The organism is Cupriavidus yeoncheonensis, from assembly GCF_905397275.1.
GTDB lineage: Bacteria > Pseudomonadota > Gammaproteobacteria > Burkholderiales > Burkholderiaceae > Cupriavidus > Cupriavidus yeoncheonensis.
The window spans coordinates 1-112051 of record NZ_CAJPUY010000014.1; the positions used below are offsets into that span (position 1 = coordinate 1).

Below are 112051 nucleotides of genomic sequence, written 5' to 3' on the forward strand. Positions count from 1 at the left end.
TGAAGGCCCGCAGGCTCGCCTGCACCGCAAGGCCGGATATAAGTCTGCAACCAGTCCTGCTCAAGCCAGCATGTTCGTCTTACCTTGCAAACCGGGGCGCGTTCATATAAGAGTAAGTCGCCGGCTACGCCGGCGAAACAGCGGCATCTGCCAAGAACGACAAACCAATCAAAACCCCCGCCGGCTACGCCGGCGAAACAGCAGCGCATGCCAAGCGCGACACACCAATCAAAACTCTGCCGGCTACGCCGGCCAAACAGCGGCGCCAGCCAAGAACAACAACCCAACACCTACCTCACATCCCCCGGCAAATCCACATCCCTGAACGCCCCCTCATCCTCCGTCAGGATCCTCGTCACCGGCTGCGCCTTCAGCAGCGCCCTGGCCCCCTCATCGCCGTCGAGCCTGAGCAACTCCTCTCGCCAGGCCGCGCCAAATCCAACCGGATGCCCGCGCTGCCCGTTGCGCCACGGCGCGGCGATGGTGTCGGGCGTGGTGATGGTCAGCGCCACGGCCCTGACCAGTTCCATCGGCAACCACGGCATGTCGGCGAGCGCCACGACCCAGCCGTGCGCCTCTGGCGTGGCGGCAACGGCGGCGCGCAACGCGGCGCCCATGCCGGCCTCGGCCTCGGCGGCTTCGACCACCCGGCAGCCGCCGCGACGCAATTCCTCGGCGAGCGCGGGATTCCCTGGCCGGATCACGGCGATCGAGTCGGGCAGCGCGGCGGCCAGGGTGCGCGCGCTGCGCCAGGCGATGGTGCGGCCGTCAGGCAGCTTTTCCAGCAGCTTGTTGCGCTGGCCGTTGGCGTCGAAGCGCCGGCCGAACCCGGCCGCCAGAAGGATCCCGGTCGGCAGGTCGGTCTTGATCAGGGGAGCATTGCGGGCGGCGTTCATGGCGCATCCTCAGGTGCTGCAGCTGCTGCCGGTGCCGGCGGCCATTTCCCGCGCCGCCTTGGCGCCTTCCACCTGGAGGATGTCGGGCAGCGAGACGTGGTTCTTGGCGGCCACCACCTCGGCCAGGATGGAGATCGCGATCTCGGGCGGCGTGCGGCTGCCGATGAAGATGCCGACCGGGCCGTGCAGGCGGGCCAGCTGTACGTCGTTCAGGTCGAATTCCTTGAGGCGTTCGCGCCGCGCCTGGTTGTTGCGGCGCGAGCCCAGCGCGCCGACGTAGAACGCGCGCGTGCGCAACGCTTCCATCAGCGCCAGGTCGTCGAGCTTGGGGTCGTGCGTCAGCGCGATCACCGCGCAACGCTCGTCGAGGTTCATCTCCGTCACGGTGTCGTCGGGCATGGTGCGCACCATGCTCACGCCCGGGATGTCCCACGTTTCCGTGTATTCCTCGCGCGGGTCGCACACGGTGACCTGGAAGCCCAGGCCCACGGCAATCTGGCACAGGTACTTCGACAACTGCCCCGCGCCGATCACCAGCATGCGATAGCGCGGGCCGTGGATGGTGCGCAGCGTCTGGCCGTCGAAGGCCAGGCCATCGGTGGCCTCGGCCGGGCCCAGCGTGGCGCTGCCGGTTGCCATGTCGAGCGTGCGCGTCACCAGCCGGCCGTTCTCGACGGCGTCGAGCAGTTCGGCGATGCCACTGGCCGGGGCGAGCGGCTCGGTCACCAGTTCGATGGTGCCGCCGCACGGCAGGCCGAAGCGGTGGGCTTCCTCGGCGCTGATGCCGTACTTGACCGATTCGGGGTGATCCGCGGTGATGCCGAGCCGGCGCACGCGGTCGATGAGATCGTCTTCGATGCAGCCGCCGGAAACCGAGCCGACGACGTACCCGTCATCGCGCACGGCCAGCATCGCGCCTTCGGGGCGGGGCGACGAGCCCCAGGTCCTGACTACCGTGACCAGCAGTACGCGGTGGCCTTCCTGCTGCCACCGTACGCTGCTTCTCAGGACTTCGAGATCCACGCTGTCCATGATCGCTTCCGCTTGGGTTCCTCTGTTGTTTGCGTCTCGCCGCCATCGGGGGCGGCGTCTTGTTGTGGTTCGGCTTCCTCGGGCGCCGGCGCGGCCAGTGCCTCGGTGAAACGCGTGAAGAAGGCCTCCGCCATCTTGCGCGCCGCGGCGTCTACCAGCCGCGAGCCGATCTGCGCGATCTTGCCGCCCACCTGCGCGTTGACCGCATACGTGAGAACCGTTTCGTCGCCGTCAGGTTCCAGCGTGACGCGCGCGGACCCCTTGCCGAACCCGGCCGCACCGCCCTGTCCGTCGAACTGGATGGTGTAGCTGTCCGGCGCCTGGATGTCCTGCAGCGCCATGCGGCCCTTGAAGCGCGCCTTGACCGGGCCGACCGCCGCGGTCAAGGCGAGCTGGTAGGCATTTTCGCCGTCAGGCTCGATGCTCTCACATCCGGGGATGCACTGCTTGAGCAGCGCCGTGTCGTTGAGCGCTTCCCATGCCACTTGCTGGGGCACCGGCAGGCGCTGGCTCTGGTTCATTTCCATGGGGCGGGCTCCTTGTCTGCGTGATTTATTTCATAGGTGAAACGAAGGCCGTGCCGGCGCCCGGTTCGGACAGCAGGGTCTGCAGCGCGAGCAGGCTGTCGAGGTTATGCGCCGGACGCAGCGCGTCCACATGCGGCAGGATGGCCTGCACGCCGCGCGCCTGCGGCGTGAAGCCCGGGTAGCGCAGCAGCGGGTTGAGCCAGATGATGCGGTGCGCGAAGCGCCGCAGCCGCGCCATCTCCTGGCCCAGCAGGTCGATGTGTTCGTGGTCGAGCCCGTCGGTGACCAGCAGCACCGTGGCGCGTCCGGACAGCGTGCGGCGAGCCCATTGGCGATTGAAGCTCGCCAGCGCCTCGCCGATGCGTGTGCCGCCGGCCCAGTCGCGCACCTGGCCGGTGATGACGGCCACGGCCTCGTCCGGGTCGCGTTCGCGCAGGGCGCGCGTGATGTTGGTGAGCCGCGTGCCGAACAGGAACACGGACAGCCGCTCGCGCGAGAGCGTCAGGGCATGGCAGAAGTACAGCACCGCGCGCGAGTACTGGCTCATCGATCCGGAGATGTCGAGCAGCAGCACCACCGGCGGCTTGCGCTCGGCGTGGCGGCGGTATTTCCAGCGCAGCCATTCGCCGTGCTGGCGTACCGCGAGGCGCGCGCTGGCGCGCAGGTCGGCGTGGGTGCCGTTGCTGGACGGACGCAGCCGGCGTGTGCGTTCCATGGCCAGGTGCGCGCGGCGCTTGCGCACAAGATGCTGCAGCGCGCGCCATTCCTGCGCGGTCAGCGTCTCGAAATCGCGCTGCGCCAGACGTTCCTGGTCCGAGAAGGTAAGCGGTACCGCCATGCGTTCCGCTTCCGTCTGCTGCGGCCGCGCGGGCAGGTCGGGCTGGCGTGCCGCGAGGGCGTCGGCAAGGCGGTTGCTGCGACGCGGCGGCGGTGCGCCGGCATCGACGCGCGGCAGCAGCATCGCGCGCAGCTTGCCTTCCCAGTCGGGGTCGCGCCAGAACAGGTCGAACGCGGCGTCGAACAGTGGCCGCTGGTCGGGGCCCGACAGCACCAGCGCGGCCAGCGCCGCGCGGACGTCGCCGCGCCGGCCGATATCCACGTATTGCAGCGCATCGAGCGCGTCGACCGAATGCGCGGGCGACAGCGCGAAGCCGCCGTCGTGCAGCAGGCGCATGAAATGCGCGACGTTGCGTGCCAGCACCGGCAGGGCGGGGCCGGGCTTGCCGGCGCGGGCAGGGTGCAGCGTGGCCATGGATCAGGTCGCGGCGGCCGGTGTGCCCGCGAGCAGTTCGGCCACGGTGGGGCCATCGGCGCGGGCCAGGTCGTCCTGGTACTTGAGCAGCACACCGAGCGTGTCGCGCACGGACTGGGGGTCCAGCTCGGTCACGCCGAGTGCGGACAATGCGCGGCACCAGTCGATGGCCTCGGCGATGCCAGGGGCCTTGAACAGGTCGATCCCGCGCAGCCGGTGGATGAAATCGACGGCCTGTGCCTGCAGCCGCGCGGCGGCTTCCGGCGCGCGCGCGGCGACGATCTGCAGTTCGCGGTCGCGCTGCGGATAGCCCATCCACTGGTACAGGCAGCGGCGCTTGAGCGCGTCGTGCACCTCGCGCGTGCGGTTGGACGTGACGATGATCAGCGGGGGCCGCTCGGCCCGGATCACGCCGATTTCGGGGATCGACACCTGGTATTCGGACAGTATCTCCAGCAGGAACGCTTCGAACGGTTCATCGGCGCGGTCGATCTCGTCGATCAGCAGCACGCGCGGCGCGCCGGGCGCGGCGGGGTCTGGCAGCAGGGCTTCGAGCAGCGGGCGCTTGAGCAGGTAATCGTCGTGATAGAGCGACTGGGCTTCGGGGCGCTCGCCGCGCGCTTCGGCTACGCGCAGGGCCATGATCTGGCGCGGATAGTCCCACTCGTACAGGGCGCTGGCCGCATCGAGGCCTTCGTAGCACTGCAGGCGCAGCAGGCGCGTGCCCATGACTTCGGCCATGGCCTGCGCCAGGGCGGTCTTGCCTACGCCGGGTTCGCCTTCGAGGAACAGGGGGCGCTGCATGCGCAGGGCGAGGTACAGCACCGTCGCGGTTTCGCGGTCGGCGAAGTATTGATGGGATTGCAGGAGGGACTGGGTGTGGTCGATGGAGGTGGGTTGCATTTGCAGCGTGTCGCGAGTCGTTACTTCATGCGTTGTTGCTTGGCTTGGCGCCCCAGGCATAGCCTCCTTGGGAGGCTACTTCTTCTTTGTCTCGCCAAAGAAGAAGCAAGAAAGGCGACCCCGTGATCGGCGACACCCCCTCGCACTGGGCCGGCTCCGCGGCGCTCGCGCAAAACTCGCGGCCTGAACGGCCGCTCAGACACTGCGCGAGCTTGTCCGGGGCTACGCCCCGGACGACCGCGGAGCCGGCCCAGCGCGAGGCGCCGCTCAAGGGGGAGAGAACAACCAAACCATCGCGGTTCAGGCTGCGTGGCTTGTGTCGCCATTCTTGTTGAGCGGCGTCCGCGTTGCAGCCGGTTGCTATCCGGCGGCCTCTACCGCCCTCGCCGCCAGTACCGGGATCAGGTGGGCTCTGTACTCGGCCGATGCGTGCAGGTCGGCGTTGAGTCGTGATGGATCGACCTTTGCCGCCTTCGCCGCCGCTGGCGTGAAGTTTGCTGCCAGCGCCTGTTCCAGCGGCTGGCAGCGGAATACGCTGTCGGCCGCGCCGGTGACGGCGACGCGCACGTTGCCGCCGGTGCGCGCGACCATCACGCCGACCAGCGCGAAGCGCGAGGCCGGATTGCGGAACTTGATGTAGGCGGCTTTCTCGGGCACCGGGAAGCGCACGGCGGTGATCAGCTCGTCGGGCGCCAGCGCGGTTTCGTACAGGCCCTTGAAGAAGTTGTCGGCGGTGATGGTGCGGCGGTCGGTGACCACGGTGGCGTTCAGGCCGAGCACGGCGGCGGGGTAGCACGCGGCGGGATCGTCGTTGGCGAGCGAGCCGCCGATGGTGCCCATCGCGCGTACCTGGCGGTCGCCGATGCCGTCGGCCAGCGCAGCCAGTGCGGGAATGCGCTGGCGTACGTCGGCGTTGGCAGCGACGTCGGCATGGCGCGCGGCGGCGCCGATCACCACTTCGTTGCCTTCGACGCGGATGTCGGCCATGCCGGGAATGCGGGCCACGTCGATGAGCGTCGAGGGCGCGGCAAGCCGCAGCTTCATTGCCGCAAGCAGGCTCTGGCCGCCGGCCAGGAACTTGGCGTCCGGATCGGCCTTGAGCTTGGCGACGGCCGCCTTGGCATCCGCCGCGCGTTCAAACTGGAATGCGTACATGTCGGTTTCCTTTACGGTTCGTCGGCGGGCTCAGGGCTGGGCGGCCTGGATGGCCTGCATGGCCTGCCATACGCGGTGCGGCGTGGCGGGCATCTGCAGGTCCTTCACGCCAAGCGGCGACAGCGCATCGACCAGCGCGTTGATGAACGCCGGCGGAGAGCCGATGGCGCCGGCTTCGCCGCAGCCCTTTACGCCGAGCGGGTTGTGCGTGCAGGGCGTGCCCTTGGCCGTTTCCACGGTGAAGTCGGGCAGGTCGCCCGCGCGCGCCATGGCGTAGTCCATGTAGGAGCCGGTCAGCAGCTGGCCGCTGTCGCGGTCGTAGATGCACTGCTCCAGCATGGCCTGGCCGAGGCCCTGGCCGATGCCGCCGTGTACCTGGCCTTCGACGATCATCGGGTTGATGATGTTGCCGAAGTCGTCAACGGCGGTGAACTTCACCACCTGCGACTCGCCGGTGTCCGGATCGACCTCCACCTCGCACACATAGGCACCCGAGGGATACGTGAAGTTGGTCGGGTCGTAGAACGCGTTCTCGTTCAGGCCAGGCTCCAGCTTGTCGAGCGGGTAGTTGTGCGGCACGTACGCGGTCAGCGCGACTTCGCCGAACGTTTTGGTGCGGTCGGTGCCGGCCACGCGGAACACGCCGTTGCTGAACTCGATGTCGGCATCGGAAGCCTCGAGCAGATGCGCGGCGATCTTCTTGGCCTTGGCCTCGATCTTGTCGAGCGCCTTCATGATCGCCGAGCCGCCCACCGCGAGCGAGCGCGAGCCGTAGGTGCCCATGCCGAACGGCACGCGGCCGGTATCGCCATGCACGATCTCGACCGCTTCCAGCGCGATGCCGAGCCGGTCCGCCACGATCTGCGCGAAGGTGGTTTCGTGGCCTTGCCCATGGCTGTGCGAGCCGGTGAACACGGTCACGGAGCCGGTCGGGTGCACGCGGATCTCGCCGACCTCGAACAGGCCCGCGCGCGCGCCGAGTGCGCCGGCGATGTTCGACGGCGCCAGGCCGCACGCTTCGATGTAGCAGGAGTAGCCGAGGCCGCGCAGCTTGCCGCGCTGCTTAGCCTCGTCGCGGCGGGCCGGGAAGCCCTTCACGTCGGCCAGCTCCTGTGCCCGCGCAAGGCAGGGCTCGTAGTCGCCGGTGTCGTAGGTCAGGCCAACCGGCGTGGCGTACGGGAACTGGCGGATGAAGTTCTTGCGGCGCAGCTCGGCCGGGTCCGTCTTCAGCTCGTGCGCGGCGGTTTCCACCAGGCGTTCGACCACATAGGTGGCCTCCGGCCGGCCGGCGCCACGGTACGCGTCAACCGGCGCGGTGTTGGTGAACACCGCCTTCACTTCGGCGTAGATGGCGGGCGTGGCGTATTGCCCGGCCAGCAGCGTCGCGTAGAGGATGGTGGGCACGCTGCTGGCGAAGGTCGACAGGTACGCGCCCATGTTCGCGGTGGTGTGCACGCGCATGGCCAGGAACTTGCCGTCGCTGTCGAGCGCGAGCTCGGCCTTCGTCACGTGGTCGCGGCCGTGCGCGTCGGTCAGGAACGACTCCGAACGCTCGGCGGTCCACTTGATCGGCCGGCCGACCTTTTTCGAGGCCCAGGTCAGCGCTACGTCTTCCGGATACAGGAAGATCTTCGAGCCGAAGCCGCCGCCGACGTCCGGCGCGATGATGCGCAGGCGCGATTCCGGCAGGCCCAGCACGAAGGCGCCCATCAGCAGGCGTTCCACGTGCGGGTTCTGGTTGGCCACGTAGACCGTGTAGCTGTCGTCCTGGCGCGCGTAGCTGGCATTGACCGCGCGCGGCTCGATCGCGTTGGGGATCAGCCGGTTGTTGACGATATCGAGCGTGGTCACGTGTGCGGCTTTCGCGAAGGCGGCATCGGTCGCAGCCTTGTCGCCGTGGCCCCACGTGTAGCAGGTGTTGGCCGGCACGTCGTCGTGCACCAGCGTCGAGGCGGCTGCGGCGTCGGCGGCATTGACGACGGCGGGCAGCTCCTCGTAGTCGACCTCGATCTTTTCGGCGGCATCCTTCGCCTGCGTCAGCGTTTCGGCCACCACCAGCGCCACCTGGTCGCCGACATGGCGCGCCTTGCCCTGCGCGATGACGGGGTGGGTCGGCTCTTTCATCGGCGAGCCGTCGATGCTGTGGATCAGCCAGCCGCAGGGCAGGCCGCCCACCTTGTCGGCGGCCATGTCGTCGCCGGTCAGCACGGCGATCACGCCGGGCGAGGCCAGCGCGGCGCTCTTGTCGATCGATCGGATGCGCGCATGCGCATGCGGCGAGCGCACGAAATAGCCGTAGCTTTGCTGCGGCAGGACGATGTCGTCGGTGTACTGGCCGTTGCCGGTCAGGAAGCGGTAGTCTTCCTTGCGCTTGACCGCCGTGCCGACGAACTTTTGCGATTCGGGTGCGTTCATGGCTGGGCTCCGTTACTGTGCGTCAGCGCTCGCGGCGCTGCCCGCGCGCATGGCGGCCTGGCCCTGCTGCACGGCCTTGACGATGTTGTGGTAGCCCGTGCAGCGGCACAGGTTGCCTTCGAGCTGCTGGCGGATGGCGGTGGCATCGGCGTCTGGCTGTGCCTGCACCAGTGCGGTCGCTGCCATGACCATGCCAGGCGTGCAGAAGCCGCACTGCAGGCCGTGGCATTCGCGGAAGGCTTCCTGCATCGGGTGCATGGCGGGCGCGCCGTTGCCGGTACTTGTGCCGGCAAGTCCTTCGATGGTGGTGACCTGGGCCCCGTCGGCCTGCACGGCGAGGATATTGCAGGACTTGATCGCGCGTCCGTCCAGGTGGACTGTGCACGCGCCGCACTGCGCGGTGTCGCAGCCGACATGGGTGCCGGTCAGGCGAAGCTGTTCGCGCAGGAACTGGACCAGGAGGGTGTTGGGTTCTACCTGGGCGTCAACGGGCTTGCCATTGACCGTCAGGCGGATCGGAATCGCCATGCTTGTCTCCATGTGGGTGGACGCGCATGACCAATTCCCAGAAACCCGAAAGAACAGCGCGGGACTGGCCACGACGCGGTACTGCCGTTTGCTACGGCTATTTCGTGATATTGGTGCTGCCGGTGCTGCCCACGGCGAATGCCGTGCGGGAGAAAAACCCCCGGCGGCCGGCGAACGTCTGGCCGCGACGGGCTCTAACAGTTAATCACAAATCGCCCGGCGCTGCCATGCGGGTTGCCCGCGCCCGGAAAGGGGACGGCTAGAATGGTTGAAGCCACCCGGGCACTCCCCTGGCACGACTCCGATACCCAGCCCCACGACATGGAAGCCTTCTTCGACTGGCTGTTCGACATTGTCGCCCTCCCCAAGGTGGGCCTGCCCGCCATCTTCGTCGTCAGCCTGGTGTCGGCCACGCTGCTGCCGCTCGGCTCGGAACCGGCGGTGTTCGGCTATATCAAGCTCAACCCGCACATGTTCTGGCCGGCCGTGGTGGTGGCCACGCTCGGGAATACCGCCGGCGGCGCCATCGACTGGTGGCTGGGCTACGCGGCCAAGCTCGCGCTGGTGCGCTACCGCAAACGGCGCCAGGAGCGCGAGCACGAGCAAGAGCATCTGGAGCATCGGAAGCATGTGCGCAAGCCCACCAAGCCGAAGCTCGATGCGCGCTATTTCCACTGGATGCGGCGGCTGGGCCCGCCCACGCTGCTGCTATCGTGGTTGCCGGCTATTGGTGATCCATTATGCACTTTGGCGGGTTGGCTGCGGCTGCCGTTCTGGCCGAGCCTGGTTTATATGGCGATCGGCAAATTCCTGCGCTATCTGGCCATGACTGCCAGCCTGCTGTGGATACCGGACAGTTTTTGGCACAACATTGCTGAAATGTTCAGGGCCTGGTTCTGAACCGGCATGTGGCCGGCGGCACACAAAGCGGCGCTAAACCCTTGTTCCGACTCGGGTTGTGCCATGTTGCGGCGCGGCGAAACCGCGCCATGCAGTACAATCGCCCTTTAATGAACGATCGGCGCACACCTTCCGTGCGCAGCAGGAAGCGGTCCCCCCATGAACGCCCCACTCGTGCTCGACGCCAAGCTGGCCGCGCAGGACGCCCCTGCGCGCCTGCGTGAAATTCCCTATAACTACACGTCCTTTTCGGACCGCGAGATTGTCATCCGCCTGCTGGGCGAAGAGGCCTGGCGCATCCTGGACGAACTGCGCAGCGAGCGCCGTACCGGCCGTTCGGCGCGCATGCTGTACGAGGTGCTGGGCGATATCTGGGTGGTGCGCCGCAACCCGTACCTGCAGGACGACCTGCTCGAGAACCCCAAGCGCCGCCAGATGCTGGTGAGCGCGCTGCACCACCGCCTGGGCGAGATCGAGAAGCGCCGCGCCGCCGACCGTGCCGAGCACGCCGAGCCCGCCGCCGAAGACCGCTCGCACCGCGTGGAGCAGCTGGTCGCGTTTGCCAAGCAGGCGATCGAGGACTTCAAGAACGAGTTCGCCGCCGCCTACGACCTGCGCAAGCGCGCGCAGCGCGTGCTGGGCCGCGTCACGCAGAAGGACAACATCAAGTTCGACGGCCTGTCGCGCGTCTCGCACGTGACCGACGCCACCGACTGGCGCGTGGAATATCCGTTCGTCGTGCTGACGCCCGACAGCGAGGAAGAGATCGCCGGGCTGGTCAAGGGCTGCTTCGAACTCGGCCTGACCATCATCCCGCGCGGGGGCGGCACCGGCTATACCGGCGGCGCCGTGCCGCTGACGCCGATGAGCGCGGTCATCAATACCGAGAAGCTGGAACAGCTCGGCCCGGTCGAGCAGACCGACATGCCGGGCGTCTCGCACAAGGTTGCCACCATCTTCTCCGGCGCCGGCGTGGTGACGCGCCGCGTGGCTGACGCCGCCGACAAGGCCGGCCTGGTGTTCGCGGTGGATCCGACGTCGATCGACGCATCGTGCATCGGCGGCAACGTCGCCATGAACGCTGGCGGCAAGAAGGCCGTGCTGTGGGGTACCGCGCTGGACAACCTGGCCTGGTGGCGCATGGTCGATCCGGAAGGCAACTGGCTGGAAGTCACGCGCCTGGACCACAACCTCGGCAAGATCCACGACGTGCCGGTCGCCACCTTCGAACTGAAGTGGTCCGACGGCAACCGTGCGCCGGGCGAGAAGGTGCTGCGCACCGAGACGCTTGCCATCGAGGGCCGCAAGTTCCGCAAGGAAGGCCTGGGCAAGGACGTCACCGACAAGTTCCTGGCCGGCCTGCCCGGCGTGCAGAAGGAAGGCTGCGACGGCATCATCACCAGCGCGCGCTGGATCCTGCACCGCATGCCGAAGTACATCCGCACCGTGTGCCTGGAGTTCTTCGGCCAGGCACGCGATGCCATTCCGAGCATTGTCGAGATCAAGGACTACCTCGACAACGAATCCAGGACGCCGGGCGGCGCCATCCTCGCCGGCCTTGAGCACCTGGACGAGCGCTACCTGCGCGCGGTCGGCTATGCCACCAAGAGCAAGCGCAACGCCTTCCCGAAGATGGTGCTGATCGGCGATATCGTCGGCGACGATGAAGACGCCGTGGCGCGTGCCACCTCGGAAGTGATCCGCATGGCCAATGGCAAGAGCGGCGAAGGCTTTATCGCCGTGAGCCCCGAGGCGCGCAAGAAATTCTGGCTCGACCGTTCGCGCACCGCCGCCATTGCACGGCACACCAACGCCTTCAAGATCAATGAAGACGTGGTGATTCCGCTGCCGCGCATGGGCGAGTACACCGACGGCATCGAACGCATCAATATCGAGCTGTCGATCAAGAACAAGCTCGCGCTGGTCGACGCGCTGGAGGCCTTCTTCGCGCGCGGCAACCTGCCGCTGGGCCGCAGCGACGACGCCAACGAGATCCCGAGCGCCGAGCTGCTCGAAGACCGCGTGCAGCACGCGCTCACGCTGCTGCGCGAAATCCGCGGACGCTGGCGCTACCTGCAGGACCACCTCGACACGCCGCTGGCTGGCGCCAAGGCGTCGCTGATCGGGCATGGCCTGGGGCTGCTCGGCCAGGCCTTCGACGCGCGCTTGGTGCAGCAGCCCGGTGCCAATGTGTTCCACCTGCTGCAGGACCGCACCATCCGCGTGTCCTGGAAGGGCGAAGTGCGCGCCGAGCTGCGCAAAATCTTCAATGGCGGCGAGTTCAAGCCGATCCTCGACGAAGCGCAGGCCATCCACAAGCAAGTGCTGCGTGGACGCGTGTTCGTGGCGCTGCATATGCACGCCGGCGACGGCAACGTGCACACCAACATCCCGGTCAACTCCGACAACTACGAGATGCTCCAGGATGCCCACCGCGCGGTGGCCCGCATCATGGAACTGGCGCGCTCGCTCGACGGCGTGATTTCCGGCGAGCACGGCATCGGCATCACCAAGCTGGAATTCCTGACCGAGGAAGAGATCGGCGACTTCCGCACCTACAAGCAGAAGGTCGATCCGCAGGGCCGCTTCAACAAGGGCAAGCTGCTGCCGGGCGCGGACCTGCGCAACGCGTACACGCCGTCGTTCGGGCTGATGGGGCATGAGTCCATCATCATGCAGCAAAGCGACATCGGCGCCATTGCCGACAGCGTCAAGGACTGCCTGCGCTGCGGCAAGTGCAAGCCGGTGTGCGCCACGCACGTGCCGCGTGCCAACCTGCTGTACAGCCCGCGCAACAAGATCCTGGCGACCTCGCTGCTGGTCGAGGCCTTCCTGTATGAAGAGCAGACCCGCCGCGGCGTGTCGATCAAGCACTGGGACGAGTTCTCGGACGTGGCCGACCACTGCACGGTGTGCCACAAGTGCGCAACGCCGTGCCCGGTGAAGATCGACTTCGGCGATGTGTCGATGAATATGCGCAACCTGCTGCGCAAGATGGGGCAGAAGAAATTCAACCCCGGCACGGCGGCGTCGATGTTCTTCCTGAACGCCACCAACCCCGAGACCATCAATCTGACCCGCAAGGTCATGATCGACTGGGGCTACAAGGCGCAGCGCCTGGGCAACGAGGTGCTGAAGAAGTTCGCGAAGAAGCAGACCGCGCATCCGCCCGCGACCGTGGGCAAGCCGCCGGTGCGCGAGCAGGTGATCCACTTCATCAACAAGAAGATGCCGGGCAACCTGCCCAAGAAGACCGCGCGCGCGCTGCTCGACATCGAGGACAACGAGATCGTGCCGATCATCCGCGACCCGAAGGCGACCACGCCCGAGACGGAAGCGGTGTTCTACTTCCCGGGCTGCGGCTCGGAGCGGCTGTTCTCGCAGGTCGGCCTGGCCACGCAGGCCATGCTCTGGCATGTGGGGGTGCAGACCGTGCTGCCGCCGGGCTACCTGTGCTGCGGCTATCCGCAGCGCGGCAACGGCCAGTACGACAAGGCCGAGAAGATGGTCACCGACAACCGCGTGCTGTTCCACCGCGTGGCCAATACGCTGAACTACCTCGACATCAAGACGGTGGTGGTCAGCTGCGGCACGTGCTACGACCAGCTCGCCGGCTATGAATTCGAGAAGATCTTCCCGGGCTGCCGCATCATCGACATCCACGAATACCTGCTGGAAAAGGGCGTGAAGCTCGAAGGCGTGACCGGTACGCGCTACATGTACCACGACCCCTGCCACACGCCGATCAAGACCATGGACCCGACCAAGCTGGTCAATGACCTGATGGGCGGCAACGCGGGCGCCGGCAAGATCGAGAAGAACGAGCGCTGCTGCGGGGAGTCCGGCACGCTGGCCGTGACGCGCCCCGACATCTCGACCCAGGTCCGCTTCCGCAAGGAAGAGGAGATGACCAAGGGTGCCGACAAGCTGCGCGCCGACGGGTTCACCGGCGACGTCAAGATCCTGACCAGCTGCCCGTCGTGCCTGCAGGGGCTGTCGCGCTACAACGAAGATGCCTCGGTACAGGCGGACTACATCGTGGTGGAGATGGCGAAGCATCTGCTGGGCGAGAACTGGATGCCCGAGTACGTGGCCAAGGCCAATGCCGGCGGCATCGAGCGGGTGCTGGTGTGACACGCGCACCGGGTTGCCCGCTGTGTGAAGCCGACGGCGGCGAGCTCGTCTGGATGGGCGACCGCGCGCGCGTGATCCTGGTCGAGCACGACCGCTTCCCCGGGTTCTGCCGCATTGTCTGGAACGACCATGCGGCCGAGCTGACCGACCTGGACGACGGCGACCAGGCCTGGCTGATGCGGCTGGTGGCGCGTGTCGAGCGCGTGGTGCGCGAAGTCATGACGCCGGACAAGGTCAACCTGGCCGCGTTCGGCAACATGGTTCCGCACCTGCACTGGCACATCATTCCGCGCTACCGCTGGGACACGCATTTCCCCGAGGCAATCTGGGCCGCGCCGCAACGCGCCGCCGATGCCGCGCATGCCGCGCGCGTGGCCGAGCTGGCAAGCCGGCTGCCGGCGCTGCGTACGGCACTTTCGGCGCTGGCGACCGACAGCTGAGCCGCGCGGCGGCGTCACCCGGCCGGCGGCAGGGGCGCGGCGCGGAACCGCGCCGTGCGGGACGCGTCTGAATCCTGTTGTCATCGCAAGGGCCGCCGCGGCCCTCGCTCATTCCAGAAGAACAAGCCCGCCGCAGCGCCGGCGGGCGTACCGCTGCCGCTATGTCCACGACACCGACTTCCGTCACCGTACCGGGTCCGGCCATTCCCGCCCGGGCCCTCAAGATCCAGAGCCGGCTGCGCATGGCCGCGACCTGGGCGCTGATCAAGCCCTACTGGAAGTCCGAAGACCGCAAGGCGGGCCTCGGCCTGCTCACCCTGGTGGTGGCGCTCAACCTGGGCATCGTCTATATCAACGTGCTGCTCAATGAGTGGAACCGCGTGTTCTATAACGCGCTGGAGCAGCGCGACTATGCCTCGTTCAAGGTGCTGCTGCTGCGCTTCTCGTGGATCGCGGCGTTCTTCATCGTGGCCGCCATCTCGCGGCAGTACTACACGATGATGCTGCAGATGCGCTGGCGGACCTGGATGACGGGCCAGTTCATGGGCCACTGGATGGGGCACCAGGCGTACTACCGGATCGAGCAGACGCATACCACCGACAACCCCGACCAGCGTATTTCGGACGACCTGCGCCAGTTCACCGACGGCGCGCTGTCGCTGTCGCTGGGGCTGCTCAACTCGGTGGTGACGCTGCTGTCCTTCGTCGGCATCCTGTGGACGGTGTCCGGCCCGATCAGCCTTGCGCTGGGCGGCAACGAGATCGTGATCCCCGGCTACATGGTGTGGTTCGCCGCGGGCTACGCGGTGATCGGCTCGCTGATCGCGCATCTCGTCGGACGTCCATTGATCGGCCTGAATTTCCAGCAGGAACAATACGAGGCCGATTTCCGTTTCACGCTGGTGCGCCTGCGCGAGAACAGCGAACCCGTGGCGCTGTACCGCGGCGAGCCGACCGAGCAGGCCGGCCTGCGCGCGCGCTTCGACCGCATCCGCGCGAACTGGAACCAGCTGATGCGCTATACGCGCCGGCTGACCTTCGTGAGTTCCGGTTATGCGCAGTTCGCCATCATCTTCCCGATCCTGGTGGCGGCGCCGCGCTACTTCGCCGGCAAGATGACGCTGGGCGGGCTGATGCAGACCAGCTCGGCCTTCGGCCAGGTGCAGGGCGCGCTGTCGTGGTTCGTGGACAGCTACGCGACGCTGGTGGGCTGGAAGGCTGCGGCCAACCGCCTGATCGATTTCCAGGAAGCGATCCGCGTAGCCGAGCGGCAGGACGAAGCGCATACCGGCGTGCGCGATATCGAGGTCGAGCATACCGGCGAGCCGCAGGCCGGCATCCGCGTCGACGGCCTGGGCCTTGCGCTGCCGGTGCGTGCCCAGCGCGGCGCGAGCGTTGGCCAGCGCCCGCTGGTGGCGCCGTTCTCGCTGTCCATCGCGCCGGGCGAACGCTGGCTCGTGAACGGGCCATCGGGCTGCGGCAAGAGCGTGCTGTTCCGCGCGCTGGCCGGCATCTGGCCATACGGCAGCGGCACCGTCACGATGCCGGCCGACGCGCGCACGCTGTTCCTGCCGCAGCGCAGCTACCTGCCGATCGGCACGCTGGCCGACGCGCTCGCCTATCCGGACGCAGGCACGGCCCACGCCGCCGAGGCGCTGCAGGCGGTGCTGCTCCAGGCGCGCCTGCCGCAGCTCGTGGACCAGCTCGACGTGTTCGACAACTGGTCGCTGCGGCTGTCGCCCGGCGAGCAGCAGCGCCTCGCATTCGCCCGCGCGCTGCTGCAGAAGCCGCGTTACCTGTTCCTGGACGAGGCCACCAGCGCGCTCGACGAGGAGACCGAAGGCATCATGTACCGCCTGATGGTCGAGGCATTGCCCGACGCGGCGATCATCAGCATTGCCCACCGCAGCACCGTCGCGGCGTTCCATGGCCGCCGCCTGCGCTATGTGCCGGATGACGGCGCCGGCGCCCAAGATGGGCAAGGCGGGGACGCTGCGGTAAGCTATCGGGTCGTATGCGAGGCGTGAACGCGAACCGCGTCACGCCAACCCACCAGGCGCCCGCGCCGGCGAATCCACTATGGCAGGCCTCGAGAAAGATACACCCCATCCCACCGCGCTGACGGTGCACACGCAGTCGCGCGTGCTCGAAGTCGGCTTCGACAACGGGCGCAGCTTCCGGCTGCCGTTCGAGCTGCTGCGCGTGTATTCGCCGTCGGCCGAGGTGCAGGGACACGGCCCCGGCCAGGAAGTGCTGCAGACCGGCAAGCGCGAGGTCGGCATTGCCGCCGTCGAGCCCGTGGGCAACTACGCCATCCAGATCCGCTTCACCGACGGCCACGATACCGGCATCTATTCCTGGGAGTTGCTGTACCGCCTCGGCGAGCAGCAGGATGCGCTGTGGGCCGACTACCTGAAGCGCCTGGAAGCCGCCGGCATCGATCGCGACACGCCCATGGCGGCCGCCGGCGGCCACGGCTGCGGCCATCACCACTGATCTGTACCTGGAGTCTGAGATATGAGCGAAACCCACTTCGGGTTCGACAAGGTCGACGAAGCGGAAAAGGCCGGCAAGGTCGCCGGCGTGTTCCATTCGGTCGCCAGCAAATATGACGTGATGAACGACCTGATGTCGGGCGGCATGCACCGGCTCTGGAAGATGTTCACCATTGCCCAGGCCAATGTGCGCCCGGGGCACAAAGTGCTGGACATCGCCGGCGGCACCGGCGACCTGGCCAAGGCGTTCGCGAAGCAGGCCGGCCCGACCGGCCAGGTCTGGCTCACCGACATCAACGAGTCGATGCTGCGCGTGGGCCGCGACCGCCTGCTCGACAAGGGCATCGTCACGCCCGTGGCCCTTTGCGACGCCGAGCGCATTCCGTTCCCCGACAACTACTTTGACCTGGTCACGGTGGCCTTCGGCCTGCGCAACATGACCCACAAGGACGCCGCGCTGGCCGAGATGCGCCGCGTGGTGAAGCCCGGCGGCAAAGTCATGGTGCTGGAATTTTCCAAGGTGTGGAAACCGCTGGAGAAGGCCTACGATATCTATTCCTTCAAGGTGCTGCCGTGGCTGGGGCAGAAGGTGGCGGGGGATGCCCCCAGCTATCGTTATCTGGCAGAATCGATCAGAATGCATCCGGACCAGACTTCACTTGTACGCTTGATGGAACAAGTGGGGCTGGAGAAGGTCGAATACTTCAATCTTACGGCCGGAGTTGTGGCGCTCCACGTCGGGCGCAAATATTAAATCGCCATTCCGGGCTTGAATTCGGCATCTGAGACCGGATTTGAGTGGAAACTGACAGGGGATCACTGAATATGTCATCAATTCGCGGAAAGTTCCTGGTGGGATCACTGATTGCCGCGATCGCGCTCGGCGTGGCGCTGGACGCCAATGCCAAGCGCATGGGCGGCTCGCGCAGCATCGGCAAGCAATCGTCCACCGTGACGCAGCAACGCCAGCAGGCGCCGGCACAGCAGACGCCGTCGCAGCAGCCGGCCCAGCAACCCGCGCAACAGGCTGCACCGGCCACCGCCGGCGCCGCCGGCGCAGCGGCCGCGGCCGCGCCCAAGCGCAACTGGGGCGGCATCCTGGGCGGCATCGCCGCCGGCCTCGGTATTGGCGCGCTGCTGTCGCACTTCGGCCTGGGCGGCGCGATGGCGGGCTTCCTGTCCAACCTGATCCTGATCGCGCTGGTCGCGTTCGTGGCGATCTGGCTGATCCGCAAGTTCCGTGGCGGCAGCCAGCGTAGCCAGCAGCCGGCCTACGCCGGTGCCGGCAATGCCGGTGGCCTGGACCACAACGCCGAGCCGATGCTGCGCCAGCAGGCATCTTCGCCCACTCCGGCCGCCAATCCGGTGATGCCGGCCGCCGGCGCCGCTGCGGTGGCTGCCGAAGCGGTGGCTCAGCAGCCCTGGGGCGTGCCCGCCGACTTCGACACCGAAGCCTTCCTGCGCAATGCCAAGGTGCACTTCGTGCGCCTGCAGGCGGCCTGGGACGCCGGCAACCTCGACGATATCCGCGAGTTCACGACGCCGGAAATGTTCGCCGAGATCAAGATGGACCTGTCCGAGCGCGGCGCCGAAGTCAACAAGACCGACGTGGTGACGCTGGAAGCGCAGATGCTGGGCATTGAATCGTCGCCGAACCAGCACCTGGCCAGCGTGCGCTTCTCGGGCATGATCCGCGAGCGCGCCGGCGAAGCGGCGCAGCCGTTTGCCGAAGTCTGGAACCTGGCCAAGCCGGTTTCCGGAGCGGGCGGCTGGCTGCTGGCAGGTATCCAGCAGGAATCCTGAGTGCCGTCAATGCCCCATGGCGGTGTCGCCAGCGGGGAGTAGCTTAGAATGGAGGGCCCGTGCGCAAGCGCGGGCCCTTTCCGTTTGGAGGCTCCGTTTGGAGGCGGTGCGCGGCCTGGTGCAAGTCCTGCAAGTCCTGCCAGCCCTGCCTGTCCAGCCGTGCGCCGCACGCTCATTGCCATGAATTCTCTGCCTTCCGCCCTGGCCGCGCCCGCGATTGCCGCGCTGAACCACCTGCTCGAACAGGAGCCCTGGGCCCGCGGCCAGCTGGCTGCGTTTGCCGGCCGCGTGGTCCGCCTCGACGCAGCCGCGTTCGCGCTGTCGCTGCGCGTGACCGAGGACGGCGCCACCGAGCTGGCGCCTGCAGCCGAAGCGCCGGCGGTCACCATCCTGGTGCCGCTGCAGCAATGGCCGCTCGTCGCCGCCGACGTGGCGGACGGCGGCCAGGCCGCGGCGATGCGCCATGTGCGCATCGAAGGCGACGCCGAGCTGGCCAACACGGTTTCGATGCTCGCGCGCAACCTGCGCTGGGATGCGGCCGAGGACTTGTCGCGGGCGTTTCGCGGGATCCTTGGCGGCCCGGTCAGCGACAGCCTGGCCCAGCGCATGGTCGATGGCGCACGCCAGGCGCATGAACAGGCCACGCGCGTGGGCCGCACGCTCGTGGAGAATGTCACCGAGTACCTGCTGGATGAAAAGCCGACGCTGGTGCGCCATGTGGCGCTGGACGGCTTCAGCACGGAAGTGGGCCGCCTGCGCGACGACCTGGCCCGCCTCGAGAAGCGTCTGGAGCGTCTGGAGCGGCAAGAGCGCGCCAGGCCCGCCGGGTCGATGGCGCTGCCGTCTGCCCACCGCTGATCGCACCGCCGGCATGACGCCCATTTTTGCTGCTGCCCGCCCGGCGCAGCGCCACCCCCTGAATTCCGTCGCATGACCCGCCTTCTGCGCCTCGGCAAGATCCTCTTCGTCATCCTCTACTACGGCCTGGACGAGCTCGTGCTGTCCGGTTTCCAGAACCGCAAGATCCGCTTCCTGGTCCGCGTCATGACCATCGGGCGCAAGCTGGACATGCCGCGCGGCGAGCGCCTGCGGCTGGCGCTGACCAAGCTCGGCCCGATCTTCGTCAAGTTCGGCCAGGTACTGTCCACCCGCCGCGACCTGATGCCCGCGGACATTGCCGATGAACTCGCGATGTTGCAGGACCAGGTGCCGCCTTTCGATTCGGCGGTGGCCGTCAAGATGGTCGAGCGCTCGCTGGGGCGCTCGCTCGACCAGTTGTTCGAGACCTTCGAGCACCAGCCCGTGGCCAGCGCGTCGATCGCGCAGGTGCACTTCGCAACGCTGAAGGGCGGGCCCAACCATGGCCGCGAGGTCGCAGTGAAAGTGCTGCGTCCGGGCATGCTGCCGGTCATCGACAGCGACCTGGCGCTGATGCGCGACCTGGCTACCTGGCTGGAACGCTTCTGGGCCGACGGCAAGCGCCTGAAGCCGCGCGAGGTGGTGGCAGAGTTCGACAAGTACCTGCACGATGAACTGGACCTGATGATCGAGGCGGCCAACGCCAGCCAGCTGCGCCGCAATTTTTCCGATACCAGTTTGCTGCTGGTGCCCGAAGTGTTCTGGGACTGGTGCAGCAGCACGGTGTTCGTGATGGAGCGCATGCACGGCATCCCGATCTCGCGCACCGAATCGCTCAAGGCCGCCGGCGTCGACATGCACCAGCTCGCCGAAGAGGGCGTGGAGATCTTCTTCACGCAGGTGTTCCGCGACGGCTTCTTCCATGCCGACATGCACCCTGGCAATATCCTGGTGTCGGTGCAGCCCGAGACCTTCGGCCGCTATATCGCGCTGGACTTCGGCATCGTCGGCGCGCTGTCGGAGTTCGACAAGAACTATCTGGCGCAGAACTTCATCGCCTTCTTCCGCCGCGACTACCACCGCGTGGCGCTGCTGCACGTGGAATCCGGCTGGGTGCCGCCCGATACGCGCGTGGAGGAACTCGAAAGCGCGGTGCGCGCCTGTTGCGAGCCTTACTTCGACAAGCCGCTCAAGGAAATCTCGCTGGGCATGGTGCTGATGCGCCTGTTCCAGACCTCGCGCCGCTTCAACGTCGAGATCCAGCCGCAACTGGTGCTGCTGCAGAAGACGCTGCTCAATATCGAAGGCCTGGGCCGCCAGCTCGACCCGGACCTGGACCTGTGGAAAACCGCCAAGCCGTTCCTGGAACGCTGGATGCACGAGCAGGTGGGCTGGAAGGGTGCGTGGGAACGGATCAAGGTCGAGGCGCCGCTGTGGGCCAAGATGCTGCCCGACTTCCCGCGCCTGGCGCACCAGTTCCTGGAGCGCCGCGCGCTGAACACCAATGGCGAACAGGAGCGGCTGCTGGCCATGCTGGTCACGGAGCAGCGCCGCACCAACCGGCTGGTCGGCACCGTGCTGCTGCTGGTGGGCGGCTTCGTGGCCGGCATCGTGCTGACGCATGTGCTGGCGTGGTCCGGCTACTGGTAGGTAGAAGGAGGCGAGACATGACCCCGGCTGACAAGGCACCGGCGGCGCCGGCATTCACCACGCGCAACGCGGCGGATCCGGCATTCTGGGACGAACGCTTCGAACAGGGCTTCACGCCCTGGGACCTGCAGGGCGTGCCGGTCGAGTTCCAGCAGTTCATCGCGGGAAAGGCGCCATGCCCGACGCTGGTGCCGGGCTGCGGCAACGGCTGGGAAGCTGGCTGGCTGTTCGAGCGCGGCTGGCCGGTCACGGCGATCGACTTTTCGCCGCAGGCAGTCGCCTCGGCCCGCCGTGCACTGGGTCCCGCCGGCGTGATCGTGCACGAGGCCGATTTCTTTGCCTACACGCCGGAGCCGCGCTGCGAGCTGATCTACGAGCGCGCGTTTCTCTGCGCGCTGCCGCCGGCGCTGCGCGAAGCCTATGCCGAACGCGTGGCGGCACTGCTGCCGGCCGGTGGCCTGCTGGCCGGCTATTTCTTCCTGGGCGACAAGCGCGGCGGGCCGCCGTTCGCCATGCCGGCGTCCGAACTGGATGCCCTGCTCGGGCCCGCCTTCGAGCGTATCGATGACCGCCCGTCCGCCGCGCCGCTGCCGGTCTTCGAAGGGCAGGAGCGCTGGCAGGTCTGGCGCCGCCGGGCGGACTGAGCCGGGCAGCGCCGCCGATGCCGTTACCGTCGGCGGGGCGCTTCAGCCGCGGCGATGGCCGTTGTGCTTTTCACGGTAGATGTTGCCGCTGGCGCGGTCCTCGGCGCCCATGATGCGGCCCTGCTCGCCGGCACCGATGTGACCGTTGCGGCCGGCGCGCGCCTCGCGGTTATCCACATGTGCCTGGCCCCGTTCCAGGCCGGCGGCTTCGCGATTGGTCAGCGATCCGTTCTGCACGCCGTTGCGGATGCGCTCCTGCTGGTTGATATTGCGCTGGACATCGGCTTGCATGCGCTGCGACGACGCGCTGTCCGGGTTCCCGACCCGGCCGTTGTGCGCATCACGGGAGATGTCCTGGCTGACGCGGTTCTCGGCACGCTGGATCGACGCCTGCTCGCGTGGCGAGACCGAGCCGTTCTTCATGGCGTTTGACTCCATGCGGTCGACCCGGGCTTCCTGCTTTTCCAGGCTCGAGGCTTCGCGGGTGGTCAGGGCGCCGGATTTCAAGCCGTTCTCGATACGCTGCTGCTGGTTGACGTCGCGCTGGACATCGTTGGCGACGGCCGGCGCCTGCGCCATGGCGAAGGCGGACGCGGTGGCGGCGACAACGCCGGCGCCGATCAGCAGGGTAGTGCGCAGGGCAGTGCGCAGGGTATGGGCACGCGATTGGGGCATCAGATTCTCCTGGGTGGCTTATTGGTACGGGCCCGGCGTCGTCAAGCGGTGAACCGGCCCTGCCTGCACCAATGCCCCGGCCGTCCGCGGCGATGACAGGCCGCTTGTAATCGGTGTAACGGCATCTTTCGGGCGGCTGCCCGTACTGCCCGATGCCGTTTGGCGCCGTAACAACAGCTTCCCGCCCCGGAGGTGCCGGTCGCGATGCACTTGCCCGGGGATTTGACACAAGCCCCGGAATTTTTTTCGCCCGCAAGGGTCTGCGTCGCTATAATCCGCGTTTTGATTCGGCTACGACCGCAGGCCAAGTGCGCCATCCCGCCCGGGAAATGCGCCCCAATGCCCCTCAAGCGGCCCCGACCGATGAATTGGACTCCGGGACGGCAGGACAGAACCGCTGGCCCGGCATTCGGTTTTTCGCCACAAGGGCATTTTCTGCATAGGGCAGCGGCATGCTGATCTGGTTTGTCATCATCTACTGGGTAATCTCGGTCGGTATCGGCTTGTGGGCGGCGCTGCGCGTGCGCAATACCACCGATTTCGCCGTGGCCGGGCGCAGCCTGCCGTTCTACGTCGTCACCGCCACCGTCTTCGCCACCTGGTTCGGTTCCGAAACCGTGCTGGGCATTCCCGCGGTATTCCTGAAAGAGGGCCTGTCCGGCGTCGTCTCGGACCCGTTCGGCTCGTCGCTGTGCCTGATCCTGGTGGGCCTGTTCTTCGCGCGGCCGCTGTACCGGATGAACCTGCTTACCATCGGCGACTACTACCACAACCGCTACGGGCGGCTGGCCGAGGTGCTGACCACGCTGTGCATCGTGGTGTCCTACCTGGGCTGGGTGGCGGCGCAGATCAAGGCGCTCGGGCTGGTGTTCTATACGGTCTCCGACGGGGCCCTGTCGCAGGACGCCGGCATGATGATCGGCGCGGCCAGCGTGCTGGTGTACACGCTGTTCGGCGGCATGTGGTCGGTGGCCGTGACGGACTTCATCCAGATGATCATCATCGTGGTCGGCATGCTCTATATCGGCTACGAGGTCAGCGGCCAGGCCGGCGGCGTGACGGCGGTGGTGTCGCACGCGGCGGCGGCCGGCAAGTTCGAGTTCCTGCCCTCGCTGGACCTGGTGCAGATCATCGGGTTTGCGGCGGCGCTGTTCACCATGATGCTCGGTTCGATCCCGCAGCAGGACGTGTTCCAGCGCGTGACGTCGTCGCGCACCGAGCGGATCGCCGGGCGCGCGTCCGTGCTTGGCGGCGTGCTGTACTTCTTCTTTGCCTTCATCCCGATGTTCCTGGCCTACTCGGCCACGCTGATCGATCCGGGCATGGTGGAGAAATACATCCATTCGGATTCCCAGCTGATCCTGCCGCAGCTGATCCTGCAGCACGCGCCGATGTTCGCGCAGGTGATGTTCTTCGGTGCGCTGCTGTCGGCCATCAAGAGTTGCGCCTCGGCGACGCTGCTGGCGCCGTCGGTGACCTTTGCCGAAAACATCCTGCGGCCGTATTTCCGGCACCTGGACGACCGGAAGTTCCTGCGCGTGATGCAGGCGGTCGTGCTGGTGTTCACGGGCACGGTGACCCTGTTCGCACTGAACTCGCATCTCTCGATCTTCCATATGGTCGAAAATGCCTACAAGGTCACACTGGTGTCGTCGTTCGTGCCGCTCGCCTTCGGCATGTTCTGGAAGCCGGCCACACGCCAGGGCGGCCTGGCGGCCATCCTGCTGGGCCTTGGGTCCTGGCTGACCTGCGAAATCTCCTTTGTCGACGCGGTGATGCCGCCGCAGATGGTCGGCCTGCTGTTCTCGATCAGCGGCATGGTGGTCGGATCGCTGCTGCCGCAGTGGATTGCGGATCACGCGCCGGTCAAGGAAGTGCATATCGCCTGACCGCCACCCGGGCGGGACGAACTCCCCGATCCCACGGTCCTGCCCCCCGGCGGCCGGTTGTGCCGCTTTGTGCCCGTATTTCCGCCCGTCAGGCATCCCCGTAAGGGTTTATAATTCAAGGCTTTGCATCGTCGTGCGCGGTCGCGCGGACGGTGCCTGCGCAGTTCCGATCCAGATTTTTCGCGAAAGACACACCATGCCGATCTATGCCTACCGTTGCGACGCCTGCGGCCACGGGCGCGATGTGCTGCAGAAGATGAGCGATGCTCCGCTCACCGACTGCCCGTCCTGCGGCGCCGCCGGAAGCTTCAAGAAACAGCTGACCGCGGCCGGTTTCCAGCTCAAGGGTTCGGGCTGGTACGTGACCGATTTCCGCGGCGGCAGCGGCGGCACCAGCGCCGCCGCGACTTCCGGCACGGCAGCGCCTGCCGCCGCCGGTGCCGGTGCCACCGCTGCGGCATCGACCGAATCGTCGGCCAGCACCACGACTTCCGCGGCGCCCGCCGCCGGCGGCTGCGGTAGCGCCTGCGCCTGCCACTGAGCGCAGGACGGCCGTGGTCGCAAAGAAAACCTCCGCGCTGAAGACCTGGTTCCTGACCGGGTTGCTGGTGCTCGTGCCGCTGGGCATCACGCTGTGGGTGCTCAGCCTGATCATCGGCACCATGGACCAGAGCCTGGCGCTGCTGCCCGAGACCTGGCGTCCGGACCAGTTGCTGTTCGGCAAGCGGGTGACGGGCCTTGGCGCCATCCTGACGCTGCTGTGCATCCTGCTGGTCGGGCTGCTCGCGCACAACTTCATCGGCCAGCGCCTGGTGCGCTGGTGGGAAGCGCTGCTGGGCCATATCCCGGTGGTGGGCCCGATCTACACCAGCGTCAAGCAGGTCTCCGACACGCTGCTGTCGTCGTCGGGCAATGCGTTCCGCAAGGCGCTGCTGGTGCAGTACCCGCGTGAAGGCTCATGGACCATCGCCTTCCTGACCGGCCGCCCGGGCGGCGACGTGCAGAACCACCTGCAGGGCGAGTACGTCAGCGTCTACGTGCCGACCACGCCCAATCCGACCTCGGGCTTCTTCCTGATGATGCCCAAGGCCGACACCATCGAACTCGACATGACCGTCGACGCCGCGCTCAAGTACATCGTTTCGATGGGCGTGGTGGCCCCGGCGGACCTGCCCCGCAAGAACGGCGGCCCGAGCCGCCCGGCGGATCCCGTCAGCCCTGCCAGGGCGACCGGCGCTGGCGCCGGCCGCGAGGCAGCGGTCGAGACGGCCGATCCTTCGCATACCAATTGATCACGGGCCGCCCGGCGGGCGGTCGCGTATTACCGGGAAACTTTTATGTCCTCCATGCGTACTCACTACTGCGGTCTGGTGACCGAACAACTCTCGGGCCAGGAAGTGGCCCTGACCGGCTGGGTGCAGCGCCGCCGCGACCATGGCGGCGTGATCTTCATCGACCTGCGTGACCGCGAAGGCCTGGTCCAGGTGGTGTGCGACCCGGACCGCCCGGAGATGTTCAAGGCCGCGGAAGAGATCCGCAACGAGTACTGCATCCGCATTACCGGCAAGGTCCGTCCGCGCCCGGCCGGCACCGAGAACGCCAACCTGACTTCGGGCAAGATCGAAGTGCTGTGCCACGAGCTGACCGTGCTGAACCCGTCGGTCACGCCTCCGTTCCAGCTCGACGACGACAACCTGTCGGAAACCACGCGCCTGACGCACCGCGTGCTGGACCTGCGCCGCCCGCAGATGCAGTACAACCTGCGCCTGCGCTACAAGGTCGCGATGGAAGTGCGCAAGTACCTGGACGCACAGGGCTTCATCGACATCGAAACGCCGATGCTCGGCAAGAGCACGCCGGAGGGCGCGCGCGACTACCTAGTGCCGTCGCGCGTGAACCCGGGCCACTTCTTCGCGCTGCCGCAATCGCCGCAGATCTTCAAGCAGATGCTGATGGTGTCGGGTTTCGACCGCTACTACCAGATCACCAAGTGCTTCCGCGACGAAGACCTGCGCGCCGACCGCCAGCCGGAATTCACGCAGATCGACTGCGAGACTTCGTTCCTGACCGAACAGGAAATCCGCGACCTGTTCGAAGACATGATGCGCACGGTGTTCAAGAACGCCATCGACGTCGACCTGGACGCCAGGTTCCCGGTGATGGAGTTCCGCGAAGCCATGGCCCGTTTCGGCTCGGACAAGCCGGACCTGCGCGTGAAGCTGGAATTCACCGAACTGACCGACGTGATGAAGGACGTCGATTTCAAGGTATTCTCGGGCCCGGCCAACAGCGACAATGGCCGCGTGATCGGCCTGTGCGTGCCCAACGGCAGCCACATCTCGCGCGGCGAGATCGATGCCTACACCCAGTTCGTCGGCATCTATGGCGCCAAGGGCCTGGCCTGGATCAAGGTCAACGAAGTCGCCAAGGGCCGTGACGGCCTGCAGTCGCCGATCGTCAAGAACCTGCACGACGCCGCCATTGCCGAGATCCTGAAGCGCACCGGCGCCAAGGACGGCGACATCATCTTCTTCGGCGCCGACAAGGCCAAGGTCGTGAACGACGCCATGGGCGCGCTGCGCCTGAAGGTGGGCCACTCGGAATTCGGCAAGGCCAATGGCCTGTTCGAGGACGTGTGGAAGCCGCTGTGGGTGGTCGATTTCCCGATGTTCGAGTACGACGAGGAAGACGCCCGCTGGGTGGCCATGCACCACCCGTTCACCAGCCCCAAGGACGAGCACCTGCAGTACCTGGAAACCGATCCGGGCAAGTGCATCGCCAAGGCCTACGACATGGTGCTGAACGGTTGGGAAATGGGCGGCGGCTCGGTCCGTATCTATCGTTCGGACATCCAGAGCAAGGTGTTCCGCGCGCTGAAGATCAACGACGAGGAAGCCCGTGCCAAGTTCGGCTACCTGCTGGATGCGCTTCAATATGGCGCGCCTCCGCACGGCGGCCTGGCGTTCGGCCTGGACCGTATCGTCACCATGATGGCCGGTGCCGACTCGATCCGCGACGTGATCGCCTTCCCGAAGACCCAGCGCGCCCAGGATCTGCTGACGCAGGCGCCGAGCGCGGTCGACGAGAAGCAGCTGCGCGAGCTGCATATCCGCCTGCGCGCCGCCGAGCCGAAGACCACGGCCTGAGCCAGACGGTTCTGACGACAAAGACCGCGCCTTGTGCGCGGTTTTTTCGTTTCTGGCCGAAGTGATCCCGGAGCGGGACGGCGCGCCGAAGTTTCCATTTGTTACTGGCCGGAACACGGCACGGGCTGCCAGAGTCTCTCTTATCTAGGCGCTGACCGTGCTCCCGCATTCAAGGTGGCCGGCGCGCGGGAGGAAGATAACGTGAATCTGGACACAGACCTGATCCGCCAGTTCCTGCTGGCCCATGCCGAAACGATCCTGACCTGGCTGGTGGCCGGCCTGGTGATGATGCTGCTGGCGCGCTTTGAACTGCGCCGGGCGGTGCGCAGGTCCGCTCGGGCCATGTCGGAATCGGTGGCGACCACCGTTGCGGCCTGTGTGCCCGACATTGCCCACGCGGCCGCGCAGGCGACCGGCGGCATGCCCGCCGCGGAGCCGGTCGAATCCCAGCGCGCCGACGCCCTGCGCCGCGTGGCGCTCGACACCGTGGCCGCCGTGATGGCGCGCGGACGCTGGCTCGATGAACTGGGCAACCTGCGCATTCCCGACGATGCCCTGCTGACCGGGCAGCGAGCTGCCGGAGCCGATCCGCTGCTGGTGGTGGCGCCGCAGCCCGTGGTGCAGGCCTACCTGTTCGCACAGCGTACCTTCGAGGAGGAGGCCGCGCGCGTGCAGGACGGCCGCCGCGATGCCCAGCGCCGGCAGGACGCGCTCCATGCGCTGGAAGCCGAAGCCACCCACGTCGAGCAGGAGACCGCCAGCATCGTGATGCGCTTCGAACAGGCGAACGCCCGGTCGGCCCAGCGCGAGGAAGCCGGCGACTACCAGCGTTTCCTGATCCAGAAGTACAACGCCCTGGGCCAGCGCGAGAAGGAAATTGGCCAGCAGCGCGGCATGCTGCGCGAGCAGGCGCAGGCCAGCGCCGAAGACCTGGCGTTCCAGGCGCGCGAAGCCGCGCAGCGCTACCGGGAATCGCTGGCGCCGCTGATGCAGCAGCTGCGCGAGGCCTGGGGGCACGGCGACGCGCCCGATGTCTTCGACACCTGGCTGAGCATCGACCCGATGCACCCCGAAGCAGAACGCGACGCCGCCTGAACGCGGCGGTCATTCGCGCGGCAAGCGGGCGCGGCTGCGCTATCCTTGGGGGTATCCATCGGACCCTGTTCCATGCCCTACAAGATTCCTGAATCCGTGCTGGTCGTGATCTACACGCCAGATCTCCAAGTGCTGTTGCTGGAACGTGCCGACCGGCCGGGCTTCTGGCAGTCCGTGACCGGCAGCCTGGATACCCATGACGAGCCCCTGGCGCTGACCGCCGCGCGTGAAGTGTTCGAGGAGACCGGCATCATCGCCGGCGAACACCAGCTTGCCGACTGGCAGCACACCATCCAGTACGAGATCTACCCGCAGTGGCGCCACCGGTATGAGGCCGGCGTCACGCGCAATACCGAACATTGGTTTGGCCTGTGCGTATCCGGGCCGTTGCCGGTGACGCTCGCGCCGCGCGAGCACCTGCAGTCGCACTGGCTGCCGTGGGAAGCGGCCGCGCAGCAGTGCTTCTCCAGCAGCAACGCGGAGGCGGTGCGTCAGCTGGCCTGGCGCGCCGCGGGCAGGCCAGCCGTCTGTGGAGCTGGCTGATGAAGCTGCGCGTGGTCACCTACAACATCCACAAGGGCGTGACCGGGATCGCTCGCCGCCCGCGCATCCAGAACGTGCGCGCCGGGCTGCAGGCCATGGACGCCGATATCGTGTTCCTGCAGGAGGTGCAGGACCGCAACGATCGGCTGGTCGCCGCGGCGCTGTTCGACCCCGATCACACGCAGCTGAACTACCTGGCCACGGATGCCTATCCGCATTCCGTGTATGGGCGCAACGCGGTCTATGACCACGGCCACCACGGCAATGCGATCCTGTCGCGCCATCCGATCCTGATGTCGGAGAACCTGGATATTTCCGATCATCGCTTCGAGCAGCGCGGCCTGCTGCATGCGGTGGCCGACGTGAACGGCATGGAAGCCCACCTGATCTGCGTGCATTTCGGCCTGTTCGCGCGCAGCCGCGCCCGCCAGGCCGAGGCGCTGGTCGAGCGCGTGCGCAACGTGGTGCCGCCCTCGGCGCCGCTGGTGATCGCCGGCGATTTCAACGACTGGAACCACCGGCTCGACGCGCAGATCTGCAATACGCTGGGCGCGGTGGAAGCCTCGCACGCACGCGGGGCGCGCCTGCACACCTTTCCGAGCCATATGCCGTGGTGGCAGCTCGACCGCATCTACGTACGCGGCTTCGAGATCGAGCGGGCGCATGCCCTGACGGGGCGTGACTGGGCGCAGCGCTCGGACCACGTGCCGCTGGTGGCGGAACTGGCGCAAAGCGTCGACCACGGCAGCGCGGTCGCGGGCAAGGCTGCCTAGCCGGGTTCGGCCCCGTCCAGCCGGCTGCGGATGAAATGGAAGATGGCGTCGGGATCGGCAAGGTCCAGCACCGGCAACGATGTCATCTGCGCCACCGCCGCCGGCGCGTCGGTGGCAACGGCGACCACGCCGGGCACCTCGTTCCATAGCGGCGCGCGTCCCAGCGACGGGCGGAAGACTTCGAGCTTCGGGAAATCGCTGCGCTTGTAGCCTTCGACCAGGACCAGGTCGGTGTCCGCGGGCAGCACGGCCAGCGCGTCGTCGAGCTCCGGCGAGGGGACATCCTCGGGGTAGTGGCGCATCAGCGTCATGTGGCGCGCCCCGACCAGCACGACATTGCTGCAGCCTGCCTCGCGCATGCGCCAGGAGTCCTTGCCCGGTGTGTCGGGGTCGAAGCCATGGTGGGTGTGCTTGATGGCATTGACCCGCAGGCCGGCCGCGACGAAACGCGGGATCAGGGTGTCCAGGAGCGTCGTCTTGCCGCTGCCGGACGTGCCGGTGATGCCGAATACCTTCACGGTGCTATCCCTTGCTGTTGAGTGCATCGACGATAGCAGAGATGCACCGCACCATGTGCAGGCAGCGCCGTCTGTCCGATAATCAGGTCATGTCACGGATATCCGACACTGACAACCCGACTGCGAGCCGCGCCGCCGGCATGGCGCATGTTGCGGCGCGAGACGATGACGCCGTCGCGGCGCTGCGCGCACGGCCGCGACGCCTGCTTCGCTGGGCCGGACGGCACGGCAAGCCCATTGACGGCAACCAGGTGCGCCTGCTGAGCGGCGGGCGCGACTTCTTCCCGGCGCTGATCGAGGCCATCGACGCCGCGGCCTTCCAGGTCATGGTCGAGACCTACATTTACGCCGACGACGACGTCGGACGGGCAGTGAGCGATGCCCTGATCCGCGCGGCGGCGCGAGGCGTATCGGTACGGCTCACCGTGGATGGCTTCGGTGCCGGCGACATGTCCGCCGATCTCGCGCAGCGCTTGCGCGACGGCGGCGTGCAACTGCGCGTCTACCGGGTCCTGCGCGGCTTCCGGCTGGCGCGCCGGCACCTGCGCCGCCTGCATCGCAAGCTCGCGGTGATCGACCGGCGCGTGGCGTTCGTGGGCGGCATCAATATCATCGACGACTACAATCACGGGCCGTTCGAGCAGGAAGGACTCGGGGCGCGCTACGACTTCGCCGTGGAAGTCCGGGGGCCGCTGGTGGATCGCGTCGCACTGACCGCGGAACGCCTGTGGTGGCGCCTGTCGCTGCGCGGTGAACTACACGACGTCGGCCTGGCAGGCGCGGCGGCCGGCTACCCGCTGGTTACCGACCTGCCCCCGCGCCGAGAGGCCGAGGGCAATGTCTTCGCGGCACTGCTGCTGCGCGACAACCTGCGCAACCGCCGCACCATCGAACGCGAATACCTGCGCGCGCTGGGCGTCGCGCGGGACGATGTGATCCTGGCCAATGCGTATTTCCTGCCGGGCCGCAAAATGCGGCGCGCGCTGCTGGCCTGCCGTGAGCGCGGCGTGCGGGTACGATTGCTGTTGCAGGGCAGGGTCGAATACCGTCTGCAGCATTTCGCCACGCACGCGCTCTACGCCAGCCTGCTGGATGCCGGGGTCGAGATATACGAGTACGCCGAGAGCTTCCTGCACGCCAAGGTTGGCGTGGTGGATGAGGCCTGGGCCACGGTCGGGTCGAGCAATATGGACCCGTTCAGCCTGCTCCTCGCGCGCGAGGCCAACGTCTGCGTTTATGATCCGGCCTTCGCCGCGGGGCTGCGCGCGGAACTGGAGCACGCCATCGCGCAGCGCAGCGCGCGCGTCATGCCCGAAGCACATGCGCGGCGCTCGGCGCTGCGGCGCATGGCGAACTGGGCGGCGTACATGGTGTTGCGCCTTGGCGTCGTCATCGCCGGCGTGACGGGGCGCTACTGAAACAGCCCGGAGAGTATTGCTACGCAGCACGGCGCTGGCTGCGTGGCTTGTGGCAGCAGGCGGCGTGTGGATGTTGCAACGCAGCCTGTTTAGAAACGTGAGTCTAATTAAAAGCTTGATGGCAACGGGGCCCGACAGAATAATCTGAACGACCGTTCTTTTTTGGCTTAGACTGCGTGCATTCGCGGCGAAAACCGGCATTTATGCGGCCGCCGCCTGCAATAAGCAACGTCAGGGTCATACGTGGCGCTCAGTGAAGGCGCCACAAGAACGGAGAAACAATATGCGACACCAGTCAGCCCGTCTCGAATCCGCCACCGCTTCCCCCGCGCCGATGCGCAAGGGGGAGATGACGCGCGTGGCGATTCTGGATGCCGCACTGGAATTGTCGTCCCGCGACGGGCTCGAGGGTTTGACCATCGGCCTGTTGGCGGAACGCATGCAGATGAGCAAGAGCGGCGTCTTCGCGCATTTCGGTTCGCGCGAAGACCTGCAGGTGGAAGTTGTGCGGGAGTATCACCGGCGGTTCGAGCAGGAGGTGTTCTACCCCTCGCTGCACGAGCCGCGCGGGCTGCCCCGGCTGTGGTCGATGGTGCGCCGGTGGATGGAGAAACGCATCCAGGAAGTGACGACGGGATGCATCTACATCAGCGGTGCCGTCGAGTACGACGACCGCGCGGAAAGCCTGGTGCGTGACGAGCTGGTCAAGAGCGTCAGCATCTGGCGTTCGGCGCTGACGCGTGCCATCAGCCAGGCCAAGGAGGAGGGGCACCTGCGCGCGGACAGCGATCCGCGCCTGATGCTGTTCGAGATGTACAGCCTTGAACTGGGCTTGCATCACGACGCCCGCTTCCTGCGCCTGCCGGACAGCGCCGAGCTTGCCATGGTCGCGCTCAACAAACTGATTCAGTCTTACCGTACCTGAGGCTGTCGCGTATGGACCGTGTCGCCCGCCCTGGCGGGCAGCGCACGGGCGGCGTGGCGGCATCGTAAAACTCCAAGGAGCTTTTGATGGGCCAGTACACCGCACCGTTGCGCGACATGCAGTTCGTCCTTCACGAACTGCTCGGCGCTGAAGCCGAACTCAAGGCGATGCCGCCGCACGCGGACATCGACGCGGACACCATCAACCAGGTCATCGAGGAAGCCGGCAAGTTCTGCGCCGACGTGGTGTTCCCGCTCAACCAGGTGGGCGACCGCGAAGGCTGCACCTACGTCGGCGACGGCGTGGTGAAGGCGCCCACCGGCTTCAAGGAAGCCTACCAGCAGTACGTGGAAGCCGGCTGGCCGGCGCTGGCGTGCGACCCGGCCTTCGGCGGCCAGGGCCTGCCGATCGTGGTCAACAACGCGCTGTTCGAGATGCTGAACTCGGCCGGCCAGGCGTGGACCATGTACCCGGGCCTGTCGCACGGCGCCTACGAGGCCCTGCACGCGCACGGCACGCCGGAACTGCAGCAGGCCTACCTGCCCAAGCTGGTGTCGGGCGTATGGACCGGCACCATGTGCCTGACCGAGCCGCATTGCGGCACGGACCTGGGCATCCTGCGCACCAGGGCCGAACCGCAGGCCGACGGCTCCTGCCTGATCTCCGGCACCAAGATCTTCATCTCGGCCGGCGAGCACGATCTGGCCGAGAACATCATCCACCTGGTGCTGGCGCGCCTGCCGGACGCCCCGCAGGGTACCAAGGGCATCTCGCTGTTCGTCGTGCCGAAGTTCATCCCGGACGCCAGCGGCAACCCGGGCGAGCGCAACGGCATCAAGTGCGGCTCGATCGAGCACAAGATGGGCATCCACGGCAACGCCACCTGCGTGATGAACCTCGATGGCGCGCGCGGCTGGCTGGTGGGCGAGGCCAACAAGGGCCTGAACGCCATGTTCGTGATGATGAATGCCGCGCGCCTCGGCGTCGGCGCGCAGGGCCTGGGCCTGACCGAGGTCGCGTACCAGAACTCCGTGGCCTACGCCAAGGACCGCCTGCAGATGCGCTCGCTGACCGGCGTGAAAGCACCGGACAAGCCGGCCGACCCGATCATCGTGCATCCGGACGTGCGCCGCATGCTGCTGACGCAGAAGGCCTATGCCGAAGGCGGCCGCGCATTCAGCTACTGGACCGCGCTGCAGATCGACCGCGAGTTGTCGCACCCGGACGAGGCCGTGCGCAAGCAGGCGGGCGACCTGGTGGCGCTGCTGACGCCGGTGATCAAGGCCTTCCTGACCGACAACGCCTTCACCAGCACCAACGAAGGCATGCAGGTGTTCGGCGGCCACGGCTACATCTCCGAATGGGGCATGGAGCAGTACGTGCGCGACGCCCGCATCAACATGATCTACGAAGGCACCAACACCATCCAGGCGCTGGACCTGCTCGGCCGCAAGATCCTCGGCGACATGGGCGCCAGGATGAAGGCCTTCGGCAAGATCGTGCAGGAATTCGTCGAGGAAGAGGGCACCAGCGAAGCCATGCAGGAGTTCATCAATCCGCTGGCCGACCTGGGCGACAAGGTGCAGAAGCTGACCATGGAAATCGGCATGAAGGCCATGGGCAATGCCGACGAAGTGGGCGCCGCCGCGGTGCCGTACCTGCGCGTGGTGGGGCACCTGGTGTTCTCGTACTTCTGGGCCCGCATGGCCAAGATCGCGCTGGAGAAGGAAGGCAGCGGCGACAAGTTCTACACCGCCAAGCTGGCGACGGCCCGTTTCTATTTTGCCAAGCTGCTGCCGGAAACGGCTGGCGAGATCCGCAAGGCGCGCGCCGGCTCGGCCACGCTGATGGCGCTGGACGCCGACCTGTTCTGACGGCCTGATTGCCCCCCTCTCTCCTCATGGCAGGAGGGAGGGTCCGCCCTTCATCAAAACGCTCAATCCATCAGGAGCGCTCATGTCCAATTTCATCGTCAAGAAAGTCGCCGTGCTCGGCGCCGGCGTCATGGGGGCGCAGATCGCCGCCCATCTCGTCAACGCGCGCGTGCCGGTGGTGCTGTTCGACCTGCCCGCCAAGGAAGGTCCCAAGAGCGGGATCGCGCTGCGTGCCATCGAGAACCTGAAGAAGCTGTCGCCCGCGCCGCTGGGCATCAAGGACGAGGCCGGCCTGATCCAGGCCGCCAACTACGAAGACGACATCGCACAGCTCAAGGATTGCGACGTGGTGATCGAGGCGATCGCCGAGCGCATGGACTGGAAGCACGACCTGTACAAGAAGGTGGCCCCGCATCTGGGCGCGAACACCATCTTCGCGTCCAATACCTCGGGTTTGTCGATCACCGGGCTGTCGGACGGCTTCGACGCGGATCTTAAGGCGCGCTTCTGCGGCGTGCACTTCTTCAACCCGCCGCGCTACATGCACCTGGTCGAGCTGATCCCGACCGCGACCACGCAGCCCGAGATCCTCGACAAGCTCGAGGCCTTCCTGACCACCACGCTCGGCAAGGGCGTGGTGCGCGCGAAGGACACGCCCAACTTCATCGCCAACCGCGTCGGCATCTTCTCGATCCTGGCGGTGTTCGCGGAAGCCGGGAAGTTCGGCATCCCGTTCGACATCGTGGACGACCTGACCGGTTCGAAGCTGGGCCGGGCCAAGTCGGCCACGTTCCGCACCGCCGACGTAGTGGGCCTCGACACCATGGCCCACGTGATCAAGACCATGCAGGACAACCTGCAAGAGGATCCGTTCGCGCCGGTCTACAAGACCCCGGCCGTGCTGAAGGGCCTGGTCGATGCGGGTGCGCTGGGCCAGAAGACCGGCGCCGGCTTCTACAAGAAGGAAGGCAAGGCCATCAAGGTGCTCGACGCCGGGACCGGCCAGTATGTCGAGTCGGGCAAGAAGGCCGACGAGATCGTCGTGCGTATTCTCAAAAAGGCCCCGGCCGAGCGCATCAGGCTGCTGCGCGAGTCGACCAATCCGCAGGCGCAGTTCCTGTGGTCGGTGTTCCGCGACGTGTTCCACTACATCGCGGTCTACCTTGAACAGATCGCCGGTTCGGCGGCCGATATCGATCTGGCGATCCGCTGGGGCTTCGGCTGGAACTCGGGCCCGTTCGAGGACTGGCAGGCGGCCGGCTGGAAGCAGGTGGCCGAGTGGGTGAAGGAAGATATCGACGCCGGCAAGGCGCTGTCCACGGCGGCGATGCCCGCGTGGGTGTTCGAAGGCCCGGTTGCCGAGAACCAGGGCGTGCATGCCGCGCAGGGTTCGTGGGCGCCGGCCACGCAGCAGTTCGTTGCGCGCAGCACGCTGCCGGTGTACCGGCGCCAGGTGTTCCGCGCCGCACTGGAGGGCACGGCCGCGGCGGATCCGCGCAAGGCCGGCCGCACCGTCGAGGAAAACGACGCCGTGCGCATCTGGGTGGCCGAGGGCCAGGACGATGTGCTGGTGGTCTCGTTCAAGAGCAAGATGAACACCATCGGGCCGGACGTGATCGACGGCCTGACGCGCGCGATCGATCTTGCCGAAGCCGGATACAAGGGCCTGGTCGTGTGGCAGCCGACGTCGCTGCAGCTTGGCGCGCCGGGTGGCCCGTTCTCCGCTGGCGCCAACCTGGAAGCCGCGATGCCGGCCTTCATGATGGGCGGCGCCAAGGGCATCGAGCCCTTCGTCAAGAAGTTCCAGGACGGCATGATGCGCGTGAAGTACGCCGCGGTGCCCGTGGTGTCGGCCGCATCCGGCATTGCGCTGGGCGGTGGCTGCGAACTGATGCTGCATTCGGCGGCACGCGTGGCGGCGCTGGAAACCTATATCGGCCTGGTGGAAGTGGGCGTGGGCCTGGTGCCCGCCGGCGGCGGCCTGAAGGAAGCCGCGCTGGCCGCGGCACGCGCCGCACAGGCGGCCGGCAGCGCCAACTACCTGCAGTTCCTGACCAGCCGCTTCCAGAACGCGGCCATGGCCAAGGTGTCGGCTTCCGCGCTCGAAGCGCGCCAGATGGGCTACCTGCAGGACTCGGACAAGGTCGTCTTCAACGTGCACGAATTGCTCCACGTGGCGCAGAACCAGGTGCGCGCGCTGGCCGACGCCGGCTACCGCGCACCGCTGCCGGCACTGGTGCCGGTGGCCGGCCGCTCGGGCATCGCGACCATCAAGGCATCGCTGGTCAATATGCGCGACGGCGGCTTCATCTCCGCGCACGACTTCCTGATTGCCGCGCGCATTGCCGAAGTGGTGTGCGGCGGCGACGTCGAGGCCGGCTCGCTTGTGAGCGAGGAATGGCTGCTCGCGCTCGAGCGCAAGGCCTTCGTCGACCTGCTCGGCACCAGCAAGACGCAGGAACGCATCATGGGCATGCTGCAGACCGGCAAGCCCGTCCGCAACTAAGGCAGCGAGGAACCGACATCATGAAACAACTGCAAGACGCCTACATCGTTGCCGCGACCCGCACGCCGATCGGCAAGGCGCCGAAGGGCGCGTTCAAGAACACGCGTCCGGACGACCTGCTGGCGATGATCCTGAAGGCCGCCGTGGCGCAGGTGCCGTCGCTCGACCCGGCGCTGATCGAAGACGCCATCGTCGGCTGCGCGATTCCCGAAGCGCAGCAGGGCCTGAACGTGGCGCGCATCGGTGCGCTGCTGTCGGGCCTGCCGAACACCGTGGGTGGCATCACCGTCAACCGCTTCTGCGCTTCGGGCCTGAGCGCGGTGGCCATGGCCGCCGACCGTATCCGCGTGGGCGAATCCGATGTGATGATCGCCGCCGGCGTGGAGTCGATGAGCATGGTGCCGATGATGGGCAACTCGCCGTCGATGTCGCCCGACATCTTCACGCGCGACGAGAACGTCGGCATTGCCTATGGCATGGGCCTGACCGCCGAGAAGGTCGCGCAGCAATGGAAGGTCAGCCGCGAAGACCAGGACGCGTTCTCGCTGGCCTCGCACCAGAAGGCCATCGCCGCGCAACAGGCGGGTGAATTCAACGACGAGATCACGCCGATCGGGATCGTCGAGAAGTTCCCGAACCTGGCCAGCGGCGAGGTGAGCGTCAAGACGCGCACCATCGCGCTGGACGAAGGCCCGCGCCCCGATACCTCGCTCGAAGGCCTGGGCAAGCTGCGCCCGGTGTTCGCCAACAAGGGCAGCGTGACCGCCGGCAACAGCTCGCAGACGTCCGATGGCGCCGGCGCGCTGATCCTGGTTTCCGAAAAGATCCTGAAGCAGTTCAACCTGGTGCCGCTGGCGCGCTTCGTGTCGTTCGCGGTGCGTGGCGTGCCGCCGCAGATTATGGGCATCGGTCCGAAGGAAGCCATTCCCGCGGCGCTGAAGGCCGCCGGCCTGACGCAGGGCCAGATCGACTGGATCGAGCTGAACGAGGCGTTTGCCGCGCAGTCGCTGGCGGTCATGCGCGACCTGGAGCTTGACCCGGCCAGGGTCAACCGCATGGGCGGCGCCATTGCGCTGGGCCACCCGCTCGGCGCGACCGGCGCGATCCGCTCGGCCACCGTGGTGCACGCGCTGCGTCGTCACAACCTGAAGTACGGCATGGTGACCATGTGCGTGGGTACGGGCATGGGCGCGGCCGGCATTTTCGAGCGCGTCTGAAGAAACGCGCCAGCCGGGGTGCTGCCCTGCGGGCGGCGCCCCATCCTTCTGTCAGGTGAAGAAAAGCAGTGCCAACGTCGGCACGCCTCGTGGAGCCATCCGGGGGCGTGCCCCGAGACAGCTGCCGCGCTCCGACGCGGCTCACCAGCAGGGAGGCACAACATGCAGGAGACAACCATCCTGGCCGACGCGGCGTGCGACATGCCGCGCGCGGTCATGACGGAACTTGGCGTGCGCACGATTCCGTTCCGCATCCGCGCCGGCGACCAGTTCGTTGCCGACACGCGCGACGAGGACGCGCTGCCATCGCTGTACGAAAAATATCTCGTCGGCAAGCAGGACCACTATGCCGAGTCGATCCCGCTCGTGGAACGCGAGCTGGAAGATCATCTGCTGAAGCACGTGGTCGCCAGTTGCGACCGCGCCTTGCTGTTCACCATCGCCAGCACGCGCAGCAGGCTCTATGCGCATGCGACTGGCGCCGTGATCGGCACCGCGGCGCGCAGCGTCAGGCTGCGCAAGGAGGCGGGCCGTTCGGGCCTGTTCGACCTGATCGTCATCGACACCGGGGCCATCGGGCCCGGCCAGGCGCTGATCGTGCGCGAGGCCGCCCGCATGGCGGCCGACGGGGCCGACGCGCGTGCCGTGGTGGAGGCCGTGGAAACGCGCCTGCGCGACGCCGCGCACATGTACCTGGTGCCCGACGAACTGCTCTACATGTACACCCGCGCCAGGCTCAAGGGCGAGGACAGCATCACCTGGGGCCGCTACATGATGGGCAGTGCGTTCAATATCCGGCCGATCATCCACATGCATCGCGGCCGCACCGGGGCGGTGGCCAAGGTGCGTGGCTCGGACGAAGGGCGCCGCCGCATGCTGGCCCATGCCGAGCAGTGCGTACGCAACGGCAGCCTGCTGACGCCGGCCATCTCGGTGTGCTTCGCCGGGCCGCTGGACATCGTGCGCGCCATGCCGGCCTTCCAGTCGCTCGAACACGCCGCACGCGCCAAGGGCGTCGAGCTGATGCTGGCGCCGATGAGCCTGACCGTCGCGCTCAACGTCGGCGCGCGCGCGTTCGGCCTGAGCTATCTTTCCGAGGAACCGCCGCCGCTCGCCTAGCGAGGGCGGCGCAGTCATTGCAGCAACGCATCACCACGAGAGGCATCCATGAGCATCAGCACCAGCATTGATCAGGGCATCCTGACGATCGAATTCGACCGTGCCGACAAGAAGAACGCCATCACGGCGGCAATGTACCAGGCCATGGCCGACGCGCTGCGCGCGGCCGAGGGGGACAGCGCGGTACGTGTCATCCTGCTCCGCGGCAAGGACGAGATCTTCACCGCCGGCAACGACCTGGAAGACTTCATGCAACGCCCGCCCACGGGGGGCGACGGAGCAGAGCAGCCGCCGGTGTTCCAGTTCCTGTACCAGATCAGCCACGCGAGCAAGCCGGTTGTCGCGGCTGTCAGCGGCGCGGCGGTGGGCGTGGGCACCACGCTGCTGCTGCATTGCGATTTCGTCTATGCATCGGAAACGGCAAAGCTGTCGCTGCCGTTCGCGCAGCTCGGCCTGTGCCCGGAGGCGGCGTCGAGCCTGCTGCTGCCGCGCCTGGTCGGCTACCAGCGTGCGGCCGAGAAACTGATGCTGGGCGAACCCTTCGGCGCGCAGGAAGCGCACCAGTTCGGCCTGGTCACACGCGTGCTGCCGGTGGCGGAGCTGCATGCGTTTGCCCTGCAGCAGGCGCGCAAGCTGGCCGCGCTGCCGGCCTCGTCGCTGCGCGAGACCAAGCGGCTGATGAAGGGCAATGACATGGCGGCCGTGGAGCAGAAGATGGCCGAGGAGGGCGCGGTGTTCCGGCGCATGCTGGTGGCGCCGGAAGCGAAGGAGGCTTTCACGGCGTTCTTCGAGAAGCGCAAGCCGGATTTTACGAAGTTCAGCTGAGCGCTGGACGCTCACCCGTCTCCCGCCCGGCGGGAGATGGTGAAATCAGTCGGGGCAGGTGCGCTGCTCAGACCGCCGGCAACACCCTCGGCTGCCGGCTCTCATCGGTCGCCACATACGTCAGCGTGGCTTCCGTCACCTTGACGATCTCATTGCTGTGCCGCATGCGCTGCGCGTAGACCTCGACCGACACCGTGACCGAGGTGCGGCCGGTCTTCTCGATCTCGGCATAGAAACTCACCAGGTCGCCGACGAACACCGGGTGCTTGAACAGGAAGGAGTTCACCGCCACTGTCGCCACGCGGCCCTGCGCGCGTTCGACCGCGGGAATGGATCCGGCGATGTCCACCTGGGCCATGATCCAGCCGCCGAACACGTCGCCATGCACATTGGCATCGGCGGGCATCGGGACAACGCGAAGTGCGGGGCTCTTGCCGGCTGGCAGGGCGGGGACGGTATGGGGCGAGTTCATTGGGGAAACCGGAAAGGAAAGGAGGGCGGCCATCGGAGGGCGGCCATCGCGCCGAGGGGACGCAGCCGGGAGGCTTCCTGCCGGCCGGCGCGATCTCTGCGACAATCGGCCATTGGTCTGAATTCTATCGTATGCGCCGCTATTCCACGACCGCGGAACCGTCCCCCGCAAAACCCGCCACACTGTTCCCCGGCCAGCGCGCGCCGCGCAGCGACTGGCAGACCGTACGCAACCTGGTGCCCTATGTCTGGCACTACAAGTGGCGCGTGATGCTTGCGCTGGTCTGCCTGGTGGCGGCCAAGTTCGCCAACCTGGGCGTGCCGGTGCTGATGAAGCGGCTGATCGACAGCATGAACATTACCGCCGGCGATCCGCGCGCGCTGCTGGTGGTGCCGGTCGGGCTGATCGTGGCCTACGGCGTGCTGCGGCTCTCGTCCACGCTGTTCACGGAGTTGCGTGAGATCCTCTTTTCCAAGGTGACGCAGAGCGCGGTACGGGAAATCGCGCTGCAGGTGTTCCGGCATCTGCATGCGCTGTCGCTGCGCTTTCACCTGGACCGGCAGACCGGCGGCATGAGCCGCGATATCGAGCGCGGCACGCGCGGCATCCAGTCGCTGATCTCGTATTCGTTGTACAGCATCCTGCCGACGCTGGTGGAGATGGCGCTGGTGCTGGGCTTCTTCGTGCTGCACTACGACATCTGGTTTGCCGCCATCACGGGCTGCGCGCTGGTGGGCTACATCGTCTTCACCATCGTCGTGACCGAATGGCGCACGCATTTCCGCCGCAAGATGAACGAGCTGGATTCGCGCGCGAACCAGAAGGCCATCGATTCGCTGCTTAACTTCGAGACGGTCAAGTACTTCGGCAACGAGGAGTACGAGGCGCAGCGCTATGACGAGAACCTGCGCAAATACCGCACCGCGGCGATCCGTTCGCAGAACTCGCTGTCCTTCCTGAATTTCGGCCAGCAGACCATCATCGCGGCAGGGCTGATCCTGATCCTGTGGCGCGCCACCGTGGGCGTGGTGGCGGGCAAGCTGACGCTGGGCGACCTGGTCCTGGTCAACACGCTGATGATCCAGCTCTATATCCCGCTAAACTTCCTCGGCGTGATCTACCGCGAGATCAAGCAGGCCACCACCGACATGGACCGCATGTTCGTGCTGCTGGGCACGCACCAGGAGGTGGCCGATACCGCGGGCGCGCAGCCGCTCAAGGTGCAGGGCGCGGAAGTGCGCTTCCGCCATGTGCGTTTTGGCTATGAGTCGAACCGCGTGATCCTGGATGACGTCGATTTCACCATTGCGGCGGGCACCACCACGGCGGTGGTAGGGCACAGCGGCTCGGGCAAGTCGACGCTCGCGCGCCTGCTGTTCCGCTTCTATGACGTCGGCGGCGGCGCCATCCTGATCGACGGGCAGGACATGCGGCAGATCACGCAGGACAGCCTGCGTCGGTCGATCGGCATCGTGCCGCAGGACACGGTGCTGTTCAACGACAGCATCTTCTACAACATTGCCTATGGCCGGCCCGATGCCACGCATGACGAAGTCATCGCAGCGGCGAGTGCGGCGCAGATCGACCAGTTCATTCGCGAACTGCCGACGGGCTACGACACGCCCGTCGGCGAGCGCGGCCTCAAGCTCTCGGGTGGTGAAAAGCAGCGCGTGGCGATCGCCCGGACGCTGCTGAAGAATCCGCCGATCCTGGTGTTCGACGAAGCGACCTCCGCGCTGGACTCGCGCACCGAGCAGGCCATCCAGGCCGAGCTGATGCGGCTCGCGCAGAACCGCACCACGCTGCTGATCGCGCACCGGCTGTCCACCGTGGTCCATGCCGACCAGATCCTGGTGATGGACCATGGGCGCATCGTCGAGCGCGGCACCCACGCCGAACTGATGCGCGCGGGCGGCCGCTATGCGGAGATGTGGGAGATCCAGGCGCGCAGCGCGGCGCAGGGTGAGACCGTGGCCGACGAACTGGCGATCGACGTCGGCGACGCCACGCAGGATGCCTGAGCGCCCACGTGATGCCTTGGGCCACCACTATGCATAATCGAGCGGCAGCGCCGTGGTGTACTTGATCTGCTCCATCGCAAAGCTGGAACTCACGTCGGCGAGTTCCGAGCCCTGGATCAGCTTCTTGTACACGCGGTCATAAGCGGCGATGTCGGGTACCACCACGCGCAGCAGGTAGTCGGTGTCGCCGGCCATGCGGTAGAACTCGGTCACTTCCGGAATCGAGGCCACCAGCGCATGGAACTGCTTGAGCCATTTGACGTTGTGCTGGCTGGTGCGGACGGAGACGAACACCGTCACGCCGGCATTGAGCTTTCCGGCATCGAGCAGCGCCACGCGCTTGCGGATCAGCCCGGCTTCCTCGAGCTTCTGGATGCGGCGCCAGCACGGGGTCGAAGTCAGGCCGACGCGTTCACCGATCTCGGCCACCGGCACCGTGGCGTCTTCCTGCAGGATGGCAAGGATCTGTTTGTCGTAGCGGTCCATCGATGAGTGCGGGTTTCACGGGGGTTGTGGCAACCCTTCACGCTGTCCCCGGGGCGGCGTGTCAGGTGTCGATGGTGTCAACCAGCAGGTTGACGCCGGTGGAGATGTGGTCCTGGTCCACGCCGTACAAATGCAGCGACACGGCAACGGCGTCGCTGGCATTGCCAAGCGCATGGATGTGCTGCAGTCCCGCCGGCACGCTGAAGGTGGCGCCGGCACGGCGTTCGACGCTGCCGGTCTGCGTGGCGCGGCGGGTGGACGGATTCCACTGGTAATGGCGCTCGCTCAGCGTGCCGTGCAGCACGCGGTACGCGCACCAGGTGCGATGCCCATGCACCGGGCTGGACTGGCCGGGGCGCCAGACCAGCAGCATGGCCGAGAAGCGCGCGAGTGGATCGGCATAGACCAGATGGCGCGTGTAGGCGTGCGGGCTGCCCAGCAGCGCGCCGGGCGGCAGACAGGCCAGCAGCGTGTCGGCGTCGGGCAGGCAGCTGTCGAGATTGCCGGCTACCATGCGCGCGCTGTGCGCGAAGGTTGCCTCCATGCTGCGCGCGAGCTGGCCCAGGGGGCCGGCATGGACGGCGGGCGTGCTGCCTGCGGCGGCTGGACTGGGTTGCATGGCGGGCTCCGTGATGTTCTTGGTATGTGGGAATCATAGGAGCGGCTCCGGAGCAAAGGCATGCATTGTGTCGCCGGATGTTGCGGTCGCATGCAATCACATGCTCATAATATATCAATCTATGGAATCAGATTCCAGACCGTCCCGGTTTCGGGAAATACGCTACGCGCCAGTGCCGCCGGCGCCCGAGCCGGTGGATAATCCGCGTCATGGAAATCAAATGGCTTGAAGACTTCGTCAGCCTGGCCGAGACCCACAGCTTCTCGCGCTCGGCCGAACTGCGGCATGTCACCCAGCCGGCGTTCTCGCGCCGGATCCAGTCGCTGGAGGCGTGGGTCGGTACGGAGCTGATCGATCGCTCCAGCTACCCGACCAGCCTGACCGCCGCCGGCAAGGTGTTCTACGAGCAGGCACTGGCGATGCTGGCGCAGGTCAGCGAGACGCGCGCGCTGATGCGGGGCCAGCGCTCATCGAACGCGCAGGTGCTGGAATTTGCCGTGCCGCACACGCTGTCGCTGACTTTCTTCCCCGAATGGCTCAAGGCGCTGGAGCGCAAGGTCGGCACGCTGCCGTGCCGGCTGCGCGCGCTCAACGTGCACGACGCGGTGCTGATGCTGGTGGAGGGCGGCTGCGACCTGGTCATGGTTTACCACCACGCGCGGCAGGCGATCCAGCTCGATCCGTCACGCTATGACATGCTGGTGCTCGGCACTGAACGGCTGTCGCCCTACAGCGTGCCCGACGGCACCGGCAAGCCGCTGTACCGGCTGCCCGGCACGGACAAGAAGCCGGTGCCGTTCCTGAGCTACACGCCCAATGCCTTCCTCGGTCGCATGGTGGACATGCTGCTGGCCGATACCTCGGAAGAACTCAAGCTCGACAAATGCTATGAGACGGACATGGCCGAGGCGCTCAAGGTCATGGCGCTGTCCGGGCACGGCATGGCGTTCCTGCCCGAGAGCGCGGTGCGCGACGACGTGGCGCAGGGCCGGCTGGTGCGTGCCGAGTCCGCGCGCGGGCTGCCACTGTCGATCGACATGGAGATCCGTCTGTACCGCGAGCGTCCGGGTGAGAACGGCAACGACCGGCGGGCTACGGCGGCACGCCGCAAGCGGCAGCTGGTGGATCAGGTCTGGTCGACGCTGGTGCCGTCGCCAGCCTAGCGATGAAGAGCTGCCGCGTGTTGACGGGTCATCTCCAAAGGTTATGCCGGAATTGCATGACCGGATGAACAAACGGCATTGGATTCCGGGCCGGCGCCACGCCTAAGCTTGCGGGCATTCTCCACCCCGGAACCAACCCGATGTCATCCGCAGCACCGACCAATATTGCTGGCCAAAAGCACGCACTGCCGTCCTACCTCAACGCCGACAACCTCGGCCCATGGGGCATCTACCTGCAACAAGTGGACCGTGTCACGCCCTACCTGGGCTCCCTGGCACGCTGGGTTGAAACCCTCAAGCGCCCCAAGCGCGCGCTGGTCGTCGACGTACCCATCGAGCTGGACAACGGCACCATTGCCCACTACGAGGGCTATCGCGTGCAGCACAACCTGTCGCGTGGCCCGGGCAAGGGCGGCGTGCGTTTCCACCAGGACGTGACGCTGTCGGAAGTGATGGCGCTGTCGGCGTGGATGTCGGTGAAGAACGCCGCGGTGAATGTGCCCTACGGCGGCGCCAAGGGCGGCATCCGGGTCGATCCGCGCACGCTGTCGCACGCCGAGCTGGAGCGCCTGACGCGCCGTTACACCAGCGAAATCAACATCATCATCGGGCCGAGCAAGGACATCCCGGCGCCGGACGTCAACACCAATGCCCAGGTGATGGCGTGGATGATGGACACCTATTCGATGAACTCCGGCAGCACGGCTACCGGGGTCGTGACCGGCAAGCCGATCTCGCTGGGCGGCTCGCTGGGTCGCCATGAGGCAACCGGCCGCGGCGTGTTCGTAGTCGGCTCCGAGGCCGCGCGCAATATCGGCCTGGAGATCAAGGGCGCCCGCGTGGCGGTGCAGGGTTTCGGCAACGTCGGCGCCGTCGCCGCCAAGCTGTTCCAGGAAGCCGGCGCCAAGGTGGTGGCCGTGCAGGACCACCGCACCACGCTGTACAACCCGGCCGGCCTGGACGTGCCGGCGATGATGGAATACGCCTCGCACAGCGGCACCATCGACGGCTACCAGGCGGAAGTCATTTCGTCGGAACAGTTCTGGCAAGTGGACTGCGACATCCTGATCCCGGCGGCGCTGGAAGGCCAGATCACGGCGCAGAACGCGCCCCAGATCAAGGCAAAGCTGGTCATCGAAGGTGCAAACGGCCCGACCACGCCCCAGGCGGATGACATCCTGCGCGAACGCAATATCCTGGTGGCGCCGGACGTGATCGCCAACGCTGGCGGCGTAACCGTGTCCTACTTCGAGTGGGTGCAGGACTTTTCCAGCTTCTTCTGGACGGAAGAGGAAATCAACCAGCGCCTGGTACGGATCATGCAAGAGGCATTCCGGGCAATCTGGCAGGTGGCGCAGGACAACAAGGTGACACTGCGCACGGCTGCGTTTATCGTGGCTTGCACGCGGATCCTGCAGGCGCGCGAAATGCGCGGCCTGTACCCCTGATGCAAACGCGTTGCGCCGTCAACTGATCTGTTGCGGTGCGGCAACGTCGAAATGACCGCCAGACGCGGCCCGGGGCTATGTCCCCGGGCCGCGTTGTCATATCCGGCGTCGCTGCGCACCTATGCCGTGAATTCGACTTCTAGGAGTAAAACCCAGTTGTTTTGAGCGGGATGCTACGCAATACTGTTTCATCTGTGGGACATTCGACAGTAGAATCCCGCCTTTCTCTTCATGGTCAAGGAGATGTTATGAAAATTGCCAAGTTGGCTTCCCTGATGATGGCTGCAGGCCTGGTGTGCGGAACCGCACAGGCTGCCGAGCAACTGACGGGCACGCTGAAGAAGATCAAAGACACCGGTGTGATTACGCTTGGCGTGCGCGATTCGTCGATCCCGTTCAATTACAACCTGGGCGGGGTTCGTCAGGTCGGCTATTCCTACGACATCAACATGAAGATCGTGGAAGCCATCAAGGATCAGCTCAAGATGCCCAACCTGCAGGTGAAGGAAATCCCGATCACCTCGCAGAACCGCATCACGCTGCTGCAGAACGGCACCATCGACATCGAGTGCGGCTCGACCACGAACAACCTGGAGCGCCAGAAGCAGGCTTCGTTCACCACCAGCATCTTCATCATCGGCACGCGCATCATGGTGAAGAAGGATGGCGGCATCAAGGACTGGGCCGACCTGAAGGGCAAGAACGTCGTGACCACCGCCGGCACCACGTCCGAGCGCCTGCTGCGCAAGATGAACGATGACCAGAAGCTGGGCATGAACATCATCAGCACCAAGGACCATGGCCAGTCGTTCCTGACGCTGGAATCGGGCCGCGCCGTGGCGTTCATGATGGACGACGCGCTGCTCTACGGCGAGCGCGCCAAGGCCAAGAACCCGGCGGACTGGATCGTGGTCGGCAAGGCGCAATCGCGTGAGTCGTACGGCTGCATGATCCGCAAGGACGATGCCCCGTTCAAGAAGCTGTCCGACACGGTCATCACCGGCCTGATGAAGGACGGCTCGATCAATACGATGTATACGAAGTGGTTCATGCAACCGGTGCCGCCGAAGGGCCTGAACCTTGACTTCCCGCTGTCGGAAGACATGAAGGCGCTCTTCAAGACCCCGAACGACAAGGCACTCGACTGACCTGCCGAAACCAGGAGTGCGAAACGGAAGGCATGTCCTTCCGTTTCTTTTTGAGGACGCATCATGAACTACAACTGGCATTGGGGAGTATTCCTCGAGCAGGCTGCCCAGAACGAGACCTACCTGGACTGGATGATTTCCGGCCTGAAGGTCACGATCGCGCTTGGGCTCACGTCCTGGGTCATTGCCCTGGCCATCGGCTCCGTGCTCGGCGTGCTGCGCACCGTGCCCAACAAGTGGCTGTCGGGCCTTGCCGCGGCCTATGTCGAAGTCTTCCGCAATATTCCGCTGCTGGTGCAGCTGTTCATCTGGTACTTCGTCGGCCCCGAACTGCTGCCCGGCGGCGAGGCCATCAAGCAGATGAACCCGTTCGCCCAGCAGTTCCTGGCAGCCATGCTGTGCCTGGGCACCTTCACCGCGGCCCGGGTCTGCGAGCAGGTGCGTTCGGGCATCAATTCGCTGCCGCGCGGCCAGACGAATGCCGGGCTGGCCATGGGTTTCACGCTGTCGCAGACCTATCGCTTCGTGCTGTTGCCGATGGCTTTCCGCGTCATCGTGCCGCCGCTGACGTCCGAATTCCTGAACATCTTCAAGAACTCGGCAGTGGCGTCGACGATCGGCCTGCTCGAACTGGCGGCGCAAGGACGGCAACTGGTGGACTACACCGCGCGCCCGTACGAGTCGTTCATCGCGGTGACGTTGATGTACGCGCTCATCAATATCGTCGTCATGCTGGTCATGCGCTGGGTCGAAGCCCGCAGCCGCGTGCCCGGTTTCATCGGCAGCAAGTGAGGGGGCGTCATGGCATATGAATTCGACTTCAGCTCCATTACCCCAGCCACGCTGGAGGTGCTGGGCGAGGGCATGCTGGTCTCCCTCAAGATCACCGTTACGGCCGTGATCGTAGGCATCGTCTGGGGCACCATCCTGGCGATGATGCGCCTGTCGTCCGTCAAGGCGTTCAACTGGTTTGCGCAGGGGTACGTGACCATCTTCCGCTCCATCCCGCTGGTGATGGTGCTGCTGTGGTTCTTCCTGATCATCCCGCAGGTGCTGCAGAATTTCTTCAACCTGTCGCCGGCATCGGACCTGCGCATGACGTCCGCGCTGATCGCGTTCTCGCTGTTCGAGGCGGCCTACTATTCGGAGATCATCCGGGCGGGTATCCAGAGCGTCTCGCGCGGGCAGATGTTCGCCGCGCAGGCGCTGGGCATGACCTACGGGCAGACCATGAAGCTGGTGATCCTGCCGCAGGCGTTCCGCAACATGGTGCCGTTGCTGCTGACGCAGGGCATCATCCTGTTCCAGGATACGTCGCTGGTCTACGTGAGCGCGCTGGCCGACTTCTTTGGCCAGGCCTACGGCGTTGGCGAGCGTGATGGCCGCATCGTGGAAATGCTGCTGTTCGCCGGCCTCGTGTATTTTGTTATCTGCTACTCCGTTTCGCTGATGGTCAAGCGTTACCAGAAAAAGGTGGCCGTATGATTGAAATCAACAATGTTTCCAAGTGGTATGGCGCCTTCCAGGTGCTGACCGACTGCACCACCAGGGTTGCCAAGGGCGAGGTCGTGGTGGTTTGCGGACCGTCGGGCTCGGGCAAGTCGACGCTGATCAAGACCGTCAATGCCTTGGAGCCGTTCCAGAAGGGCGACATCCTCGTGGACGGGACCTCGGTCGGCGATTCGAAGACCAACCTGCCCAAGCTGCGTTCGCGCGTGGGCATGGTGTTCCAGAACTTCGAGCTGTTCCCGCACCTGTCGATCACTGAGAACCTGACCATCGCGCAGATGAAGGTGCTCGGCCGCTCGAAGGAAGAGGCCACGGCCAAGGGCCTGAAGTACCTGGAACGCGTGGGCCTGAAGAGCCAGGCGGCCAAGTACCCGGGCCAGCTCTCGGGCGGCCAGCAGCAGCGCGTGGCGATCGCGCGCGCGTTGTCGATGGATCCGATCTGCATGCTGTTCGATGAACCGACTTCGGCGCTGGACCCGGAGATGGTCAACGAAGTGCTGGACGTGATGGTGCAGCTCGCGCAGGAAGGCATGACCATGATGTGCGTGACCCACGAAATGGGCTTTGCACGCAAGGTGGCCAACCGCGTGATCTTCATGGACGCGGGCAAGATCGTCGAGGACTGCGCCAAGGAAGAATTCTTCGGCAATATCGATCAGCGCTCGGATCGCGCGAAGCAGTTCCTGTCGAAGATCCTGCATCACTGATGCCGTAGCACGCTGGTACGAAAAAGGGACGCCACGGCGTCCCTTTGTTCTGTTGTGACCCGTACCCGTCCGGGGTCAGGTGCAGGCCGTATTGGCCGCGTTCTTCGCCTGCACTTCCGGCGGGATCGGCACGGTCAGCTTCATCTCCGGACGTCCGTCGATGAACATGATCAGCTCGCCCGGCTCGAAGCGCGTCCAGGTCTCGTTGTCGGTCAGGGGCTGGGTGGCGATGACCGCGACCCGGTCATCCGGCGTGGTGACCTGGGCGAAGTCGATCGACAGGTCGGCGTCGATCAGGTGCGCGGTCGAGAACGGCCATTGCCGCACGATGTAGTACAGCCGCGTCGAGCAGTGCGCGAACAAGGCCTGCCCGTTGCACAGCAGGTAATTGAACACGCCGTGCGTGGTGATTTCGCGGGTGATGTCCCCCAGCGCATGGCACAGCTCGTTCAGCGGCGGCTGCGAGCCGGGGAAGCGCTTGCGCAGCCCCTGCATCAGCGTGCAGAAGGCGAGTTCGCTGTCGGTGTCGCCCACGGGCTGGTAGACGCCGGACAGGAACGGCGCGAAGTTCAGCAGGTCGCCGTTGTGCGCGAAGATCCAGTGCCGGCCCCATAGCTCGCGCATGAACGGGTGGCAGTTCTCCAGCAGCACCGTGCCCTGCGTGGCCTTGCGGATGTGGGAAATGACGTTCTTGGACTTGATCGGGTAACGCTTGATCAGGTCTGCGACGGGCGATGTGCCGGCCGACTGGTTGTCGATGAAGAGCCGGCAGGCCTTGTCTTCGAAGAAGGCCACCCCGAAACCGTCGGAGTGGTGGTCGGTCACGCCGCCGCGGGCAGCGAAGCCTGTGAAGGAGAACGTCACGTCGGTCGGCGTGGCGCAGTTCATGCCTAGCAGCTGGCACATGGCGGGGCACCGGGTCGGCAGGGGGCTGCCGCTTTGCAATAGAATGCAGACATTATCCCGCGCCCCCGGGCCGCTGCCAAGCGCACGCCCCAAGGGCGCCTCCGGCTATCCTGCACCACGCCTCCCGACCGCTATGAGCCAATACAAGATTGCCGTAATTCCCGGAGACGGAATCGGCACGGAAGTGATGCCCGAGGGCGTTCGCGTCATGGATGCTGCCGCCCGCAAGTTCGGCATCGACTTCCAGTGGGACCACTTCGATTTCTCCAGCTGCGACTACTACGCCCGCCACGGCAAGATGCTGCCCGACGACTGGTTCGACACGCTGGTCAAGTACGACGCCATCTACTTTGGCGCCGTGGGCTGGCCCGATGCCGTGCCCGACCACGTGTCGCTGTGGGGCTCTCTGCTGCAGTTCCGCCGTTCCTTCGACCAGTACGTGAACCTGCGGCCGGTGCGGCTGATGCCCGGCATCAAAAGCCCGCTGGCCGACCGCAAGCCTGGCGATATCGATTTTTACGTGGTGCGCGAGAACACCGAGGGCGAGTATTCGAGCATCGGCGGCCGCATGTTCCCGAATACCGAGCGCGAGATCGTGATGCAGGAAACGGTGATGAGCCGGGTCGGCGTCGACCGCATCCTGAAGTTCGCGTTCGAGCTGGCGAAGAAGCGCCCGAAACAGCACCTGACATCGGCGACCAAGTCCAACGGCATCTCGATCACGATGCCTTACTGGGACGAGCGCGTGGAGGCGATGGCGGCGAACTACCCCGGCCTGAAGGTCGACAAGTACCACATCGACATCCTGACCGCGCATTTCGTCCAGCATCCCGACTGGTTCGACGTGGTCGTGGCGAGCAACCTGTTTGGCGACATCCTGTCCGACCTGGGCCCGGCGTGCACCGGCACCATCGGCATTGCGCCGTCGGGCAATATCAACCCGGACCGCACGTACCCGAGCCTGTTCGAGCCGGTGCACGGCTCCGCGCCGGACATTGCCGGACGCGGCGTGGCCAACCCGATCGGCCAGATCTGGTGTGGCGCCATGATGCTGGAGCACCTCGGCCACGACCAGGCCGGCGCAGCAGTGCTGGGCGCGATCGAGAAGGTGCTGGCCGCAGGGCCCGAACATGCGCCGCTGACGCGCGACATCGGCGGCACGGCGGGGACCGCGGACCTGGGCCGCGCGATCGCGGAGGCACTGTGAGCGCGGCGGGCGGTTTCACGAGCGATCCGCGCGCGCTGCTGCTGGAGACGTTCCAGGCCGCGGTGGCGGCGGCCGATCCGCTCAAGATCGTGGCCGGGCACCTGCCGCCGCCGCAGTCTGGCGGCCGCACGCTGGTCGTGGGCGCGGGCAAGGCCGCGGCGTCGATGGCGCTGGCGGTGGAGCAGGCCTATGCCGGCAAGACGCAGATCGAGGGACTGGTGGTCACGCGCTACGCGCATGGCCTGCCGACCCGACACGTACGCGTGATCGAGGCCGGGCATCCGGTGCCGGACGAAGCCGGCGAGCAGGCCGCGGCCGAGATACTGGCCCGCGTGTCGGCGCTGACGCCGCAGGATCGCCTGCTGGTGCTGGTGTCCGGCGGCGGCTCAAGCCTGCTGTCACTGCCGGCCGAAGGCATTCCGATGGCGGACCTCAAGGCCACGACGAAAGAGCTGCTGCGCTGTGGCGCGCCGATCACCGAGATGAACATCGTGCGCAAGCACATCTCGCGCATCCAGGGCGGCCGGCTGGCGCAGGCCAGCCAGGCGCCGGTGACGACGCTGATCGTCTCGGATGTGGCTGGCGACGATCCCAGCGCGATTGCGTCGGGGCCGACCGTGGCGGACCCGAGCACGTTTGCCGATGCGCTCGATATCCTGCGGCGCTATGGCGCCACCGTGCCGGAGAGCGTGCGGTCGCACCTGGAGCGCGGTGCCCGCGGCGAGGTGCCGGAAACGCCCAAGCCCGGCGACCCGCTGTTCGGGCGCGTCGACAATCGCATGATCGCCACCGCACACGGCAGCCTGCAGGCCGCCGCGGCGCGGTTCCGCGAACGCGGCATCACCCCGGTGATCCTCGGCGACACGGTGACGGGCGAGGCGCAGGAGGTCGCGCGCGTCTATGCCGCGCTGGTGCGCGAAATTCGCGCGTACAATGCGCCGTTCGCCGCGCCCGTGGCGCTGATCTCGGGCGGTGAATGCACGGTCACATTGCCGGCCGGCGGTGGCAGTGGCAAGGCGAGGGGCGGGCGCTGTTCGGAATTCCTGCTGTCGCTGGCTATCGAACTGGCAGGCACGGAAGGCGTGCATGCCATCGCGGCCGATACCGACGGCATCGACGGTTCCGAGGACAACGCGGGCGCGCTCGCGGACCCGACCACCCTGGCGCGTGCCGAGGCGGCTGGCGTGCCGGCGCGTGGCCAGCTCGACGCGCACGACGCCTGGGGCCTGTTCGATGCCATCGGCGACCTGGTCGTGACCGGTCCCACGCGCACCAATGTGAACGATTACCGCGCCATCCTGATTCTCTAACTTCCAGATCGCCTGCCGCGCTTGCGGCGGCAGGCCCAGCAAGCCATGACCCAGAAGCTCACCATTACCCGCCCGGACGACTGGCACCTGCACCTGCGCGACGGTGCCGCCCTGGCAGCCGTGCTGCCCGACACGGCGCGCCAGTTCGGCCGCGCCATCATCATGCCGAACCTGAAGCCGCCCGTGACCACGGTGGAACAGGCGCAGGCCTATCGCGCGCGCATCCTGGCCGCACTGCCGGCCGGCATGAGCTTCGAGCCGCTGATGACGCTGTACCTGACCGATAACACCCAGGCCGAGGAAATCGTCGCGGCCAAGGCGAGCGGCTTCGTGCACGGCGTCAAGCTGTACCCGGCCGGCGCCACGACCAACAGCGATGCCGGTGTGACCGACCTCCGCCGCTGCTCGGCCGCGCTCGAGGCGATGCAGCGCGTGGGCCTGCCACTGCTGGTGCACGGCGAAGTGACCGATGGCGACATCGACGTCTTCGACCGCGAAGCCGTCTTCATCGACCGCGTCATGACGCCGCTGCGCCGCGACTTTCCGGAGCTGAAGGTGGTGTTTGAACACATCACCACCAAGGATGCGGCCCAGTACGTGCGCGATGCCAGCGGCCCGGTGGGCGCGACCATCACGGCGCACCACCTGCTGTACAACCGCAACGCGATCTTCGTCGGCGGCATTCGCCCGCATTACTACTGCCTGCCGGTGCTCAAGCGCGAGATCCACCGCGAGGCGCTGGTCGCCGCGGCAACGTCCGGCAGCGACCGCTTCTTCCTGGGCACCGACAGCGCCCCGCACGCGCGCGGCCTGAAGGAACATGCCTGCGGCTGCGCCGGTTGCTACACCGCGCTGCACGCGATGGAGCTCTATGCCGAAGCGTTCGATGCCGCCGGCGCACTCGACAAGCTCGAAGCGTTCGCAAGCTTCAACGGCCCCGCGTTCTACGAGTTGCCGCGCAATGCCGGCACCCTGACGCTGGAGCGCGAAGACTGGCAACTGCCGGCCGAACTGCCCTACGGCGACGCCACCCTGGTGCCGCTGCGCGCGGGCGAAACGCTGCGCTGGAAGGCGCGCTGAAGCGCAGGGCATTGACGGCAGTCCCACCGGCGGCGAACCAGGCGTTCGCCGCTTCTCTTTCGGCGATCGACTGGACGCGACCGTGGTTCCTGCCCTTTGCGGTCATCGGCGCGCGCCTGGCCGAGTTCGTGGCGGATGGCGTTTCCTTGCACGCGTGCCTGAACGAGCAGGCAGCCCGGGCAGGCTTGTGCAATATCCGGGGCCTGCCGCTGAGTTTCGTCGCGCAAGAGGCGTTGCCTGCCGGCACTGCCTATGAGTCGCATATCCACGCCACCGGCGCGGTGCCGACCCGCGACAATCTCCACGATTTCTTCAACGCGCTGATCTGGCTGCATTTTCCGCGGGCGAAGGCGCGGCTCAACGCGATCCAGGCCGAGGTGATCGGATGCGCGGGCGTCCGGGCCGGCCGTGGCGGCGCGCGTGATGCCGCAACGCTGTTCGACGAGAACGCGGTTTTGTTCCTCAGCGCCGACGCCAGCCTCGAGGCGGCGTTGCGCGGGTTTGAGTGGCAGGAACTGTTTGTCCGGCGCAGGGAGGACTGGGGCCGCCAGTGCGTGGTGGTGCCGTTCGGCCACGCGCTGCTGGAAAAAATGGTGGATCCCTACAAGTCAGTCACGGCTCATGCATGGCCGCTGGCGCTGCCAGCGGCATCGGCCCGATCGACCCTGGTCGATGACGCTCTGGCCATATCATTGCGGGCGGCTGCCGACGCCGGCACGCTGCGCGGCGGCCGCAGCTTCGCGCCATTGCCCGTCATGGGGATTCCCGGCTGGTGCAATGCCAATGCCGATGCGGCGTACTACGCCGACACGACGGTGTTCCGGCCCGGCCGGCGCCAGTCGATCGCGGGCTGACCGGCGGCGCGCAATGGTGTTAGACTTCGGGCCGCAAAGCAGGCCAGACAATCGCTGCTTGCATCGCAAGGTGCAAGGGGAGGAAAGTCCGGACTCCACAGGGCAGGGTGTTGGCTAACAGCCATCCACGGTGACGTGCGGAATAGGGCCACAGAGACGAGTCTTGCCGCCAGGTTCTCCTGGCGGGAAGGGTGAAACGCGGTAACCTCCACCTGGAGCAATCCCAAATAGGCAGGCATCGAGGCGGCCCGCTGAGCCTGCGGGTAGGGAGCTGGAGCCGGCTGGCAACAGTCGGCCTAGAGGAATGGTTGTCACGCGTCGCCCGCCGCAAGGTGTGGTGGCGTGCACAGAATCCGGCTTATCGGCCTGCTTTGCGCTTGTCTTCCCATGTTTGCCCGGCCGGTCCTCGACTGCCCGGGCTCCACGCCCCGTCAGCCTTCGACGATTTCCATCGTGTGCGTGATCTCCGCGGTCTTGGCGATCATGATCGACGCCGAGCAGTATTTCTCGTGCGAGAGCTTGATCGCGCGCTCGACCGTGGCCGGGTTCAGGTTCTTGCCGGTGACCACGAAATGGAAGTTGATGCGGGTGAAGACCTTGGGATCTTCGTTGGCGCGTTCGGCTTCGAGCTTCACGCTGCAGCCGCTGACCTCCTGGCGGCCGCGCTTGAGGATCAGGACCACATCATAGGCGGTGCAGCCGCCGGTACCCAGCAACACCATCTCCATCGGACGCGGCGCCAGGTTGTGGCCGCCGCCTTCCGGTGCGCCATCCATGGCGACGATGTGCCCGCTGCCGGTCTGGGCGACGAAGCTCATGCCCTCGGCGCCCATCCATGTCACTTTGCATTCCATTCTGTTTGTTCCTGTTGTCTGAGTCGTGTGTTTCTGGTCACAAGCGCGTGATCTCGAATCTTGCTTTTTCCAGGATACGACATCGTAAAGTCGGTGGACTCGATGCCGATATCCATGAAGAAACTGAGGGTTTCTTCTAATGTGTCAGCCGGATGAAAGTATGGTTCTCACGTCAACATGCTGATTCTAAAGGAAAAATTCAGATTTTGAGTAGGGCGGATTTCATCCCATGATGTGGAATCGCATTTCGCAGTGCAGATTTCGCTTGCATCAGGGATTACCCCATGTATAATTCCAATCATTGAACGACGGCGCAGACAGCGCGCCAGAGTGCGAAAGCGAAGCCCCCGGCCACGCCCTCCGCACCGCCCGCAAGAAACACCGTCGATCTCCCAGTGTCTCCTCCACCCTCCTCCTTTGGTGGATTCAAACCCAAGCCCCAACCGGCTTGGGTTTTTTTTCGCCGTTTTTCCTGCGCCCGGGGAAGTGCATCAAGGGTCTCGGCTGGGCTCGCGGCCGGCTGCGGTAGTGGTGATCTTGACGAAATCCCTTGACTTTGCTTGTGCCGGGCTCGCGTCCGACAGTATAATCTACGGCTTTTCCGCCATGCCCGCGGGAAGAGAAGTTGGGAGAGCCTGCAAAGACAAGCAGGAAGGCCAGGTCCAAAGGACCGGCCGACGAGACTTGCAGGGGCGAGTACAAGCCTTCGCGAGTCAGTATCGGGCAGTTCTCTAATAGTCAGGAAAAATCATGAAGACCTTTTCCGCCAAGCCTCATGAGGTAAAGCGCGACTGGTACGTGATTGACGCGACGGACAAAGTCCTCGGCCGTGTTGCCAGCGAAGTGGCACGCCGTCTGCGCGGCAAGCACAAGCCGGAATTTACTCCGCACGTCGACACCGGTGATTACATCATCATCGTCAATGCAGCCAAGCTGCGTGTCACGGGTACCAAGGAAACGGACAAGAAGTACTATCGCCATTCGGGTTACCCGGGCGGTATCTACGAAACGACGTTTGGCAAGATGCAGCAGCGCTTCCCGGGCCGTGCCCTGGAGAAGGCTGTCAAGGGCATGCTGCCGAAGGGTCCGCTGGGCTACGCGATGATCAAGAAGCTGAAGGTTTACGCCGAAGCCGAGCATCCGCACGAAGCGCAGCAGCCCAAGGCGCTGGAAATCTAAGGAGGCCAATCCATGATCGGTAACTGGAATTACGGTACTGGCCGCCGCAAGAGCGCCGTGGCACGTGTCTTCATCAAGTCGGGCAAGGGCGACATCGTCGTCAATGGCAAGCCCATCAAGGAATACTTCGCTCGCGAAACTTCCCTGATGATCGTGCGCCAGCCGCTGGAACTGACTGAGCACGCCGAAACGTTCGACATCAAGGTCAACGTGACCGGTGGTGGCGAAACCGGCCAGGCCGGTGCCGTCCGTCACGGCATCACCCGTGCCCTGATCGACTACGACGCAACGTTGAAGTCGGCCCTGTCGAAGGCTGGCTACGTCACGCGTGACGCGCGTGAAGTCGAGCGTAAGAAGGTCGGTCTGCACAAGGCACGTCGCCGCAAGCAGTTCTCGAAGCGCTGATGTGTATTCGCCGGTCCGGCATTGCCGGATCGCGCGAAGCAAGAAAAGCCGCACGCTGGTCGTGCGGTTTTTTTTCGCCCGTTCGCCGGCACAGCGCCTGCGCTGTGTGAAAAAGTCACAAATTCGTTCCCTCCGTTGGTGGGGGCAATGGCTGGGCCCGGATACAATGGCGCCGCTGCCGGGTCGGCCCATGCCCGAACAGGCATTGGTTCGCTCGTTCCGCAGCTGCGTGGCTCAGGAAGACGCCACGCAACGCAATGTCGATGTGGCGATTCCTCGAATCGCTGTTGCCTGCCGATAACAACAAGGATCGCATCCAGCCTGCAGTCTTGTGGCGAACCGAAGTTCGCGCTCCCCGGGATGTGTGAAGGCGTGCCGGCTCTGTGCAGCTGCCAGGGCTTCGGCCGGCGACGAATCAAGTCAAGGAGAGAGGGATGTTGTTTTCCAAGAAGAAGGGGCTCTCGATCGATACGCTGATCGGCGAAGGCACCGCTATCGACGGCGATCTGGTGTTTTCAGGCGGTCTGCGGCTCGACGGCAAGGTGCGCGGCAATATCCGCGCCGCCGGCGACAATGCCAGCATGCTGGTCATCAGCGAGAAAGGCATGGTGGAAGGCGAGATCACCGTCGGGCACCTGATCCTGAATGGCACGGTGAAGGGGCCCGTCCATGCCGGCGAATTGCTGGAACTCCAGCCACACGCACGCGTGCTTGGCGAGGTGCGCTATGCCGCGCTCGAAATGCACCAGGGGGCATTGGTCGAAGGGCGTCTGGTGCCGCTGGGGCAGGAAGAAATCAAGGCGCTGCCGAACCTGGTGGCGGCTGAAGATGCCGGCGAAGACACCAAGGACGCTGGCGCCCCGCTTGAAGTCGCGGAAGCCGGGAAAGCGGCCTGAGCACCACGTGCAATCTTTCGCAGAAGCCCTTGAAAACCAAGGGTTTCGGCACGATTTTCCAGTAGCGCTTAGAATACAGGCGTATCTATTCAGGAGAACCCCATGAACGCAGTCGCAGAGGCACCCGCAACCGAGGACGTGCCGGCACCGTTCGTCTTTACCGACAGCGCCGCCGACAAGGTCAAGCAGTTGATCGAGGAAGAGGGCAATGCCGAACTGAAGCTGCGCGTGTTCGTGCAGGGCGGCGGCTGCTCAGGCTTCCAGTATGGCTTCACCTTCGACGAGGAAGTCAACGAAGACGACACCACGATGGTCAAGAACGGCGTCACCCTGCTGATCGACTCGATGAGCTACCAGTACCTGGTCGGCGCCGAGATCGACTACAAGGAAGACATCAACGGCGCGCAGTTCGTGATCAAGAACCCGAACGCTTCCACCACCTGTGGTTGCGGTTCTTCGTTCTCGGTCTGAGGCAAGACGTTTTCGGAAAGAAGCGCACCTTCGGGTGCGCTTTTTTTATTCCTGCTTCGCCCGCCAGACCACCGGAAACCAGTCGTCCCGCATCCGCTCGCCGGTTTGCTGGCCAATGCCGGGGAACGGCGGTGAGGTACGGCCCGGCCGTTCCATGAACCGCACATCGTCGCCGAGGAAGCGCGCCGAGAACGCGCGGCGCCGGCTGGTGCCGGTATTGCCGGCAGCGCCGTGAACGGTGCGGAAATCGAACACCACGGCGTCGCCGGGTTCCAGTTCGGGCTGCAGAATGGTGTGACTGCCGTCCTCCACATCAGGCATTTCCATGAAGGCGTCGTCGCCGCCATAGAAATTCTCGTTGCTGGCCCAGCGCTTGGGCCGGACAAGACGCGGCCAGCGGTGCGAGCCCGCCACCACGCGCAGGGTATTGGCCTGCGTCACGGGGTCCAGCGGAATCCAGTAGCTCGCGGTCTGCAGGCCATCCACGCAGTAGTAGGGCAGGTCCTGGTGCCAGGGCGTTGCCTTGGCCGTGCCGGGTTCCTTGACGAGGATATGCTCGTGAAACACCTGCGCTGTGCGTGACTGCATGATCTGCCCGGCAATGGCAGCGGCCGGCGAATGGCGGATGAAGGCCTCGAACGGTTCGATGCGCTGCCAGTTGCAGTAGTCCTCGAAGAAGCGCCCGCGCTCGCCGTCGCACACATTCTCGATCGCGAACGGGCCCGGCTGCGCCAGGTTCTGTTCAAAGCCGTCGCGCAAACGCTCCACCCAGTCGGTGAAGGCGCCGCGCAACACCAGCACGCCGTCGCGCTGGTAGGTGCCGACCTGTTCTGCGGTGATTTCCATGCAAAGGCTCCGGTACGGGGACGATCCCAGTATCGGCAACCCTGACTAATAGGAAAAGCATATATTTCCTATGCTGTAGTATAGGAAATCATGATTCCCTTCTCGTTCCGGCAACTCGAATACTTCGTGGCGGCGGCCGAGCACGGCAGCATCAGCGCCGCCGCGCGGGCGCGCCACGTATCCCAGCCGTCCGTGTCGACGGCCATCGCGCAACTCGAAGACACGCTGGGCGAGGCGCTGTTCCGCCGTCAGGTCAGCCGCGGCCTGGAACTCACGCCCGCAGGCCAGCGCCTGCTCACCCGGGCGCGCGATATCCTGGCGCTCGCCGCGGGGATCACCGTGGATGAGGCGGGACAGCAAGGCCTCAGCGGCCGGCTGTCGTTGATCTGCTTCCAGGATCTGGGCCCGTACTTCGTGCCCCGCCTGCTGGCGGGCTTCCGCGAGCGCCATCCGGGGGTTTCCGTCACGCTGTTCGAAGCGGACCTGGCGAGCGTCCATCGCACGCTGCAGGCCGGCAAGGCCGAGCTCGCGCTGACCTATGACCTCGGCTTCGATCAGCGCGTCGACCGCTGGATGCTGGCAAGCCTGCCGCCTTACGCGCTGCTGCCGGCGCACCATGCGCGCGCTGGCCAGCGCGACATCAGCCTGGCGGAGCTGGCTGCCGAGCGGCTGATCCTTGAGGATATCCCGCAGACCCGTGAGTACTTCCTGTCGCTGTTCTGGGCCCACGGCCTGCATCCGACGCTGCACCAATACACGCAAAGCTTCGAGATGCAACGCGGCCTGGTGGCGCATGGCTATGGGGTCGCGCTGTCCTGCACGCGCCCGGCCGGCGACCACAGCTATGACGGCTCGCCCATTGCCTGCCTGCCGTTGCGCGAGCCGGTGACCGCGCAGCGTGTCGTGCTGGCGCGCGCGCAGGCCGTGCGCGCGTCTCCGCTGTCGCGGGCCTTCATCGATTGGGTGGTGGAGAGCGGTGCCGCGGTGCCGGCATGAGTCCGGCCGGCGGACGGTGGATCAGCGGTGGATCAGCGGGGGTAGAGGGCGCCAAGCACGCGCGGACCGGCGGCACCGGTGACGGTGGCGACATTGCCCGGCAGGCGGAGCAGGCACTGGCGCGCCAGCCAGGCGAAGGCGATGGCCTCCACCTGGGAGACCGGCACCCCGAAGTCTTCTGTCGTCTGCACCGACAGGCCGGGCAGCGCCTGCGCCAGGCGCCGCATGATGTAGCCGTTGCGGGCGCCGCCGCCGCAAACGATCAGGCGTCGCGCCTGCGGCGAGTGGGCGCGGACATCGCGCGCAATCGCTTCGGCGGTCAGCGCGGCCAGGGTCGCCTGCACGTCGGCTGGCGTCGGTGCGGGCGTGCCCCGCGACGCGAGGCGCGCTTCCAGCCACGCGGGATGGAACTGGTCGCGGCCCGTGCTCTTGGGCGGTGCGGCATTGAAGTAAGGGTCGGCCAGGCATTCGGCCAGCAGTGCATCGTCGATGCGTCCGCTCGCGGCCCACGCGCCATCGTCGTCAAACGGCATGCCGAGCTGTTCGCCGATCCAGTAATCGAGCAGCGCATTGCCCGGCCCGCAGTCGAAGCCGATCACGGCGCCGCCGTTGCCGGGCAGCACGCTGATGTTGGAAATGCCGCCGATATTGCAGATCACGCGCGCTTCGGCTCCGTCACCGAACAGGGCCTGGTGCAGCGCCGGCACCAGCGGCGCTCCCTGGCCGCCGGCCGCCACGTCGCGGCTGCGGAAATCCGCCACCACGTCGATGCCCGCCAGTTCCGCAAGCAGTGCGGGGTGCTGGCTTTGCCGCGTGTAGCCGATCTCGTCGTAAAGGCCCGGGCGATGGCGGATGGTCTGCCCGTGCGCGCCGATCGCGGCAACTTCGTCCGGCCGCAGCGCCGCCTGTCCGAGCAGCGAGGCGACGCAGCCCGCGTAGACGCGCGCGAGTGCATTGGCGGCCAGCGCCTCGCGATGGATCTCGTTGTCGCCGGGCTGCTGCAACTGGCCGAAGTCCGCGCGCAGCGCGTCGGGGAAGGGCTCGTGCGCGGCGGCCAGCACGGCCGGGCGCTCGCCGCTGAAGTCCACCAGCACGGCGTCCGCGCCGTCCATGCTGGTGCCAGACATGATGCCGATATAGCAGTCGCCGTGCGCGCGCATGGAGTCTCCGGGCGGAGCGGCTGTCAGTTGGCCGCGGTAAGGACGTTATAGGTGCGCAGCGCGTTGATGCGGCTGAGCATGTTGCTGGTATAGCCCAGGAACTCCTGGCGCGACTTGCCGGTCAGCACGGGCGCTTCCATCAGCGCGATGCTCAGCGGGTTCTGCGGCACGTCGTTGAAGCGGAACTCGTAGTGCAGGTGCGGCCCGGTGGCCCAGCCGGTCTGGCCGACATAGCCGATGACCTGGCCCTGCGACACCCGCTGCCCCTGCTGCACGCCGGCAAAGCCGGACAGGTGCGCGTAGTAGGTCGAATAGCCGCTGGCGTGCTTCAGGATGATGATGTTGCCGTACCCGTTCTGGCGGCCGACAAAGTCGATCACGCCTTCGCCGGTGGCCAGCACCTTGGTGCCTGTTGGCGCGGCGAAGTCGACGCCCTTGTGCTGGGCCCACGCGTGGTGCAGCGGATGCTCGCGGCCGCCGAAGCCCGACGACACGCGCGAAAACTCCACCGGCGAACGCAGGAACGGGCGCTTCATGCTGCGGCCGTCGAAGGTGTAATAGGCGCCGTTGCTGTCGCCTTCGGGCGCGAACCAGAGGGCCTGGTGGAGCTGGTTCCGGTTGATCAGCTCGATCGCCACCACGCGGCCGTTGCGGATGAACGAACCGTCCTGGAAGCCGGCTTCGTAGATGATGCGGAAGCGGTCGCCGCTGGCGATGTCATGCTGGAAGTCGATCACGCCGGAGAAGATCGACAGCATCTGCTGCACGATTTCATCGGGCACGTTGGCCGCGTCCATGGCCTTGAAGAAGCCGCCCGCGGAGATCGAGCCGGATGCCATCTCGTAGCGCAGGTCGTTGTCGACGTTCTGCACGCGCGCCTTGTAGCTCGCCGTGCCATCGGCCTTTGCCGGCTCGACCCGCTCGATCACGAGTTCACGCGAGGTCGCGGCATCGCCGCCGAGGTTGGCCTGCAGCGACACCAGCATATTGCTGTCGTCCATCTGCGCCTGCACGGTCTGGCCCGGGTTGAGGCTGAACAGGCCGCGCGCGGTCGGGTTCTTCAGGATGAAGGCCTGCGCGTCGGGATCGTCCACGCCCAGGCGGCGCAGCAGCGAGGCAATGGTGTCGCCGCGCTGCATGCGCTCCTGGCGCACGTAGACGGCATCGGTATCGATGTCGGTAAGCTGATCGAGCTGGTCGCGCACATCGGGCATACGCAGCGGCTCGTCCACGCGCGGAGCACCCGGGTCGTTAAAGGCGCTGCGGGGCGCCACGCCCATGGCGGCGGCCATGCCGAGCGTGAAAATCGTGCCCACCGAAGCGGTGAGTTGCTTGCGCCGTCGCGCGTGCTGGGGGCTGGTCGGGTCGACGAGAACCACCAGCTCGCGCGCGAAAACTTCGCGGAGTCTGGACCACATCACGTAAAATTCAACCTTGGTCTGGGCACCGCTGCCGCGACGATGTACGTCGTCTGCCTTCCTCCCCCGAGGTGCGGCGCGTGCTGTTCATCTTTATTTGCCGCCTAGTGTCGGCACTAGAATGGCGGGTGGCGCGCGGCTTGTTGCCGCTTGGCGCCAGGAAGCGCGGATTATACCAAGAATCGGCCCGGGGCCGAGTGGCGCATCCGCCAAATTTTCATGTATTTCAACGACTTACGTCATGACTGAAGCATCCTCCGGCCCCGCGGCCAAATATCCCCTCACGCCGTCGGTGATGCACGCGCTGGAGGTGTCCAAGCGTGGTTGCGACGAACTGCTGATCGAAGCCGAATGGGCCCAGAAGCTGGCCCGCAGCGAAGCGACCGGCGTTCCCCTGCGCATCAAGCTCGGCCTCGACCCGACCGCGCCCGACATCCACATCGGGCACACGGTGGTGCTGAACAAGCTGCGTCAGCTGCAAGACCTGGGCCACCAGGTCATCTTCCTGATCGGTGACTTCACCTCGACCATCGGCGATCCGTCCGGGCGCAACAGCACCCGGCCGCCGCTCACGCGCGAGCAGATCGAGGCCAATGCCCAGACCTACTACCGCCAGGCCAGCCTGGTGCTCGATCCGGCGCGCACCGAGATCCGCTACAACAGCGAGTGGTGTGACCCGCTCGGCGCGCGCGGCATGATCCAGCTGGCCGCCAAGTACACCGTGGCCCGGATGATGGAGCGCGACGATTTCACCAAACGGTTCCGGTCTGGGATTCCCATTTCGGTGCATGAGTTCCTTTATCCGCTCATGCAGGGCTACGATTCGGTCGCGCTGAAGTCCGATCTGGAGCTCGGCGGCACCGACCAGAAGTTCAACCTCCTGGTCGGGCGCGAGCTGCAGAAGGAATACGGCCAGGAACCGCAGTGCATCCTGACCATGCCGCTGCTGGTGGGCCTGGACGGCGTCGAGAAGATGTCCAAGTCCAAGGGCAACTACGTCGGCGTGACCGAGGCGCCCAACGAGATGTTCGGCAAGCTGATGAGCATCTCGGACGACCTGATGTGGCAGTACTACACGCTGCTGTCGTTCCGCCCGCTGGCCGAGATCGACCTGATGAAGCAGGAAATCGCGCTGGGCCGCAACCCGCGCGACTGCAAGGTGATGCTGGCGCAGGAGATCGTGGCGCGCTTCCACAGCCAGGCCGATGCCGAGAAGGCGCTCGAGGACTTCAACCACCGCGCACGCGGCGGCGTGCCGGACGACATCCCGGCCGTCAGCCTGTCGGGCGCGCCGCTGGGCATCGCGCAGCTGCTCAAGCAGGCCAACCTGGTGCCGTCCACGTCCGAGGCCAACCGCAATATCGAGCAGGGCGGCGTGAAGATCGACGGTGCCACGGTCAGCGACAAGGCCGTCAAGGTGGCCGCGGGCACCTACGTGGTCCAGGTGGGCAAGCGCCGCTTTGCCCGCGTGACGCTGGCCTGAGCCGGGCGATGATCGCACTGATCCAGCGCGTGGCGCAGGCCAGAGTGACTGTCGGCGACCGCACCACTGGGGAGATCGGCGCCGGGCTGCTGGCGCTGGTCTGCGCCGAGCGCGGCGATACCGAAGCGCAGGCCGACCGGCTGCTCGCCAAGATGCTGTCCTATCGCGTGTTTTCCGACGCGGACGGCAAGATGAACCTGCCGGTCCAGAACATGGACGGCAACGGCGGTGCGGGTGGGCTGCTGGTGGTGTCTCAGTTCACGCTGGCGGCCGATACCAACAGCGGTACCCGGCCCAGCTTCACGCCGGCGGCTGCGCCCGAGGACGGACGGCGCCTTTATGAGTATTTCGTCGAGCGCGCGCGTGCGTCGCACCCGGATGTGCAGACTGGCGAGTTCGGGGCGATGATGCAGGTGAGCATGACCAACGACGGCCCGGTGACGTTCTGGCTGCGCGTGCCGCCGCCCGGTAACGCCTGAGCCCGCCTGAGCCCGCCGCAGTCCGCACAGGCGGCAGAAAACCACGATGGCCGCGCCCGCGCCGGCCATCCACAGACAGGAGAGACAAATGAAACTCTGGAGCAAGTCCTTCGCCGACAACGCGCCGATTCCCGGCGAGTTCGCCTTCTGCGTGCCGGACGCCGCTGCCCACATCGCGCTGTCGAGCAACCGCAATCCCGACCTGCATTGGGAAGACGCGCCGGCCCAGACGCGGTCCTTCGTCCTGATCTGCCATGACCCCGATGTCCCGAGCAAAGGGGACGACGTCAACCAGGAAGGCCGCGAAGTGCCGGCATCGCTGCCGCGCGTGGACTTCTACCACTGGGTGCTGGTCGACATTCCGCCCGGCCTGACCACCATCGCCGCCGGGTCGCACAGCGACGGCGTGATCGCGCGCGGCAAGCCCGGCCCCGATGCGGCCGGCGGCACGGCCACCGCGGGCGGCCTGCGCCACGGCATCAACGACTACACCGGCTGGTTTGCCAGCGATGCCGACATGAAGGGTGATTACTACGGCTACGACGGCCCCTGCCCGCCGTGGAATGACACACTGCTGCACCACTACGTGTTCACGGTCTACGCGCTGGACCTCGATCGCGTGCCGCTGGACGGCAAGTTCACGGGCGCACAGGTGCTGGAAGCCATCCGTGGCCATGTGCTGGCGCAGGCCAGCCTGACCGGCACCTATACGCTCAATCCCAAGGTGGCCGGCTGAGGTCGCGGGCCCGGCGTCCGCGCCGGGCAAGGGCAAGGAAACGCAAGGAAAGGGCATGTTGCAAAGCTCCGGGCCGCATTCGCTGGCCTACACGCACCTGATCGTGATCCGTCATGGCGAGACGGCCTGGAACCGCGAGCGCCGGCTGCAGGGCCAGCTCGACATCCCGCTCAACGAGACCGGCCAGGCCCAGGCCCGCGCGCTGGCCGCGGCGCTGGCAGGCGAGCCGATCGACGCGGTCTATTCCAGCGACCTGGGCCGCGCCATGCAGACCGCGGCACCGCTGGCCGAGGTGCTCGGCCTGAAGGTCCGGTCCGAGCCGCGCCTGCGCGAGCGCAGCTACGGGACCCTGCAGGGCAGGACCTATGCCGAGGTGGCCGAGCAGTTGCCCGAGGACTTTGCCCGCTGGCAGGCGCGCGTGCCCGACTACGCGCCGCCGCAGGGCGAGTCGCTGGCGCAGTTCCATGATCGGGCTGTCGAGATCGCGCTGTCGCTGTCGCGCCGGCATCCGGGCGAGCGCATCGCGCTGGTTGCCCACGGCGGCGTGCTCGACTGCCTCTACCGCGAGGCGACCGGCATGACGCTGGAAGCGCCGCGCCAGCACGAACTGCTGAACGCCAGCATCAACCGCCTGCGCAGCGACAGCCACCACCTGACGCTGGCCCAGTGGGGCGATGTGACCCACCTCGAAGCGCTGGCGCTCGACGAAGTGGACCGGCGCGTTCCCTGACGGCGCGCCAGGCGTCGACCCCGGAGGCTCAGACGCGCAGGCGGAACGGTGTGAAGTTGGTGTTGCGGTCGTACCAGTCCTCGTTCTCGGCGCGCTTGAGGAAGTTCACGACCTTGTAGGTGACCGGCGTCATCACGACTTCCCAGCCGGTCTTCAGTACATACTGCACCACCGCGACCTGGAGCACCTTCTCCAGCGGCCAGATCCCGTAGAACGCAATCACGTAGAACAGGGACGAGTCGACCAGCTCGCCGGCCAGGGTCGAGCCGATGGTGCGGGTCCATAGCCAGCGTCCGCCCGTCCACAGCTTCATCTTGGCCAGCACGTAGCTGTTGGCGAAGCTGCCGCAGCAGAAGGCGATCAGCGAGCCGAACGCGATGCGCCAGGTATTGCCGAACACATCTTCCAGGCTCTTCTGGTAGTCGGCCATAAACGGCGCCACCGGCATGTGCAGCACCACCAGGCTCATGAAGGTGGCGAACGCCAGTGCCGCGAAGCCGGCCCACACCACGCGGCGGTCACGGCCATAGCCGTAGACTTCGGTCAGCACGTCGCCAAAGATGTACGAGATCGGGAAGAACAGCACACCGGCGCCGAAGGTCACCGGCCCCAGCAGCGGCACCGTGACCTGCGCGGCCTTGGCGGCCCCGATCAGGTTGGAACACAGCAGCACGGTGACGAACGCCACCATGACAAGATCGTAGTAGCGGTAGACGCGCCCGGTCTGGGCGGGGGCGGCGGGCAGGGCGGACATTGGGGTTCCCGGTGTGTCGGTGCGCATGGCTGCGCCCGCTGTTTTTCGCGCGATTATGCCAGCCGGGAGGGCTGCCTTGCTGTGCCGCAAAAAAAGAATCCCGGCCGGGGCCGGGATATCCGGGGCAAGACGGGCGGCGTCGCCCGCCTCGTCCGACGGCTTCAGATGTCGAGCTTCGAGATCTTGGCACCGTTGATCGATACGTCGAACATCAGGCCAGCGTTGGTCTGAACGAAGCCGATCACCGGTTGCTGGCTGGTCAGGGTATCGAGCCGTCCGTCGGCCCCGACCTTGGCCAGTGCCACGTTCGCATCGGCGCCGGCCGTCCAGCCCTTGCTCGCCACAAACTTGTTGTAGGCCTCGGGCGTCATGAACATGATGATGATGGCCTTGGACTGTCCGCCGGCGGTCAGTCCGACCGAGGCCTGCGTCGTGCTGTAGTAGCCGACGTTCGAACCGTGGGAGCGCAGTGCCCCCTCGCCATACTCGCCGCCGACGATGAGGCCGGCCGAGATCACCTTGGGGAACACCAGGACGCCCTGCGCGCGTTGCGCCAACTCGCGCGAACCGTTGGTCGACGAGAACAAGCGGTTTAGCGCGCCATCGACACCTGCATCGATTTCCTGTTTTTTTGCCGCGGTATCGGTTGTGCCTTTGGTGCCTGTCGTCGTGCAACCGGCCGTGAACGCGGTGGCGACGAGCAGCCCCGATCCGGCAACCCGGGTAACAAAATGGCGTCGATTCATAGGTAACCTCCTGGTGGGGTAAAGTACCGCGTCTGGCTTGGGGTCAATTGGCTGCGGATGCGGCCGGGGCTCTGACCGTGATGGCTACGACTTCACGATAGACGATCTTTGCCATCTGGCCACGCTGGATCTTGCTGAGGTCTATGGCAGGGTCTTCCACCTTGACCGTGCGCAGGGTTTCGCGCGGGCCCCGGAACGTGACCAGGTGCTTGGCCGGGTCAACCTTCGTGATCTCCGCCGTCACCGTCGTGGTGATCTCGCGCATGATGCCGGGCTTGCTGCCTTCGGCCGCGCGCGAGGTACGGTCCACCGTTTCCGCCAGCGCGGTCGCCTTGCTGTCCACCGGTTCCAGCGATGCCACGAGCGCCGCGCCACGCGCGATGGTGAGGATGTCCCCCTTGCGGATCTGGCCGAAGTTCTTCACTTCGTCGCCGCCCACCAGCTCGACGACATTGCCGCGCGGGCCTTGTACCAGCACGGCCTTGGTGTTCGGGTCGATATCGATGATCTTGCCGCTGACAACGGCCTCCTCGGCAACGCCGACCGGGGCCTGCGGACGCTGGGCGTAGGCACTGGTGGCAATGAGCACGGCAGCCGCGAACACCGCGGCTGGCAGGGAGGACGGACGACGGATCATGGCTTTCCTTGGCGATGGTGAGGGCCATGCCAAACGGCACGGCTGCCGGGGCACCCTGGGCAGGGTACCGTTGAAGCCATTGTGGACAATAGGGCAGGGGCCAGCAATCCACTTCGAAAAAATTTGGGATGCGGGACAAAAATGTTTAATTGACGCCCGGGAGGCGCCCCCCGAGCATTTGCGGCGGCGCAGCAATCGCCACCGGGTGCCGGGTATCCTCAGACTGGCAGGTCGCCGGCGCTCTCTGGTGTTGCCAGGCCGAAGTGGCGGTAGGCTGCCGAGGTGGCAACGCGGCCGCGCGGCGTGCGTTGCAGGTAGCCCTGCTGGATCAAATACGGCTCCAGGACGTCCTCGATGGTGTCGCGTTCCTCGCCGATCGCCGCGGCCAGGTTGTCGACGCCGACCGGGCCGCCGCCGAACTTGTGCAGCACGGCTTCGAGCAGCTTGCGATCCATCAGGTCGAAGCCCACGCGGTCCACGTCCAGCATCGCCAGCGCGGCATCGGCGGTCTCGCGGGTGATGGTGCCGTCGCCCTTGACTTCGGCATAGTCGCGCACGCGGCGCAGCAGGCGGTTGGCGATACGGGGCGTGCCGCGCGCGCGCCGGGCGATTTCCAGCGCGCCCTGCGGGTCGATCCGGGCGCCCAGCAACTGGGCCGAGCGCGTGACGATGCGCGCAAGTTCTTCGGCCGTATAGAACTCCAGCCGCGCCACGATGCCGAAGCGGTCACGCAGCGGGTTAGTCAGCATGCCGGCGCGGGTGGTGGCGCCGACCAGCGTGAACGGCTGCAGGTCCAGCTTGACCGAGCGCGCCGCCGGGCCTTCGCCGATCATGATGTCGATCTGGTAGTCCTCGAGCGCCGGGTACAGGATTTCCTCGACGACCGGCGAGAGCCGGTGGATCTCGTCGATGAACAGGACATCGTTGGTTTCCAGGTTGGTCAGCAGCGCGGCCAGGTCGCCCGGGCGCTCGAGCACCGGGCCCGAGGTCTGGCGCAGGTTCACACCCATTTCGCGCGCGATGATATGCGCGAGCGTGGTCTTGCCCAGGCCCGGCGGCCCGAACAGCAGCACGTGGTCCAGCGCCTCGCGGCGGTTGCGCGCCGCGTGCATGAAGATGTCGAGCTGTCCGCGCACCTTCTCCTGGCCGACGTACTCGTCGAGCAGCTTGGGCCGCAGCGCGCGCTCGAATGCCTCTTCGTGCGAGGAAGCGGGCGTGGCGGCGATCACGCGGTCGGGGGCGGAGAACTTGTCGGTTTCAATCATGGCGGCGGCGTCAGGTGTCGCGCTATTTTACGCCTCATGCCTTGGACAAGGCCTTCAGTGCCAGCTTGATGCCGTCCGACACGCCCGTGCCGGCAGGCACCTGCTTGATCGCCGCGGCGGCTTCCTTCTCCGAGTAGCCCAGCGCCAGCAGCGCATTGAGGATATCGACCGCGTTGTCATGGACGGCGGTCGCGCCCGGCGCATGGCCCAGTTCCGCGCCGAGCTTGCCCTTGAGTTCGAGCAGCAGCCGCTCGGCCGTCTTCTTGCCGATGCCCGGCACGCGCGTCAGGCGTCCGGCTTCCTGCAGCGTGATGGCCTGCGCCAGTTCCGGCACGGACATGCCCGACAGCACCGCCAGCGCCATGCGTGCGCCGATGCCGGTGATCTTGATGAGCTCGCGGAACGTGTTGCGTTCGGTGGCGGTGCCGAAGCCGTAGAGCAGGTGCGCGTCCTCGCGCACGATCAGCTGCGTCAGCAGCGTGACCGGCTGGCCGGTCGCGGGCAGGTTGTAGAACGTGCTCATCGGCACATCGATCTCGTAGCCGACGCCGTGGCAGTCCACGAGCAGGTGCGGAGGATTCTTCTCGATAAGGGTGCCGGCGATGCGTCCGATCATGGTGTCTGGGGGTGCGTTAGCGGTAAGGGGCGGTGCAAAGGTCTTGCGGTCTTGCGGAAGGCCGCAAGTGTAGCCCAGCGGCGCGTTCGTGCCTCACGGGTTCCTGGCGTCGATGGCGCGCCGGCCGAGCGCCGGGTCGTCGGTGAAGACGCCGTCCACACCCGCGGCAACAAAGGCCTCCACCTCGCGCACCATGCCCGCCGGGCTGCGCGTAGCGTCATCTCCGCCGGTCTGGAACGCCTTGGGCAGGAAGGCATTCTCGGGCCGGAACGTATAGGGGTGCACCAGCAGGCCGGCCGCGTGCGCGTTGCGCACGACGGCGGAAGGCGCGCCCAGGCCGCCCTGCGCATCGCGCGGCACCACGCTGTTCTTCTCGGGCCCGATGCCGTCGGCGTAGGAGGCCACCTCTCGCAGGCCGGTCGGACTCAGCATGTCGCCATAGGTACGCGTGTCGCCGGCCAGCCGCCAGTCGGGCGGAGTCTGCTTTGGGTTGCCGATCAGCTGCATCAGCCTGACATTGGGCATGCCATGCCCCAGTGCCCGGCGCATCTGCCGCAGGCTGCCGGCCTCGAAGGACTGGACGAAGACGGGCGCCGCGCGCAGGTATGGCTGGCGGCGCAGCGCCTCGACCAGTTTGTCTTCAAGCGGCTTGCCGATACCGCGGAAGTAGCTCGGGTGCTTCAGTTCGGGATACAGGCCGATCTGCCGGCCGGTGCGCAGCGACGCCTGCTGGGCAAGCCGCACGATCTCGTCGAAGGTCGGGATCTCGAACTGGTCATTGAGGCGAGCATTGTCCGGGCGCAGCTTCGGGATGCGCTCTCGGGCCCGCAGCGTCTTGAGTTCGGCCAGCGTGAAGTCCTCGGTGAACCAGCCGGTCAGGCGCTCGCCGTCGATCACCCTGGTGCGCTTGCGGTCGGCAAACTGCGGCATCTCGGCAACGTTGGTGGTGCCGCCGATTTCGTTCTCATGGCGCGCCACGAGAACGCCGTCGCGCGTGATGACGAGGTCGGGCTCGATGACATCCGCGCCGTCCTCGATGGCCTTGGCGTACGCCGCCAGTGTGTGCTCGGGGCGCAGCGCGCTGGCGCCGCGGTGGGCGATGACCAGCGGCTTCGTGGCCGGCGCCAGCGCCGGCGTCGGCGCGGATGCTTCTGGGGCTGCGGCCGCGGTCCTGGGTGCGGCAGGCGGGGGCAGTTTCGTGGCGCAACCCGCCAGCACGATTGCCGGCAGGGTAGCGTGAAGACAGGAGCGGAAGCGGAGCATGGCAGGGAATCCGTGGCCGCCGCGCATGGGGCATGCCGGGCGCGGCAAATGCCCTGGATTGTAAGAGACTGGAGCGCGCCGCTTGTCGAAGTGCTGGTCTGCCGATCAGCCGATCAGGCGCCCGCGGCGCACGCGCATGCCCTTGCGGACCAGCTCCGGCGCCAGCCCCGACAGTGTGCCGAGCGTGTCGCCGCCGTTGGCGTGGCAGATGGCGATGCCCAGCGCATCGGCGGCATCGGTGCTCGGCCGGCCCGGCAGGCTCAGCAGCCGCATGACCATCTCCTGCACCTGCTCCTTGCTGGCGCGGCCATAGCCGACCACGGCCACCTTCAGTTGCAGGGCGGTGTATTCGAACACCGGCAGGCCTTGACCCACCAGGCCGCAGATCGCCGCGCCGCGCGCCTGGCCCAGCAGCAGGGTCGATTGCGGGTTGACGTTGACGAAGACCTTCTCGATCGCCGCGCAGTCCGGCGCATAGGTGCGGGCCACCTCGCTGATGCCGTCGAACAGCGTCTTCAGGCGCGCGGGCAGGTCGGTATCGCCATTGCTCTTGATGGTGCCCGAGGCGATGTAGGAAAGCTTGTTGCCATGCTTTTCCAGTACGCCGAAGCCGGTGGTGCGGAGGCCGGGGTCGATGCCTAGGATGCGCATTGAAGATGGGGTCTGGGTTTGGGCAATAGTGTAGGGGGTTTCGCGGCGGCCGGAGGTGCGCCGCAAGCGTCATGTCCAAGAAAAAAGGCCCCGGCCGGCGGGCGACTGCCCGCGCGGCCGGAGCCTTTCCTGCTGCCGTACCCGCTTAGTGCCGGAAATGGCGGGTGCCGGTCAGCACCATCGCGATCCCGCGCTCATCCGCCGCAGCGATCACCTCGTCATCCCGCATCGAACCACCCGGCTGAATCACGCAGGTCGCGCCGGCGTCCACCACCACGTCCAGCCCGTCGCGGAACGGGAAGAAGGCGTCCGACGCCACGGCCGAACCGGCCAGCGTCAGGCCGGCATTCTGCGCCTTGATGCTGGCGATGCGCGCCGAATCCACGCGGCTCATCTGACCCGCGCCGACGCCGAGCGTCATGCCGCCGCCGCAGAACACGATGGCGTTGGACTTGACGTACTTGGCCACGCGCCAGGCAAACATCAGGTCGTCCATTTCCCTGGGCGTCGGGTGGCGGCGCGTCACCACGCGCAGTTCCGACGGCTTCACGTTCTTGGCATCCGGGCCCTGCACCAGCAGGCCACCGCCGACGCGCTTGAGGTCATACTGGTTGACGCCCTTGCCCAGCGGGATCTCGAGCAGACGCACGTTCTGCTTGGGCGCGAACACGGCGCGCGCGGCGGCGCTGAACGACGGGGCGATCAGCACTTCGACGAACTGCTTCGCCACGGCCAGCGCCGCGGCTTCATCGAGTTCCACGTTGAAGGCGATGATGCCGCCGAAGGCCGAGGTCGAGTCGGTCTTGAAGGCCTTGTCGTAGGCTTCGAGCGCATTGGCGCCGACAGCCACGCCGCACGGATTCGCGTGCTTGATGATCACGCAGGCCGGCGTGGAGACCTCGAAGGACTTCACGCATTCCCACGCCGCATCGGCGTCGGCGATGTTGTTGTACGACAGTTCCTTGCCCTGCAGCTGCACGTAGTTGGCCAGTGCGCCGTCCACGGCCTTCAGGTCGCGGTAGAACGCGGCGGATTGGTGCGGGTTTTCGCCGTAGCGCATTTCCTGCACCTTGTCGAAGGCCAGGTTCAGCGTCTGCGGGTAGGCGCTGCGGCCCTGGTGCGACTTGTCGGTACCCAGGCTGGTCAGGTAGTTGGTGATCGCGCCATCGTACTGGGCGGTGTGCGCGAACACCTTGGTGGCCAGGCGGAAGTTGGTGTCGTAGCCGACCTTGTTGCCGTTGCCGCGCATTTCGCCGAGCACCACGGCGTAGTCGGCCGGGTCGACGATCACGGTCACGTCGCGGTGGTTCTTGGCCGCCGAGCGCAGCATGGTCGGGCCGCCGATGTCGATGTTCTCGATCGCGTCCGGCAGCGTGCAGTCATCCTTGGCCACGGTCTGCTGGAACGGGTACAGGTTCACCACCAGCAGGTCGATCGTCGGGATGTCGTGCTCGGCCAGCGCGGCCATGTGCTCGGGCAGGTCGCGGCGGGCCAGGATGCCGCCGTGGACTTTCGGGTGCAGCGTCTTCACGCGGCCGTCGAGCATCTCGGGGAAGCCGGTGTAGTCGGCCACTTCCGTGACGGGCAGGCCGCTGTCGGCCAGCAGCTTGGCGGTACCGCCGGTGGAAAGCAGCGTGACGCCGAGCGCGTTCAGTTCGCGCGCGAATTCGACGATGCCGGTCTTGTCGGAAACGGAAAGGAGAGCTTGCTTGATCATGGCTGTGCGAAACGCTTCAAATTCAAATTAAACCGTGCAGCTGCAACTTCTTGCGCAGCGTATTGCGATTGATGCCCAGATAGGCGGCGGCCAGCGACTGGTTGCGCTCGGCGCGCACCATCACGGCTTCGAGCAGCGGGCGCTCGACGGCCTCCAGCACCATGTTGTACATATTGGACGGCTCTTCGCCGTCTAGATCCCGAAAGTAGCTGTCCAGGCTGTCCCGGATGCACTGGTCGATAGCGTTGCGGCTCATGCGGCAAGCAACTCCCGTTTCTTGTTGTTGTTCGTTTCATCTTCCCCCTCGCCTGCGCCGGCTTCATCGACATAGACCAGCCGGTCCGACCACTGTGCCTGTTCGTCGAAGAAGGCGTTGACCGCGGCGAGCTGTTCGCCGGTGGTCTCCAGCGTGTTCATGCGGTGGCGGAACAGGTTCGCGCCACGCAGCCCGCGCGTGTACCACGCAATATGCTTGCGCGCGGTGCGCACGCCGGTGAACTCGCCGTAGAAGTCATAGTGGTCTTCCAGGTGCGCGTTCATGATGGCGCGGATCTCGGCCACTTCCGGCGGCGGCAGCAACTCGCCGGTGGCCAGGAAGTGTTCGATCTCGCGAAACAGCCACGGCCGGCCCTGCGCCGCGCGCCCGATCATGATGGCGTCGGCGCCCGTCAGCGCCAGCACCTGCTTTGCCTTCTGCGGTGTCGTGATGTCGCCGTTGGCCACCACCGGGATGCCGATCGTGGCCTTGACCGCGGCGATGGTCTCGTACTCGGCGTCGCCGTGGTACAGGTCCGCGCGCGTGCGGCCGTGGATGGTGAGCATGCTGATACCCGCGTCTTCCACCATGCGCGCGACGCGCAGGGCGTTGCGGTTCTCGCGGTTCCAGCCAGTGCGAATCTTCAGTGTGACCGGGACGCGGTCCCCCACGGCGCCGACCACGGCCTCGACAATGCGGACCACCAGCGGCTCGTTCTGCAGCAGCGCGGAGCCCGCGGCCACGTTGCAGACCTTCTTGGCCGGGCAGCCCATATTGATATCGATGATCTGCGCGCCGCGGTCCACGTTGTAGCGCGCGGCCTCGGCCATCATGCCGGGCTCGGCGCCGGCGATCTGGACCGAGATGGGTTCAACCTCGCCGGCGTGGTTGGCGCGGCGCATGGTCTTTTCGCTTTTCCACAGCTGTGCATTCGACGCCACCATTTCCGACACCGCATAGCCCGCGCCGAGCTGCTTGCACAGCTGGCGGAAAGGGCGGTCCGTCACGCCCGCCATGGGGGCGACGAACAGGTTGTTGCGAAGTTGGTGTGGTCCGATCTGCACGTTGGGGCGGCGATTCCGGCGGCCATGGCTCCCGGCGGCATGCGCGTTGCGCAATGCGAAACAGGACGGCCCGGCTGCGTGGTTCTGGAGTGAAACGGAAAAACACGCCCGTGCCGAAACGGCTGTCGGCAATATTCACGGGCGTGAGCGAGGGCTGGATTCTACCGCCAAACGAGTGCTGCTGCCCAAGAATTGAGCATCAACACAAGGGGCGGAGTCTGAAAATGCCTCGAACCGGTTAGCCCCGAAGTGGCGAAGGCCGCATGCGCGGCCCCGCCAGGGCTTGTCAGCGGCGCATGCCGAACATCATGTGCCGGGCCAGCGCGTGCTTGAGCGGCGCCAGGCAGGCCAGCGCCGCCAGCGTTGCCCCGCGCGCGTGCGCGGCCATCGGGTAGGGCACGCCGAATGCGCGCGGCAACAGGTCGGTCACGCCGATGGTCACCGCCCGGTCCAGGCGGTGGCGAGACGCGAATGACTGTAGCGAGCGCGGCGTGCAGCCGGTGCGCAGCGAGTCCGCCAGCGCGAAGGCATCGCGCAGTCCCAGGTTCAGACCCTGGCCCGCCACCGGGTGCAGGGTCTGGGCGGCATTGCCCACGGCCGCGATGCGGCCGTCGACCGTTACCGGCGCCGCGTTGAGCCCGAGCGGGAATGCGTGGCGCTTGCCGGCCAGCGTGAAGCGGCCCAGGCGGTCGCCGAACATCTCGCCGAGCTCGGCCGCGAAGTCGGTGTCGGACAGCGCCAGCCGCCGCGCGGCCTGTTCGGGCGGGCAGCACCAGACCAGCGCGTAGCCGTCGACGCCATGCTCGTCGTAGGGCAGCAGCGCCAGCGGCCCTTCGGCCGTGAACCGCTCCCAGGCCCAGCCCGGCCGCGGCCGCGAGCAGGCAACGTGGCCGATCACGGCGGTCTGGCCGTAGTCGCGGTGCCGCGCGCCCTGGCCCGCATGCGCGGCCTGCTGGTGGAACAGGCCGCCTTCGGCCTGCACGGCAATGCGCGCGGCAAAGCGCACCGCCTGCCCATCGGCCGTCGTGCCGGCAAGGTGCACCGCGCCGGCCATGGCGTCCAGGCCGTCAAAGTCCCCGCCGGTCAGCGGATCCTGCCGCAGGTCGTCGATGCGGGTCTCGAATACGCGCAGCAGGCGTGATGCACCGGCGCGCTGGACTGCGCGGCCCAGCGCGCGCTCGAGCACATTGCACAGCTCGCCATAGCGCACCACGTAGCCCAGCGCGGGTACGCCGTAGTCTTCATGGTGGAGCTTCACATGGCCGAGATGGCCGCGTTGCGAAACGTGGATATGCTCGATTGCCGTGCCCGCGACCGGCCAGGCACCGATCTGTTCCAGCAGTTGCCGGCTGCCATGGGACAGCGCGATGGCGCGCGGGTCGCGCGCGGCCCGCGCCGGCGTGGCGGCGTCGATGAGCGCGATGCGCCAGTCGGTCGCCAGCAGCAACTGGCAGGCCAGCGCCAGGCCCACCGGCCCGCCGCCGACGATGGCGATGTCCCTGACTTCAGGCTCGGCCTGGGTCATTGCCGGCGCTCCTGTCCGTATCGAGATCCGGCGCCTGCCCGGCCGCGCCGCGCTTCCAGCAGATCGCATCGGAGCGCGACTTGCCGGCCTCGGCATCGCGCAGCGCGTTGTCGAGTTTCTGCTGGTTGAAGCCGGGCAGGGCCTGCAGGCACTCCAGCAGTGCACTGGCGTTGGCCGCATCCATCGGCGCGACGCAGCCCTGGCCGCTGTCGGCGGCGCCCACCAGGATCAGCCAGGCCTTTCCGGCCCAGGGCGCAGCCTTGGAAACACGCACCACCACGCGTTCGAGCGAATCCCACATGACCTCCTCGCGCTGGCCGTCGGGGCGGTGCACCACCACGCGGTCATCGTAGAGGTTGAGCACGAACGGGTCGTTCGGGTCGACGTGGTGTTTCGTGGGCGCGTTGTGCGGCGTTTTGGTGCCGTCGGGGAACAGTCGTCGCAGCCATCCGATCATGCTTTGCCTCCGCCAGTGGTGTTGCGGTCCCGCATCAGGGCCTCGATCTCGTCTGCCTTGACCGGCACGCCGCGCGTGATGATCTCGCAGTCGCCGCTGGTGACCACGGCATCGTCCTCGATGCGGATGCCGATATGCCAGTAGCGCTCCGGCACGTCCTCGGCCGGGCGCACGTAGATGCCCGGCTCCACGGTCACCACCATGCCCGGCTCCAGCGGCCGCCACGGGCGTTCGCCATCGCCTGCCGGCGCGGCCGCGCGGTACTCGCCCACGTCGTGCACGTCCATGCCGAGCCAGTGGCCGGTGCGGTGCATGTAGAAGCGCCGATAGCTGCCGCTCGCCAGCACGTCGTCGAGTGTGCCTTCCTTGTTGCGGTCAAGCAGGCCGGTATCGAGCATGCCCTGCGCGAGCACGCGCACCGCGGCATCGTGCGGCACGTTGTACGGCACCCCGGCGCGCGTCTCGGCGATGGCGGCGTCCTGCGCGGCCTGCACGAGGTCGTACAGCTCGCGCTGGGCCGGCGAGAATCGGCCGGACACGGGGAAGGTGCGGGTGATGTCGGAGGCGTAGCCGTCCAGCTCGCAGCCGGCGTCGATCAGGCACAGGTCGCCGTCGCGCAGCTCGGCGGGACCCGCGCGGTAGTGCAGTACGCAGGCATTGGGGCCGGCGGCGACGATCGAGTTGTAGGCCACGCTCTGTGCGCCGTGGCGGCGGAATTCGTACAGCAGCTCGGCTTCCAGGTGGAACTCGCGCAGGCCGTGACGGGACGCCTGCATGGCACGCACGTGGGCGCCAGCCGAGATCTCGCCGGCGCGGCGCATGGTGGCCAGTTCGCCCGCATCCTTGATCAGGCGCATCTCGTCGAGCAGCGTGCGGATGTCAACGGCGACCGAAGGCGCCGCGACACCGGCGCGGCCCTGCGTGCGCACCGCATCCAGCCAGCGGCGCACCTGCATGTCGGTGCGCGTCGACGCGGCCAGCGGATACGCGAGCTGCGCGCGGTTGGCGAGCAGGCCGGGCAGGATGGCGTCGATCTCTTCGACCGAATGGGCTTCATCGAAGCCGAATGCCGCGCGGGCGCCGTCCGGGCCGTAGCGGAAGCCGTCCCAGATCTCGCGCTCTTCATGCTTCGGGCGGCAGAACAGGATGCTGCGGTCGGCTTCGGTGCCGTCGCCGGCGACCAGCACCAGCAGGGACTCGGGCTCGGTGAAGCCGGTCAGGTAATAGAAATAGCTGTCATGCCGGTACGGGTAGTCGCTGTCGCGGTTGCGCATGGCTTCCGGCGCCGTGGGCAGGATGGCCACGCCACCGCCGCCGGCGCGCAGGTGTTGCAGCACGCGGGCGCGACGGTCGCGGCAAGACGCCAGAAGGGCTGTATCGGTTGCGGACATAGGATTGCCAACTGGATGGGGGGGAATGCATCAGATTCTAACGCTGACGGGCCACGAGGCCCGTCAGCGCCGGCAGGCGACTCAGGCGCCGCCTGCGGTCGCGGTGCCACGCGCGGCGACGGCGTCGTTCAGCGCGGCCAGCTGGGCCGGCGTGCCGACGTTTTCCCAACGGCCGTCGAAGCGCTCGCCGCTGGCCGTGCCCGCCGCAATGGCGGCGCGATAGCAAGGCGTCATGGCCATCTTGGTACCGGGGGCGATATCGCTGAACAGGCGTGTGTCATACAGGCCGATATTGCCGAAGGTCAGGCGCTCGGCGCCCGGCGCCGGGTCAAGCGCCAACCGGCCGTCGGGCCACAGCGCGAAGTCGCCGGCCGGGTGGAAAGGCGGGTTGGGCACCATCACCAGGTGCATGCGCGGGGCCGGCGCACCGGCCATCGCGCGGGCACGCGGCAGCAGCGCGCGGAAGTCGTACTCGCAGAAGATATCGCCGGAAACGGCCAGGAAGATCTCGCCGCGCTCCGGCGTCCGAGGCGCCTGCGACAGCAGCGGCAGCGCCTTGGCGATGCCCCCGGCCGTCTCCAGCGCGCTGCCCTCGGCGGAATAGGCGATGCGCGCGCCAAAGCGGCTGCCGTCGCCAAGCGCAGCCTCGATCTGCTCGCCGAGCCAGGCATGGTTGATGACGATGTCGCGCAGCCCGGCGCGCACCAGTGCCTCGATCTTCCAGACGATCAGCGGCTTGCCGCCCACCGGCAGCAGCGGCTTGGGGCAGGTATCGGTCAGCGGACGCATGCGGTCGCCGCGGCCCGCGGCGAGGATCATGGCTTTCAAATCAGGGTCTCCATGGCGAGCAGGGCGGCCATGCCGCCGACGATGGTCCAGCCGATGCTGCGCGTACGCGCCGCGATCACGATCGCGACCAGGCCGGCAACCAGCCTCGCATTGAGCGGGCTAACGTAGAGTTCGCCGCCGCGCATCAGCAGGTCGGGTGCGATCAGCGCGGACAGCATGGCGGCCGGCACGAACTGCAGCGCGGTGCGGAACCACGCCGGCAGCCGCACGCGGCCTTCGACCGCGATGAACGACAAGCGGATCAGGAAGGTGGCCAGCCCCGCGCCAATGAACACCCACAGCAAGGTCAGCGAATTCATGCCGGCTCCTTGCCGACGGCGGCGTCCTTGCCGGCCGGACGCTTGCCGGACAGGTTGCCACGGCCGAGCAGCAGCATGCCGGCGGCAATGCCGCCGAGTGCGGCGACCATCAGCCCGAGCTTGTGCGGCATGCCGAAGCAGGCCACCGCCAAGGCCGTCGCCACCAGCGCCGCGGCGACCTGCGCGCGGTGCTTGAGCCCCGGCACGATGATGCCGATGAAGGTCAGCGGCAGGAAAAAGTCCAGCGGCCAGTCACGCGGCACCTGTGCACCGACCAGCACGCCGGCCAGCGTCGATACCTGCCAGCTGGCCCACAGCGCGAAACCGCCGCCGAAGTAGAACCAGTGGCGGTAGCGCTGGCGCGGCCCGGTGTCGGCCAGCCGGTGCGTCATGGCGGCAAAGGCCTCGTCGGTCAGCAGATAGGCGATCAGCGCCTTCCAGCGGCGCGGCAGGTGTGCCAGCGTGGGGGCGATGGTGGCGGAGTAAAGCGCATGGCGCAGGTTCACCATGGCCACGGTGACGGCGATCACCAGGGCCGGCGTGCCGGCCGACCACAGTTGCGTCAGGATCATCTGCGAAGCGCCGCCGAACACGATGGCGCTCATTGCGCAGGCCAGCCATGCGGGCATGCCGGCGCCAACCGCCAGCACGCCATAGATCAGGCCGAACGGCACCACGCCCAGCAGCATGGGGGCGAGCGCTCGCACGCCTGCCCACCATTCGCCCGAGCGTGTGACGGCCAGGCGACTGTCGGGAAGGTCCGGCGGGGGCACTGCGCGGGCCCCGTTCAGAACGTATAGCCGGCCGGGCTCGCAGCGCCTTCCAGCGCGTCGAGCAGGCGGATCAGCTTGCGCAGTTCCGTGTAGCGGCCCGCGACCTGGCGCGTGTACTTGAGCACCAGGGGCAGGTTGGCGAGATAGCCATCCTTGCCGTCGCGGTGGTACAGGCGCGCAAAGATGCCAAGCACCTTCAGGTGGCGCTGCAGGCCCATCCACTCGAAATCGCGGTAGAACTCGCCGAAATCGGCGTTCACCGGCAGCCCGGCCTTGCGCGCACGCTCCCAGTAGCGGATCAGCCAGTCCAGCTGCTGCTCCTCGTCCCACTCGATATAGGCGTCGCGCCACAGCGAAACGGCGTCATAGGTGATCGGGCCGATCACGGCGTCCTGGAAATCGAGCACGCCGGGGTTGGCGCCGCCGGGGAGCACCATCAGGTTGCGCGAGTGATAGTCGCGGTGCACGTAGACCTGCGGCTGCGCCAGGATGTTGGCAAGCAGCACATCCATCACTTCGCGCAGGTCGGCCTGCTGGGCGTCCGTGAGCGTCGCGCCCAGGTGTTTCGCGATGTACCACTGCGGGAACAGGTCGAGTTCGCGCTGCAGCAGGGCACGGTCATAGGCCGGCAGTTCGCCGGCACGCGTGGCGGCCTGGATGCGGACCAGCGCGACCGCCGCGTCGGCATACATGGCGCTTGCGGAGGAATCGTCGAGCCGGGACAGGTAAGTCTGGCTGCCGAGATCGGCCAGCAGCAGGAAGCCCTGCTCCAGGTCCTGTGCCAGTACCGTGGGCACCGTGACACCGGCGGCACCGAAGAGTGCCGCGACATGGATGAACGGCCGGCAGTCCTCATGCGCGGGCGGCGCGTCCATCACAATGGCGGTCGGATGCGCGGCGTTGGCCGTGCTGACGCGGAAGTAGCGCCGGAAGCTGGCGTCGGCCGAAGCGGGAGTGCAGGAATCGGGGTCGACGGACCAGGCCGGACCGAGTCCGGACACCCAGGATTTGAGCTGGTCCAGGCGCGGGTCGTGGGGAAGTGCTGCCATGCCGGAAATGTAGTATTGGTTGCCCCGTATAATACCCGACCAGACCCGGGCGCCGGGCGGCCCCCGGGAGGGGCCTCGGTTGCCCCGCAGCCTGTTCCGACGGGGGCTGGCGGCTAGCAGGCAAGCCGCCACCGACGACGTGACTGAAAACCCGCTCGCATGACAGAACAACGACGATCACCGAACCACCGAGCCAACAAGCCGCCTGCGCTTCCCGGCCGTTCCAGCCGCACCGGCCGGCTGCCTGCCGCCGCCCTGCGTCCGCTGGTGCTGGCCATGGCCGGCCTGTCGGTGGGTGCGCACGCGCAGATGTCGAGTTCGGCCGTGCCCGATTTCGACCAGACCGAGTCTGTCATCGAGACCGCCCCTGAGGCGCCGCCGGCGCCTCCTGTGTCCGGCGATCTCGTGCCGCGCCTGGCCGAGCCGGCCAAGTCCGCCGAGCCCGGCGAAAATCCGCCGGCCTTCGTGTCCGGTGACCGGTTGACCGGCTACAACGAGCGCGGCGTGGCGATCGAAGGCAACGCCGAGCTGCGCCGCGGTGGCGCCGTGGTCAAGGGCGACAAGCTGACCTACGACCAGGATACCGACGAGGCCTTCGCCCATGGCAACGCCCGCGTGTCGCGAGGCGGCGCGCTGGCCGTGGGCCCCGAGGCGCGCATGAAGGTCGAGGCGAACGAGGGTTACATGCTCTCGCCCGACTACTATTTCCAGCAGACCGGCGGCACGGGCAAGGCCGAACGCATCGATTTCGTGGACAAGGACCGCAGCGTGATCAAGCGGGCCACATACACCACGTGTTCGCCGGACAATGCCGACTGGTACTTCAGCGCGCGCCAGCTCGACCTCGACAGTGACCGCCAGGTCGGAGTGGCCTACGGCGGCGTGCTGCATTTCTTCGACGTGCCGATCGCGGGCGCGCCGGTGTTCAGCTTCCCGCTCACCGACGAGCGCCGCAGCGGCTTCCTGGCGCCGCTGTTCGGCTATGGGTCGAAATCGGGCCTCGATGTCACGCTGCCGTATTACTTCAACATCGCGCCGAACCGCGACCTGACGCTCTATCCGCGCATCATGACGTCGCGCGGCCTCATGCTGGGTGGCGACTACCGGTACCTGGGTCAAGGCTATTCGGGCCGACTGCGCGCCGAAATCCTGCCGGATGACCGCCAGACCGGCACCAACCGCTGGTCCTATTCGTTCCAGCATAACCAGAGCCTTGCCAAAGGGCTGAACGCCTACCTGAACCTGAACCGGGTATCGGACGACAAGTATCCGGACGACCTGACGCGCACCGTGTCGCAATCGACGCTGCGGCAGTACACCCAGGAAGGCGGCGTCACGTACAACTGGCAGGACTTCACGGTTCTGGCACGCGTGCAGAAGTTCCAGACGCTGCTGCCGAGCCAGCCGTCGTACGAGCGTGAACCACAGCTCAATGGCAAGTACATCCGCTACGACCTGGGCGGCTTCGACGTGCAGGTGGAGGCGGATTACACGCGCTTCCGCATTCCGCTGACGTCGACCGGCTTCCAGCAGCCGCAGGGCGAGCGCATGTTCGTGCAGCCGTCGATCAGCTATCCGATCGTGCACCCGGGCTGGTATGTGACGCCGAAGGTCATCTTCAACGCGACGCAGTACCAGATGGAGGCGCAAAGCAACACGCCGACCGCGCAGAACAATTTCTCGCGTACGGTGCCGACCGTCAGTTTTGACTCCGGCATGACCTTCGAGCGCAATGCGCCGACGATGAGTCGGCTGTTCGGCGTCAACTACCTGCAGACTCTTGAACCGCGGCTGTTCTACGTCTACACGCCGTTCCGCGACCAGAGCCAGTTCCCGCTGTTCGATACCGTGCAGTCGGACTTCGGCTACGGGCAGATCTTCTCCGAGAACCCGTTCACCGGCTATGACCGGGTCGCCGACAACAACAAGCTGACGGCCGGCGTGACCACGCGCCTGATCGAAGCCGATACCGGCATCGAACGTTTCCGCGGCACGATCGCGCAGCGCTACGACTTCAGCGGCCAGCGCGTGCAGATCAACGGCACGCTGCAGGATCCAAAGTCGGGCAGCTCGGACCTGCTGGCCGCCACCACCATCCAGCTGTTCCGCGGCTACTATGTCGACGCGGGGATCCAATACAATCCGGACTCGGAGCACGTCAATTATTCGAACGTGGCGTTTGCCTGGCGCCCGGAGGCGCGCAAGCTGCTCAACGTGGGCTACCGCTACCGGCGCGCCACGTCGGTGACGGACAATACCGCCATCGACCAGTTCGAGATTTCCGGTCAGTGGCCGATTACCCAGCGTGCCTATGGCATCGGGCGCTTCGCTTTCGACCGGAACGCCAACCAGATGGTCGATGCGCTGGCCGGCGTGGAATATGCCGCCGACTGCTGGGTCGGCCGCGTAGTCTACCAGCGCTTCCGCAACACCTCGCAGGGCTACACCGGCCGCATCTTCCTGCAGGTGGAGTTCCGCGGGCTGTCGAAGATCGGCTCGAATCCGCTGGATATCCTGCGCCTGAATGTTCCTGGGTACGAACCCGTCACCGCCAAGCCGGTGCCTACGACCCAGTTCGATCACTATGAATGACGGATTACGATGAAACGTCAAGAATTTGCCGTGTTTTCCCTGGTGTTGTCGCCGTGGCGCCGTGTGCTGTTGTCGGCCATGCTGGCCGCCGTGGCCGGGCCTGCGCTGGCCCAGCTCAAGGCGCCTGCGCAAGCGCCGCGCACCACGGGCATCTTCGTGCCGCAATCCTCGGACGTGGCGGTCCCGTCGAGCCAGCCGCAACTCGGCGTGCCGCAGCCGGGCAGCAGCAGCAAGCGTTCGCAGCTCGTCGATGAGGTCGTCGCGGTGGTCAACAACAGCGTGATCACGCGCCGCGAGCTGCTCGACCGCGCCGACGAGATCGAGGGCCAGCTGCGCGCCGCCAACCGCCCGGCGCCGCCGCGAGCGGACCTGCTTGGCGAGGTGCTCGAGCGCCTGGTGATGGAGCGCGTGCAGACCCAGGCCGCGCAGGATGCCGGCATCAAGGTGACCGACCAGGAACTGGACCGCGCGATCGAATCGGTGGCGCAGCAGAACCGCCTGAGCGCCACGGAACTGCGCAGCCGGGTCGAGGCAAGCGGCATGACCTGGACCAAGTACCGGGACGAGCTGCGCAAGCAGGTGCAGGTGATCCGCCTGCGCGAGCGCGAAGTGGACTCGAAGGTACAGGTGTATGACGGCGAGATCGACAACTACCTCGCCGCGCGCGGCGGCCAGGGGGCGGCCACGGGGCCGACCGAGTTCAACGTCGCGCAGATCCTCGTGCGCGTGCCGGAAGATGCCTCCGACGCGCAGAAGCAGGCGCTGAAGACCAAGGCTGAAGGGCTGCTCAAGCAGGCGCAGGGCGGTGCCGATTTCGCCCAGTTGGCGCAGTCGAATTCGCAGGCGCCCGAAGCGGCCCAGGGCGGCGCCCTGGGCTTTCGCGAGATCGGCCGCCTGCCTGCCGTCTTTGCCAATGCCGTGGTCGATCTGCAACCTGGCGCCGTGGCGCCGGAAGTGGTGGAAAGCGCCAATGGCTTCCACATCCTGAAGCTGACCGCCAAGCGCGTGGCGCCGGCTGCCGGCGCCTCCAACCCGGCCGCGGCCTCGCGCATCACGCAGACCCAGGTCCGCCATATCCTGATCCGCACCGGCCCGAACATGCCCGAAGCCGAGGCACGCCGCCAGCTCGGCACGCTGCGCGACCGCATTACGCACGGCGGTGACTTTGCCGACGCAGCCAAGCGCTTCTCGCAGGACGGCTCGGCCCAAGCCGGGGGCGACCTTGGCTGGGTGTCGCCGGGCGAACTGGTGCCGGAATTCGAGCAGGCCATGAACCGGCTGCGCCCCGGCGAGATTTCCGAGCCGGTGGTGACGCAGTTCGGCGTGCACCTGATCCAGGTGCAAAACCGCCGCGAAACCGAGATGGCGCCCGAGAAGCAGCGCGACTTCGCGCGTGCCGAAATCCGCGAGCAGAAGCTGCGCGCGGCCTATGATGACTGGGTGCGCCAGCTGCGTTCGCAGGCGTACGTCGAGTACCGCGTCAACCGACAGCGCTGAGGCCCCGCCGCACGATCCCGACATGCCCGACCCGCTTGCGCTAGCCATCTCGACCGGCGAACCCGCCGGTATCGGCCCCGACATCACCATCGGGGCGCTACTGCGGCTCGCGGGCGAGAACGGCCACTGCCGCTACCATGTGCTGGGCGATGCGCAGCTGCTGGCTTCGCGTGCCGCCGCGCTCGGCGTGGTCCATGCCTGGGATCGCCTCCTGGCCGAGGGCGACGTGATCGTCCACCATGTGCCACTGGCGGTTGCCTGCGATCCGGGCCGGCTGGACGCGCGCAACGGTCCCTATGTGCTGTCGATGCTCGATGCCGCCATTGCCGGCTGCCGGTCCCATCCTGGTACGCCAGCGCGCTTCGCGGCCATGGTGACGGCGCCCGTGCAGAAGAGCACGATCAACGATGCCGGCGTGCCGTTCACCGGCCATACCGAATACCTTGCCGAGGCGGCGGGCGTGCCGCGCGTGGTCATGATGCTGGCCGGCCCGCAGCCGGCGCATGCCAACGCCATGCTGCGCGTGGCGCTGGCCACGACGCACCTGCCGCTGCGCGCGGTGCCCGATGCCCTGACCGTGCCGCTGCTGCTGCAGACGCTGTCGATCATCGACGCCGACCTGCGGCGCTGGTTCGGCATTGCGCGGCCGCGCATCCTCGTGACCGGTCTCAATCCTCATGCCGGGGAGAGCGGCCACATGGGCCGCGAGGAGATCGACATCATCGAGCCGGCGCTGGCGCAGGCGCGCGATGCCGGCATCGACGCGCGCGGCCCATATCCCGCCGACACGCTGTTCCAGCCGCGCCACCTGCGCGACGCCGACTGCGTGCTGGCGATGTACCATGACCAGGGGCTGGCGCCCCTGAAATACGGCACGTTCGGGCACGGCGTGAACATCACGCTGGGCCTGCCCTTTATCCGCACCTCGGTCGACCACGGCACCGCGCTCGACCTGGCCGCCAGCGGCCAGGCCGAACACGGCAGCATGATCGAGGCCATCCGCAGTGCGGTCACCATGGCCGGGCATGCCAATGGCAGGCATGCCGCGGCCAGGCCACCGCACTAGCGGTGTATTCCTCCATGCGTTCAAACCTGCACCAGGGCCACGTGGCCCGCAAGCGATTCGGCCAGAACTTCCTGGTCGACGACTCCATCATCCACGGCATCGTCAATGCCATCAATCCGCTGCCCGACGATGTGCTCGTCGAGATCGGCCCGGGCCTGGGCGCGCTGACCGATCCGCTGCTCGAGCGCGTGCCGCAGATGCAGGTGGTCGAGCTGGACCGCGACCTGGTCGAACGGCTGCGGCGCCGCTACGGTGACCGCCTGCTAGTCCACGCCGGCGATGCGCTGGCCTTTGACTTCAGCCGGCTGGAGGTGGCGGGGCGCCCGCTGCGCATTGTCGGCAACCTGCCGTACAACATTTCCAGCCCCTTGCTGTTCCACCTGATGGCGTATGCCGACCAGGTGCGGGACCAGCACTTCATGCTGCAGAAGGAAGTGGTCGAGCGGATGGTGGCCGAGCCCGGCAGCAAGGCCTTCGGCCGGTTGTCGATCATGCTCCAGGTGCGCTACCACATGGAGCATGTGCTCGACGTGCCGCCGGGTTCGTTCAATCCGCCGCCCAAGGTCGATTCCGCGGTGGTGCGCATGATCCCGTGGCCGCGCACGGTGGACGGCCGGCTGCGCTCTCCGCACGCGGACTGCGACATCACCGTGCTGGGCGACTTGGTCACCGCCGCGTTCTCGCAGCGGCGCAAGGTGCTGCGCAATACGCTATCGTTCCTGCGGGACCAGGTTGACTTCGAGGCAATCGGCTTCGACCTGGGCCGCCGCGCCGAAGAGGTGCCGGTCGGCGAGTACGTCGAACTCGCGCGCCGCCTGGGCGGAGCCGCTTCCGACCGGCCGGCCGCCTGATGGCCAGACCGCTTACATCCAGAAATTTCCGCGAATTTCCGTAATGACAGCCGTAATGACAGCCAATACGCAAACCAACAAGCGACCGGTCATCCTGACCGGCGATCGTCCCACCGGTCCGCTGCACCTCGGCCACTACATTGGCTCGCTCAAGACGCGCGTGCAACTGCAGGACACGCATGAGCAGTACCTGCTGCTGGCCGACACGCAGGCCATGACCGACAACGCGCACGATCCCGACAAGGTCCGTCGCAACGTGCTGGAAGTGGCGCTGGACTACCTGGCCGTCGGCATCGACCCGTCCAAGACCACCATCACCGTGCAGTCGTACCTGCCGGCGCTGGCCGAGCTGACGCTGATGTACCTGAACTTCGTCACGGTATCGCGCCTGGAACGCAACCCGACCATCAAGGAGGAGATCCAGGCGCGTGGATTCGGCCGCGATATCCCGGCCGGCTTCATGTGCTACCCGGCGGCGCAGGCCGCGGACATCACCGCCTTCAAGGCCGACATCGTGCCCGTGGGCGAGGACCAGGCGCCGCTGATCGAGCAGACCAACGAGATCGCGCGCCGCATCAACCACCAGGTCGGCCGCGACGTGCTGAAGGAATGCCAGGCGCTGATCCCGAAGTTCGGCCGCCTGCCCGGCGTCGACGGCAAGGCCAAGATGAGCAAGTCGCAGGGCAACGCCATTGCGCTGGGCGCCAGCCCCGAGCAGATCAAGGCTGCCGTGCACAGCATGTACACCGACCCGGACCATCTGAAGGTCTCGGATCCGGGCAAGGTCGAGGGCAATATGGTGTTTACATACCTCGACGCCTTCGACCCGAATACGGAAGAAGTGGAGGAGCTCAAGGCTCACTACCGCCGTGGCGGCCTGGGCGACATGGTGCTCAAGCGCCGCGTCGAAAGCGTGCTGAACGAGCTGCTGGGCCCGATCCGCGAGCGCCGCGAACAGCTCGCCAAGGATCCGGACTATGTGTTCGACCTGCTGCGCGAGGGCACCAACCGGGCCAGGGCCATCACGCAGCAGACGCTGGACGAGGTGCGCGAGGCGCTGGGCATGTTCTCGTTCGGCAGCCGCTGAGCCCGGCTCAGGCCGATAGCGGTCAACAAAAGCGGTCAACAAAAAAACGCGCGGATGCCCCGCGCGTTTTTTTATGCCTGCATCAAGGCCAATCACGGCCACCTTCAGCTACGACGATTGACCAGGACAATCCCCGCCAGCACCAGCAAGGCTGCGACGGCAAAGCGCGGCCCCACGGCATCCTGCATCAGCACCACGCCGAAGGCGACGCCGAACAGCGGCGTCAGGAACGAAAACACGGAAAGCCGGGAGGCCAGATACCGGCGCAACAGCCAGAACCACGCCAGGTAGCTGGCAAACGCGATCAGCACCGACTGGTAGAAGAGGCTGGCCAGCACCGCGCCGTTGAGCTGCACGCCGTCGGCCTGGCCGGCCATCAGCGCCATGGCCAGCAGCAGCACGCCGGATACCGAGAGCTGGTAGAGCAGGGTCTTGCTGGCCGGGGCGCTGGCCAGCGGCGTGGCGCGCACGACCACGGTGGTCGCGGCCCAGAGCAGGCCGGCCACCACGCCCAGCGCATCGCCGGCCAGCGTGCTGCCATGCGCGGACGCTGCCGTCATGCCGTCCGCGAAGGCCAGCACCATGCCGCAGAAGGCCAGCACGACGCCCAGCCACTGGGCGCGGCGCAGCCGTTCCCCCGCGACGGCGAAATGCAGGCCGATGGCGGTGAAGATCGGCGCGGTGTACAGGAACACCGCCATGCGCGATGCCGTGGTGTGGCCGAGTCCGACGAAGATGCAGAAGAATTCGGCGCCGAACAGCAACCCCGCCAGCAGGCCCGCGCCGAGCGTACCGTCGCGCTGCCAGATCGGGGTGCCGCGCCACGCCGCAAAGCCGAACACCAGCAACGCCGCGATGGCCGACCGCACGCCCGCCTGCAGCACCGCGCCCATCAGCGGCGCGGTCAGCTTGATCACGACCTGCTGCAGCCCCCAGGCGGCGCACAGCACCACCATCAGGCCGACAGCGGCGCCATCGAGCGGGCGCCGGCTCAGGGTTTGCGCGTCCATGCCGGGCGCGCTCAGGGACGGCTGGCGTCGCGCGTGGAATGGCGCTCGATCAGTTCGATCTTGTAGCCGTCCGGGTCCTCGACAAACGCGATCACGGTGGTGCCGCCCTTGACCGGGCCGGCTTCGCGGGTGACCTTGCCACCGGCCACGCGGATGCGGTCGCAGGCCGCGGCGGCGTTGTCGGTCTCCAGCGCGATATGGCCGTAGGCGGTGCCCAGGTCGTATTTGTCGACGCCATAGTTGTAGGTCAGCTCCAGCACCGCGGTGTCGCTTTCCGGGCCATAGCCGACGAACGCCAGGCGGTACTTGTACTCCGGATTGTCGCTTTCGCGCAGCAGCTGCATGCCGAGCACGCGGGTGTAGAAATCGATGGAGCGCTGCAGGTCGCCGACGCGCAGCATGGTATGGAGGAGTCGCATTTGAGATGCCCTGTGGGTCGTTCTTGGAGGGAGTGCGTCATTTTAGTGCGTTTGCGCGAAACGCACCGGCGCGGGCGCGCAGTGTCGCCGCGACTGGTCCAACGACTCAGAACGTGGGCAGCAGCTCGGGCGGATGCGCGCGCAGTTGTGCCCTGGCATCGCGGAATTCCGGGAAGATCGATTCCACGGTTTCCCAGAAGCGCGGGCCGTGATTCATCTCCTTGAGATGGGCCAGTTCATGCGCCGCGACATAGTCGATCATCGACATCGGGAAGTGCATCAGCCGCCAGTTCAGGCGGATCTTGCCATCCGCGGTGCAGCTGCCCCAGCGCGTGGCGGCCGAGGTCAGCGCAAATCCGGTATGGCGTACGCCGAGGCGCTCGGCATAGAGGTCGAGCCGTTGCGGCAGCAGGCGACGCGCTTGCTGCTGCAGCCAGCTCTGCACGCGGTCCTTGATCTGCTGCCCGTCGGCATGCGCGGGCATGGCCAGGTGCAGCACCAGCGTCTCGCCATTGAACAGCACCGCGCCGATCGGGGATTCCAGTGCGAGCGTGATGGTCTGCCCGAGGAAGGGCAGGCTGGCACCATCGCGCCATTGCACGGTGGGCAGCACGCGGCGCGTTTCCCGCTGGCGCCATTCGCCGAGCTTGTTCAGGATCCAGCGCTGCTTTTCAACGATGGCGCTCTCGATATCGGCCAGCGTGACCCAGCGCGGCGCGGTGATCGACAGGCCGCGGTCGTCGACCGTGAAGCCGATGGTCCGGCGCGACGAACGCTTGAGCGTGTAGTGCAGCGTATGCTCGCCGACCTGGATCCTTCGGGCATCCGGCTGCGGCGCCGGCCACCCCGCCGCTGGCGGCTGTAACGGCTGCAGCGGCTGTCCCGGCTGCGGCGCGAACCCGGCCACGATGCCCGGCCCGCTGTCGGCCAGCGGCAGTTCCAGCTGTGCGCCGGGGGCGTCGGGAGCGGGACGCAGCAAACTCATGCGGGCTGTCCGTTGCCGTAGCTCTGCGGGTCGATACGACGCATGTCGCGTTCGATCCAGTCGCGCACTTCCTGGTTGAGCTGGTCGGCCGTCTTGTTGGCCGAAGGGATCGACGGCCCGATGGAGATCGTGATCGTGCCCGGATACTTGAGGAAGGAATTGCGCGGCCACACACGGCCCGAATTGACGGCCATCGGAATCACCCATGCGCCGGTTTCCACGGCGAGCCGGGCGCCGCCGCTCTTGTAGCGCGGGTTCGCCATGCCCGACGGCGTGCGCGTGCCCTCAGGGAACATGATGATCCAGGCGCCCTCGGCCAGCCGCTCGCGGCCCTGGCGCGCGGCGGAGGAAAACGCCCTGGTGCCTTCCTTGCGGTTGATATGCACCATCTTCAGCATGCCCAGTGCCCAGCCGAAGAACGGCACCAGCAGCAGCTCACGCTTGAAGACGTAGCACAGCGGCTTGGGCATCAGCGCCACATAGGCAATGGTCTCCCACGCGGACTGGTGCTTGGAGAGCAGCACCACGGGCTTGTCCAGCATGGTGTCCATGTGCTCCCGGCCTTCGATCTGGTAGCGGATGCCGCAGAGCAGGCGCGCCGCGCCGATCGCCAGGCGGGTCCAGCCGCGCACGAAATCGAAGCGCCGCGCGGCATTCATGAACGGGAATACGATAAAGCAGGCGGTCGCGTAGGGTGGCGTCAGCACCAGCAGGTACAGCGCAAACAGAAAGGAACGCAAAAAGGTCATCGAGTGGGGCGCTTGATGGGGTCAGCAGAGGGGGGCAGCAGAGGAGTCAGGAAGAAGTCGCGCGCGGAGCGCAGTCGCCACCGGCCAGCCAGCGGGCGAATGCGCGCAGATCGTCGTGAACGCGCGTGCCCGGCGGCAGGCCGCCCTTGTCCAGGGTCTTCCGGCCCTTGCCGGTCAGGACCAGGTGCGGCGTGCAGCCGACTGCCACGCCGGCCTCGAGGTCGCGCAGCGAGTCGCCAACGATGGGCACGCCCTTGAGTTCGATGCCGAAACGTTCGCTGATCTGGTCGAGCAGCCCGGGCTTGGGTTTGCGGCAGTCGCAGGCGTCGGCCGCGGTATGCGGGCAGAAGAATACGGCGTCGACGCGCCCGCCAAGGTTGGCCAGCGCCTTGTACATCTTCTCGTGCATGGCGTTGAGCGCGCTCATTTCGAACAGGCCGCGGCCGATGCCGGACTGGTTGCTGGCAACCACCACGCGGTAGCCCGCCTGGTTCATCGCGGCGATGGCTTCGAGGCTGCCTTCGATCGGCACCCATTCCTCGGCCGATTTCACGAACTGGTCGCTGTCGAGGTTGATCACCCCGTCACGGTCGAGGACGATGAATTTGGGCGGTGTCTGCGGCATGTCTGGATTCCGGTGTGGCGTGCGGCGTGGTTCGGGCCGGTCTGGCGATCAGGCCGCCAGCTTGGAGATGTCGGCCACGCGGTTGGCCAGCGCGTGCAGCGAGGCCAGCAGCGCGAGGCGGTTGGCGCGCAGCTGCGCGTCCTCGGCCATCACCATCACGTTGTCGAAGAAGCCGTCCACGGCCTCGCGCAGCTGGGCCAGGTCGCGCAGCGCGCTGGTGAAGTCGCCACGGGCGAAGGCGGCTTCGGCCTCCGGGCGCACGCGTTCGATGGCGCCGTGCAGCGCGCGCTCGGCGTCTTCCTGGAACAGGCCCGGGTTGACCGCGGCGATGTCCTGCGCGGCTTCGGCGTTTTTCTTCAGGATATTGGTGATGCGCTTGTTGGCGGCGGCCAGCGCCTCGGCCTCGGGCAGTGCGGCGAACGTGCGCACGGCTTCCATGCGGCCGATCACGTCGTGCAGCCGCTGCGGACGCAGGCTGACCACGGCTTCGACTTCGTTCGTGGTGTAGCCCTTGTCTTTCAGGTAGCCGCGCACACGGTCATAGAGGAAATCGGCAATGGCCTCGGGCGCCGCCTTGACGGCCGGCACGCCGGCAAAGGCCTGCTGGGTCAGCGCAAGCAGCGCGTCGACCGACAGGGCCAGCGGCTTCTCGATCAGCATGCGCAGGATGCCCAGCGCATGGCGGCGCAGCGCGAACGGATCCTTCTCGCCGGTGGGCTGCAGGCCAATGCCCCAGATGCCGACCAGCGTTTCCAGCTTGTCGGCCAGCGCCACGGCGGTGCTGACGGCGCCTTCGGGCAGCGCGTCGCCGGCAAAGCGCGGACGATAGTGCTCGGAGCAGGCCAGCGCCACGTCCTCGGCTTCGTCGTCGTGGCGGGCGTAGTACGTGCCCATGGTGCCCTGCAGCTCGGGGAACTCGCCGACCATGTCGGTCAGCAGGTCGGCCTTGGCCAGCTCGGCGCCGCGCATGGCGGCAGCCTTGTCGACGGGGACGCCGGCCGCATCGAGCGCATCGGCAATGTGGCCGGCAATCTGCTGCAGGCGCTGCACGCGGTCGAGCTGGGTGCCGATCTTGTTGTGGTAGACCACGCTCGCGAGCTGCGGCACGCGCGAGGCCAGCGTCTTCTTGCGGTCCTGGTCGAAGAAAAACTTGGCGTCGGCCAGGCGCGGGCGCACCACGCGCTCGTTGCCCGTGATGATCGACTGCGGCGTTTCCGTGGCGAGATTGGAAACGATCAGGAAGCGGTTGCGCAGGTGGCCTTCGGCGTCGGTCAGCGCGAAGTATTTCTGGTTGGTCTGCATGGTGAGGATCAGGCATTCCTGCGGCACCGCCAGGAAGGCTTCCTCGAAATGGCAGGCGTAGACCACCGGCCATTCCACCAGCGAGTTCACCTCGTCGAGCAGCGCATCGGGCATGACGACCTGGTCGGCGCCGGCGGCCTTCAGCAGCTGCTCGCGGATCGACTCGCGGCGCTGCGCATAGCTGGCGATCACCTTGCCCTGCTGCAGGAGCGCGTCCGCATACTGCGTCGCGTGCGGGATCTCGATCGCGCCGTGCGACAGGAAGCGATGGCCCTGCGTCAGGTTGCTGGCCTGGAGGCCAAGCACGGAGACCGGCACGATCTCGCTGCCGAACAGCGCCACCAGGCGGTGCGCGGGGCGCACGAAATGCACCGTGTCGCCACTCGGGCGCTGATAGCTCATCACCTTCGGGATCGGCAGCTTGCCGATGGTGTCATCCAGCGCGGCCTGCAGGCCGCCGGACAGCTCCGCGCCCCTGGCGGTGTAGCGATAGAAGAAAGCCTCGGCCTTGCCGTCGGAGGCGCGCTCCAGCGTCTGCCAGGCGATTTCCGGCACGCCGACGGACTTGGCCAGCGCGGCCAGCTTCTTGGCCAGCGGCGCGGTGGGTTCGCCGTTGGCGCCCAGCGCCACCGACAGCGGCAGGACCTTTTCGCGCTGCTCGCGGTCCGGCGCGCTGCGGCGCACGCCGGATACCAGCGCGGCCAGGCGGCGCGGCGAGGCATAGGGCGTGACGGCGGCGCCGTCTTCAAGCAGGTCGCGCTCGCGCAGGCCGGCGAACAGCCCCTGCGCGAAGGCGTCGCCCAGGCGCGACAGGGCCTTGGGCGGCAGCTCTTCGGTGAACAGTTCGATCAGCAGCGAGTCGGTCATGGGTTGCGACATGAATCGTTTCCAACAGGTTGTGGCACGCCCTGCGCTCAGCAGTGCGGCTCAAGATTAGGTTCTACACCGGAGAGCAGCCAGAGGCCGTTCTGTTGCCGGAATTGCAGCGTGGTGGACGCGCATTGCGTCACGGCGACGGCACTGGCCGCACCGTTGCCGGCGGCGCGGCTGCCCGCGGCCGGAAAGCGCGCTTCGATACGGCGCAGGCGCTTGTCGTAGCGGATCTCTTCGATGTGCCCGCCCACCCAGAAATCGATCTTCGGCGGCAGCTGCGCGGCCGAATAGTAGGTGCGGATGACGCGGCGCGGCTTGCCGTTGCGGATTTCCGTCTCGATCCAGGCCAGCGGATAGCGGATCGCGCTTTCGTACGCGCGCAGCGGCACGCGGTGCCAGCCGAGATCGCGCGAGCCGGACAGGTCGCACGCGAACGACCGCACCAGCTGTGTCCACTGGTCGAGCGAGTTCAGCGACGGCTGCCAGTGGCGCGCCATGGCAAGCTGCAGCGCCTGCGGATCGGCTTCGCACACATTGGACAGCTCGGCCGGCAGCAGCAGCGCCTGCGGGCTCGGCGCAGGCGGAACCTTGGCGCGCGCGGCCGCGGCACCGCCCGTCAGCGCCAGCACTGCCATGGCCATGGCGCAGCACAGCGCGCTGCGCGTGAGCCTCATCATGCCTTGGCCCCGCCGCACATCGGGAAGCCCAGCGCCTCGCGCGAATCGTAGTAGGCCTGGGCGACCTGGCGCGACAGGTTGCGGATGCGGCCGATATACGCGGCGCGCTCGGTCACGGAAATCGCGCCGCGCGCGTCCAGCAGGTTGAACGTGTGGGCGGCCTTGAGCAGCTGTTCGTAGGCGGGCAGGGCCAGGCGCGTGCCGGCTTGCACTTCGGCGCCGCTGCCGTTCGCCTCGCCCGCATTGCCCGCATTGCCCATGAGGCGCTTCGCCTCGCTTTCATGCTCGGCGAAATGGCGGAACAGGATTTCGGTGTTGCTGTGCTCGAAGTTGTACGTGGACTGCTCGACCTCGTTCTGGTGGTAGACATCGCCATAGGTCAGGCGGCGCGTCTCGCCGTTCTCTTCCCACTCGGTCCACACCAGGTCGTACACGTTCTCGACTTTCTGCAGGTACATGGCCAGGCGTTCGATGCCGTAGGTGATCTCGCCCGTGATCGGCTTGCAGTCGATGCCGCCGACCTGCTGGAAGTAGGTGAACTGCGTCACTTCCATGCCATTGAGCCACACTTCCCAGCCCAGGCCCCATGCGCCCAGGGTGGGGTTCTCCCAGTCGTCCTCGACGAAGCGGATGTCGTTCTGCTTCAGGTCCAGCCCCAGCGCTTCGAGCGAGCCGAGGTACAGCTCGAGAATGTTCTCGGGCGCGGGCTTGAGCACGACCTGGTACTGGTAGTAGTGCTGCAGGCGGTTCGGGTTCTCGCCGTAGCGGCCGTCCTTGGGGCGGCGCGACGGCTGCACGTAGGCCGCGCGCCAGGGCTCCGGCCCGATCGCGCGCAGGAACGTGTGCACGTGCGAAGTCCCCGCGCCGACCTCCAGATCGATGGGTTGCAGGAGTGCGCAGCCCTGCCGGTCCCAGTAGGCCTGCAGGGTCAGAATCATTTGTTGGAAGGTCAGCATAGGGAGGCTAGATCGGGAGTCCCGCCGCGATGCCGCGCCATCACTGGCGCGGGCTGCAGTCAAAGTGCAGCGGGCGACGCATACGGTTGGTGCTAAACCCTGAATTCTATCGGGTTTTCGGGCGCCGGCCTGCGTTTGCGGGCCGCGGCAGCATGTCGGGCTTTCGCAACGCTTGGGGAAAACACCGACGGGGGATTCAGGCTTGAGGTGCCCTTGCCGATAATGTTTTTGTATACAGTATTGAGTAAGCAACCGGCAGTCAGAGTTGCGAAGGACTTCCACATGGGGACATGGGTCATGGCACTACTTTCTCGCAAACCTTACCTGCTCGCCATCGCGGTCATGATCGCCGCGGCAGCCGTTTCGGCTGTGACGAGCCTGCTTGGCTGATTCGCCCGGCGACTGGAAAACGATCACGGCATTGGCCAGGCAACACCGCGGCGATGCCGGGCCCGGACGCGCACCGCACTACCCGTGACGGGCGCGCCCCGGCAGACCTGCTAACCGTGACTCCTGCCTGTGACCAAACAGGCAGTTCAGCGTGCGCGCCGCGCGCGCCAGGCGGCCAGCGCCAGCACGGCCGCGAACCACGCCAGCACCGGCACATTTCCCCAGCGAATATAGGGCGTCAGTCCGTCCATGCCCTGGACCGAGGCCGTCAGCGTATCGATGGTGAAGGTTGGCAGGCGTGCCTGCACCTTGCCGTCCGGCGCCACCACGGCGGTCATGCCCGTATTGGTCGCGCGCAGCATCGGGCGGCGCATTTCCAGCGCGCGCATGCGCGAAATCTGCAGATGCTGGTCGAGCGCGATCGTATCGCCGAACCACGCCAGGTTGGTCAGGTTCGCCATGATGTTTGCGGGCGCGGCCTGGTGCCGCAGCGTCTGCGCGATTTCCTCGCCGAACAGATCCTCGTAGCAGATATTGGGCGCCACGCGGATGCCGCGCACCGGCATCGGCGCCTGTTCCAGCCCGCCGCGCCGGAAGTCGCCGAGCGGCATCTTCATCATGTCGACGAACCAGTGGAACCCCAGCGGGATGAATTCGCCGAACGGCACCAGGTGGTGCTTGTTGTAGCGGTAGAGCCCGCGTGACTGCGGGCCAATGCCGAACACGCTGTTGGTGAAATCGACCGGCGAATCGGCGCCGGCGGCACCGAACAGCACGGCGGTGCCGGTCTTCTCCATGAAGTCGCGCATGGCCATCGCGACCTCGACCGGCAGATCCTGCAGGATGACCGGGAACGCCGTTTCGGGCGTCACGATCAGGTCGGCCGGCGTGGCGGTGATCATGTCGCGGTACAGCTCGATGGAGCGCTGCACGCCTACCTGCTCGAACTTGATGTCCTGCGGCACGTTGCCCTGCAGCAGCCTGACCGAGATCGGGCTGCCTGCGGGTGTGGTCCAGGCAAGCGGCGCCAGCGCTGCGCCGGCGACAGGCAGGGCCGCGACGAGCGCGGCGGCGGCCAGGCCCTGGCCGCCGGCACGATGCCCGAATGCGCGCACGGCCAGCACCAGCAGCGCGGCCACGGTGGCGGCCAGGGCGCCGATGCCGTACACGCCGAACAGCGGCGCAAAGCCGGCCAGCGGGCCATCGGTATGCGCATAGCCGCCCGACAGCCAGGGGAAGCCGGTGAAGACCACGCCGCGCAGCCACTCCGACAGTCCCCAGGCCGCGCCGAAGGCCAGCGGGGTCCAGATCGACAGGCGTGGCAGGCGCGTGGCCAGGCGATGCCAGGCCGCGCCGGCCAGCGCCGGGTAGAGCGACAGGTAGGCGCTGAACAGCACCACGGCAAGCGCGGCCATCCAGGCCGGCATCTCGCCGTAGACGTGCATGCTGATGTAGAGCCACCAGATGCCGGACAGGAACCAGCCCAGGCCGAAGGCATAGCCGGTGGCGGCCGCCACGCGGGCGCGCGGGGCATCGGCGACCAGCGCGGCCAGGCCGGCCAGCGACAGGATCTGCAACCACCACCAGTCATGCGGGGCGAAGGCCTGGGTGTGGGCAATGCCGAGCATGCCGGCCAGCAGCAGGCGCGTGATGATTGCAGTGGAGACGCGCTCGCGCGCCGTGCCGGCCAGCACCGGGGCCTGGCGCTTCATGCGTCGGCCAGGTGGTTCGCGGGCGTCTCGCGGTGCACGAGCAGCAGGTGGACCTGGCGCGCGTCGGCGCGCAGCACCTCGAACCGGACCGGCGGCAGCGTGATGATCTCGCCGCGATGCGGCACGTGGCCGAGATGGTTCGACAGCAGCCCGCCCACGGTATCGACGTCGTGGTCGGAGAACGCCGTGCCGAACACCTCATTGAACTGCGAGATCTCGGTCAGGCCATGCACGCGCCAGCCACCGTCGGGCAGCGGCAGGATGTTGTCCTGATCCTCGTCGAGGTCGAACTCGTCCTCGATGTCGCCGACGATCTGTTCCAGCACGTCTTCGATCGTGACCAGTCCGGCCACGCCGCCGTATTCGTCGACGACGATGGCAATGTGGTTGCGGTTGTTGCGGAACTCGCGCAGCAGGATGTTCAGGCGCTTGGATTCCGGAATGAACACCGCCGGGCGCAGCGTTTCGCGCAGGTCGAACTGCTCGTCGGTGTAGTAGCGCAGCAGATCCTTGGCCAGCAGCACGCCGATGATGTTGTCGCGGCTGCCTTCGTACACCGGAAAGCGCGAGTGCGCCGTATGCTGCATGAACGGGATGAAGGTCTGCGGCGCGTCCGCGATATTGACCATATCCATCTGCGAGCGCTGCACCATGATGTCGCGCGCGGTCAGTTCGGAAACCTGGAACACGCCCTCGATCATGGAGAGCGAATCGGCGTCGATCAGGTTGCGCTCATGCGCATCCTGAAGCACGGCAAGCAACTCCGCGCGGGATTCGGGCTCAGGGGAAATCAGGTCCGTCAGGCGTTCGAGAAGCGATCGGGGACGATCGGACTGCCTGAATTGGGCAGGTTTCGAACTGGGATAGGGGTCGTTCATTTCGCGGCAAGCGCGTGGTGGAGATCGTCTGAAGGATACACTAAAAGCCCGTCGACTCTCGTGACACAGCCGGCCGGTGTGGCCGGCTGTGTGCGGGCGGGCTCACTTCAGGCGCGAAGCGGACGACGTTCAGTGCGCGACCGGCGTACGGTCGTCGCGGTACGGATCGTCATACCCCAGGGCCTGGAGCGTTTCGGTCTCGATCGCTTCCATTTCCTCGGCTTCGGCGTCGTCCTCGTGCTCGTAGCCTTGCGCGTGCAGCACGCCGTGCACGATCAGGTGCGCATAGTGCGCTTCCAGCGGCTTGCGTTGCTCGCGCGCTTCGGCTTCCACCACCGGGCAGCACAGCACGATGTCGCCGCTCACCGGGTCGTCCTCATTCTCCGCGTAGGAAAAAGTCAGCACATTGGTGGCGTAGTCCTTGCCGCGATAGGTGCGATTGAGCGTGCGGCCTTCGTCTTCGCCGACGAAGCGAACGGTCAGCGCAGCATCGGCGTACAGCGCCGACGTCACCCAGGTCTCGATCTGCTTGCGCGAAGGCAGGCCGGCGCGCTTGCCGACGCCGTCGCCTTGCTGCACTTCCAGTTCCAGCGCGGGCGGCGTGGCGGGGGTGCCCGTCGTGGTGACGACCGGCGTGGCGGTGACGGCCACCGACAGCGCGTCATGATTGTCCGGGCGCACCAGCAGGCCGGCTTGCTGGCGGGTGTCGGTGTGCTCGGCCAGCAGGCCCACCACGCCATCGGCGGCCTGCGACAGGTCGACGGTCAGGCTGCGCCCGTCAGGCAGTTGCACGCGCACGGCATGGGCTGCGCTCTTGCGCGCACGGCCTTCGCCGTCGAACAGGGTCAGGGTGATGCCGGAAGACTTGGTTTTGCTGGATTTCACTTACGCGTCCTTGTGCTGGGCGTGGTATTCGTCATAGGCGTCGACGATGCGGGCCACCAGCGGGTGGCGCACGACGTCGATGCTGGTAAAGCGCGAGAACGCGACGCCGCGCACATCGCGCAGTACGTGCTGGGCCTCGACCAGGCCGCTCTTCTGTCCGCGCGGCAGGTCGATCTGCGTGGTGTCGCCGGTGATGACTGCCCTGGAGCCGAAGCCGATGCGCGTGAGGAACATCTTCATCTGCTCGGGCGTGGTGTTCTGCGCCTCATCCAGGATGATGAAGGCATGGTTGAGCGTGCGCCCGCGCATATAGGCAAGCGGCGCGATCTCGATCATCTGGCGCTCGAACATTTTCTGCGTGCGGTCGAAGCCGAGCAGGTCGTACAGCGCGTCATACAAGGGGCGCAGGTACGGGTCGACCTTCTGCGCGAGATCGCCGGGCAGAAAGCCCAGGCGCTCGCCGGCTTCCACGGCCGGACGCGTCAGCACGATGCGCTTGACCGTGTCGCGCTCGAGCGCATCGACCGCGCACGCCACCGCCAGGTAGGTCTTACCGGTACCCGCCGGGCCCACGCCCAGCGTCAGGTCGTGCGACAGGATATGGCGCAGGTACTCGCGCTGCGTGGCGGTGCGGCCCTGCAGGCCCGGGCGCCGCGTGTGCAGCACCGGGGACTCGTCCTCGAACCCGGGCGTGGCGTTCTCGTCGTCGGCTTGCGGCAGGTAGCCACCGTGTGCGGAGATCTGGCGCGCTTCCACCAGGCCGAGCTGCACGTCGTCGATCGACAGCGTGGTGCGCGCATCGTTGTAGAAGCGCTCCAGCGCGGCTGCGGCATCCTGCGCCTTGGTCCCGCGCACCGTCATGCGGTGGCCGCGGCGCTGGATGGTCACGTCGAGCGCCTGTTCGATCTGGCGCAGGTTCTCGTCGAGCGGGCCGCACAGGTTCTGCAGCCGGGTGTTGTCGTCGCGCGGGGCGACGAATTCTGCGGTAGCAATCTTCATTCTGGCGCGTGGGGTGCCTTCGCTCATTGCCGCACCACGATCTCGCCGCGCAGCGAGTGCGGGAACGCCTGCGTGACCGACACGTCGACCATCTGGCCGATCATGCGGTCGCGCTGCGCCTGGGGCACGCCCGGCAGCGCGAAGTTGACCACGCGGTTGTTCTCGGTGCGGCCGTGCAGCTCGGTCGGGTCCTTGCGCGCCGGGCCTTCGACCAGGATGCGCTGCACCGTGCCGACCATATTGCGGCTGATGCGCTGCACGTTCTCTTCGATCGTGGCCTGCAGGTGTTGCAGGCGGCGCAGCTTTACCTCGTGCGGCGTGTCGTCGTGCAGGTTGGCGGCAGGCGTGCCGGGGCGCGGGCTGAAGATGAACGAGAACGAGGTGTCGTAGCCGATCTCCTCGATCATCGCCATCAGCTTGTCGAAGTCGGCTTCGGTTTCGCCGGGGAAGCCGATGATGAAGTCCGACGACATCGACATATCGGGGCGCAGCGCGCGCAGCTTGCGCACGATGCTCTTGTACTCGAGCACGCTGTAGCCGCGCTTCATTGCCATCAGCACGCGGTCGGACGCGTGCTGCACCGGCAGGTGCAGGTGGTTGACGAGCTTGTCGCAGCGGCCGTACAGCTCGACCAGGCGGCTCGTGAATTCCTTCGGATGGCTGGTGGTGTAGCGGATGCGTTCGATGCCCGGGATCTCGGCCACGTACTCGATCAGCAGCGCGAAGTCGGCGATCTCGCTGGTGCCGCCCATCGCGCCGCGATAGGCGTTGACGTTCTGGCCCAGCAGCGTGACTTCACGCACGCCCTGTTCGGCCAGGCCGGCCACTTCGGCCAGCACGTCCTCGAACGGGCGCGAGACTTCCTCGCCGCGCGTATAGGGCACCACGCAATAGCTGCAGTATTTCGAGCAGCCTTCCATGATCGAGACGAAAGCGCTCGGGCCTTCGACGCGGGCCGGCGGCAGGTGGTCGAACTTCTCGATCTCGGGGAACGAGATGTCCACCTGCGACTGGCCGGTGCGTTGCCGGCGCGCGATCAGGTCGGGCAGGCGGTGCAGTGTCTGCGGGCCGAACACCACGTCGACATACGGCGCGCGCGATACGATGCTGGCGCCTTCCTGGCTGGCCACGCAACCGCCCACGCCGATCACGAGGTCGGGCTTGGCGGCCTTGAGCGCCTTCATGCGGCCCAGCTCGGAGAACACCTTCTCCTGCGCTTTCTCGCGCACCGAGCAGGTGTTGAACAGGATCACGTCGGCGTCTTCGACGTTGTCGGTGGGTTCCAGCCCCTGGCTGGCGTTCAGGACGTCGACCATCTTGTCCGAGTCATACTCGTTCATCTGACAGCCGTACGTCTTCACAAATACTTTCTTCATGGTGCCGGTCTCAGTGGTTCACCTGGGGGCATCAGGGTGTTGCAACAACACGGAGTGCGCGTGCGCCTCCGCACTTCGGTGGGTCAGGACTTTGCCTTCAGCGCCTTCTGTTCCTGTTCGCTCAGCACCCATGCGGTCAGGAGTTGTCCGTACAGGTCGAGCTTGTAGCGCACCGGCAGCTTCTGGCCGGCGATGGCAGCCGTGTTCAGCAACGCGTTGTCGGTGCTGAACACGCGCAGGCCCGGCGCCACGCCGATGGTCTTGCCATCGAGCGTGACCGTCTGCGGCGCGCCGGCCGACGGCGCCGCGACAACCAGCTTTGCCTGCGGCGCGTCGACCGGGATCACGCGGATCGGCTGCGCCATGGCGCCGGTTGCGCCAAGCCACAGCGCCGTGCCGAGCGAAAGGACCAGCAGCGGCTTGAGGAAACGCGATGAAGCACTCCGACGCAGGGAACGGCCAGCGGGCATATTGGCTCCGGAAAGGGCGCAGCTCAGGTTGAAATGGGGCTGAAGGGTAACCGGTGATTTTACCCGTTCGACCGGCACCGTGCCGCCTAGAACAGGCAAGATGCCTCCTGCAGCACTCGCTGCTTGGAGACCGTGCCCATCAGTTCGCGGCTGCCGGCATCGCGCACGAGCGGAATGCGGTTGATGCCGTGGGCGGCAAAGACCTCCAGCGCGTCGCGCAGCCGCGACTCGGGCATCAGCGCCGGGAAGTCGCGCTCGGCCAGCGCCAGCACGCCGGTGGCGGAGTTCTCGCGCTGCGCGCGTTGCAGCGCATGGATCGACAGCGCGCCCAGCAGGCGGCCATCGGGCTCGACCAGGTACAGGTAACGCGTGCCGGTCTCGGCAAACTTGTCTGCGGCGGCGGCCAGCGAGGCGTCCGGCGCCAGCGTGGTATCGGTCGGATCGCACAGCCCGGCCAGCGTCATGGCGCGCGCGTGCTCTTCCGCGGCTGAGGCCTGGGCGCGCTCGGCAATCACGCTGTAGAGCGACAGCGTCTGGCAGCGCGAAGCCGTGTAGTACGCAGCTACGGCGCCGATCATCGAGGGCAGCAGCAGCGCCGGGGCCAGCGTCATCTCGAACACCATCAGCACCGACATCAGCGGCGCCTGGCTGGTCGCCGCCAGAAAGGCGCTCATGCCGACCAGCGGCAGCACCGGCGAGGCCGGTGAGCCGGGCACCACGGCCTGCATGGCCAGCGCCAGCAGCTGGCCCAGCGCCGCGCCGACGAACAATGAAGGCGTGAACACGCCGCCGACCGCGCCCGAGCCCATGCTGATGACCGTCGCCGCCAGCTTGGCCAGCAGCACCAGACCCACCGAGACGGTCAACGGCTGTTCCTGCAGGATGGTCTGGATCGTGGAGTAGCCGTTGCCGACCACTTCGGGTACGCCCATGGCCAGCACGCCCACCAGCGCGCCGCCCAGCGCCAGCCGCGCCACGGGGCCGCCCGGCACCTGCGCGAAGCGCCCGCGCGCATGGCTCGCGGCGCGCAGGAACAGCGCGCCGACGATGCCCGCGACCACGCCGAGCCCTGCCGCTGCCAGCAGCAGTTGCGGGCGCACGTCGGGCGCGATGTGCAGGCCGGGATAAAGGGGCTGCAGGCCGCCATGCCACTGGCTGACCATGGCGCCTGCCACGGAAGCCAGGAACAGCGGCATCAGCCGTTGCACCGCCAGTGCGCCGAACACCACTTCGGCCACGAACACTGCGGCGGAGAGCGGCGTGTGGTAGACCGTGGCCAGGCCGGCGGCCGCACCGCAGGCCGTGAGCATGCGGCCCATGTTCGAGGCGCCATCGGGCCGGCCGATGCGTGTCGAAGGAAACAGCGAACCGCACAGCGCGGCGAGTTGGATCATCGCGCCTTCCTTGCCGACCGAACTGCCGCTGACGATGGAGCAGAACGACGACAGCGAGCGCAGCAGCGTGACGCGCACCGGCAGGCGCCCGCTGCCGTTGGCCACGGCTTCCATGTAGTCGGTCGCGCCGCCGCTGCCGGCGAACCGGTTGGCAGCGGAGAGCAACAGGCCGGCCAGCGCGCCGCCGGCTGCCGGCACCACGATGCGCCAGGCCAGCGCCAGTCCGGCAAACACGGCGACGACGTCCGCATCGCTTGAAAAGATGACGACGCCGGCCCGTTCCAGCGCTTCCTTGAACAGGGTGGTCGCAATGGCTGCCAGAATGCCGACCGGAATCGCCGCGAACAGCGTGACTTCCTGGTCTTCGAGGAATCGGAACCGCATGGTTGCTTGCGTTGGCGGCGCTGCGGCGCGCCGTCATCCAGGACAAGTAGTGGCCGCATGATAGCGCAGCACCACACATGGGCGCGGGCGTGCGTGTGTATCAGCCGTCACCGCTTGTCCATGTGCTGAATAGGTTCGCGCTTGGCTGTTACACTACCGACCTTGTTTCGTAGGCGGCGCCAACCGGCGTCCCCTTTGCCGGTCCCCCGACCGGTCCTGTTTCAGATCACCCAGGTCGCCTGTTGGCTGGCACGCCCAGCGCGCAGCGGACGGCCGAAGCATCCATTCATGTCTTTCTCCGAACTCGGCTTGTCCGACAAGCTTGTGCGGGCCGTAGCCGAACAGGGCTACACCACCCCGACCCCTATCCAGGCCCAGGCAATTCCCGCGATCCTCAAGGGCGGCGACCTGCTTGCCGGCGCCCAGACCGGCACCGGCAAGACGGCCGGCTTCACGCTGCCCATGCTGCAAATGCTGTCCGACTCCGGCGCGCAGCGCCCGGGCCGGCCGGCGGTGCGCGCGCTGGTGCTGACGCCCACGCGCGAGCTTGCCGCACAGGTGGAAGAGAGCGTGCGCAACTACGGCAAGTACCTCAAGCTGCGCTCGATGGTCATGTTCGGCGGGGTTGGCATCAATCCGCAGATCGAGCAGTTGCGGCGTGGCGTGGACATCGTCGTGGCGACGCCCGGCCGTCTGCTCGACCACGTGTCCCAGCGCACGATCGACCTGTCGCACGTGGAATTGCTCGTGCTCGATGAAGCCGACCGCATGCTCGACATGGGCTTTATCCACGACATCCGCAAGATCCTCAACGTCCTGCCGCCGAAGCGCCAGAACCTGCTGTTCTCGGCCACGTTCTCGGACGAGATCCGCGCGCTGGCGGACCGGCTGCTAAACAACCCGGCCTCGATCGAGGTCGCGCGCCGCAACACCACGGCCGAGACCGTGGCACAGCGGGTCTACCCGGTGGACCGCGAGCGCAAGCGCGAACTGCTGGCGCACCTGGTGCGCCAGCATGACTGGCACCAGGTGCTGGTGTTCACGCGCACCAAGCACGGCGCCAACCGCCTGGCCGAGCAGTTGACCAAGGATGGCCTCTCGGCGCTGGCGATCCACGGCAACAAGAGCCAGTCGGCACGCACGCGCGCGCTGTCGGAATTCAAGGCCGGCACGCTGCGCCTGCTGGTCGCGACCGATATCGCCGCGCGCGGCATCGACATCGACCAGTTGCCGCACGTGGTCAACTTCGACCTGCCCAACGTGCCCGAGGACTATGTGCACCGCATCGGCCGCACGGGCCGTGCGGGCGCGGAGGGCGAGGCGATCTCGCTGGTCTGCGTGGACGAGCACGGCCTGCTGCGCGATATCGAACGCCTGATCAAGCGCAAGTTCGAGCAGACGGTCCTGACCGGATTCGAGGTGGATCCCAGCATTGTGGCGGAGCCGATCCAGAAGGGCCGCCAGCAGCGCGGCGCCCAGGGTGGCGGCGGCGGACAAGGTGGTGGAGGCGGTGGACGTGGCCGTGCCCAGCCGAAGCCGGCTGCGCCGGCATCAGCCAAGCCGGCGCAGGCACAACCGCGCCAGCGTCCTGCCCAGAATGCGCCGCGTGGCGGCGCCAGCCATGCCGGCGGCGAATCCGGACGTGGCCAGGGCGGCGCGAGCCGCACTGCCGGGCAGGCCCAGCCGCGTAGCCAGCAACGCAGCGGCGGCCAGCCGCCGCGGCCGACGCAGGAGGGCGCCGGCGCCCCGGCACGCAACCGCCGGCCGGCACCGCAGGCCGCGCTGCTTGGCGGCGCGCCGGCCAAGCGCGCTCGCTGAGCGCTCCCGGCCCGCAGGCATGAGCGCACATCACGCATCCGGAGACAGCGGCATCCCGTTCGCGGGGCTGACGCCCGAGCTGATCCTCGATGCGCTCGAGTCGGCGGGCATGCGCCCCGACGGCCGGCTGCTCGCACTCAACAGCTACGAGAACCGGGTCTGGCAGGTCGGCATCGAGGACGCCGCGCCCGTGGTGGCCAAGTTCTACCGGCCCGGCCGCTGGACCGATGCCGCCATCCTCGAAGAGCATGCTTTCGTGCAGGAACTCGCCGACGCCGAGATTCCGGCGGTGCCGGCGCTGACCGGGCCCGATGGCAACACGCTGCACCGCCACGCGGGCTTCCGCTTCTCTGTCTTTGCCCGCTGCGGCGGCCGCGAACCGGCGCTGGACCGCGCCGACACGCTGACCTGGCTCGGCCGCTTCATCGGCCGCATCCACGCCGTGGGCGCTACCAATGGCTACCAGGCGCGTCCCGTGCTGGATGCGCAGACATTCGGCGTGGCATCGCGCGACTGGCTGGTCGCGCACGACTGTATCCCGGCCGATCTGCGTGAACCGTGGCAGGCGGTCGTGGACCTTGCACTGGACGGCGTGCGCCGCTGCTATGACCGCGCCGGCGACGTGCGTCTGCTGCGCGTGCATGGCGACTGCCATCGCGGCAACGTGCTGTGGATCGACGGCGACGACACCCGGACCACAGGCCTGGCCGCCGCGGGCCCGCATTTCGTGGATTTCGACGATAGCCGCATGGCCCCGGCCGTGCAGGATCTGTGGATGTTGCTCGAAGGCGACCGTGCCGACATGCAGGGCCAGCTTGCCGATATCGTCGCGGGCTACGAAGACTTTGCCGAGTTCGCGCCGCGCGAACTGTGGCTGGTGGAAGCGCTGCGCACGCTGCGGCTGCTCCACTACAGCGCCTGGCTGGCCAGCCGCTGGCGCGATCCCGCCTTTCCCGCAGCGTTTCCGTGGTTCGGAACGGCGCGCTACTGGCAGGACCGCATCCTGGAATTGCGCGAGCAAGTCGCGCTGATGGAAGAAGCGCCCCTGTGGGGCGCCTGAGAGACTGACTGGAAAGGTGCGGCGCAGCGGTCGGCCCGCTCCCGCTCAGGCCTTTTCGGGCGCCTTGACCAGCAGGACCGGGCATGGCGCCTGTGCCAGCACGCGGCCCGCTACGGATCCGATCACCGCATCAAAGAACGAGCCGCGGCCGTGCGTGCCCATCACGACGGCCTGCGCATCCGCCGAGCGCGCGTAGGCGACGATGCGCTCCGGCGCGAATCCGTGCAGCGCATGGCGCTCGAACGGAACGCCGGCCGCGGCCAGGATCTCGCATACGCCGGCCATGGCCTTGTCGCTCGCCTCCTGGTGCCAGGCGTCGATGGTTTCCTTGCTGACAAAGGCGCGGACCTGTCCGCTGACTTCGGGCGCGACGTGCACCACATGGACGGTAAAGCCGCCTTGCAGCAGCTTGCCGTCGGCGATGAAGCGGGCGGCAGCGTCGCTGAAGGACGATCCGTCGGTCGCGAGCACGATATTGGTCATGGCGGGAATCTCCTGGATGGGGCGCTGTACGGATACGCCAGGTTATAGGATAGGCAGGATCGGTGCCGCGGAATGCGGGAGCGGCGGCGAGCCGTCCGTCACCATCATGGCAGCAAGGCTTTCGCCACAATCAGATCTGGATCAAGTGACTCGGAAATTTCCTCGGATGGGACCGGCGCGGCGATTCAGCCGGAGATGCCAAGGCGCCTGACACATTTGGCCATTGCCGCCCACCGGCAGGCCCGCTTAGCATGTGCCCAGCCCGGCTGGCGTCGCCGCGACATGGCGCCCGGCCTTTCTACCCCAGAACACCAGGCGATCCCGGCCAGGCCGGACGCCTCGACGGAGACAGCAAACATGAGCGAGCGCGGCAACCTCCTGCCCCTGCGTGGCGTCAAGGTAGTGGAATTCGAAGGGATCGGCCCGGGACCGCTGTGCGGTGCCATGCTCGCCGGCCTGGGTGCGGAAGTCACGCTGGTGACCCGTCCGGTCGCGCCGGACGCGCGGCGGATCCTGCGCGGCCAGGACGTGCCGGCGGAGATGGAACTCGAGCATGGCAAGACCGTGGTGCAGCTCAACCTGAAGTCTGCCGAGGGCGTGGCCACCGCGCTGGATCTGGTGGCCGGTGCCGACGCGCTGATCGAGGGGCTGCGCCCCGGCGCCATGGAGCGCCTTGGACTTGGCCCGGCGGTGTGCCATGCGCGCAATCCGCGCCTGGTCTACGGCCGCATGACCGGCTGGGGCCAGACCGGTCCGCTCGCGCAGAGCGCCGGGCATGACCTGAACTACATCGCGCTGACCGGCCTGCTGTCGATGGCCGCGCGCGACGGCGCGCTGCCGATGGTGCCCCCCACGGTGGTGGGCGATGCCACCGGTGCGCTCGGCCTGGCGTTCGGCATCACCAGCGCCATCCTGCACGCCCGTGCGAGCGGGCAGGGCTGCGTGGTGGATGCCGCGATCACCGATATCGTCGCCATGCTCGGCTCGCTGGTACAGGTGTCGCGCGCGGCCGGCACGCTGGGCGGCCCGCAGCCCAGCGCCTTTCATGATTCCCCGTTCTACGACGTCTATGCGTGTTCCGATGGCCGCGCCATCACGCTCGGTGCGCTCGAGCCGCAGTTCTACCGCGAGCTGCTCGAGCGGCTCGAGCTCACGGACATCGATCCGGCCGCGCAGTACGACCGCGCCCAGTGGCCGGCGGTGAAGTCGCGCATCGCCGGGCTGATCGCTTCGCGGCCGAGCACGCACTGGGAATCGCTGCTCGGCGGTACCGATGTCTGCTTTGCCCGCGTGCTGACGCTGGACGAAGCGGCGCGCCATCCGCACAACCAGGCGCGCGGCACCTACCGCCTGTACCGTCAGGGCGATCGCGAAGTCGCCCGCTCCACGCCGGCGCCGCGCTTCGCGCCGGCAGAGCCGGCCTGAGGCCGCGGCCGGGCCTTCGGATACCATTCGGCATCATTCATCCGGAGGTCCGCCATGACGAAGTCACCCGATACGTCCGCCTATTCCGATACCCCGGCCTTCGAGGCGGGCCTGAACGTGCGCACGGAAGTCCTGGGCCCGGCCCACGTGCAGCGTGCGCTGGATGCCGCCGCGCAGCAGGGCGACACCAGCCTGCAGCAGCTCGTGACGGAATTCGCGTGGGGCACGGTCTGGACCCGCGCCGGGCTGGATCGCAAGCAGCGCAGCCTGGCGACGGTATCGATGCTGATCGCGCTGAACCGGCCGCAGGAACTCGCCGGCCACCTGCGCGGCGCGCTGGCCAACGGCGTCACACCAAAGGAATTGCGCGAACTGATGGTGCACAGCGCCGTGTACTGCGGCTTTCCGGCCGCGCTCGACGCCAGCCGCAAGCTGACCGAAGTGCTTGAGGCCGCGGGCGCCTAGCCCGCCGCGGGGCGCAGAAATTCTCCGGCCCCGCTTGCGGCAACTACGCACCCGGATGCAGCCGTTTCATCGATCCGGCGTGGAGTCCACCACCTAATATCTTCGTGGTATTCCTTCACCAAGGAGCCGCGCGTTGGACCCCACCCCATTCGATGAAGCCCTGATCGTCGATGCACGGCCGGCGCCGCCCGGTGATGCATCGAGGCAGATCGTCCATGCGCTCGGAGCGCGCCGGACGCTGCTGGCCGATAACGTGCGTTCGGCCCGCCAGATGGTGCGTGATCGCCAGCCGGGGCTGGTGGTGATCGAACTGGACACGCTTGGCCAGGCCGGCATCGCGCTGATCAGGCGGCTGGCCACCGGCCATCCGGCGGTGCGGCTGCTGGTGTTGTCCGACAGCGATGCCACGATGGCGCCGGTGCAGGCGCTGCGCGCAGGGGCCCATGGCTTCGTGCCGCGCCAGCGGGACCTGGCGGAAATGGTCCGGGCGGCGCGCGGCGTGATGTCGGGCTACCTGGTCTTTCCGGCGCAGACGCTGGAAGCCGCGCGCCTGCTGCGCCGGCCGCCTGCCGGCAGGCTTGCGCGGCTGACAGCGCGCGAACTCACGGTGCTCCAGTACCTCGCGCGCGGACATTCGAACAAGACGATCGCCGCGCTGCTGCTGATCAGCAGCAAGACCGTGAGTGCCCACAAGACCAACATCATGTGCAAGCTCAACGTGGGGTCCGTGGTGGAGATGGTGGACTACGCGCGACAGCATTGTCTGCTGTGAGGGATCGCGGCCGGGTGAATTGCTCGGTGGACCGCGAAGCAAAAAGCCGCCGCAAAGCAAAAAGCCGCGAATCCTTGCGGGATCGCGGCTTTTCAAATAGATGGTGGCGAATCAGGGACTCGAACCCCGGACCTGCGGATTATGATTCCGTCGCTCTAACCGACTGAGCTAATTCGCCAACAGAGACCGCTATTCTACCGGGATTTTCCGGGCTGTCAACACCCCTCTGAAAATGCCGGCGAGGAATCCGGAAAAGAAAACCGGCAGGCCTTGCGGCCTGCCGGCTGGAGCGACCGATTACCGGATCGGTCTTGCCTGCAAGGGGTTTGCTCAGTCGTTCGCGTAGATGTCCACGTCCTTGGTTTCGCGCACGAACAGCGCGCCGATCACGAAGGTGATCGCAGCGATGATGATCGGGTACCAGAGGCCGTAGTAGATGTTGCCGTTCTGGGCCACCAGCGCGAACGAGATCGTGGGCAGCAGGCCGCCGAACCAGCCATTGCCGACGTGGTAGGGCAGCGACATCGACGAGTAGCGGATGCGCGTCGGGAACAATTCAACCAGCATGGCGGCGATCGGGCCGTACACCATCGTCACGTAGATCACCAGGATCACCAGGACCACCAGGACCATGATGGTGTTCATCTGCGCCGGATCAGCCTTGGTCGGGTAGCCCGCCGCAGCCATGGAATCGCCGACCTCTTTCTTGAACGCGGCGATCTGCTTCTTGCTGGCGTCGTCGAAGCTGTGGCCGGCCGGGACCAGCGTGGCATTGAAGGCGGGGATTTCCTTGTCGCCGAT

106 protein-coding genes, 1 tRNA gene and 1 other RNA gene (1 of these 108 cut by a window edge) are annotated in these 112051 nt (G+C 66.9%); 55 read left to right on the forward strand and 53 right to left on the reverse strand.

Annotated features, from left to right (window positions below; all coding sequences use genetic code 11):
- Positions 1 to 290: 290 nt before the first annotated feature.
- From KHO22_RS19310 to KHO22_RS19345, 8 genes are all read right to left on the reverse strand, one after another.
- A complete protein-coding gene (locus tag KHO22_RS19310) occupies positions 291 to 896 on the reverse strand; it encodes a nucleotidyltransferase family protein (RefSeq protein ID WP_211948781.1) in 606 nt (201 codons plus the stop codon).
- A gap of 9 nt (positions 897 to 905) precedes the next feature.
- Positions 906 to 1928 (reverse strand): XdhC family protein, encoded by a 1023-nt coding sequence (locus KHO22_RS19315; RefSeq protein WP_211948782.1) that lies wholly within the window; start codon positions 1926 to 1928, stop codon positions 906 to 908.
- On the reverse strand, positions 1901 to 2455 hold the full coding sequence (locus KHO22_RS19320) for an SRPBCC family protein (RefSeq protein ID WP_211948783.1): 555 nt from the start codon (positions 2453 to 2455) through the stop codon (positions 1901 to 1903). The genes KHO22_RS19315 and KHO22_RS19320 overlap by 28 nt, the downstream gene beginning before the upstream one ends.
- Positions 2456 to 2480: 25 nt before the next feature.
- The gene (locus KHO22_RS19325; protein WP_211948784.1) at positions 2481 to 3707 is read right to left on the reverse strand and encodes a vWA domain-containing protein; all 1227 of its coding nucleotides are present in this window, start codon (positions 3705 to 3707) and stop codon (positions 2481 to 2483) included.
- Between the two features lie 3 nt (positions 3708 to 3710).
- Positions 3711 to 4610: an AAA family ATPase gene (locus KHO22_RS19330; protein WP_211948785.1), complete on the reverse strand. Its 900-nt coding sequence runs from the start codon at positions 4608 to 4610 to the stop codon at positions 3711 to 3713.
- Positions 4611 to 4970: 360 nt separating this feature from the next.
- Positions 4971 to 5765: an FAD binding domain-containing protein gene (locus tag KHO22_RS19335; protein WP_211948786.1), complete on the reverse strand. Its 795-nt coding sequence runs from the start codon at positions 5763 to 5765 to the stop codon at positions 4971 to 4973.
- 30 nt (positions 5766 to 5795) lie between these two features.
- Complete coding sequence (locus tag KHO22_RS19340; RefSeq protein ID WP_211948787.1) at positions 5796 to 8180, reverse strand: xanthine dehydrogenase family protein molybdopterin-binding subunit; 2385 nt, start codon at positions 8178 to 8180, stop codon at positions 5796 to 5798.
- A gap of 12 nt (positions 8181 to 8192) precedes the next feature.
- A complete protein-coding gene (locus tag KHO22_RS19345) occupies positions 8193 to 8708 on the reverse strand; it encodes a (2Fe-2S)-binding protein (protein ID WP_211948788.1) in 516 nt (171 codons plus the stop codon).
- A gap of 321 nt (positions 8709 to 9029) precedes the next feature.
- Between KHO22_RS19345 and KHO22_RS19350 the strand changes: the two genes are divergently transcribed.
- The 10 genes from KHO22_RS19350 (at position 9030) to KHO22_RS19395 (ending at position 21632) form a co-directional block, all read left to right on the forward strand.
- Positions 9030 to 9608, forward strand: a complete 579-nt coding sequence (locus KHO22_RS19350) for a YqaA family protein (RefSeq protein ID WP_211948943.1) — start codon at positions 9030 to 9032, stop codon at positions 9606 to 9608.
- Positions 9609 to 9767: 159 nt separating this feature from the next.
- Entirely contained in the window at positions 9768 to 13742 is a 3975-nt protein-coding gene (locus KHO22_RS19355; RefSeq protein WP_211948789.1) for a DUF3683 domain-containing protein, read from the forward strand.
- Complete coding sequence (locus tag KHO22_RS19360; RefSeq protein WP_211948790.1) at positions 13739 to 14182, forward strand: HIT family protein; 444 nt, start codon at positions 13739 to 13741, stop codon at positions 14180 to 14182. Before KHO22_RS19355 ends, KHO22_RS19360 begins: the two co-directional genes overlap by 4 nt.
- A gap of 161 nt (positions 14183 to 14343) precedes the next feature.
- A complete protein-coding gene (locus KHO22_RS19365) occupies positions 14344 to 16209 on the forward strand; it encodes an ABC transporter ATP-binding protein/permease (protein ID WP_211948791.1) in 1866 nt (621 codons plus the stop codon).
- 52 nt (positions 16210 to 16261) lie between these two features.
- A complete protein-coding gene (locus KHO22_RS19370; RefSeq protein ID WP_211948792.1) occupies positions 16262 to 16678 on the forward strand; it encodes a gamma-butyrobetaine hydroxylase family protein in 417 nt (138 codons plus the stop codon).
- A 21-nt stretch (positions 16679 to 16699) separates the two neighbouring features.
- A complete protein-coding gene (gene ubiE, locus KHO22_RS19375; RefSeq protein WP_211948793.1) occupies positions 16700 to 17431 on the forward strand; it encodes a bifunctional demethylmenaquinone methyltransferase/2-methoxy-6-polyprenyl-1,4-benzoquinol methylase UbiE in 732 nt (243 codons plus the stop codon).
- A 71-nt stretch (positions 17432 to 17502) separates the two neighbouring features.
- Complete coding sequence (locus tag KHO22_RS19380) at positions 17503 to 18480, forward strand: Tim44 domain-containing protein (protein WP_211948794.1); 978 nt, start codon at positions 17503 to 17505, stop codon at positions 18478 to 18480.
- A gap of 180 nt (positions 18481 to 18660) precedes the next feature.
- Positions 18661 to 19338 (forward strand): ubiquinone biosynthesis accessory factor UbiJ, encoded by a 678-nt coding sequence (locus KHO22_RS19385; RefSeq protein ID WP_211948795.1) that lies wholly within the window; start codon positions 18661 to 18663, stop codon positions 19336 to 19338.
- 72 nt (positions 19339 to 19410) lie between these two features.
- Complete coding sequence (gene ubiB / locus KHO22_RS19390; RefSeq protein ID WP_211948796.1) at positions 19411 to 20988, forward strand: ubiquinone biosynthesis regulatory protein kinase UbiB; 1578 nt, start codon at positions 19411 to 19413, stop codon at positions 20986 to 20988.
- 17 nt (positions 20989 to 21005) lie between these two features.
- On the forward strand, positions 21006 to 21632 hold the full coding sequence (locus tag KHO22_RS19395; protein ID WP_211948797.1) for a methyltransferase domain-containing protein: 627 nt from the start codon (positions 21006 to 21008) through the stop codon (positions 21630 to 21632).
- 42 nt (positions 21633 to 21674) lie between these two features.
- Here KHO22_RS19395 and KHO22_RS19400 read toward each other — a convergent pair whose 3' ends face one another.
- The gene (locus tag KHO22_RS19400) at positions 21675 to 22307 is read right to left on the reverse strand and encodes a hypothetical protein (RefSeq protein ID WP_230426934.1); all 633 of its coding nucleotides are present in this window, start codon (positions 22305 to 22307) and stop codon (positions 21675 to 21677) included.
- Between the two features lie 452 nt (positions 22308 to 22759).
- On the opposite strand from KHO22_RS19400, the gene KHO22_RS19405 reads away from it, so the two are divergent.
- The 7 genes from KHO22_RS19405 (at position 22760) to KHO22_RS19435 (ending at position 29753) form a co-directional block, all read left to right on the forward strand.
- Positions 22760 to 24196, forward strand: a complete 1437-nt coding sequence (locus tag KHO22_RS19405; protein WP_211948798.1) for a high affinity choline transporter 1 — start codon at positions 22760 to 22762, stop codon at positions 24194 to 24196.
- A gap of 196 nt (positions 24197 to 24392) precedes the next feature.
- Positions 24393 to 24737, forward strand: coding sequence for an FmdB family zinc ribbon protein (locus tag KHO22_RS19410; RefSeq protein ID WP_211948799.1), 345 nt, complete (start codon positions 24393 to 24395; stop codon positions 24735 to 24737).
- 13 nt (positions 24738 to 24750) lie between these two features.
- Complete coding sequence (locus KHO22_RS19415; protein ID WP_211948800.1) at positions 24751 to 25488, forward strand: DUF502 domain-containing protein; 738 nt, start codon at positions 24751 to 24753, stop codon at positions 25486 to 25488.
- Positions 25489 to 25533: 45 nt separating this feature from the next.
- A complete protein-coding gene (gene aspS, locus KHO22_RS19420; RefSeq protein WP_211948801.1) occupies positions 25534 to 27342 on the forward strand; it encodes an aspartate--tRNA ligase in 1809 nt (602 codons plus the stop codon).
- Positions 27343 to 27543: 201 nt separating this feature from the next.
- On the forward strand, positions 27544 to 28437 hold the full coding sequence (locus KHO22_RS19425) for a hypothetical protein (protein ID WP_211948802.1): 894 nt from the start codon (positions 27544 to 27546) through the stop codon (positions 28435 to 28437).
- Positions 28438 to 28509: 72 nt separating this feature from the next.
- Positions 28510 to 28980, forward strand: a complete 471-nt coding sequence (nudB, locus tag KHO22_RS19430) for a dihydroneopterin triphosphate diphosphatase (protein ID WP_211948803.1) — start codon at positions 28510 to 28512, stop codon at positions 28978 to 28980.
- Positions 28980 to 29753 (forward strand): endonuclease/exonuclease/phosphatase family protein, encoded by a 774-nt coding sequence (locus KHO22_RS19435; protein WP_211948804.1) that lies wholly within the window; start codon positions 28980 to 28982, stop codon positions 29751 to 29753. Before nudB ends, KHO22_RS19435 begins: the two co-directional genes overlap by 1 nt.
- Here KHO22_RS19435 and mobB read toward each other — a convergent pair.
- Positions 29750 to 30298, reverse strand: a complete 549-nt coding sequence (gene mobB, locus KHO22_RS19440) for a molybdopterin-guanine dinucleotide biosynthesis protein B (RefSeq protein WP_338031351.1) — start codon at positions 30296 to 30298, stop codon at positions 29750 to 29752. The two genes, KHO22_RS19435 and mobB, sit on opposite strands and share 4 nt — an antisense overlap.
- 62 nt (positions 30299 to 30360) lie before the next feature.
- On the opposite strand from mobB, the gene clsB reads away from it, so the two are divergent.
- From clsB to KHO22_RS19475, 7 genes are all read left to right on the forward strand, one after another.
- On the forward strand, positions 30361 to 31689 hold the full coding sequence (gene clsB / locus KHO22_RS19445) for a cardiolipin synthase ClsB (protein ID WP_420839621.1): 1329 nt from the start codon (positions 30361 to 30363) through the stop codon (positions 31687 to 31689).
- 334 nt (positions 31690 to 32023) lie between these two features.
- Positions 32024 to 32614, forward strand: coding sequence for a TetR/AcrR family transcriptional regulator (locus KHO22_RS19450; protein WP_211948946.1), 591 nt, complete (start codon positions 32024 to 32026; stop codon positions 32612 to 32614).
- An 86-nt stretch (positions 32615 to 32700) separates the two neighbouring features.
- A complete protein-coding gene (locus KHO22_RS19455; protein ID WP_211948806.1) occupies positions 32701 to 34488 on the forward strand; it encodes an acyl-CoA dehydrogenase C-terminal domain-containing protein in 1788 nt (595 codons plus the stop codon).
- An 82-nt stretch (positions 34489 to 34570) separates the two neighbouring features.
- Positions 34571 to 36994 carry a 3-hydroxyacyl-CoA dehydrogenase/enoyl-CoA hydratase family protein gene (locus tag KHO22_RS19460; protein WP_211948807.1) on the forward strand — a complete coding sequence of 808 codons (2424 nt, stop codon included), beginning with the start codon at positions 34571 to 34573 and terminating at the stop codon, positions 36992 to 36994.
- Between the two features lie 17 nt (positions 36995 to 37011).
- A complete protein-coding gene (locus KHO22_RS19465) occupies positions 37012 to 38211 on the forward strand; it encodes an acetyl-CoA C-acyltransferase (RefSeq protein WP_211948947.1) in 1200 nt (399 codons plus the stop codon).
- Positions 38212 to 38373: 162 nt separating this feature from the next.
- Complete coding sequence (locus tag KHO22_RS19470) at positions 38374 to 39330, forward strand: DegV family protein (protein ID WP_211948808.1); 957 nt, start codon at positions 38374 to 38376, stop codon at positions 39328 to 39330.
- A gap of 48 nt (positions 39331 to 39378) precedes the next feature.
- On the forward strand, positions 39379 to 40155 hold the full coding sequence (locus KHO22_RS19475; protein WP_211948809.1) for an enoyl-CoA hydratase: 777 nt from the start codon (positions 39379 to 39381) through the stop codon (positions 40153 to 40155).
- 67 nt (positions 40156 to 40222) lie between these two features.
- Here KHO22_RS19475 and KHO22_RS19480 read toward each other — a convergent pair whose 3' ends face one another.
- On the reverse strand, positions 40223 to 40627 hold the full coding sequence (locus KHO22_RS19480) for an acyl-CoA thioesterase (RefSeq protein WP_211948810.1): 405 nt from the start codon (positions 40625 to 40627) through the stop codon (positions 40223 to 40225).
- A gap of 131 nt (positions 40628 to 40758) precedes the next feature.
- Between KHO22_RS19480 and KHO22_RS19485 the strand changes: the two genes are divergently transcribed.
- Positions 40759 to 42648 (forward strand): ABCB family ABC transporter ATP-binding protein/permease, encoded by a 1890-nt coding sequence (locus KHO22_RS19485; protein WP_211948811.1) that lies wholly within the window; start codon positions 40759 to 40761, stop codon positions 42646 to 42648.
- 27 nt (positions 42649 to 42675) lie between these two features.
- Here KHO22_RS19485 and KHO22_RS19490 read toward each other — a convergent pair whose 3' ends face one another.
- Together KHO22_RS19490 and KHO22_RS19495 are read right to left on the reverse strand one after the other, a co-directional pair.
- On the reverse strand, positions 42676 to 43134 hold the full coding sequence (locus tag KHO22_RS19490) for an Lrp/AsnC family transcriptional regulator (RefSeq protein WP_211948812.1): 459 nt from the start codon (positions 43132 to 43134) through the stop codon (positions 42676 to 42678).
- Between the two features lie 61 nt (positions 43135 to 43195).
- A complete protein-coding gene (locus KHO22_RS19495) occupies positions 43196 to 43753 on the reverse strand; it encodes a cysteine dioxygenase family protein (protein WP_211948813.1) in 558 nt (185 codons plus the stop codon).
- A gap of 209 nt (positions 43754 to 43962) precedes the next feature.
- Between KHO22_RS19495 and KHO22_RS19500 the strand changes: the two genes are divergently transcribed.
- The 6 genes from KHO22_RS19500 to KHO22_RS19525 all read left to right on the forward strand — a co-directional run bounded on the left by KHO22_RS19500 (position 43963) and on the right by KHO22_RS19525 (position 49728).
- Positions 43963 to 44916, forward strand: coding sequence for a LysR substrate-binding domain-containing protein (locus tag KHO22_RS19500; RefSeq protein WP_211948814.1), 954 nt, complete (start codon positions 43963 to 43965; stop codon positions 44914 to 44916).
- A 140-nt stretch (positions 44917 to 45056) separates the two neighbouring features.
- Positions 45057 to 46364, forward strand: coding sequence for a Glu/Leu/Phe/Val family dehydrogenase (locus KHO22_RS19505; protein WP_211948815.1), 1308 nt, complete (start codon positions 45057 to 45059; stop codon positions 46362 to 46364).
- Positions 46365 to 46612: 248 nt separating this feature from the next.
- A complete protein-coding gene (locus KHO22_RS19510) occupies positions 46613 to 47512 on the forward strand; it encodes a glutamate/aspartate ABC transporter substrate-binding protein (protein WP_211948816.1) in 900 nt (299 codons plus the stop codon).
- A 63-nt stretch (positions 47513 to 47575) separates the two neighbouring features.
- Positions 47576 to 48304: an amino acid ABC transporter permease gene (locus KHO22_RS19515; protein WP_211948817.1), complete on the forward strand. Its 729-nt coding sequence runs from the start codon at positions 47576 to 47578 to the stop codon at positions 48302 to 48304.
- A gap of 9 nt (positions 48305 to 48313) precedes the next feature.
- Complete coding sequence (gltK, locus tag KHO22_RS19520) at positions 48314 to 48997, forward strand: glutamate/aspartate ABC transporter permease GltK (RefSeq protein ID WP_211948818.1); 684 nt, start codon at positions 48314 to 48316, stop codon at positions 48995 to 48997.
- Entirely contained in the window at positions 48994 to 49728 is a 735-nt protein-coding gene (locus KHO22_RS19525; protein WP_211948819.1) for an amino acid ABC transporter ATP-binding protein, read from the forward strand. The genes gltK and KHO22_RS19525 overlap by 4 nt, the downstream gene beginning before the upstream one ends.
- 75 nt (positions 49729 to 49803) lie before the next feature.
- Here KHO22_RS19525 and KHO22_RS19530 read toward each other — a convergent pair whose 3' ends face one another.
- Positions 49804 to 50634, reverse strand: coding sequence for a class II glutamine amidotransferase (locus KHO22_RS19530; RefSeq protein WP_211948820.1), 831 nt, complete (start codon positions 50632 to 50634; stop codon positions 49804 to 49806).
- Between the two features lie 133 nt (positions 50635 to 50767).
- Between KHO22_RS19530 and KHO22_RS19535 the strand changes: the two genes are divergently transcribed.
- The 5 genes from KHO22_RS19535 to rnpB all read left to right on the forward strand — a co-directional run bounded on the left by KHO22_RS19535 (position 50768) and on the right by rnpB (position 55462).
- Positions 50768 to 51841: a tartrate dehydrogenase gene (locus tag KHO22_RS19535; protein ID WP_211948821.1), complete on the forward strand. Its 1074-nt coding sequence runs from the start codon at positions 50768 to 50770 to the stop codon at positions 51839 to 51841.
- Positions 51838 to 53151 carry a glycerate kinase type-2 family protein gene (locus tag KHO22_RS19540; RefSeq protein ID WP_211948822.1) on the forward strand — a complete coding sequence of 438 codons (1314 nt, stop codon included), beginning with the start codon at positions 51838 to 51840 and terminating at the stop codon, positions 53149 to 53151. Before KHO22_RS19535 ends, KHO22_RS19540 begins: the two co-directional genes overlap by 4 nt.
- A gap of 45 nt (positions 53152 to 53196) precedes the next feature.
- The gene (gene pyrC / locus KHO22_RS19545) at positions 53197 to 54231 is read left to right on the forward strand and encodes a dihydroorotase (RefSeq protein ID WP_211948823.1); all 1035 of its coding nucleotides are present in this window, start codon (positions 53197 to 53199) and stop codon (positions 54229 to 54231) included.
- Positions 54232 to 54242: 11 nt separating this feature from the next.
- Positions 54243 to 55085 carry a DUF3025 domain-containing protein gene (locus KHO22_RS19550; protein ID WP_230426935.1) on the forward strand — a complete coding sequence of 281 codons (843 nt, stop codon included), beginning with the start codon at positions 54243 to 54245 and terminating at the stop codon, positions 55083 to 55085.
- A 35-nt stretch (positions 55086 to 55120) separates the two neighbouring features.
- Positions 55121 to 55462, forward strand: an RNA gene (gene rnpB, locus KHO22_RS19555) — RNase P RNA component class A.
- Positions 55463 to 55516: 54 nt separating this feature from the next.
- Here rnpB and KHO22_RS19560 read toward each other — a convergent pair.
- Positions 55517 to 55939, reverse strand: a complete 423-nt coding sequence (locus tag KHO22_RS19560) for an OsmC family protein (protein ID WP_211948824.1) — start codon at positions 55937 to 55939, stop codon at positions 55517 to 55519.
- A 750-nt stretch (positions 55940 to 56689) separates the two neighbouring features.
- On the opposite strand from KHO22_RS19560, the gene rplM reads away from it, so the two are divergent.
- The 4 genes from rplM (at position 56690) to erpA (ending at position 58890) form a co-directional block, all read left to right on the forward strand.
- Positions 56690 to 57118: a 50S ribosomal protein L13 gene (rplM, locus tag KHO22_RS19565; protein ID WP_010813907.1), complete on the forward strand. Its 429-nt coding sequence runs from the start codon at positions 56690 to 56692 to the stop codon at positions 57116 to 57118.
- Positions 57119 to 57130: 12 nt separating this feature from the next.
- On the forward strand, positions 57131 to 57523 hold the full coding sequence (rpsI, locus tag KHO22_RS19570) for a 30S ribosomal protein S9 (RefSeq protein WP_211948825.1): 393 nt from the start codon (positions 57131 to 57133) through the stop codon (positions 57521 to 57523).
- A gap of 434 nt (positions 57524 to 57957) precedes the next feature.
- Positions 57958 to 58419, forward strand: a complete 462-nt coding sequence (locus KHO22_RS19575; RefSeq protein ID WP_211948826.1) for a bactofilin family protein — start codon at positions 57958 to 57960, stop codon at positions 58417 to 58419.
- Positions 58420 to 58521: 102 nt separating this feature from the next.
- The gene (erpA, locus tag KHO22_RS19580; RefSeq protein WP_211948827.1) at positions 58522 to 58890 is read left to right on the forward strand and encodes an iron-sulfur cluster insertion protein ErpA; all 369 of its coding nucleotides are present in this window, start codon (positions 58522 to 58524) and stop codon (positions 58888 to 58890) included.
- A 45-nt stretch (positions 58891 to 58935) separates the two neighbouring features.
- On the opposite strand, the gene KHO22_RS19585 is transcribed toward erpA, so the two are convergent.
- Positions 58936 to 59736: a phytanoyl-CoA dioxygenase family protein gene (locus tag KHO22_RS19585; protein WP_211948828.1), complete on the reverse strand. Its 801-nt coding sequence runs from the start codon at positions 59734 to 59736 to the stop codon at positions 58936 to 58938.
- Between the two features lie 90 nt (positions 59737 to 59826).
- On the opposite strand from KHO22_RS19585, the gene KHO22_RS19590 reads away from it, so the two are divergent.
- The gene (locus KHO22_RS19590; protein WP_211948829.1) at positions 59827 to 60732 is read left to right on the forward strand and encodes a LysR family transcriptional regulator; all 906 of its coding nucleotides are present in this window, start codon (positions 59827 to 59829) and stop codon (positions 60730 to 60732) included.
- Between the two features lie 32 nt (positions 60733 to 60764).
- Here the strand turns inward: KHO22_RS19590 and KHO22_RS19595 are convergent, their stop codons facing one another.
- On the reverse strand, positions 60765 to 61892 hold the full coding sequence (locus KHO22_RS19595) for an anhydro-N-acetylmuramic acid kinase (RefSeq protein ID WP_211948830.1): 1128 nt from the start codon (positions 61890 to 61892) through the stop codon (positions 60765 to 60767).
- Positions 61893 to 61915: 23 nt separating this feature from the next.
- Positions 61916 to 63310, reverse strand: coding sequence for a M23 family metallopeptidase (locus tag KHO22_RS19600; RefSeq protein ID WP_211948831.1), 1395 nt, complete (start codon positions 63308 to 63310; stop codon positions 61916 to 61918).
- Positions 63311 to 63551: 241 nt separating this feature from the next.
- On the opposite strand from KHO22_RS19600, the gene tyrS reads away from it, so the two are divergent.
- The 4 genes from tyrS (at position 63552) to KHO22_RS19620 (ending at position 66738) form a co-directional block, all read left to right on the forward strand.
- Positions 63552 to 64793, forward strand: a complete 1242-nt coding sequence (gene tyrS / locus KHO22_RS19605) for a tyrosine--tRNA ligase (protein WP_211948832.1) — start codon at positions 63552 to 63554, stop codon at positions 64791 to 64793.
- Positions 64794 to 64801: 8 nt separating this feature from the next.
- Positions 64802 to 65272 (forward strand): D-aminoacyl-tRNA deacylase, encoded by a 471-nt coding sequence (gene dtd / locus KHO22_RS19610; protein ID WP_211948833.1) that lies wholly within the window; start codon positions 64802 to 64804, stop codon positions 65270 to 65272.
- Between the two features lie 88 nt (positions 65273 to 65360).
- Entirely contained in the window at positions 65361 to 66008 is a 648-nt protein-coding gene (locus KHO22_RS19615; RefSeq protein ID WP_211948834.1) for a YbhB/YbcL family Raf kinase inhibitor-like protein, read from the forward strand.
- A 55-nt stretch (positions 66009 to 66063) separates the two neighbouring features.
- Complete coding sequence (locus KHO22_RS19620) at positions 66064 to 66738, forward strand: histidine phosphatase family protein (protein ID WP_211948835.1); 675 nt, start codon at positions 66064 to 66066, stop codon at positions 66736 to 66738.
- A 28-nt stretch (positions 66739 to 66766) separates the two neighbouring features.
- Here KHO22_RS19620 and KHO22_RS19625 read toward each other — a convergent pair whose 3' ends face one another.
- From KHO22_RS19625 to KHO22_RS19705, 17 genes are all read right to left on the reverse strand, one after another.
- Positions 66767 to 67492: a queuosine precursor transporter gene (locus KHO22_RS19625; protein ID WP_211948836.1), complete on the reverse strand. Its 726-nt coding sequence runs from the start codon at positions 67490 to 67492 to the stop codon at positions 66767 to 66769.
- 161 nt (positions 67493 to 67653) lie between these two features.
- Entirely contained in the window at positions 67654 to 68238 is a 585-nt protein-coding gene (locus KHO22_RS19630) for a BPSL1445 family SYLF domain-containing lipoprotein (RefSeq protein WP_211948837.1), read from the reverse strand.
- Between the two features lie 43 nt (positions 68239 to 68281).
- Positions 68282 to 68875 (reverse strand): hypothetical protein, encoded by a 594-nt coding sequence (locus tag KHO22_RS19635; protein ID WP_211948838.1) that lies wholly within the window; start codon positions 68873 to 68875, stop codon positions 68282 to 68284.
- 218 nt (positions 68876 to 69093) lie between these two features.
- Positions 69094 to 70140 (reverse strand): Holliday junction branch migration DNA helicase RuvB, encoded by a 1047-nt coding sequence (ruvB, locus tag KHO22_RS19640; RefSeq protein ID WP_211948839.1) that lies wholly within the window; start codon positions 70138 to 70140, stop codon positions 69094 to 69096.
- A 34-nt stretch (positions 70141 to 70174) separates the two neighbouring features.
- The gene (ruvA, locus tag KHO22_RS19645; RefSeq protein ID WP_211948840.1) at positions 70175 to 70756 is read right to left on the reverse strand and encodes a Holliday junction branch migration protein RuvA; all 582 of its coding nucleotides are present in this window, start codon (positions 70754 to 70756) and stop codon (positions 70175 to 70177) included.
- A gap of 93 nt (positions 70757 to 70849) precedes the next feature.
- On the reverse strand, positions 70850 to 72019 hold the full coding sequence (locus KHO22_RS19650; RefSeq protein ID WP_211948841.1) for a glycerophosphodiester phosphodiesterase: 1170 nt from the start codon (positions 72017 to 72019) through the stop codon (positions 70850 to 70852).
- A 105-nt stretch (positions 72020 to 72124) separates the two neighbouring features.
- Complete coding sequence (ruvC, locus tag KHO22_RS19655; protein WP_211948842.1) at positions 72125 to 72670, reverse strand: crossover junction endodeoxyribonuclease RuvC; 546 nt, start codon at positions 72668 to 72670, stop codon at positions 72125 to 72127.
- A gap of 145 nt (positions 72671 to 72815) precedes the next feature.
- Positions 72816 to 74387 carry a bifunctional phosphoribosylaminoimidazolecarboxamide formyltransferase/IMP cyclohydrolase gene (gene purH / locus KHO22_RS19660; RefSeq protein ID WP_211948843.1) on the reverse strand — a complete coding sequence of 524 codons (1572 nt, stop codon included), beginning with the start codon at positions 74385 to 74387 and terminating at the stop codon, positions 72816 to 72818.
- A gap of 22 nt (positions 74388 to 74409) precedes the next feature.
- On the reverse strand, positions 74410 to 74643 hold the full coding sequence (locus KHO22_RS19665) for a Fis family transcriptional regulator (protein ID WP_211948844.1): 234 nt from the start codon (positions 74641 to 74643) through the stop codon (positions 74410 to 74412).
- Complete coding sequence (gene dusB, locus KHO22_RS19670) at positions 74640 to 75707, reverse strand: tRNA dihydrouridine synthase DusB (protein WP_211948845.1); 1068 nt, start codon at positions 75705 to 75707, stop codon at positions 74640 to 74642. Before dusB ends, KHO22_RS19665 begins: the two co-directional genes overlap by 4 nt.
- 286 nt (positions 75708 to 75993) lie before the next feature.
- On the reverse strand, positions 75994 to 77232 hold the full coding sequence (locus tag KHO22_RS19675; protein WP_211948846.1) for a UbiH/UbiF/VisC/COQ6 family ubiquinone biosynthesis hydroxylase: 1239 nt from the start codon (positions 77230 to 77232) through the stop codon (positions 75994 to 75996).
- Positions 77213 to 77689 carry a hypothetical protein gene (locus tag KHO22_RS19680; RefSeq protein WP_211948847.1) on the reverse strand — a complete coding sequence of 159 codons (477 nt, stop codon included), beginning with the start codon at positions 77687 to 77689 and terminating at the stop codon, positions 77213 to 77215. Before KHO22_RS19680 ends, KHO22_RS19675 begins: the two co-directional genes overlap by 20 nt.
- The gene (locus KHO22_RS19685; RefSeq protein ID WP_211948848.1) at positions 77686 to 79080 is read right to left on the reverse strand and encodes an aminopeptidase P N-terminal domain-containing protein; all 1395 of its coding nucleotides are present in this window, start codon (positions 79078 to 79080) and stop codon (positions 77686 to 77688) included. Before KHO22_RS19685 ends, KHO22_RS19680 begins: the two co-directional genes overlap by 4 nt.
- An 81-nt stretch (positions 79081 to 79161) precedes the next feature.
- Positions 79162 to 79908 (reverse strand): N-acetylmuramate alpha-1-phosphate uridylyltransferase MurU, encoded by a 747-nt coding sequence (murU, locus tag KHO22_RS19690; RefSeq protein ID WP_211948849.1) that lies wholly within the window; start codon positions 79906 to 79908, stop codon positions 79162 to 79164.
- The gene (locus KHO22_RS19695) at positions 79905 to 80228 is read right to left on the reverse strand and encodes an AzlD domain-containing protein (protein WP_211948850.1); all 324 of its coding nucleotides are present in this window, start codon (positions 80226 to 80228) and stop codon (positions 79905 to 79907) included. Before KHO22_RS19695 ends, murU begins: the two co-directional genes overlap by 4 nt.
- A complete protein-coding gene (locus KHO22_RS19700; protein WP_230426940.1) occupies positions 80225 to 80917 on the reverse strand; it encodes an AzlC family ABC transporter permease in 693 nt (230 codons plus the stop codon). The genes KHO22_RS19695 and KHO22_RS19700 overlap by 4 nt, the downstream gene beginning before the upstream one ends.
- A 98-nt stretch (positions 80918 to 81015) precedes the next feature.
- The gene (locus KHO22_RS19705; protein ID WP_211948852.1) at positions 81016 to 82050 is read right to left on the reverse strand and encodes an aminoglycoside phosphotransferase family protein; all 1035 of its coding nucleotides are present in this window, start codon (positions 82048 to 82050) and stop codon (positions 81016 to 81018) included.
- Positions 82051 to 82209: 159 nt separating this feature from the next.
- On the opposite strand from KHO22_RS19705, the gene KHO22_RS19710 reads away from it, so the two are divergent.
- The 5 genes from KHO22_RS19710 to trpS are packed head-to-tail and all read left to right on the forward strand — an operon-like array spanning position 82210 to position 89143.
- Positions 82210 to 84642, forward strand: coding sequence for an LPS-assembly protein LptD (locus tag KHO22_RS19710; RefSeq protein ID WP_211948853.1), 2433 nt, complete (start codon positions 82210 to 82212; stop codon positions 84640 to 84642).
- A 9-nt stretch (positions 84643 to 84651) separates the two neighbouring features.
- Positions 84652 to 86139: a peptidylprolyl isomerase gene (locus KHO22_RS19715; RefSeq protein ID WP_211948854.1), complete on the forward strand. Its 1488-nt coding sequence runs from the start codon at positions 84652 to 84654 to the stop codon at positions 86137 to 86139.
- Between the two features lie 22 nt (positions 86140 to 86161).
- A complete protein-coding gene (gene pdxA / locus KHO22_RS19720; RefSeq protein ID WP_211948855.1) occupies positions 86162 to 87205 on the forward strand; it encodes a 4-hydroxythreonine-4-phosphate dehydrogenase PdxA in 1044 nt (347 codons plus the stop codon).
- A 14-nt stretch (positions 87206 to 87219) separates the two neighbouring features.
- Positions 87220 to 88056 (forward strand): 16S rRNA (adenine(1518)-N(6)/adenine(1519)-N(6))-dimethyltransferase RsmA, encoded by an 837-nt coding sequence (gene rsmA / locus KHO22_RS19725; RefSeq protein WP_211948856.1) that lies wholly within the window; start codon positions 87220 to 87222, stop codon positions 88054 to 88056.
- Positions 88057 to 88111: 55 nt separating this feature from the next.
- Positions 88112 to 89143 (forward strand): tryptophan--tRNA ligase, encoded by a 1032-nt coding sequence (gene trpS, locus KHO22_RS19730; RefSeq protein WP_211948857.1) that lies wholly within the window; start codon positions 88112 to 88114, stop codon positions 89141 to 89143.
- A 104-nt stretch (positions 89144 to 89247) separates the two neighbouring features.
- Here trpS and KHO22_RS19735 read toward each other — a convergent pair whose 3' ends face one another.
- The 15 genes from KHO22_RS19735 to KHO22_RS19805 all read right to left on the reverse strand — a co-directional run bounded on the left by KHO22_RS19735 (position 89248) and on the right by KHO22_RS19805 (position 105227).
- Positions 89248 to 90153 (reverse strand): DMT family transporter, encoded by a 906-nt coding sequence (locus KHO22_RS19735; protein ID WP_211948858.1) that lies wholly within the window; start codon positions 90151 to 90153, stop codon positions 89248 to 89250.
- A gap of 11 nt (positions 90154 to 90164) precedes the next feature.
- Entirely contained in the window at positions 90165 to 90572 is a 408-nt protein-coding gene (gloA, locus tag KHO22_RS19740) for a lactoylglutathione lyase (RefSeq protein ID WP_211948859.1), read from the reverse strand.
- A gap of 106 nt (positions 90573 to 90678) precedes the next feature.
- A complete protein-coding gene (locus tag KHO22_RS19745; RefSeq protein WP_211948860.1) occupies positions 90679 to 91557 on the reverse strand; it encodes a M48 family metallopeptidase in 879 nt (292 codons plus the stop codon).
- Complete coding sequence (locus KHO22_RS19750) at positions 91554 to 92306, reverse strand: lysophospholipid acyltransferase family protein (protein ID WP_211948861.1); 753 nt, start codon at positions 92304 to 92306, stop codon at positions 91554 to 91556. The genes KHO22_RS19745 and KHO22_RS19750 overlap by 4 nt, the downstream gene beginning before the upstream one ends.
- Before the next feature lie 46 nt (positions 92307 to 92352).
- Positions 92353 to 92931 (reverse strand): D-glycero-beta-D-manno-heptose 1,7-bisphosphate 7-phosphatase, encoded by a 579-nt coding sequence (gmhB, locus tag KHO22_RS19755; protein ID WP_211948862.1) that lies wholly within the window; start codon positions 92929 to 92931, stop codon positions 92353 to 92355.
- Between the two features lie 48 nt (positions 92932 to 92979).
- Entirely contained in the window at positions 92980 to 95112 is a 2133-nt protein-coding gene (gene glyS, locus KHO22_RS19760; protein ID WP_211948863.1) for a glycine--tRNA ligase subunit beta, read from the reverse strand.
- Positions 95113 to 95147: 35 nt separating this feature from the next.
- Positions 95148 to 95783 (reverse strand): hypothetical protein, encoded by a 636-nt coding sequence (locus tag KHO22_RS19765; RefSeq protein ID WP_211948864.1) that lies wholly within the window; start codon positions 95781 to 95783, stop codon positions 95148 to 95150.
- Positions 95780 to 96739: a glycine--tRNA ligase subunit alpha gene (gene glyQ / locus KHO22_RS19770; RefSeq protein ID WP_211948865.1), complete on the reverse strand. Its 960-nt coding sequence runs from the start codon at positions 96737 to 96739 to the stop codon at positions 95780 to 95782. The genes KHO22_RS19765 and glyQ overlap by 4 nt, the downstream gene beginning before the upstream one ends.
- Before the next feature lie 536 nt (positions 96740 to 97275).
- Entirely contained in the window at positions 97276 to 98841 is a 1566-nt protein-coding gene (lnt, locus tag KHO22_RS19775) for an apolipoprotein N-acyltransferase (protein WP_211948866.1), read from the reverse strand.
- Entirely contained in the window at positions 98838 to 99719 is an 882-nt protein-coding gene (locus tag KHO22_RS19780) for an HlyC/CorC family transporter (RefSeq protein ID WP_211948867.1), read from the reverse strand. Before KHO22_RS19780 ends, lnt begins: the two co-directional genes overlap by 4 nt.
- Before the next feature lie 129 nt (positions 99720 to 99848).
- Positions 99849 to 100604, reverse strand: coding sequence for an rRNA maturation RNase YbeY (gene ybeY, locus KHO22_RS19785; protein WP_211948868.1), 756 nt, complete (start codon positions 100602 to 100604; stop codon positions 99849 to 99851).
- A complete protein-coding gene (locus tag KHO22_RS19790) occupies positions 100605 to 101603 on the reverse strand; it encodes a PhoH family protein (protein ID WP_211948869.1) in 999 nt (332 codons plus the stop codon).
- Positions 101604 to 101626: 23 nt separating this feature from the next.
- A complete protein-coding gene (gene miaB, locus KHO22_RS19795) occupies positions 101627 to 102979 on the reverse strand; it encodes a tRNA (N6-isopentenyl adenosine(37)-C2)-methylthiotransferase MiaB (RefSeq protein WP_211948870.1) in 1353 nt (450 codons plus the stop codon).
- A gap of 83 nt (positions 102980 to 103062) precedes the next feature.
- Positions 103063 to 103449 (reverse strand): hypothetical protein, encoded by a 387-nt coding sequence (locus KHO22_RS19800; protein ID WP_211948871.1) that lies wholly within the window; start codon positions 103447 to 103449, stop codon positions 103063 to 103065.
- An 86-nt stretch (positions 103450 to 103535) separates the two neighbouring features.
- Positions 103536 to 105227 (reverse strand): ClcB-like voltage-gated chloride channel protein, encoded by a 1692-nt coding sequence (locus KHO22_RS19805; protein WP_211948872.1) that lies wholly within the window; start codon positions 105225 to 105227, stop codon positions 103536 to 103538.
- A 288-nt stretch (positions 105228 to 105515) separates the two neighbouring features.
- On the opposite strand from KHO22_RS19805, the gene KHO22_RS19810 reads away from it, so the two are divergent.
- Both KHO22_RS19810 and KHO22_RS19815 read left to right on the forward strand, forming a co-directional pair.
- Positions 105516 to 107045, forward strand: a complete 1530-nt coding sequence (locus tag KHO22_RS19810) for a DEAD/DEAH box helicase (RefSeq protein WP_211948873.1) — start codon at positions 105516 to 105518, stop codon at positions 107043 to 107045.
- Between the two features lie 19 nt (positions 107046 to 107064).
- The gene (locus KHO22_RS19815; RefSeq protein ID WP_211948874.1) at positions 107065 to 108105 is read left to right on the forward strand and encodes a serine/threonine protein kinase; all 1041 of its coding nucleotides are present in this window, start codon (positions 107065 to 107067) and stop codon (positions 108103 to 108105) included.
- 45 nt (positions 108106 to 108150) lie between these two features.
- Here the strand turns inward: KHO22_RS19815 and KHO22_RS19820 are convergent, their stop codons facing one another.
- Complete coding sequence (locus tag KHO22_RS19820) at positions 108151 to 108588, reverse strand: universal stress protein (protein ID WP_211948875.1); 438 nt, start codon at positions 108586 to 108588, stop codon at positions 108151 to 108153.
- 357 nt (positions 108589 to 108945) lie between these two features.
- On the opposite strand from KHO22_RS19820, the gene KHO22_RS19825 reads away from it, so the two are divergent.
- From KHO22_RS19825 to KHO22_RS19835, 3 genes are all read left to right on the forward strand, one after another.
- Positions 108946 to 110013: a CaiB/BaiF CoA transferase family protein gene (locus KHO22_RS19825; RefSeq protein WP_211948876.1), complete on the forward strand. Its 1068-nt coding sequence runs from the start codon at positions 108946 to 108948 to the stop codon at positions 110011 to 110013.
- Between the two features lie 54 nt (positions 110014 to 110067).
- Complete coding sequence (locus KHO22_RS19830) at positions 110068 to 110478, forward strand: carboxymuconolactone decarboxylase family protein (RefSeq protein ID WP_211948877.1); 411 nt, start codon at positions 110068 to 110070, stop codon at positions 110476 to 110478.
- A gap of 133 nt (positions 110479 to 110611) precedes the next feature.
- Positions 110612 to 111250 (forward strand): LuxR C-terminal-related transcriptional regulator, encoded by a 639-nt coding sequence (locus KHO22_RS19835; protein WP_211948878.1) that lies wholly within the window; start codon positions 110612 to 110614, stop codon positions 111248 to 111250.
- 101 nt (positions 111251 to 111351) lie between these two features.
- Here KHO22_RS19835 and KHO22_RS19840 read toward each other — a convergent pair.
- Together KHO22_RS19840 and KHO22_RS19845 are read right to left on the reverse strand one after the other, a co-directional pair.
- Positions 111352 to 111428 (reverse strand) — tRNA-Met (locus KHO22_RS19840).
- A gap of 152 nt (positions 111429 to 111580) precedes the next feature.
- A protein-coding gene (locus tag KHO22_RS19845) for an MFS transporter (protein WP_211948879.1) crosses the window boundary here: on the reverse strand, positions 111581 to 112051 show its final stretch. Its footprint extends 1230 nt past the window's final position; 471 of the gene's 1701 nt are visible here — the last part of the coding sequence; its start codon lies beyond the right edge, outside the window; it ends in the stop codon at positions 111581 to 111583.

What these genes read in the sequence shown, in the direction of transcription:
- rpsI (WP_211948825.1), top strand. Translation starts at nt 57,131, where the DNA reads ATGATCGGTAACTGGAATTACGGTACTGGCCGCCGCAAGAGCGCCGTG.
- KHO22_RS19800 (WP_211948871.1), bottom strand. Translation starts at nt 103,449, where the DNA reads ATGCCCGCTGGCCGTTCCCTGCGTCGGAGTGCTTCATCGCGTTTCCTC.
- KHO22_RS19500 (WP_211948814.1), top strand. Translation starts at nt 43,963, where the DNA reads ATGGAAATCAAATGGCTTGAAGACTTCGTCAGCCTGGCCGAGACCCAC.
- KHO22_RS19630 (WP_211948837.1), bottom strand. Translation starts at nt 68,238, where the DNA reads ATGAATCGACGCCATTTTGTTACCCGGGTTGCCGGATCGGGGCTGCTC.
- KHO22_RS19340 (WP_211948787.1), bottom strand. Translation starts at nt 8,180, where the DNA reads ATGAACGCACCCGAATCGCAAAAGTTCGTCGGCACGGCGGTCAAGCGC.
- ruvB (WP_211948839.1), bottom strand. Translation starts at nt 70,140, where the DNA reads ATGATTGAAACCGACAAGTTCTCCGCCCCCGACCGCGTGATCGCCGCC.
- KHO22_RS19650 (WP_211948841.1), bottom strand. Translation starts at nt 72,019, where the DNA reads ATGCTCCGCTTCCGCTCCTGTCTTCACGCTACCCTGCCGGCAATCGTG.
- KHO22_RS19450 (WP_211948946.1), top strand. Translation starts at nt 32,024, where the DNA reads ATGCGCAAGGGGGAGATGACGCGCGTGGCGATTCTGGATGCCGCACTG.
- ubiB (WP_211948796.1), top strand. Translation starts at nt 19,411, where the DNA reads ATGACCCGCCTTCTGCGCCTCGGCAAGATCCTCTTCGTCATCCTCTAC.
- KHO22_RS19460 (WP_211948807.1), top strand. Translation starts at nt 34,571, where the DNA reads ATGTCCAATTTCATCGTCAAGAAAGTCGCCGTGCTCGGCGCCGGCGTC.
- KHO22_RS19385 (WP_211948795.1), top strand. Translation starts at nt 18,661, where the DNA reads ATGAATTCTCTGCCTTCCGCCCTGGCCGCGCCCGCGATTGCCGCGCTG.
- KHO22_RS19790 (WP_211948869.1), bottom strand. Translation starts at nt 101,603, where the DNA reads ATGAAGATTGCTACCGCAGAATTCGTCGCCCCGCGCGACGACAACACC.
- KHO22_RS19510 (WP_211948816.1), top strand. Translation starts at nt 46,613, where the DNA reads ATGAAAATTGCCAAGTTGGCTTCCCTGATGATGGCTGCAGGCCTGGTG.
- KHO22_RS19405 (WP_211948798.1), top strand. Translation starts at nt 22,760, where the DNA reads ATGCTGATCTGGTTTGTCATCATCTACTGGGTAATCTCGGTCGGTATC.
- KHO22_RS19700 (WP_230426940.1), bottom strand. Translation starts at nt 80,917, where the DNA reads ATGCTGCTGGGCGTGGTGCCGTTCGGCCTGATCTATGGCGTGCTGGCG.
- mobB (WP_338031351.1), bottom strand. Translation starts at nt 30,298, where the DNA reads ATGCACTCAACAGCAAGGGATAGCACCGTGAAGGTATTCGGCATCACC.
- KHO22_RS19825 (WP_211948876.1), top strand. Translation starts at nt 108,946, where the DNA reads ATGAGCGAGCGCGGCAACCTCCTGCCCCTGCGTGGCGTCAAGGTAGTG.
- purH (WP_211948843.1), bottom strand. Translation starts at nt 74,387, where the DNA reads ATGATCAAGCAAGCTCTCCTTTCCGTTTCCGACAAGACCGGCATCGTC.
- pyrC (WP_211948823.1), top strand. Translation starts at nt 53,197, where the DNA reads ATGACCCAGAAGCTCACCATTACCCGCCCGGACGACTGGCACCTGCAC.
- pdxA (WP_211948855.1), top strand. Translation starts at nt 86,162, where the DNA reads ATGCCCGACCCGCTTGCGCTAGCCATCTCGACCGGCGAACCCGCCGGT.
- glyQ (WP_211948865.1), bottom strand. Translation starts at nt 96,739, where the DNA reads ATGCTGACCTTCCAACAAATGATTCTGACCCTGCAGGCCTACTGGGAC.
- clsB (WP_420839621.1), top strand. Translation starts at nt 30,361, where the DNA reads ATGTCACGGATATCCGACACTGACAACCCGACTGCGAGCCGCGCCGCC.
- KHO22_RS19680 (WP_211948847.1), bottom strand. Translation starts at nt 77,689, where the DNA reads ATGATCGGATGGCTGCGACGACTGTTCCCCGACGGCACCAAAACGCCG.
- KHO22_RS19470 (WP_211948808.1), top strand. Translation starts at nt 38,374, where the DNA reads ATGCAGGAGACAACCATCCTGGCCGACGCGGCGTGCGACATGCCGCGC.
- KHO22_RS19455 (WP_211948806.1), top strand. Translation starts at nt 32,701, where the DNA reads ATGGGCCAGTACACCGCACCGTTGCGCGACATGCAGTTCGTCCTTCAC.
- KHO22_RS19575 (WP_211948826.1), top strand. Translation starts at nt 57,958, where the DNA reads ATGTTGTTTTCCAAGAAGAAGGGGCTCTCGATCGATACGCTGATCGGC.
- KHO22_RS19675 (WP_211948846.1), bottom strand. Translation starts at nt 77,232, where the DNA reads ATGACCCAGGCCGAGCCTGAAGTCAGGGACATCGCCATCGTCGGCGGC.
- KHO22_RS19735 (WP_211948858.1), bottom strand. Translation starts at nt 90,153, where the DNA reads ATGGACGCGCAAACCCTGAGCCGGCGCCCGCTCGATGGCGCCGCTGTC.
- KHO22_RS19350 (WP_211948943.1), top strand. Translation starts at nt 9,030, where the DNA reads ATGGAAGCCTTCTTCGACTGGCTGTTCGACATTGTCGCCCTCCCCAAG.
- KHO22_RS19600 (WP_211948831.1), bottom strand. Translation starts at nt 63,310, where the DNA reads ATGTGGTCCAGACTCCGCGAAGTTTTCGCGCGCGAGCTGGTGGTTCTC.
- KHO22_RS19625 (WP_211948836.1), bottom strand. Translation starts at nt 67,492, where the DNA reads ATGTCCGCCCTGCCCGCCGCCCCCGCCCAGACCGGGCGCGTCTACCGC.
- KHO22_RS19750 (WP_211948861.1), bottom strand. Translation starts at nt 92,306, where the DNA reads ATGACCTTTTTGCGTTCCTTTCTGTTTGCGCTGTACCTGCTGGTGCTG.
- KHO22_RS19395 (WP_211948797.1), top strand. Translation starts at nt 21,006, where the DNA reads ATGACCCCGGCTGACAAGGCACCGGCGGCGCCGGCATTCACCACGCGC.
- erpA (WP_211948827.1), top strand. Translation starts at nt 58,522, where the DNA reads ATGAACGCAGTCGCAGAGGCACCCGCAACCGAGGACGTGCCGGCACCG.
- KHO22_RS19535 (WP_211948821.1), top strand. Translation starts at nt 50,768, where the DNA reads ATGAGCCAATACAAGATTGCCGTAATTCCCGGAGACGGAATCGGCACG.
- KHO22_RS19320 (WP_211948783.1), bottom strand. Translation starts at nt 2,455, where the DNA reads ATGGAAATGAACCAGAGCCAGCGCCTGCCGGTGCCCCAGCAAGTGGCA.
- KHO22_RS19585 (WP_211948828.1), bottom strand. Translation starts at nt 59,736, where the DNA reads ATGGAAATCACCGCAGAACAGGTCGGCACCTACCAGCGCGACGGCGTG.
- KHO22_RS19805 (WP_211948872.1), bottom strand. Translation starts at nt 105,227, where the DNA reads ATGCGGTTCCGATTCCTCGAAGACCAGGAAGTCACGCTGTTCGCGGCG.
- KHO22_RS19530 (WP_211948820.1), bottom strand. Translation starts at nt 50,634, where the DNA reads ATGTGCCAGCTGCTAGGCATGAACTGCGCCACGCCGACCGACGTGACG.
- KHO22_RS19705 (WP_211948852.1), bottom strand. Translation starts at nt 82,050, where the DNA reads ATGGCAGCACTTCCCCACGACCCGCGCCTGGACCAGCTCAAATCCTGG.
- KHO22_RS19490 (WP_211948812.1), bottom strand. Translation starts at nt 43,134, where the DNA reads ATGGACCGCTACGACAAACAGATCCTTGCCATCCTGCAGGAAGACGCC.
- KHO22_RS19370 (WP_211948792.1), top strand. Translation starts at nt 16,262, where the DNA reads ATGGCAGGCCTCGAGAAAGATACACCCCATCCCACCGCGCTGACGGTG.
- tyrS (WP_211948832.1), top strand. Translation starts at nt 63,552, where the DNA reads ATGACTGAAGCATCCTCCGGCCCCGCGGCCAAATATCCCCTCACGCCG.
- KHO22_RS19475 (WP_211948809.1), top strand. Translation starts at nt 39,379, where the DNA reads ATGAGCATCAGCACCAGCATTGATCAGGGCATCCTGACGATCGAATTC.
- KHO22_RS19495 (WP_211948813.1), bottom strand. Translation starts at nt 43,753, where the DNA reads ATGCAACCCAGTCCAGCCGCCGCAGGCAGCACGCCCGCCGTCCATGCC.
- KHO22_RS19310 (WP_211948781.1), bottom strand. Translation starts at nt 896, where the DNA reads ATGAACGCCGCCCGCAATGCTCCCCTGATCAAGACCGACCTGCCGACC.
- KHO22_RS19315 (WP_211948782.1), bottom strand. Translation starts at nt 1,928, where the DNA reads ATGGACAGCGTGGATCTCGAAGTCCTGAGAAGCAGCGTACGGTGGCAG.
- KHO22_RS19685 (WP_211948848.1), bottom strand. Translation starts at nt 79,080, where the DNA reads ATGTCCGCAACCGATACAGCCCTTCTGGCGTCTTGCCGCGACCGTCGC.
- gltK (WP_211948818.1), top strand. Translation starts at nt 48,314, where the DNA reads ATGGCATATGAATTCGACTTCAGCTCCATTACCCCAGCCACGCTGGAG.
- KHO22_RS19665 (WP_211948844.1), bottom strand. Translation starts at nt 74,643, where the DNA reads ATGAGCCGCAACGCTATCGACCAGTGCATCCGGGACAGCCTGGACAGC.
- rplM (WP_010813907.1), top strand. Translation starts at nt 56,690, where the DNA reads ATGAAGACCTTTTCCGCCAAGCCTCATGAGGTAAAGCGCGACTGGTAC.
- KHO22_RS19515 (WP_211948817.1), top strand. Translation starts at nt 47,576, where the DNA reads ATGAACTACAACTGGCATTGGGGAGTATTCCTCGAGCAGGCTGCCCAG.
- KHO22_RS19335 (WP_211948786.1), bottom strand. Translation starts at nt 5,765, where the DNA reads ATGTACGCATTCCAGTTTGAACGCGCGGCGGATGCCAAGGCGGCCGTC.
- KHO22_RS19715 (WP_211948854.1), top strand. Translation starts at nt 84,652, where the DNA reads ATGAAACGTCAAGAATTTGCCGTGTTTTCCCTGGTGTTGTCGCCGTGG.
- KHO22_RS19400 (WP_230426934.1), bottom strand. Translation starts at nt 22,307, where the DNA reads ATGCCCCAATCGCGTGCCCATACCCTGCGCACTGCCCTGCGCACTACC.
- glyS (WP_211948863.1), bottom strand. Translation starts at nt 95,112, where the DNA reads ATGTCGCAACCCATGACCGACTCGCTGCTGATCGAACTGTTCACCGAA.
- KHO22_RS19485 (WP_211948811.1), top strand. Translation starts at nt 40,759, where the DNA reads ATGCGCCGCTATTCCACGACCGCGGAACCGTCCCCCGCAAAACCCGCC.
- KHO22_RS19765 (WP_211948864.1), bottom strand. Translation starts at nt 95,783, where the DNA reads ATGATGAGGCTCACGCGCAGCGCGCTGTGCTGCGCCATGGCCATGGCA.
- KHO22_RS19695 (WP_211948850.1), bottom strand. Translation starts at nt 80,228, where the DNA reads ATGAATTCGCTGACCTTGCTGTGGGTGTTCATTGGCGCGGGGCTGGCC.
- KHO22_RS19590 (WP_211948829.1), top strand. Translation starts at nt 59,827, where the DNA reads ATGATTCCCTTCTCGTTCCGGCAACTCGAATACTTCGTGGCGGCGGCC.
- KHO22_RS19330 (WP_211948785.1), bottom strand. Translation starts at nt 4,610, where the DNA reads ATGCAACCCACCTCCATCGACCACACCCAGTCCCTCCTGCAATCCCAT.
- gmhB (WP_211948862.1), bottom strand. Translation starts at nt 92,931, where the DNA reads ATGCCGCAGACACCGCCCAAATTCATCGTCCTCGACCGTGACGGGGTG.
- KHO22_RS19560 (WP_211948824.1), bottom strand. Translation starts at nt 55,939, where the DNA reads ATGGAATGCAAAGTGACATGGATGGGCGCCGAGGGCATGAGCTTCGTC.
- KHO22_RS19525 (WP_211948819.1), top strand. Translation starts at nt 48,994, where the DNA reads ATGATTGAAATCAACAATGTTTCCAAGTGGTATGGCGCCTTCCAGGTG.
- KHO22_RS19745 (WP_211948860.1), bottom strand. Translation starts at nt 91,557, where the DNA reads ATGAGTTTGCTGCGTCCCGCTCCCGACGCCCCCGGCGCACAGCTGGAA.
- ruvA (WP_211948840.1), bottom strand. Translation starts at nt 70,756, where the DNA reads ATGATCGGACGCATCGCCGGCACCCTTATCGAGAAGAATCCTCCGCAC.
- KHO22_RS19435 (WP_211948804.1), top strand. Translation starts at nt 28,980, where the DNA reads ATGAAGCTGCGCGTGGTCACCTACAACATCCACAAGGGCGTGACCGGG.
- aspS (WP_211948801.1), top strand. Translation starts at nt 25,534, where the DNA reads ATGTCCTCCATGCGTACTCACTACTGCGGTCTGGTGACCGAACAACTC.
- KHO22_RS19810 (WP_211948873.1), top strand. Translation starts at nt 105,516, where the DNA reads ATGTCTTTCTCCGAACTCGGCTTGTCCGACAAGCTTGTGCGGGCCGTA.
- KHO22_RS19345 (WP_211948788.1), bottom strand. Translation starts at nt 8,708, where the DNA reads ATGGCGATTCCGATCCGCCTGACGGTCAATGGCAAGCCCGTTGACGCC.
- KHO22_RS19820 (WP_211948875.1), bottom strand. Translation starts at nt 108,588, where the DNA reads ATGACCAATATCGTGCTCGCGACCGACGGATCGTCCTTCAGCGACGCT.
- KHO22_RS19710 (WP_211948853.1), top strand. Translation starts at nt 82,210, where the DNA reads ATGACAGAACAACGACGATCACCGAACCACCGAGCCAACAAGCCGCCT.
- trpS (WP_211948857.1), top strand. Translation starts at nt 88,112, where the DNA reads ATGACAGCCAATACGCAAACCAACAAGCGACCGGTCATCCTGACCGGC.
- dtd (WP_211948833.1), top strand. Translation starts at nt 64,802, where the DNA reads ATGATCGCACTGATCCAGCGCGTGGCGCAGGCCAGAGTGACTGTCGGC.
- KHO22_RS19380 (WP_211948794.1), top strand. Translation starts at nt 17,503, where the DNA reads ATGTCATCAATTCGCGGAAAGTTCCTGGTGGGATCACTGATTGCCGCG.
- KHO22_RS19615 (WP_211948834.1), top strand. Translation starts at nt 65,361, where the DNA reads ATGAAACTCTGGAGCAAGTCCTTCGCCGACAACGCGCCGATTCCCGGC.
- KHO22_RS19635 (WP_211948838.1), bottom strand. Translation starts at nt 68,875, where the DNA reads ATGATCCGTCGTCCGTCCTCCCTGCCAGCCGCGGTGTTCGCGGCTGCC.
- KHO22_RS19780 (WP_211948867.1), bottom strand. Translation starts at nt 99,719, where the DNA reads ATGAACGACCCCTATCCCAGTTCGAAACCTGCCCAATTCAGGCAGTCC.
- KHO22_RS19815 (WP_211948874.1), top strand. Translation starts at nt 107,065, where the DNA reads ATGAGCGCACATCACGCATCCGGAGACAGCGGCATCCCGTTCGCGGGG.
- KHO22_RS19480 (WP_211948810.1), bottom strand. Translation starts at nt 40,627, where the DNA reads ATGAACTCGCCCCATACCGTCCCCGCCCTGCCAGCCGGCAAGAGCCCC.
- KHO22_RS19505 (WP_211948815.1), top strand. Translation starts at nt 45,057, where the DNA reads ATGTCATCCGCAGCACCGACCAATATTGCTGGCCAAAAGCACGCACTG.
- KHO22_RS19355 (WP_211948789.1), top strand. Translation starts at nt 9,768, where the DNA reads ATGAACGCCCCACTCGTGCTCGACGCCAAGCTGGCCGCGCAGGACGCC.
- KHO22_RS19325 (WP_211948784.1), bottom strand. Translation starts at nt 3,707, where the DNA reads ATGGCCACGCTGCACCCTGCCCGCGCCGGCAAGCCCGGCCCCGCCCTG.
- KHO22_RS19830 (WP_211948877.1), top strand. Translation starts at nt 110,068, where the DNA reads ATGACGAAGTCACCCGATACGTCCGCCTATTCCGATACCCCGGCCTTC.
- KHO22_RS19620 (WP_211948835.1), top strand. Translation starts at nt 66,064, where the DNA reads ATGTTGCAAAGCTCCGGGCCGCATTCGCTGGCCTACACGCACCTGATC.
- ubiE (WP_211948793.1), top strand. Translation starts at nt 16,700, where the DNA reads ATGAGCGAAACCCACTTCGGGTTCGACAAGGTCGACGAAGCGGAAAAG.
- lnt (WP_211948866.1), bottom strand. Translation starts at nt 98,841, where the DNA reads ATGAAGCGCCAGGCCCCGGTGCTGGCCGGCACGGCGCGCGAGCGCGTC.
- miaB (WP_211948870.1), bottom strand. Translation starts at nt 102,979, where the DNA reads ATGAAGAAAGTATTTGTGAAGACGTACGGCTGTCAGATGAACGAGTAT.
- rsmA (WP_211948856.1), top strand. Translation starts at nt 87,220, where the DNA reads ATGCGTTCAAACCTGCACCAGGGCCACGTGGCCCGCAAGCGATTCGGC.
- KHO22_RS19595 (WP_211948830.1), bottom strand. Translation starts at nt 61,892, where the DNA reads ATGCGCGCGCACGGCGACTGCTATATCGGCATCATGTCTGGCACCAGC.
- gloA (WP_211948859.1), bottom strand. Translation starts at nt 90,572, where the DNA reads ATGCGACTCCTCCATACCATGCTGCGCGTCGGCGACCTGCAGCGCTCC.
- nudB (WP_211948803.1), top strand. Translation starts at nt 28,510, where the DNA reads ATGCCCTACAAGATTCCTGAATCCGTGCTGGTCGTGATCTACACGCCA.
- KHO22_RS19365 (WP_211948791.1), top strand. Translation starts at nt 14,344, where the DNA reads ATGTCCACGACACCGACTTCCGTCACCGTACCGGGTCCGGCCATTCCC.
- ruvC (WP_211948842.1), bottom strand. Translation starts at nt 72,670, where the DNA reads ATGCGCATCCTAGGCATCGACCCCGGCCTCCGCACCACCGGCTTCGGC.
- KHO22_RS19410 (WP_211948799.1), top strand. Translation starts at nt 24,393, where the DNA reads ATGCCGATCTATGCCTACCGTTGCGACGCCTGCGGCCACGGGCGCGAT.